Below are 115,343 nucleotides of genomic sequence, written 5' to 3'. Positions count from 1 at the left end.
CCATAGAACAGGTTTTCCAGGTATTTTTTCGACTTTCCTGTCCTCGATTAATCTAGTCAAATAATGACTGACATTCTGACGAGACAGGTTCAAATCCTTTGAAATCAGCTCCGCGGTCACGGAAGATCGATCTGCTGTTAACCTCACAAGTGCGTCAAAAACACGATCTTTTGCACTCTTTTTCATCTTTCACCTCCGATAAATGTGTCTAATCTTATCATAAGCTATCATAAACGATGTGTCTATTCCACTTTGTTCCTTTAGACGATTCTATGATTGGGTTGAGCATAATAATGAATCAGGTCTTGAAGAAGCTTCTTTTAAATCACAAAATTCGCATTTTGATGGCATCGATCTTTTATCATTTCTTCCTTTTATTTCAATGAATATTCGATATATTAGAAATATTAAAAAATCACAGAGGTAAATTGAATGAAGAACAAGCATGATGAACTGCAAAAGAAAAATGCACGATTAAAGCGATGGCTCATTGTATTGAGCTGTGTCGTTATCGGCCTGATCATCTTCATCGCTGTTACTCAGATCATGGAGTCAAAGTCTTCGCAATCTCCAGCTACAAGCACGGAGCCGTCGATACGAGTCGTGAGCACCTCGTCATCAGAAGCGGCAGTAATGGAAACTTCTTCTTTAGACAGTACGCAAGCGAATGTTACATCATCCTCGAGTTCTGAATCAGCAGAACCTGCGACTGCTTCTCCGGTCATTTTTCCAAAAGGAGCCATTCTCCGTGGTGAAAATGAACAGCTGAAATTTGCTATGACGACCTATACGCAAAATGATGATCTCGTCATTTCCTATGGCCCTAATAGCTACATTTCGCCTGATGCGCACATGAGCGAGATGGCAGCATTCGTTCCAATCACTAGCCCAGAGACGACGATCCAAGTCGACGAAGAGGGCACGCTCAAGACGGTCAAGGTGACCACAGAGCTGAAGCTTTCAGTAGGCAACGGCAGCAAACCCAGCCAAGAGTTTTTCACCCCTTTTAACGGGAATGATACAAAAATCTATGCCTATTTAAATGACCATGGCAATATCACCCTAGCCTTCACACCTGCTGGACACAATGGGGCATATACAACGATCTCCCTACAAGAAAAATAAAAATCGAAGAGTTGTCAGTCGCTTGAAGCGATCTGATCAACTCTTCTTTTTGTTCATTTACTTATTGACGCTCAGGAGAGTAAATGTTTCGGTTTGACAGGCTAATAATCATTAGCTAAAATGAAGCTAATAACTATTAGCCTAAAAAAGGAGCACACATTATGAGCAAACGACCAACTAAAGAAAGAATCGTTGAAGAAGCTTCCCGTCTCTTCGCCCGAAAAGGTTACGGGGCTGTCAATGTCGAGGAGATCGCCCAGGCAGTGGGAATCAAAGCACCCTCTTTGTACAAACACTACAAGAACAAGCAGGAAATTTTTGAGGCGGTGGTACAGGAAATGAACAGCCGCTATGAAACGAGTGTGGCCTCGCTGCAAATGAATGGGCATGACGGTGGTGCTGATGCAGGCTTATTTGAAAATATGTCAGAAGAACATCTTGTCAGTTTGGGTAAGAATTTATTTGCTTTCTTTTTACACGATGATTATGCAGCGAATTTCCGTAGGCTGCTGACAATCGAGCAATTTCAGGATAGTGGACTGGCAGCGATGTTTACGAAGCAGTACGCGGATAATCCGCTGGCGTATCAGGGAATGCTGTTTTCGATGCTGACGCAAGCTGGCGTGATGCGGTCATGCGATCCCCAGATTATGGCGCTGCAATTCTATTCCCCAATTCATCTGCTGCTGTCAATCTGCGACCGTCATCCTGAAAGGGAAACCGAAGCAGTAAAGACGCTGGAGCAGCATATTCGTCAATTCAACGCACTTTACCGGATTGGAGAGAATTCTGATGAATAGAAAAAGAGACCTAATTCAGTGGTGCGGCTTGTTCGGCGTAATCAGCTTTTTATCATATGTTACAGCAGTAGTCTTCAGTCCGCTAGCCTATCCTGGCTATAACTGGATGGCGCAGGCGGTTAGTGATTTGAGTGCGGACAATGCACCTTCCAGAATCTTGTGGAATCAGCTATCCTCCCTATCTGGTGTTGGTAGTGTCGTGTGCGTCATGCTGGTATGCGTCTACATCCAAGGAAAGCTGACCAAAGCTTTGCGCATCGGAATCTATTTGTTTGCGGCGATGATGTGGCTTTCGGCGGTCGGGTATACGATGTTTCCTTTGACCGATAGTGGATTTGCGGGGACTTTTCAAGATATCATGCATGTGGTCGTGACGATTTTTGTCGTGGGGCTTTCCATCGCCTCGCTGCTGGTCATTCTAATTGGCGGATTCCGTCAGCAGCAGTACCGCTCCTTAGCACTGTGGGCAGCTTTGGCTCTCCTGCTGATGATCGCCGGTGCGATCGGCGTCAACATAGTTCCTATTCAATATTTCGGCATCCCTGAACGCTTCAGTGTGATTGCAGCGATGGGGTTTAATGCCGTCTTAGGCGTTTATCTGTTTCGAGGTTTTAGAGGAAAATAGGTTCTTTGATATTCTTTTAAAATAACTAATGTTCATATTTCAGCACTGACGAATCAACTTGCCTGAAGGAGACAACTAAATAACAGAAGATCGGTCGATAAAAAACTTCTGCCATGTGCAGCTGCTCGCTAATTTTCTTTTTCATAAAACGCCGATTTGATCGAATAAAACACGATTGATTTTGCTCATTTATCATGGATATAATGCAGTTTAATGAATCTGTATTTTCTTCTCCTTTTGCTTTAAAATAAAAGATAATCGGATTTGTGATTTTTTTCCTAAGCAACAAAAAAGTACAATTCCGGGGACTAAAAAACGTAAGGGATGAGAAAATATGTCAAAAAAATATCCTTCGATTGCTGCTATAGCACTTCTTTTCCTGCTACTTTTAACAGGCTGCAGTGACAAAAAAGATAACGCAAGAGCTGTTCATATCGATGCATCTAAAACGACTGAAACAACTAGCATCAGCACCATTGAAAATAACAGAAGTTCGGAAAAATCCGCAATATCAATGAGCACCTTCACCAGCGATTCAGCTGAGAACTCACAAAGCTCCAGCAGCTCTATTATTTCTTCCAGCACTAGCGATACCTCTGAGAGTCAAGCGGCGGAAAACACGGCGCCCTTTGCTGTTGATACGACGCAATTCAGCAATCCGGCTACCTTCAATCTTCATGGTGTGAATGTTCCTCGTTCCATCACAGTGGAAAACAATGGCGGAACAATCATCTTCAACAGACGCGGTTCGAATACGGATGATGTCTTCACGGCACAGGTCACGACGATTCCTACAAAGGAAATCCGTGTCAGCTCTCAAGATGGCAGCGGCATTCGCACCGTCAAAGCCAATACGCAAATCACCCTCACGCAGCATCTTTCTGGTACTGGCGGACAGGATCGAAACAACGTGATGTATCTGATCAATAACAAAAACGGCGGTTTGTCACTCCTCACTCCAAATTACGCAGGCAATGTAGAGCCTGGTCAAATGGATGTGATGCTGGAGGCCGTGCAATAACGAAATGAATAGCAACAAGTAAAAGCCCAGAAAATTTTCTGGGCTTTTATTTACGAGATCCAAAAACAGATCATTTTTAATGCATAGGCAGATTATTTAGCCTTTCAATGAATCAATAGTACAATAACCAATTACTATTAGTTTGAAAGGATTGATTCCAAAGTGCCCAAAATAGAACGAAAATCTCACGAGGTTAAAGCGGCTCTTGAAGAAGACATCGAGATTCAGGGAAGACGATTCCGCCTTTATTTTCAAAACAGGTACACGATTCTCTCACTAGGTGTAGATTTAATCACCGGGATCTTTTATATACTGGGAAGCGTTGCTGCTTTGACGCCAATCCCTGATCGCTTCGGCATGTATTTTTACCTCATTGGGTCGATATTCTTAACGATCCGACCGATCCTGCGCATCCTCAAAAACATCTTCATTTATGATTCCGTAAAGGCAGAAAAAAACGGTTCTAATTCCAACACGAATGAGGAAAATTGACCTTATAAAACACCTGCAATCAGTCATTTATAATTGTTAATTTATCACTGACTAAGAAGGTGGTTGTTTTCATTTATGATTAAGCAGACTATTTGACGCGAATGACCCGCACAAATTATCATTTGACTGTTTAATGAAATCGGTTTTCTCACAGGAAAGAAGGCTTCAAAATGAAATTTGTCATCTTTGGATTGGAAATCATCGCCATCATTCTCTGGCTGCTGTTTGGACAAAAATCGCTCCTATCTGCAATCATTGGTGTGGTGGTCATCATTCTAATTTCTCAGCTGCTTCATCATTTGTTTCATGCTAGATAACACAAAAACAGCGGACAAAACCCTAAATTAGAGTTGTCCGCTGTTTCTATTTCATCGTATCGAGAAACTGTTCTGATACAAACTAGTCTTGTTCTGCCTTTAGTTGCTCAACAACTTTCACATCCAATCCCGTGTCTTCCGAAATTTTAGTTATGCTTAGGTCTGTTTTTAACAGGTTTATAGCCAGTTCTCGCTTTTCCTCTTCGCGACCTTGTGCTATTCCTCTTTGGATTCCTTTTTTTATGCCTTCCTTTATCCCTTTTTCCTCCGCCTCTTCTATCGCAGTCGCGAACACCGCATCATGGATGGCTTTTGATTTATCAATTTTCATGATCATTTCCTTTTCCTCTCTTTCCAATGTTAAGAAGTCGGTCTTTCTTTTCGCCTCTTTGATATAGTCAGGTGCAGCATCCATCACCTCACCGGTCTTCAGGAAGTATTGCCAGTGATAGGGAGCACTTTTTTGGTCGATCGTCTCATTTTTCAGACTCAGAAAACAAAGAATCAGCAGCTCTTTTCCTTCTTTATTCAAAAAGGGGCGGGATGTTTCCTTACTTAGTAGGCGAAACTGCTGCAGTGCTGGCTCTTTTCGGTTAAATAGATGAAAATCCACGATATTGATCCCATATGCTGGTCGCAGGCTGGAAAAATTGTTCTTCTTCTCTGCTTCTTTTTTTCCCAGATTTCCAAAAGGAGCACGAAAGGCTTCCGCCAGATAAAAAATGGCGCGTTCGTGGAAATAGGCATGGGACTGGATCTGGCATTCAATCGTGGTATGACTGCTATCTTCGGCAATCGCCAAAATATCAACCTCGGTCCGAAAGATGGCTGTTTCATCATACGATTGCTTGTAGCTGTCAATGTGATAGGTTTCTTTAGGTGTCAATGTCTTAAATTCGATCCCCAGCAGATCTCTAACAAAGGCTTTCAGAATATTTGGGGAGTCTTCGGAGGTCAGCATCTTCTTGAATAATAAATCATTTGTCGGCAAATATTTTTGCATCGTTTCACAACCTTCCAGACAGCATTTATTCCCAGTCCGAAAGGCATTTCTCGCCTACATTATAGCATGGGATCAAATGTGTCTTCAAAATTTTTCTACCTTAAGATACGTAGAAAAACAGGGTTATTGTGAATAAAACGACTTGCTTCCGATCAAAGAATCAAAAAAGTGGTTGTCTCCCCATCAAGTTTCACAGATAATGACAATAGGAGTTTTATAGTTAGGAATGAAAAAGGAGGGATTCTATGTTTCATGTCGTATTGATTCTATTTCCACTGATTCTATGTGGTATCGTTCTTCCGATTCTTTTATTTGGCTTATCTTCTGTTCTCATTAGCATTTTTGGTGGAACAGCCGCGGCGATTTGGATCAAAAATAAGAAAGCTCGATCCTTGCTATTTATCGGCTTCACGATCCTTTCCCTCATTGGTGTCTTATGTTTGTCCCCATTGATCGTTGTCTATACGCCGTTGCCTGCGAACTACTTTCCCTTCTTTTGCAAAGCACTGATTGCTTTGATGGGAGTCTTTTCCGTTCTGGGAATCGTCACTACCCGCTCGATTCAAAATGCCGTGGTCAAAAGAGTGATTAACGTACTTTTCAGCATCATCGTCTTCCTTGTCGGCTTCTTCTTTTTAGTGCAACTCTTCTAACGCAAAAAAAGTTTTGAGAATGCCTCGTGCATCTCCCAAAACTTTTTTTCTATCATTCATTAGCCAAAATCATACAGATCATGGTACTTCTGATAATTGATCATTCCCAGTGTCGTGGTGAAGAGCCGGGATTTGGCTTCTAGTTCGACACGGATTTTTTCTGATTCTTTGCCTGTATGCTTCTTTGGTTCATTTTCTTTTCTTCTTGGGTCAAATAACTCCTTCATGATGGATTCCTCCTTCATCATCTTTTCCTGGGAGGCGGACAACTAATGCATCAGTGCTGTGAAAACACTGGAACTTCTGCTAGTGGCAAAACCTTCATCATCCAAAGAAACTCGATGTCCTCCTTTTTGTAGGAGAACGAGATCCGATGATAGTCACGTTTCAGATAAAATACTTGCGCAGTTTTGCGCCCAGTCAAGACGATTCGAGAATGCCCTTGTTCCTGAGCGTAATCCTCACAATTCTTCAACAGCTCATTTCCAATATTTTGACCTTGGTAGCTTGGATGAACCGCCACTTGACGCACCCGTGCAAAACCAAAGGGATACAATTGGACAGCCGCTGTTCCTATGACCTCATCTCCATCGAGGGCGACAAAGATCGTCAAATTCTTTTCCTTGCTCAAATCGGTTTTTCCACCTAAAACCTGCTTCCGCAGTTTTAAAGCACCCGTATGTTCTTTACTAAATAATTCAGCCATTTCAATTCTCATGATAAACGACCTCCTTTATCACTTATTTCTTTACTTTCTTACCAGTTTTCCCAATCACTCTCATGAGGATGAGAATCATGCGGTCCTTTTTTTCCTGGACCTTCTTTCGGTCCTCTCGGATGCTCCGGACCAAATGGACCAGGACCAAAGCCCTCTCTGCCGAACTGATTACGCATCTGTTCTTTCCATGCCCGCTTCATTTGACGGCGTTCTGCTTGTGACATACGGCCGAGTTCCTTCATATGCGGTTCAAATTGCGTTCTCATCATTTTCAACGCTTCGATTGCTTCAAATGGATCATTTGGAAACTCTGGTCGACCGCCAAAGTCTTCGCTCCAACCATCGATCACCTTATTCAGTAATTGATCCAGCGTGTGCAGCTCCTCATCGGTCAACCCGGCAAAGAACTCCTCCGAACGCTCCTGCGGCTTATTCAAGTCAGCTTTTTCCCGACCGACCTCAGTAATATAGATCCGTTTGATCCGCTTGTCCTGTTCATCTTCGCGGCGTTCAATCTCGCCTCGGCTTTCCAGTTTGTTCAAAATCTCGGTGACTGAGCTGGGACGCATGTCCAAAATCTCAGCTAGAACCCCAGAGGTCACACCGTCTTCTTCTGCTAAAATATCTAAAACCAATTGTTGCGTTGGCGCGCTTTTCTGACAATTGCCGATATCCATCAAACGACGACTGGCACTTCCTACATACGACAGACGCTTCAATAATTCTTTTGTATACTCGCTCATCGTCAATCTCTCCTTTTGTTTCGGTACCTATATTTTAGGTACCTAACTTTTATCTGAACTTAGTATACTTCGGTACCTAAACATTGTCAATGAATTAAATAAAAAATTTTTTCTATCTTTTGACGAAGATTGGGCGAAAACCGAAAAAAGCCCTTAACAATCAGTGTTAAAGGCCGAAAAAAAATTTTGAAATAATTCAAAACGTTCTAGCAAGCTGTATCTAACGTATCCACTTCTGAAGCTTATAGAAAAACAGAATCATCCCGTACAAACGCCTGCCCCTAGTTCTCAACAAAGGAATCCTTAGCAATAAATTTAGCCTAGCTAAAAAAAGTTGAACGAGGCGCACTCATCAGTATCGCCAGCTTGATCGGACTTCTGCTGCAGGAAAATTCCAGATTTTGAGACAGACATTATGTCGAAGCAAGCGAATAGAAAAAAACTGCTGAAATCTTTTGCTTCAGCAGTTTACTTAAGGTGTTTTTTCCAAAGGACATTTTAAAGAACTAAATATAATCCGAAATATAGGGCGGCTCATGATACAGGATATCCTCTAATTGATTGATGGCTTCAGCGCTGCCATCTATCCTTTCTAGCCGATACAATTGGACAGCTGTTTTGTATCCTAACAATAAAGCACTTAGTGAATTTATTGTCATCGCCACCTGATATTCTGCCGGCTCCTCTGTCAGGTAACACCTGCCATTTTGAAAGGCTACCTGAAAGGTTTGATTATTCCATCCTAAAAGCTCATCACGAATAGCAAAAGCGATAGTGATTTTCTTTTCCTTTTGCTTACAGGAATAACACTTGAGGAAGGCGGGAATATCGATGATTCGCCCCATTATATACGGACGAATCGTTTCTTTGATAGCGCTATCATCTAAATCAAAGGCGATTGACTCGTTTGAATACGTATGGCCACGGACTTCGTCAATCATGGAGTCATGGGCATGGATGTATTCCCACAATCCTGCTTGGGCCTCCCGATTCAGATAAATCATTTCTTTAATATGCATAATATCCTCTTTCAATAGATAGACCAAATAGCCTAAGGGTTGATTTTCTGTATTATAGTAGATCGCAACCTGGGTACTATCCTCCGTCCAGCGCCAGTATTCGTCCCATGCCAACGAATTACGATACAAACACCCATGCGTCTGCTTGGCAAATGCTGTATGCAGCTTTATAAAATCTTCGTTCTCCCAATCCACTCGCTGAACTTGCCCTTCTGCTGAACGATTGGTTGGAATTTGTCGATCCGAGATGCGGAAAGAAATTTTACTGGAAACAATCTCCCAACCAAATTTACGGTAAAGAGGAATGGAATAAGGATATAAGAGGGCTAGTGTTTGACCTTTTTCCTTCATACGTAGCAAGCTTTTTTTCATTAAGCGGGACATAATTCCTTCTCCTGTGTATTCAGGATAGGTTGAAACGCTAGTAATAAAGCCGATATCATAAGTCCTGTTTCGGATATTCATCTTCAATGGATAGACGGCAAATTGGGAAACCAGCTTGTCCCCGTCAAAGCCGCCTAAAATATCCGCTCGTTCAATAATCGGAAACTTTGACTGCTTGATCTCCTCAGATTCCCAGCCGTACTCCATCAGCTCTTGCTCGGTAACCTGAAAGGCATACCGCAGCAGTTTATTATACTGGTCGACGTCCTTCGTTGTTAAATCTCGGATAACGTATGGAAATTCTCTTTTGTTGGTTTGTGCCACTTTTGTCACGCTCCATTAATTTAACGTCTTCATCTCAATTTTTTTTTGGCGAATGCCGTTCATTGTAAAAGCTAAACACCGTTTTTTCACAGCTAACAAAGGTTTCGGTATACTCTACAGTGTTGCCATAGCGGTCTTTACTAATTAGTTCAAAATAATAGACCGGCGTCCCTACGGCGATTTGCAGTTGCTTAGCAATGCGTTCCTCTGCTCCGATAATGATCAATTTCTGATCAAACTCCACTGGAAGATGATCTTTACTCTTCATATACTCATAAACAGAGGTATGTTCGAAATTATGTTCATCGATATCTTTGAAAAATTTAAAGGGAACGTAGCAATACTCTACGGCAAAGGGCTCTGAGTTCGCATAGCGAACACGTTGCAGCAAATAAACATCTTCGTATTTGGCAAGGTCCAGCTTGCTGCCTAAAAAGTTAAAGGCCTTCAGTAAACCCTTGACTAGAACTTTGTCTCTGCGGGTATCGGCTTTTTCTCGCAGCATCGCTCCTAAACCAAGCGCATCGTTCCCCCAGATAATTTTTTGCGTATTTTCTTTATGGACGAAGGTGCCGCGTCCCTGAACGCGATACAAATAGCCTTCTTCAACTAAGGCATCAATCGCCTTCTTGGCGGTCATCCGATTCACCTCGTAAATTTCCGCCAGCTTGCGCTCACTGGGGATCGCTTCCCCTTCGAGGTATTCCTTGTCTTCAATTTTCTTTTGAATCGCTGCTTTGATTTGCTGATACAATGGCATGCGATAATCCATCTTCGCTGACTCCTCCTGTCCTTTCTCCCACGATATCCATTCCACCAATAAAAACTATGAAGCCTTATCAACAGTTGATATTGGTATACTCAAAACGATCCATTTTCATAAAGGAGATCGAATATTCGATGGATTCACCATCCCGACTAGAAACCAACCCATCTTCTCGAATCAGACTGGTTCCTTCCTCAATATCAAGTAAGGCGGCCACCTGACTGCTCGCTTTTTCAGTCGTTATCGTTTGGGTTGAATGATCCAAATCCACCAGATATTCCTGCTCTAAGATTTCGTAAAGAGGTTTTTTCTCGAGATCCTTCTCTAACAAAGTCGGTGCATGCTCGACAGGAATATAGGAGATTTCCAAAGAGACATGCTCATTTTTCACAGTTCTTAAACGACAGATGAAAAAAACCTTGGTTCCTAAAGGTAGCTTAATCCGTTGGGATAACTCTTTGCCAACTTCCATCATCTCACGCTCAATTAAGGTCAGCTTCATTTCTGTGCCTTCCGTCTGAATATTTTTAGAAGTAGAGCCCAGAATATAAACATTCTTTTTGATTCGTTTAGGAGATACGAAATAACCGCTGCGATTTTTTGCGTAAATCCACCCTTCGTTAAGCAGGATTTTTAGCCCCTTGCGCACCGTTGCTCGCTGAACATCCAAAAGCGCTGCTAGCTCCCGCTCGCCAGGAAGCTTCTCCCCTTCCGAAATTGGTTGATGATCAATCATATATTTTATTTCATTGCTGATAATGACATCTAAGGTAAGTAAACGCATTTTTCATCCCCCAGTTTCCCTTATTTTTACTTAAAAACGCTTGACTTGGGTTTCCGTAATTAATAGGTAAATGTAAGGTATCTTTTTTTATACTTAAACGTTTCCAGTTTGATGGAACACCTATTTTTAGATAGATTTTAAGCGTTGATTCATGAACTCTCTCAAATATATCATAATTTTTAAGCAAGTGGTATCAAGGGTTCAAGCGAGACTGTCCATACACCAATCCCATAAATAAGGTTCTGATTAGGTTAGGCGTTTAACCCAAAGTTCTTTCTTATAATAATAAGTAGAAAGACCGATCTTCAGCAAATAAATCCCTTCAGTCAGCACGAAGGTCCACAGTAAATCCAGCTGCAGTACACGAGCGCCTACAGTACTAATTAATAACGGGCCAAAGCAGGTGAATAAACCGTCCACCATTAAGACCCCTTTCGTGTCACCGCCGGCTCGTAAAATGTAATAGACTGTTTCTGCATAGCCTTGTGACCAGCTAATAACCGCCTTAATAATTAACAGACGAATCGTCATACTAGCTAATGGTCCAGTTAGTGAGAAGGCTGTTGGGACAAGCGGCGTAAGGGCTAATACAATCAGACTGCCAAACATGCAAATTGCTGTTCCAAGCTTGATCATTCTTTTTGACTCCCGTTTCGCTTGTTCTAGCTGATTCCCGCCGAGTGCTTGTCCTACAATCACTCCGGTAGCGGTTGCCGGTCCGGCAAACAAGGCGTATACCAGTGAGGAAATATTATCTACAATCGTCAGAGAGGGGATGTAGTACTCATTGACGTAACAATAATTCATAAAAACAACACTTAAGGATAAGGACCAAATGAGCTCATTGCCAATCAGCGGCAGCGTTTTTTGGATGATTCCTTTCATTTTGGACAGCTCCAACCAAGAATACCTGACTGTCAGCTTGAGATCACTTTGTTTTCGATTCAATAGCAACAGTAGGATCAGCATCTCAATAATTCGAGAGATTAAGGTTGCAACTGCTGCTCCTGAAACGCCCCATTTAGGAAATCCCCAAGAACCATAAATCAGTAAATAATTAAGGAAAACATTGAGGAAAAAGGAAATTCCTCCTGCTACCATCGGCGTTTTTGTGTCTCCCATTACTCGAAAAGCTACCCCGCACATCATTGCTAACGCAAACGGAATATAGGAGTAGCAAATAAGTGCGGTGTAGGCTAACCCGAAATCAATGATGGCTGGATTTTGGACGAAGACACTTATCGTGACCTCCGGCCAAAGCAGCAGGAAAATCATAAAAACAGCAGAAGTAATCAGACACAAAGCTAAGCCAAAACGAAAAATACGATTGTATTCTTTTTTATTTCTAGCGCCGTAATACTGAGCGATAAATAAGCCGATTCCATTCGTCAATCCATAGATTAATAAGGTGAAAATAAAGAAAAACTTATTCGCAACACTAACACCACTAATAGCTAGCGCTCCAAGACTGGCAATCATGAAGGTATCACAAATTTGCAGCAGATTAGATAGAAGCTGCTGAATCACTGCAGGAATTGAAATAGCTAGAAATCTTCTAATAAAGCCTTTATCACCCACAAGACAACTCCCCTCTAGTTTTAATTTGTAAAAAAAGTGGAAGACAAGTCTGAACTTGTACTCCCACCTTACTTGCTACTTAGGTTCGCCCTCAACGATGGCAATGCCGGCACTGGCCCCAAGAGCATCGGCGCCGGCGTCAATAAAGGCTTTCGCCTCTTCATAATTGTGAATCCCACCGGCTGCTTTGATTCGAATATCTGAAGCCAATAGCTGGCGCATCAGCTTCACATCCTCCAGCTTTGCCCCGCCAAAGCTACGACCTGTGGAAGTTTTTAAAAAGGCCGGCTTTGTACGATTGGCAATCTGACAAATTTCTGCTTTAGCTTCCTGATCCCCGTCTAGCTTGCACATTTCGACGATAGCTTTATCACTGATGCCCTTTTTTCGACAAAAATCCGCAATAGTTTTCATTTCATCTTCAATAGCTGAAAAGTTGCGGTTTTCAATGGCGTGTTGATTTAATGTATAATCAATCTCGGCAAAGCCCTTTTCTGCGTAACGGGAAAATTCTGCCATTTTTTCTTCTAGAGACTGGTTTCCTTCAGGAAAGTCAATTGCTCCAGCAATAATGATGTCGGTGTCTTTGAGAAAGACAACTGCCTCCTCGTAGCGCTCCAGATCAGTGAAAATGCAGCGGAAATTGTATTTTTTGGCTTTTTCTAGATACTGCTCAAAGGTATCTTTGGGGTCGTCAATATAATCGATGTATTTGTTAATCATTTTCTTCCCTCACAATCAAGCTAGGCCTTCATTACACCTAAAGCAGCCATGATAATACCAAACACCATCGTACCAATAACCAAGGTCGTTGCTGAGAATTTCTTGCCTAACATCCAATAATAGAACCAGGTAAAGCCGAGCGCGGTGATTCCCGGTAGGATGCCATTTAATATCTCCTGCAAACTTGTAGCTGTTTCACCTGAGCCAATTTTTAAAGAGAATTCTGCCCAAAACATGTCACAAGTCATAGAACCAATAACCATGATCCCCAAGATTCCTGCGGCATACATCAGCTTATCCATCGTTCCATCAGCTTGAGCCTTGGCTAAATAATTAAAACCAAGATTATAGCCCAAACGCGCACCGTAAACCCTTACAAAAAAGGCTGGAATATTGTAAATCAAGAAGTAAAGAATTGGACCTAAAATATTCCCTTGAGTGGCCAGTGAAATCCCCACCCCAAGAGCAATAACCCGGATACATCCTAGAAATACAGAATCGCCAATCCCGGACAACGGACCCATCAAAGCGGCTTTGACATTGGTTACTGCCTCTCCGTCCACCCCTTCAACGCCCGCGTTGATTTGCTCTTCCATGGATAAGACGATCCCGCCAACAAAAGGAGCCAGCTGCGGCGTAATATTAAAGAAGCCGACGTGTCGTTCCAGCGCTGACTTATAGCCATCTGGATTATTTTTATAAATCCGTTTCAATAAGGGTTCTATCATCAAACAAAATGCCAGATGCATTTGCCGTGGATAATTCCAAGAAAATTCCATTCCCAGCGCACCAGAATTGAAACACATTCTCGACAAGTCTTTTTTGCTGATGGTTTCTTTAGAATTCTTCATCATCGATTACCTCCGTTTGAACACCTGCATCAACAGCTGTTTTATTTGCTTCCTCTTTATGAAGGAATGAGAATTTCTCCACCACGATAATCAAGCCTAATAACGCGACACCCAAAACAGGCAACTCAAGATAAGCAGTTAATAAAAATCCAAGAAAATAAAACGGCAGGATCTTTTTGTTTAAAATCATGCGCATCAGCATGGCAAACCCTAGCGTTGGCAGCATTCCTGCAGCAATGGCCATTCCATTCGTTATAACCTCTGGAATGCTGCCTAGAATTCCCTCGACGGCATCGGCACCTAACCAGTAAGCAAAAAACACTAAGAAAAATTTTTCAAAAACAGTGAAGGACCCCATTAACCAGTGAGTAAAACGAATCTTCCTCGCATCCCCAGCAGTCGCACCATCATCGGCAATTTTCAAGAAAACTGGGGTAACAGCGGCAATAATGTTACTAATCGTTAATGCAATTAAAGCAATCGGCATCGCCAGCGTTACCGCGGACTCATAACCTCTTCCACTTTTAATCGCAAAGGCAGTGGCCAAAATCCCACCGATCAAAACATCTGGCGGAATGTAGGCACCGACTGATATTGCACCCATAAATAATAATTCCAAACTCGCACCGATTGTTACGCCGGTCTGCAAATCGCCTAAAACTAACCCAACCAATGGACCAATCGTAATCGGACGGAAAGTATAAAGTGTCCCCATTTGATAATCAAATACTCCCCAAACCGCTACAAGCCCTAACAAAAACGCTTGTAAGACCATAATCATTCTCCTTCTTCATATTTCTGTACTAATTTTTTTACAAAAAATTAGAATGGATTTTCATGCCGTATATCATTCTACTAAACTGCTTCCTTCCGTACTTTCTGGTATCGTTCTTTAGTCTTCTTTCCAGCTGGTAATACTGCTAAAAGTAGAACTGACATCCTTCTTCATATTACTGTACTAATTTTTTTTGCAAAAAATTAGAATGGATTTTCATGCTGTATATGATCGTCCATCTATAACACGTCTTTCACATATATTTTCTTATCATCAACCAAGGGACGAATTTCTGCCTCAATTCCGCGATCAATCAACTCTCTTAAAATAGCCTCTTCCTCTTTTGTGACAAAAATCTGACGACTAATTTGTTTGGTCTCTTCCGTTTCCTTGGTGTTCCCTAGATTAATACTCTTGATCTCTTTACAACCATCAATTAACTGCTTAGCTTCCTTGATGGTCTGAACAACAATAATCAGTTTGTATTTATCAGTAATGCCACTATTGATGGCATCAATTGAATCCTGCATATTTTTCATCACCAGCTTGACGCCCGTGGGTTTCCCCAGACGCAGCGTCGTTTTCCAAACGTCACTGGTGGCCACCATATCACTGGCAACTAATATACAGTCGGCGCCTACCCCATTCGTCCAGGAAAAAGCGACCTGTCCATGCAGTAGTCGATGGTCTACTCGAACTAATTTGATCATAGGAATTCCTCCATTAGAAATCTTCTTCCTCTTCTTTTTTCGTAAAAAGCTCATTACAAAACATTGGTGCGGTCTCTTGTTTATGAACGATTGTTTGAATCATTGTCCCAGTATCTTCCTCCAAAGACAGAAATAGCTGCATCAGTAACGGTAGGTTGATTCCTGTAATGAGATAAAAATTTTTCCGGTCCATGTGTTTCATCCACTCATTGTTGACACTGCCACCAAAAATATCCGTACAAACAATCAATTCCTCCTCTTCAGGAATTCGAGCTAACAGCTCATTAACAGGTCCCTCAATCTCATTGCTCTCTACAAAAGCATTCAACAGCTGAACATTGTCCTGCTCTCCTACGATGATTTTCAAGCTTTCGTAAATTCCCTCAGCGAAGGTTCCGTGGGTTGCAATCACAAAATTTCTTTTCATTTTTTTACCATTCTCCTATACATCGCCATTGACTGGGCATCAGCCTTTTGCGGATTTTTAAAATACTGACTATTCACAGTTTCAACCGAATAAAATCCCTGATAGTTGTTTTGATCGAACACCGCCAGATCTTCTGCCATCCTTCGCTCCCCATCGCCCCATGCCAAGTGGGTAATTTTCTCTTTTACGTCCACAAAATGACTATGAACAATGTCGTCAGAAAACAGATCAAAATAATGTTGAATGGTTTCTCCAGCAGCAGCCATTGCTCCAATATCTAAGCAGACCTTTAAGCTAGGTCGATTAACATCATTTAAAAGGCGTTTTAAATCCGCAGCTGTATTGGCTAGCAGTGATTCTTCTTGCTGCAATGCTTCAATGGCTAAGAGCATATTTTGAGTTTCTGCATACTCACTTACCTGCTGCAGCATCTGCACACTGCGCTGGTAGGCAGCAGCTAAAGGTTCATTGTAAAAAGCCCATCCACTAGTCACGACGACTTGCTTAGCCTTCACAGCAACCGCAATATCAATGGCATTTTTAAAATAGGCTAGTACCCGTTTTTGCATTGCTGGGTCTTTGGCAGCCATATTATGGGGCTTGGGGTTGGTTTGCTCTGGACAAATGCCAATAATCTTCATTTCGTATTGATCTTCTAGGCGTAAAAGCTTGTCAGGATTTTCATACTGCTGATAATCCAAAAAGAAATGCTGAGGACCTGTCCAAAGCTCTACTTGCGAATACCCATTGTCCTTTGCACTTTTGAAAAAATCCTCCAGCTCATAAAAACGATAACAACAATTCATCGCACATAGAGAGCTTTTCTCAGCCATTTGCCTCACTCCTTTAGCTTTTGAATCAACAGATAAGCCTCTAGCAAATCATTAACTAAATAATCACTTTCCGACTGGTCCGGATAGAAACGTTCATCCTTCAAAGCAATGACGGTCGCTCCAGCCTTCTTACCAGCTTCAATACCGTAGTGGGAGTCTTCCACGACAATCGTCTCTTCTGGCGTCACCTTTAACCGCTTCATCGTTGAAAGATAAATCTCAGGATTCGGTTTACTGGCAGCAAAATCCATTCCTGTAACCAACAAATCAAAGTACTCGTTTAACTGACAGTCTTCAACCATATCGGTGATTGCAGCCATCGGTGAAGATGATGCAATCGCTAGTTGAAAAGAGTCTTTACGAAGACGAGTAAGTACATACTTTACATAAGGATTTGAAATATCTGAATAAAGAAAGGCCTCCTTAGGTTCGTTCTCTTCGTAAAACGCTTTCATTTTATTAGGAGTAATAGCCTCTTTCCACCAGGAGGCCATCATTTCCCACCCATGAGCGTTGCTGCTGCCTGCGAGTTTTCTGACTTCCTTTTCTTCTAGTGAGATTCCAAATTGTTGAAAAAATAGCATCGTATGATACATATAGATGGGTTCTGAATCAATCAGAACACCATCCATATCAAATATTACAGCTTTTTTCATAGGTCTAGTAATCAAACTGACGATAGTAACGGCGATAATCCAAATTATGTTTGGTGTAAACCTCGTAGTGAGCAGCCAAACGTTCCGTTAATAACGATGTTACAATCCATGGAACAATCAATTCTCTAAACTCTGCATCCAATCCGTCGAAAGCAAATTCCTTTGTATCTAAAACATAGTACTCCGCGTTGATCATCTTACAAAAGTTTTCAACCCGTGTATCTTGTTTTCTAAATTCATCCTCACCTTTAATAATAAATACTGGAACACCTGGCTCGACTAGCTCTAAGGTTCCATGAAAGAACTGTGAGCTAGTGACGGGACGCGTTCTCACCCACTGCATTTCCTCAAGAATACACATTGCGAATAATAGTGTTTCTCCCCATAAAGAACCAGAACCAGTAAAGACGGTATATTGTGCATTATGAATGGCTTTAGCAATTTTATCTGCTCGCTCCTCAAAGCTCTTACGGATATCCAAAAGATTTTTGAAGGTTCCTTTTAATTGATCTGCGAATCTTTCATAGTTGTCAAACTCTCCACGACGATTCAACAAGCCATAAATGAAAAATGCCTGCAGCATATAGGAGTATTCACATTGACCAGTTGTTACATCGGCTTCGATGACATGCTGAGCGATTTCTCCTAAAGGACCTCCCTTTTTCGTAAAGGCAACTACGCGAATGCCTTCTTCTACCATCCATTTAGTTGCTTCCATAATTTCTACCGTGTTCCCGCTGGCACTGGCAGTAATTACTAAAGAATCTTTTTTGATCTCTTTTGGTCGCAGCGTATTAACGTTCGCCGCATCAAATCCGTAAATATCAACTGTAGATTTTTTCTTCACTAGATATTCAAACTGAGCGAATTCAAATTCGGTACCACCGATACCTAATAAAATAATATTGCTGTATCCTGTTTTCGCTACTTCATCCACAAGTGCCTCAACTTCACTTCTTAGTGCGTAAATCGTTTCTCCTTCAGCTAAATACTTGTCCTGATCAAATTTAATTAGTTCAACCTTTTCTGTAATTTCAGCCATTTTTGCAAGTCTCCTTTTCCGCTTCCAAAATCTCAACCAACAATTTCGTGAAAGTGATTTACGTATCATTCATAGTGTGCACCCTATGGTTCTTTATGTAATCCACTTTTCAAATTTATAGTACCAGAATAAAGCATTAGTATCAAGCGCTTTCATTTTAAATAATCTGAATCATAATTAGAAAACGCTTTTCGTAAACTTTTAGTACAGGCCAAAAAAACAATTCTTTTTTAACAGGATACAGATATAGTCCAAATTTATATTTTAGAGTACCAAATAAATAAGTACTTTCTGACATATTCATATTATTGTCTTTCGAGATTTATATCAATTGATGATATCCCAAACAGAACTTGCGCAAGTCACGGATGTTGCACACAATTCCTACCGCTTAAGCGACCATGAAAATGCTTAAATGGCGATCTTTTTGTCATCTGTAAGTCTTATTTCTCTAAGGTGAATCGACGACCCAGAGACAGACGTAAACCAATATCCTGGAAAAAATGATCGGTCGTTCATCATAATAAAAAAAAGAAACCCCTGACATCATTCAGAGGTTTCCTTGAGTATTGTCTTCTTATCACTCAGATTATGATTGAATTTATAAACCAAGAACAGAGAACGCAGGTAAAGATCGATCGCAATCGACAGCCAAATACCGGCGATACCTAAGCCCAAATACTTGGATAAAACAATCACACCAACCACACGAATTCCCCACATTCCAAAGGCCGTGCTATATAATGGCGACTTCGTATCGCCCATCCCCTGCAGAGAACCTGTCGTTATCAAACTGATCGCCAACCCTGGCTGCGCAAAAGCATCAATTCGCAACGCGATCACAATCTGTCGTAGCGCTTCCTGATCCGAGGTGAATAATGAGGCGAAAAATGGCGCCCCGAAAAATAAAATCACACCCAAGAGCGACATGAAGATCACCCCATATTTTGCGGCCGAATAGCCATATCTTTTGGCCTGCTGAGGATCGAGAGCGCCAATCGCATTGCCCACTAAGGTCGTGGCAGCTGTTGCCAAACCATACGCCGGCATATAGGTAAAGCTTTCAATATTTCCCGCAATCGAATGAGCCGCAAAAGTCTTAGCGCTAATACTGACAATCAAACCAAAATAGAGCACCTGCCCCAGCCGCATCACTAATCGTTCCAATGTAGCCGGAATTGATAAATTAATTAATGGACGATAGTTGCTCGATGCGAACAAGGTTGACCAATCCAATGGACTTTTCGACAGCTGAACCTTACGATAAAGCAGCCAGCAACCCAGTACTCGCGATAAAACCGTCCCGATCGCGGTTCCTAAGACACCCAACGCCGGAATCGGTCCCAATCCGAAGATCAAGATATAATCGATCACGATATTTCCGATGTTGACCACTACGCTGACCTTCATCGGTGATTTCGTATCGCCAGTTGCTCGTAAAATACTGCCGAAAATCGTCATCAAACCCATGAACAGCGCACCGCCACCCACAATTACGAAAAACGTTAAGGACTCCTGCAAAATTCGATCAGAAGCACCCATCATTCGCAGTAGCGGACTTCCGAAGAGCACTGAGACCAAAGCCAACAGCAGACTGATCACAATAGTCAAAAGAACCGATTGGTTGGTGATAATTTGTGCCTCAGACTCACGTTTTGCCCCAATTTTTTGTGCAATTAAAGCAGAAGTCCCCACACCCAGCGCTATAAACAGCGCGAGATAAACATTCAAGATCGTGTTAGCAATCCCGACGGCTGTCACTGCCACCAATCCGATCTTTGAGATCATCAGCGCGTCAATAAAGCCTACAGCCGTCTGCAAAATGTTCTCGACCGTCGCTGGAATGGCTAATGCCAAAATTTTATTTTCTTTAAGTGAAGTCATAACGTTCCCCCGCTTAAAGCATCTTGCTGTATTGATGGATCGCTCGCCGTAAGCTTTCTAATTCCTGTTCAGTTTTTCCGCTTTCCACTGCATCCATAAAGGTATGGTCCGCGTGCGCTTCTAATAATATCTGAGAAATCTTTTGAATCGCCGACTTGGCTGAGTTCAATTGAATGATCACTTCATCAAAAGGCTTTTCATCCACGATCATTTTCTTGATCCCGCCGATCTGCCCTTCGATCCGATTGATTCGTTTTACAAGATTATCCACCTGATGATCCGGTTTATGTGACATGCTTGCTCCTCCTTATTTTTCCGTTTATGCTATATACCCCCATACCCCATATCGAAAGAATAATCCTTTCCTATTAATCTGTCAATGTGTTAGAAAAAAACTCATTTCCGCCATTTTACCCATTTCAATCAAAAACTCTGAAAAGTATACAGTTTACCGGACATTCGGTATACTATTTCTATGATCACTGTTTGCCCTGCTTTTTATTGATTCAATAACAGGACAAACGTTTTTTTAAATAGTCTATTAAATCGAATAAGGAGATTCGTTCTATGGAAAAAGAGAAACCCTCAAAAATCATTCAATTTTTTGGCGGGAAAACATCGTACTACATGATCGGGCTGATTATTTTAAGTGCCTTAGCCATCTATTTACTGAATACTGTTTCATTTATTTTCAGACCGCTTGTAGTCATTATCACCACGGTGCTGCCGCCAATGGTCTTTGCGCTGCTGCTGTATTACCTGTTGAACCCCGTGGTGAACTTCTTAAGCAAGAAGGGCGTACCGCGAACAATCAGCATCATCCTTACCTACGTGGTGATCCTTGGTCTGTTCTTTTTTGGCGGCGCTCGGCTGATTCCGGTGATCCAAAACCAGGCGCAAGACCTGATCAAGCAATTTCCGAATTACATTGATGATTTTCAAAGTGCGGTCAAAAACATCCTAGATTCAACGCCGTTTGCGGCTTCGTCTGACCAAGCGTTGGATTCATTAGACAAATTGACCAAAGAAGCGCTGACCTATCTGGGAAATAACTGGCAAGACGGGGCAAAGGGCTTAGGAACGATCTTTTCAGCGGTCTCAAGCACAGCTATCACCTTGTTTACCGGACCGATCATCTCGTTCTTTTTACTGCAAAGTCCGCATAAGCTTTACAATGCTGTGATTGAACTGATCCCGCCGCGTTTTAGAAAGGATTGCCGATCACTGATTAAGATTGCTAATCAACAATTAGGCGCCTTCTTAAAAGGCCAAGTCATTGCCTCACTGCTGCTGGGTCTGATCTATTGGGTTGTCTTCCTACTGTTGGGTCTGGAATTTGCGACAGTGATCGCATTGGCTGCCGGGATCTTGAGTATCATCCCATACATCGGCTCGTTTTTAGCCTTCCTACCGGGGATGTTTATCGCCTTTCAGGATTCAAATCTGATGGTGGTGAAATTTGTGATTGCCTGGTTTGTCGTACAGCTGGTACACGGGGACCTCGTTGTTCCCCGGGTCATGGGAGACAAATTGAAGATTCACCCGATCACAATCTTAGTGGTTTTACTGGTTATGGGAGATCTTTTAGGCTTGGTCGGTGTGATCTTCGGTATTCCGATCTACTCCATGATCAAATTGTTCGTCGTCTTCACCTTCCGCAAGTTCAAACAGCGCTACAATAAGTATTTCGCTGATGAAGGCGCCTATCGCAATACCGGCTTTTCCGAGGATGATTATCTATAAAAAAATGAGTTGCCTCCCAAGCGGAAGCAACTCATTTTTGTTTATCCTTTTATAAATAAATTGAAAAGAACATCAGCATCGCACCCAGCATCACGAATAGATGCCAAACGACGTGCATGTAACGCCGGTTTTTCATGCTGTAAAAGACCGACCCGACTGTATAAGCAACGCCGCCGCCAACCAGCAGCAGCAGACCCTTCAGTCCAACACTGTGATACAGGCTTGGCAATGCAATGACGACTGCCCAGCCCATCACATTATAAATGATTGTGGACAGCTTCGATACTGACTTGACCTTGCTCAATGTCAGGCTCTTGTAGACGATCCCGATGATCGCCGCCAGCCAAATGACACTCAGCAATACGATTCCAATTGTTCCTTTGATATATAGTAAACAATAGGGCGTATATGTCCCAGCGATCAGCAGATAAATCGAGCAATGATCAAAGACCTGAAAGATCTTTTTGGCTTTGGTAAAAATTAAACTGTGGTACAAGGTCGATGCTAAAAACAAGAGCAGCAGCGAGACCCCGTAAATAATAAAGGAAACATAGTGCAGCCCGCTATTGGCTTTCTTAAGCAAAAGAACGAATCCAACAATACTCAAAAACACACCCACACCATGCGTCACCGCATTCAACACTTCATTCGTGATCAAGTACTTCCGGCTAAACTGTCTCTCCATTGATTCGTCACCTCTGATAAACTTATTAAAGATACTATATCATAGTTAACAAAATAATTCAATCTAGTTTTTAAAACTAGATGAAAAACTTTTACCCTAAAACAATTCCCTGCTTGATCAATTTATAGCCAAAAACCAGCTCTTCTTCGACAAAAATCTCTGCATCCTTGGCTTCATTCAGTACCTTGATCAACTGCTTCAGCGTTAATCGCTCTCCTTGCTGCTTCGTCAAAATAATGTTCCCCGCTTCTACCTTAACAGCTAAATGATTCGTCTGCTTGTCCCCATCATTGACAAAAACATATGTATAAGAAGATAATTTTTTCAGCTCTCCAGTCGCATCCACTTGCATTGCAGTCAATAGATCCTTGGCTTTCAACTACCTCACCTCCAGCTTTATTATAGCAAAAAGAAAACGACGAATCGGGCTGAAGCACTCCCTGATTCATCGTTTTCCCTTAACTTCGATCTAAACTTTTGGCGATCGTATTGCCTAATGACTGGACGATCTGAACTAATACAATCAGCAGGATGATCGTCGTATACATCACTGCCGGCTCATTGCGCAAAAAGCCATACTGATATGCAATACTGCCTAGCCCGCCTGCACCGACTAGACCCGCCATCGCTGTCGCACCGATCAAACCGATCATAGCAATCGTCAACCCGCGAATGATCCCGCCCCGCGCCTCTCTCAACAGTACGCTGCGAATAATATGAAAATGACTGATCCCCATCGCTTGATACGCCTCGATCACGCCGCCATCGACTTCTAAAAGTGACGTTTCCACCAACCGAGCTAAATAGGGTGCTGTGTAAATGATCAGCGGTAGCAGTACCCCCTGCACGCCGATCGTCGTTCCCATAATTAATTTGGTCAATGGCAAAATCAAGAATAATAAAATGATAAATGGCAACGAACGCAGCACATTGATGACACTATTTAAGATTGAATAGAGGGGAAGATTACTATTCAATCCGCCTGGTCGAGCAATGACTAGCAGCACACCCAATGGTATTCCGATAATAATCGACAAGCCTAAAGCCACACAAACCATCACTAGCGTCTGCCCCAAGCCTTCAAGCACGACAGTCCCCCATTGATTCCAAAATTCGCTCATTACACAACCCCCTCAACAATAATCCCTTGGCTTTGGATATAGTCCTTCGCCGCCTGAAAATCAGCGTCTGTTCCGCCATCAAACTGAACTAATAGCTGTCCATGACGCTTTTCCTTCAAATAACCGATATTACCGCTGAGAATATTCGGACTCAATGGAAAATCCTTTGCTACCTTCGCCAAAATCGGCTCCGTCGCTTCCTCTCCGATAAATTGCAGCTGTACGAGACGTCCGCTGCCCTTATACGTCGCTAAAACCTCTTCTGGAACATTGTAACCGTCATTTGCACCAATGAATCGTTTCGTCGTTTCCTCTTCAGGACGAGTAAACAGATCGATCACAGGACCTACCTCTACGACCCTGCCATCCTCCATCACGGCCACCCGATCACAGATGCGCTGTACCACATCGATCTCATGAGTAATCAGAAAAATCGTGATCCCCAGCTCTTGATTGATCTTGGTCAATAAAGTCAAAATCGATTCCGTTGTTTCCGGGTCTAAGGCGCTGGTAGCTTCATCCGACAATAAAATCTCCGGTTCATGAGCCAAAGCTCGGGCAATCGCTACCCGCTGCCGTTGTCCACCAGACAATTGCGCTGGATAATTGTCCTTACGGTCCGTCAGACCCACCAAATCCAAATAGCGGTCCACCCGTTCTGCGATGACCTCCTTTGGTACACCCTCCAGCTTCAGTGGTTTCGCGATATTTTCATAAACCGTCGCTGTCGACAGCAAGTTATACCCCTGAAAAATCATCCCGATCTTACGTCTAGTTAACAATAATTCTTTTTTGTTGAGCTCGCCCAGATTTTGACCATTGATCAAAATCTGTCCTGTTGTTGGCGGCTCTAAATAGTTGATCATGCGAATTAAAGTCGATTTTCCCGCTCCAGAGTACCCGACAACACCGAAAATCTCGCCCTTTTCGATCGTCAGACTAACCTCTTTTACCGCTTCGACACGCCGTTTCTTCTGTTGATAAACCTTCGAAACCTTTCTAAGCTCGATCATGTGAAGTCTCCCTTCTTTCTAAAATGCTGGTACAACCGAACCTTTGAATTTTTCTTCAATAAATTTTTTCGTTTCATTCGATTGGTAGTATTTTTTAATCTCTTTCACGATCTTATCGTCCTTATTTTCTGTTCGAACGGCAAACACATTGTAATTAGGGTTATCCTTTAATGGTTCATGATAGATCGCATCATCATTGATTGTTAGACCAGCTCCAAAGGCAAAGTTGGTATTGATCGCCGCTGCTGCCAATTCTCCCAACTGAGAAGGAATCTGTGACGCCTCCAGCTCGACAATCTCGATATCCTTAGGGTTCTCAGCAATATCATTCTTCGTTGCTTTGATTTCCACCCCATCCTTCAGCTTCAAAACACCCGCTTCTTCTAACAATTTCAGCGCCCGGTACTCGTTTGTTGGATCATTCGGCACACCAACCTTGTCACCCTTTTGAAGTTTACCTAAATCAGAAACTTTTTTAGAGTAAACCCCTAATGGAAAGGCCACTGTTTTAAAGGCTGATTCAATCTTGTAGTCCTTATCCTTCACCTGCTGCTCTAAAAAAGAGAGAGTTTGATAGCTGTTTCCATCCAAATCTCCATCACTTAATGCGGTATTAGGTGTGTTGTAGTCATCAAAGCTCTTGATGTTGATCTCCAGTCCATCTTTTTTCGCCTGTTTGGCAACCTCCTCCAAAATTTCCTGATGAGGCCCAGACGTGACACCGATCGTTACCTTCTTCTCATCTAAGGGTTGCGCTTCGCCTTTTGTTCCACACCCAGCCAAGACTCCGCTCACCGCTAACGCCGCTATACTTAATAAAATTCCTTTACCTAATTTTTTCATCATCATTTCCTCCTAATTTGTCTTTATCCCTGTTCCAAAATTTCGTTTTTTACAATTTGCTAGCAAAGAAAAAAAGCCCGCCCTCTTCCCACACTATGTGCAGGAAAAGGACGAGCTTACTCGCGATACCACCTTCATTTGCAACAGCCTCACAGCTATTGCCTCAACAAGTACAATCATACTTGAGCGTTGTTAACGAGCGCTGCCCCGTCACTGCCTACTTATCGGCAATGCCATTCAGAGACCATTTTCTAAATTCTTCCGCATATCCGCTCTCACCTACCCGGACTCTCTTTGATGCTTCGTCATTTATACTTTTCTCTTCATCACGTTTCTTTGTCTAACAAATTGTTAAATCGTATCTTACAGGTCAAAATAAAAACTGTCAACACTTTTTTATCATCAAAAACACAGTTGACTTTCATTTTTACAAAGCATAAACTAGTTGAAATCTCACATATTAAATCAAGCATGTTTCTCTGAGAAAACTTGTTTCTCAATATAAAAAGGAGTTGAACTGAATGGACATTACTACTGAAGTACGCCCTGGTGCCAATCGCTACGCCAGCGGGGAGAATATTCTGCAAAATTTACCAAGCTACTTAGCTGGCTTCAAGAAAATCGCCGTTATTACAGGTGAAAAATCATCCGAAGCCTTCAAAAAGTATTATCGCAAAGAGCTCCACTACCCCACTTATCGATACGATGGCAGCTCTAGCCACGAAAATGCTGTAGAATTAGCCAAAAAAATTGGTCAAACCGAGCTGATTCTTGCCATCGGCGGCGGACGCGTCATCGACACTGCCAAGATGACTGCTGAAGAGCTGAATGCTGAACTAATGGTTATCCCAACACTGATCTCTAACTGTGCACCCTTCACCCCGATCGTGGCGGTTTATCATCCGAATCGAACCTTCAAAGCGATGGGTTTTATGAAACGAGCACCCTTTTTAACCCTCGTTGATTCAACATTTCTATTGCAAACGCCAAGAGATTACTTCGTTGCTGGAATCGGTGATACTCTAGCTAAATGGTACGAGATCGAAGGAATCACCCGTAATCTGCCAGAGGATGAGAAATCAGCCTATGTCCGCCTTGGAATCGCTAGTGCTAAAGCCATTCAAGAACTTCTTCTGAAGGATGCGATCCCAGCTATTGAGAGCTTAGAGAAAAACAAACCTACACCTGCCTTCAACCGTGTTACTGATACGATCATCGGTCTGGCAGGAGAAACTGGCGGCTTTGCTGCCTCTTATGGACGTTCTGCAGGTGCCCATGCCATTCATGATGGTCTCTCCTATTTGGAAGATACCCATGACCAGCTTCACGGAATGAAGGTCGCTTATGGTATTTTAGTCCAATTAGCCTATACAAAAGATCTGGATGAAATAGAGAAACTGAAAGGCTTTTATCGTTCTGCTGGCTTACCTTTGAAGCTGAAAGAACTGAATGTTTTCGATACCTCAAAGGAAGCCCTTTTGCCAGTAATCAACCATGCCGCCTCCGCCAATGAAACCTTTAATATGGTTGACCCTAATATTACCGCTGATCAAATCTATCGAGCAATTCAAACTGTAGAGTTTTCATAAAGTTTACTTTAAAGCCATTGAGGTATACCTCAATGGCCTATTTTATTGCAGTAAACTCCATTTCTTAATGCTATTAAGTTTACTTTATTTTAATCCAGTTCAACATTGATAAAATATAGTTTACCTCAAATAGAACTATAGTTTCAGTATTTTTTATTAAAGTAAACTTTTTAATACTATTTGAAAACATCTATATAAAGTATACCTTATATCATTGTAGTTTAGTTTACTTAAAATAATTAAAGTTTACTTTTACCTATACGTAAAAAGGGTTACCTTAAAAATATTATTGAGGTTTACTTCAATCCTTTATCGAATATACTGCTACACACCAATGTTTTTAATTTAAGTTTACTTTATTTAACAAATTTGCTGTTTCTACGGTTTACTTTATATTAGATAAATGGAGTAAACTTTAAAATAAATATGGTTTACCTTTTTAAAAAAAGAGTTTACCTCATTATCATATTATCCGGTATACCTTAAACTTACATATTGCGGTTTACTTTTATAAATAGGTAAACCTCATTTTATTCTATTAAAGTTTACTTTTTAATCAATATAAGGGTTTACTCTTATTTAAAGATAAGAAAAAGTTTACCTTAAATAAAAAGATTCTTTTCGGTTTACTTTTTATAAAATGGGTAAACTTTAAATAAAAGGTTTTCCAGTATACTTTAATAGTATTGGTTTACTTTATTTAAGATTAACCATCATATGTGGTTTACTTTTAGTATATTTGAAGTTTACCCAAGTATTATTAAGGTATACTTTTCAAACATAGAATTGCTAATATATAGGCATTTATATATTTATAAAGTACACCTTATATGAATATGAGTATACTTTATCTCTATTTGAAGTAAACTCAATTGAAATAATAGTGTCAACCTCAATTATATTAGAGTATACCTTATATGATAAAATAGAGTGTACCTTAAATGCTAAATTGTAGTATACTTCAATTTAAGATATTAAGGTAAACTTCTATGATAAAAGTATTTATAGTTTACCCTATAACAAATAATTGTAGTAAACCTTATTGATATTTCAAAGGCTTTATAGTAAACTTTAATTGAGAAATTATGATTGGAGAATTTTTATGCCAAAAAAAGCAGAGACATATGTAGTAGGAAATTTTAAGGGAGGCGTCGGCAAATCGACTACCGTTCAGATGCTTTCATTCGAGAGTGCGTTTCGTAAGGATCGTAAAACGTTGGTTATCGATTTGGACCCTCAAGGAAACACAAGTGACGTTTTATCATTAACTGCAGAAAATTTTGGGAATGATACTTTACCAGATGATTTCAACAAAACAATTTGGGAAGCCGTTCGGACGGGAGACATTCAGTCATCCATATATGAGATCATGCCTAATTTGGATTTGATCCCAGCAAATATTTCTTTCTCTGATTTTCCAGATTATATGATTGAAAAATATCCTGGCGATAAATTGTCTCAATTTAAATATATGGAAGAATTGATCGAACCATTGAAGAGCATTTACGATGTGATCTATATTGACGTGCCACCGACGATCAGTACTTATTCAAATGCGGCCATGTATGTGGCGGAATATGTTATCGTCATTTTGCAGACACAGGTGAAATCCTTAAAAGGAGCCCAAAACTACATTGACTACATGAATTTCTTCATTGAACAATATGAAACTGATCTAGAAGTCGTCGGCATTGTTCCATTCATGATGCAAAAACGGGATTCAGTTGACCAAGAGATCTATACCGCAGCAAGAGAAATCTATGGTGCCCATCTTTTGGACACTGTGGTACTGAATCAGAGCCGTTTGAAACGCTACGATGGGTCGGGAATTACCTATGAAATCAACAAAAACGGCAAAGTTGAGCAATGGGACAAGCGCGCACACGAGGTTTTCGTTAATATTTTGGACGAAATTGATGAACATCGCCTCATATTAAGCGGTGAAGAGTAGGGGAGACGTTAAATGGCGAAAAAAATGAAGCTAGATTCGCTTTTGACGGCGAATAAAAAAAATAAAGGCATTGAAAAAATGTCTGAGTATTCCAACCAAGACAAAGAAGAAAAGAAGCCCAGCTCTCAGGACCTCTTAGCAAAGAGAACCCTTAGCCCAGAAACGGATTTTCGACGTTCCTCATTCCAAGAGGAAACCAGGCAATTAAATGAACGAAGCCAAATTCAGACGACTCCTTCTCAGCATCAAGAAAGTGGCGCAGGAAAGCGGGGGAGAAAGCGACAATATAAGGACCCTCGTTATAAGGCGCTTGAGATGCAGAAAATCTCTGCTCGGACGAAGATTCGTTTACAAAACTTGATCAATGCGAAGTTTGATGACTATACTCCGGATAGAATGATCGACTTCTTATATGATTTTTATATTGAAAAGGGACTGTCCAGAGACGACAGAAGTTTCTTAAACCAGCTTGAAGAAGCCTCCATGGAGGAGTATAAAGACAAGCCGAAGTACCAAAAATTATTCAAAGAATTAGAAAATGATGAGAAATAAACACAAATAAAGTAAACCGTAATGCTAGTTGTAATCAGCATTACGGTTTACTTTTTTTAAAGTTATCTGATATTTAAGTTTACCTTTATTAAGGTTAATTTTTTATAAAAGTTTACTTTTGGGTGAAAGAGGTTTCCCTCATTGCCCTCTGTGGATAACTTATGAACTCCTTATCCACATTACTTTTTATCCACATTATCACTTAAGAAGAGAGCTGCTATTACTTTAATTAAGGTTTACCAAAATGACTTTTACATCATTTAATAAAGTAAACCAAAATTGTTTTTATATCAACATTATAGTAAACCTTAATTGCTTTTGTAAACATTAAAAAAGTTTACCTTAAAAAAAGATGGTTGGGAATCGCTTTACAACAGGCTTTTAATCCATTATTCTATACATGTAGAAAAAAAACGAAAAAAGAGTTTAAAGATTTGGCGATCTTTAAACTCAAAGGTTTGAGCTAATTTTGGCGAATTAGCCTGTCACATTTAGATAAACATTTAAGGGTTAGAAAAATTGGTGTTTGCCTAACCTTCTATTAAGTATACCATATTTTGGTTACTTTCTCAATCAGATATCTTGTGACAGTAAGCATTCCTTTAAAAACTTTCGTAATTAACTTTGAGAGTGAACAAGGAGGTTTTTTGTCGTGTCCACAAATTTGGATAATATCATGACAGCAGCAAACTTACCCAACGGAAATTATCTTCCGATTGATTTGAATTTAATTAATAATCCACAGTATGAAAATCTTTCCATTGAGGCCATGATGCTTCACGCATTATATACGATGCGAATGACCTGCAGTATCTATAATTCCCAAAAAGACGGCAGCTGGCTTGATGAAGCTGGACTTCCGTACATTTATTTTTCTAATGAAGAAGCAGCAGACTTATTGCGTGTGTCTGAGAGAAAAGTGACCAATTTAAAGACTCGTTTAGTTCAAGCTGGGTTAATCCAGGTTATTCGTCATGGACTGAAGAATTATCGAATCTATGTTTCCAATCCTAAAGCTCCAGAAGAGGGGATTGTTGTAAAACTAGCATTCAAAAATCATACCAGCAGCAAAACGATAGTACCTGTGGAAAACAATGTTCCAGAAAAAACAATTGAGTTATCCACTGTGGATAGAGAAGCAGAATCTGCGTCTACGAACGCGCAAGATTTGCTTATAAGTACACAAAAACATTTAGCAAAACAAACCACAAGAGCAACAAACGTAACAGAGCCGCTACCAGAAACGGCTGCTATTTCGCAGGAACAAAGTTTGATTGACGGTTTAAGTGCTCGCTATGCCCATCTATTACCGCAGCAAGCCTTTCAACGCTTCTTGCCGTTTTGTGAAGGGGATTATCAAAAGGCCCGTTGGTTTGTTGATACGATTTTTAAAGCAAAATATGCTAGTACCCAGCAATATATCCAAGCTGGCTTACCTGCTGAGGCAGAGGTATTGACCTTTGAGCATAATGAGTACTTCAAGAACGATATCGCCGATGCGATCGCTAAAGCCATCGAACAAATGTATCGCTATAAGACTGTCAAAAATCCAGAGGGCTTTTTCTTTACCTTCATGCGAGGCTTCTTCAGCGAAAAAACGCGGCAATACTTAGTTGACCATTATCAATTGACGCCTGAACTGCAACAAACGCTTTCATATGTTCAACTGACGATTCAGCGAAAAAAAATGCGACAAAAGCCTATAAAATCACAAAAAGTCGCTAAAAAGGTCTCCTAAGAACCAAAACCTTTGTTATAATGTAGCGGAGTCTATCTAGAGAAAGGTTAATTATATGAATAAGTTTAAACTATCATTTTTTGGCTACAGTGGCCTTTTAGGTCTAGCTGTTGGAGTCATTGTAGCCTTATTTATGGGATTGGCGGAGCTAGGCCATCATCTCATTTGGCAAACACTGCCTAGAGCAGTTGGGGATCCACGGTTTTATCCACTGATTGTCTGTACGATCGGCGGAGTAGCGATCGGCTTTTTTGTGAAAGCTTTTGGCCGGTATCCCCGAACGTTGCAGGAATCGTTTACGGAGTATCAAGAAACACAACGAATCGACTATCATGATGGAAAATTAGTGCGAAATCTGCTGGGCTCTTTACTCGTTTTGTTTTTCGGAGCGAGCTTAGGTCCAGAGGCGGCTCTGGTGGCGATCATCGGCGGTCTAGTAACCTACGTAGCTGATCGAAGGAAGATTTTGGAGGATCAACGAGCCGATCTAGTGGAATTCAGCGTCGGCACCTCACTGGGTGTAATCTTCATGACACCACTATTCGGTGTGGGACGTTCAGTTGAACGCGATGATTGGCAAGTTGTGACGGAAAGCAAGCTCAAGAAATACGTTTTATATATTTTTACGACGTTTACTGGTTTTATTGGTTATCTCTTAACGTACAGTCTTTTTCCGAACCAAGAACAGGTCTTTGCGATTCGCAGGATGGAAAGCAGCTTTACTTGGCAGGGACTTTTGCTGGTCATTCCGATGATTATATTAGGAGCGCTTTTCGGAAAATTTTTCTTAGTTTTAGAAGAAAGAGGCGAAAAGCTGAATCAGCGAATTCGAAATCCATTGCCTTTGGCTGTCTTAGCAGGGATCATTCTCGGTACATTAGGAACAATTTCGCCGTATTTCCTATTTTCCGGCGAACATAATTTATTGTCCTTTACGCGTCAAGCAGAAACGATGAGCTTTTTCATCCTGCTGCTGATTGGATTTGGTAAAGTGGCGATCACGATGATTTGTTTGGCCTGCAACTGGCGGGGCGGAACGATCTTCCCAATGATCTTTGCTAGTATCGCAGTTGGCTTGGCTTTTGCGAATTTATTGCCTTATTCGCCTGGCTTGTTAGTAGCAGTTTTTACAGCTAGTGCTTGTGCGGTTATTTTAAAACAGCCGTTGGCGACAGCCTGCTTATTCCTGCTGTTGTTTCCAGTGGAATTATTCCTATGGATCTGGTTAGCTGGTTATTTAGGAAATCTCTTTTTACAGCGTGTTCCTTTTTTCCAAGAGGAGCAAACAATCAAATCCTTCAAGCTGCCGGAATTACCGAAGCGTCCGAAAAGGCCTACGGTAAAAAAAGCGGAGCCAGAAGAAGCTACTAGGGATGTTTCTGAATTACGAAAAGCAGCCGATCGCAAAAAAGCGGAAAATACCGAATCGCAACCGCGAGTGGCTGAGCCGAAAAAAGAAATTTTGGTCAGAAAAGAAGTTCGGAAACAGCGTGAACCAGAAAGAACAGTTGAAAGAAAAACAGAACGACCAGTTTCTGATGCACCAAGGACGCGCATGAGTCGTCACAATCGAAAATAACCGAGTTGGGAAAAAGCTACAAAGCTTTTTTCCGGCTCTTTTTCTTTGCATTTTTTTGAAAGCGTTGACCAAAGTTCGACTGACTGCTACTCTATTGATTAGAAGGCTAGAACTTCAAACAAGAAAGGAACGTGTGACAATGTTAAACGAAGCAAAGATTCGTGCGTACTTGGAAAAAGAGAAATTGGATGCTTTTTTTATTGCGAAAAGAGTAAATGTTCGTTTTGCTAGCGGTTGGACAGGAGACGATTCATTCATTTTGCTCACACAAGAGGGACAATACTTTTTGACCGATCCGCGCTACACCGAGCAGGCGGATATTGAAGTACCAGATTATGAAATTATTAATTGGCGCCTGCCTGGAAGAACGGTTGGAGATACCGTGGCACGCTTAGCTAGTGAGAAAAATATTAAGACGATCGCCTTTGAAGCGGATTATCTAACTTATGATATGTATTCGGATTTTACTTCGAAAACAAAAGCGGAATTCGTTCAAGCTGGCGGCGTCATTGATCGTATGCGAGCGATCAAATCGCCAAAAGAAATCCAATATATGCGTAATGCTTGCGAAATTTCTTGCCGAGCTTTGGAACGTTTGATGCCGGAAATCAGAGTTGGCGTAACAGAAAAAGAATTAGCCGCTAAACTTTCCTTGTACATGGTACAAGAGGGGGCTGATACACAGCCTTACGGGAATATCTTGATTTCGGGAGCGAATACGTCGCTGCTTCACGGGATCCCATCGAAAAAAGCAATTGAATATGGGGATTTTGTCTTAATGGATTTTGGTTGTCAATACGAGGGTTATATGTCTGACATGACGCGTACGGTGGTTGTCGGTAAAGCTTCTGAAAAGCAACGGGAAGTTTATGAGCTTGAAAAACAAAGCTTGGAAGCGGCGGAAGCAGTGATGAAAAATGGTGCTGCCGTAAAAGATATTTATCAAGCCTCACTAAAACCTTTGGAAGGTACAGAGTATCCGCAATATACGTACCGGAATATTGGACACAGTATCGGCTTGTTCGTGCATGAGCTGCCATACATCGATGAACAGTATGAGGATGTTTTAGAAACCGGGATGGTCATGACTATCGAACCGGGTATCTACATTCCTGACTGGGGCGGAGTGCGGATTGAAGACCAAGTTTTGATCACCAATGACGGCTATGAAAATATGATTAGACTTTCTCATGATTTGATTGAATTGTAAGCGTGGGATGGGCTATACTTAGGCGACGACAGCATGAGCTGTCGTCGTTTTTTGACAACGAATGATTATCAAATAAATGATGAAAAGAGTTTATTTGGATGCCTGTAATTGCCAATTTAACAAGGGGGGAGATCGATGAATGAACGGGAAGCATTTGATTTTGTCTATGATATTGGAGAAACATTATTGAAAAATGGGGCGGAAATCAAGCGAATCGAGACGACTATTCGTCATATTGCAGAAGCCTTGGAGTTGAAGGAATTTGATAGCTTTGTCCTGATCAATGGGATATTTATGACGGCCCGGCTAAAGGATCAGACTGTTCAGGCGCGTGTCCGGGATATCCCGATTTCGCCGATCAATTTAGGTCGGATCGAACAGATCAACACGCTGTCGCGGTGCTTAACGGAGAAGCGGCTAAGTCCGGAAGATGCCAATGAGTGGCTTCAGGAAATCAAGCAAGAATCCTTTGCTTCAAACCGCTTGAAGATCTTCGCCTATGCATTTGGCAGCGCCAGCTTCTGTTTTATCTTTGGCGGAAGCCTTTGGGATACGATCGGCGCGTTTATTCTAGGTGTTTTCCTAGCCTGTTTCACGATGTACTTGCTGCCGAAATTTAATATGTCAGATATTATTTCAACGATTACCAGCAGCGGCTTTGTCAGTATCCTAGCTTGTTTATTTGTTCACTTTTTTCCGGCACTGCAATTGACCAGTCTAGTCACTGGCGGGATTATTTCCTTATTACCGGGAGTGGCCATCGTCAACGGGATACGTTATTTATTTGACGGCGACTACAGCTCCGGCTGGGGTCAAATGATCAATGCTTTGATTACTGCGCTGTGTGTATCCGTGGGAGTAGGGCTTGTCTTGCAATTATTTAGTTAGATTCATTTAACAGTGAAAGGGGCGAAAGCGGTCATGTTAACTACCGTGCTGCAAGTTTTAGCAGGTTTTTTAGGAACAATCTCATTTGCGATACTCTTTGAAGTTCCCCGTCGTTACTACGTTCATTGCGGAGTGATCGGCGCCTGCGGCTGGGCTATTTATTTATTGATAATGCATTTTAAGACCGCGCCAGTCGCAGCCACCTTTATTGCTTCGTTGGTCTTGATCTATCTTTCACGAGAAGCATCCTTTGCGTTAAAAGCACCGGTCACGATTTTTTTGATTTGTGGAATCTTTTGTCTGGTTCCCGGAATGGGCATTTACAATTTTACTTATAATTTTTTCATTGGTGATTCCATCAAGGCGGCTCAGATCGGTGTCCAGGTTTTGAAAATTGCGATCGCAATTGCTGTAGGAATCACGGTAGGCTATGAATTATCACCAAAATTTTTCTATTCTTATTACAAAATGCAAAAGAATAAAAATTCACTCTCGTGAATAAATACTGAAAACAGCTTTGTTGTATAACAGGGCTGTTTTTTTATTTTAATTTCCAATTAAAATAAAAAATGAGGTGTTTTAAAAAATGTTATTGAAAATCCCTTTATTTTAATAAAAAAACAAATTCATGAGAGAAGAGTAAGGAAGAGAAATAACTGGAGAATTAATATAATTAGTATCCCTTTTTTTGAGAAATCTTCCAACTGACTGGTGGTTTTGAAAAAAAGTTTAAAGAATTGTTTAAATAGGCCGAAAGATATAGTAAACTAGTGGAAGCGGATACGAATAATTAAATTTGAATTTATTCTGTGAAAGACTTGAAATTCAAATGGATTTATGGTTATTTTAAAACTAGTGATAGGTGAATAGTTGCACAAAAATTTGTGCTGATATCGAACTGTTGCATAGCAGTTAGTTTCCGCGAAAAAAGATTATTAACAGCTACGTGAAAGCAGAGCTGTTTTTAATAATGCCGACAGGCAAACAATATCAATAAAAGGAGTGAAACATTTTGAAGGAACGTCGCGTTGAAAGAGTAATTGAAAAAATGAAGGAACAAGGTTATGGCCAACTGTTAGTTTCAGATCCAACAACTATTTTCTATCTAACTGGTCGCTGGATTCATCCTGGTGAACGGTTGTTAGTATTAGTAATTACTCCAGAGAACAAAAACACATTGATCGTTAACAAATTATTCCCAATCGAAGAAGATTTGGGCGTGGAAAAAGTATTTATTGATGATACCGACGACGCTGTGAAGAAAGTGCTTGAGTATGTTGATACTGACCAAAAAATCGGTGTTGATAAGAACTGGCCTGCACATTTCTTATTACACTTGCTTGAACTTGTTCCAGATGCCAAATTAGGCAATGGTTCAGAAGTAACCGACGCGGTTCGTGCGATCAAAGACGAAGAAGAAAAACAATTGATGCGTGAAGCACAAGCAGATAACGAGATCGCGATTGATCGTTTGAAAAAATTATTGCCTGAAGAAATGACTGAAGCTGAAATGGCGGATAAATTAGGTGAAATCTACAAAGAATTAGGCAATACAGGCTTCTCATTTGATCCGATCGTAGGTTATGGCGCAAATGCGGCAGATCCTCATCACGAAACGGACGATTCAAAAGTAAAACCTGGTGATTCTGTCATCTTGGACATTGGCGGCATCAAAAATTCGTATGCATCTGACATGACGCGGACATTCTTCTACAAAGAAGTGTCTGACAAAGGTCGCGAAGTGTACGAAATTGTTAAAGAGGCTGCCCAACGTGCGATTGACCTTGTGAAACCAGGTGTAAAATTCTCTGAACTTGACGCAGCAGCTCGTGATTACATCACGGAAAAAGGCTACGGCGAATACTTTACACACCGTTTAGGTCACTTCATCGGAATCGATTGCCACGAAACAGGCGATGTTTCAGGAGCGAACGATAATGTCGCTGAAGTAGGAAATGTCTTCTCAATCGAACCAGGAATCTACATTCCAGGCGAAGTGGGTGTACGGATCGAAGACCTAGTGATCGTCACTGAAGATGGTTGCGAAAACTTGAACCATTATCCGAAAGACTTGGAAGTAATCGGTTAGGAGGCCGCGCAGCGTATGAAAATCGAAGAAGGATATATGCCTTATCTGGGGCATCAGACTTATTATCGGATTGTTGGAGAACAAAGCGGTAATAAGAAACCATTGATTGTCATGCACGGCGGACCCGGATCAACCCATAACTATTTTGAAGTGCTTGATGAAATGGCGGTCGATGGCCGCCAGATCATCATGTACGATCAATTAGGTTGCGGGAAATCTGCGGTGCCTTCACAGCCGGAGCTTTGGACGAAGGAAACTTGGGTCAATGAATTGATCGCCTTAAGAGAGCATCTTGGCTTGGATGAAGTTCATTTGTTAGGCCAATCTTGGGGTGGAATGTTAGAAATCATCTACGTTTGTGACTATGCACCAAAAGGCATCAAGAGTATGGTACTTTCAAGTACTTTACCGAATGCTGAGCTTTGGGCACAAGAGCAACACCGGATGATCAAATTTATGTCAGAGGAAGATCAAGCAGCGATCGCAAAAGCAGAAGAAACTGGCAATTATGATGATCCAGCTTATCTTGCGGCAAATGATCGCTTCATGGTTCGCCATGCGGCTCCAATCTTTACAAAAGAGGATCCTGAACCGTTATGGCGTGAAAAAGTTCCAGGTACTGAAAGCTATGTGACTGCTTGGGGGCCGAATGAGTATTCGCCTGAAGGCACGTTGCAGGGGTATGACTACACGGATAAGCTGTCTGATATTACTATCCCAACACTTGTTACAAGCGGCACAAACGACTTGTGTACGCCGCTAATAGCAAAAACGATGTATGACGCGATTCCAGGAGCCAAATGGGAATTGTTTGCCAACAGCAGACACATGCCATTTGTAGAGGAACGGGAAAAATACATGAAACTGTTGGAAGAATGGCTAGCAGCGAACGATTAATTTTTTTAAGAGAGAAGGAATGATAGTGGAAACAACTCCAGTAAAAACAAAGAAACCTTTTGGGTTTTACGTCTGTGCGCTAGGGTTTACATTTGAACGAATGGCCTTTTACACAGCGAAATACATGTTGGCGATCTGGATCGCTACACGAACAACCGCATCAACGGGCGGGTTGGGTATGACAACGGCACAAGGTGCAATGATTTCTGCCTACTTTGTAGCGGCAACATACATCACACCAACAATTGGCGGTCTTATCGCCGACTATTGGATAAGTCCACGGATATGTGTCCCGGTAGGTATGTTGATGATGGGTGTCGGTTACTCTCTGGCCTTTTGGGCGAATTCCATGAGCATGGTAGTCGTGATGACTGTTTTAGTAGCTCTTGGAACAGGTTTGTTTAAAGGAAATCTTTCCGGGGTAAATGGGTTACTTTTTGATGATGAGAAAGCCTTAAATGAAGCCTTCTCCATTCAATATTCATTCGTAAATATCGGATCATTTATCGGAACAACATTTTTGGTATTGTTAATTCCTAAATTCGGCTTTAACTTTGTATTCTTGATTTGTGGTCTATTACTAATTTTTGATGCAATTTGGTTTGTTGCAAATGGTCGCGCTTTGGGCGATGCAGGGAAAAAACCATTTAAAGTTGACCAACGTAAATTCGATTCAGCTGGTAAAAAAGCTGATGGCGCGGATACGAAGTTAACTTCTGGCGACAAAAAACGGATGGTTGCTATTTTCTTAGTAACTATGTTCTCAGTTGTCTTCTGGATGGTGTGGTATATGGCTTATATGCCAGCGTACTACTACTTCGGTTATGGTGATGGCGCTGGATTCTTAGAGCGTGCGAACTGGGTAGTGGGCAGCTTCAAAGTGCCAACTTCTTATTTTGACTCGATGAATGCCTTGACTTGTATTATCTTAGGTCCGATCTTAGGTCGCTTATGGACAAAATTAGCTGCTCGTCCTAAGGGTGATATGAGTATGTTTAAGAAAACAGCATTGGGTATGATGTTAGTAGGTGTTTCTTACCTAGCAATGGTATTAGGAGATATAGTTGGTAAAGGACATGCAAGTATTTTGTGGTTAGTTCTTGTCAGCTTATTGATGTCAGTTGGTGAAATGGTCTTTTCTCCATTAGGGAACTCCTTCATTTCAAAATTGGCACCAGCCAAATTCATGGGAATGCTGTTAGGTTTCTGGACGATTGCAGTATTCTTCTCACAATTGCTCTATCCAATCATTTATGCTCGATTAGAAACAGATGTACCGGGCGATTTCCAAATGGGCTACGGTGTTCTAGGAGCAATCGTAATCGTTCTTGGATTAGTATTATGGCTTGGTAGTAAAACACTGGACAAACTTGAATCAGCTGAATAATTTATCGATTAAGCTCTTGCCTCAATGAGGTGAGAGCTTTTTTGTGCAAAATAATGCAAAAATCAGAAAGGTCAAATGGATGAAGATTATTGTTAGCCATTTCTAATGTGATTGATTTTACATATGAATATAGCTAAAATAATCAGCAAAATTTTATAAAGGGATGCTTGTCATCGCGGTGCCAGATAAAAGACAAGAGTTAATAAAATAACAGTTATAATTATTCGCAAAACCTGTGAAATAACTAATGTATTTTGCCGAAAATCCCGGGCGAGCCTTCCGTTGTCGACAGTCTACAATCGCTTGAAATATTGTAAAGTTAGTGTTTGTAAACGATTTTAATTTATCTGATGAGTTTGATGAAAATTTAATTAGAGAATTCAAAAAATTATACTATTTACAAAGATTTTTGTCAGAAAATATCAAAATAATCGGAAAACTACCTTTTACATGGAAGGTGATTGTGCTATGATTTACATGAACTACGGGTGGCTGATTTGCTCAAGTTCGAACAAATAAAAAAGCAGGGAGGTGAAATATTTTGACACAAATTCTTATACCATTAAAACAACATGTCGGCGCTCCTTGTAAAGGGATCGTGAAGGCTGGTGATCAAGTTCAACGTGGACAATTGATCGCTGAACCGAATGGTTTAGGCGCGAATATCCATGCAAGTTTTTCTGGCAAAGTAGTGGATGTGGATGGTGATAATATCGTTCTGATGATTGATGAAGAGCAGGATTTTTCAACATTCGTACCCATTCCAGAAACGGAGACTCACGCAAAAGCAGTGGAAGCAGCTGGAATTGTCGGTGCGGGGGGCGCAGGTTTCCCTACCTTCTTAAAGCTCGCTTGTGAGATTCCAGAAGGTGTTTTTATCGCAAATGGCGCAGAATGTGAAGCTTTGCTTGCTCATAACGTAAAACAGATGAGTGAACATATCGATCAACTGATCCGCGGTATGAAATACTGCATGGAGATGACGAAAGCTCCCAAAGGCGTGATTGCTGTGAAAGGCAAGCACCGCATGTTAGTAACGCGTTTGCTGAAAGCTGTAGACAACGACTCGACGCTTGACGTCTATCAATTGCCGGATATCTATCCAGCAGGGGATGAGCGTATGATCGTTCGTGAAGTAATGGACATAGTCCTAGAACCAGGTCAGCTTCCAACAGAAGTTGGCGCTGTGATCGACAATGTGGAAACGATCAAACGGATCGCTGAAGCGATTGAAGATCGCAAACCGTTCATTGACAAGGATGTGACTGTTTCTGGTCGCGTAAAACAAAAAGAAACTGTTTTTGTGGATGTGCCGATCGGGACTCCGGTCAAAACATTGATCAATAATGTTGGCGGATACGTTGAACCCCATGGCGAGATCGTCATCGGCGGACCAATGACGGGTAGAAGCGGCGATGAGATGACACCGATCACTAAAACTAGCGGCGGTGTGCTGGTCGCAATGCCATTCCCAAAAGAAAGCCGAAAAGTCGGTCTTTTGATCTGCGAATGTGGCGGATCTGCTGAACGCATGACCGAGATCGCTAACAACATGGGCGCAGAAGTTGTCGCTGCTGAAAGATGCAAGCGAATGGTAGAAGTAAATGGAAGATATAGATGTGCCTTGCCAGGTATATGTCCAGGTCAAGCTTCAACTGTTCTAGAATTGAAAAAACAAGGAGCAGAAGTCGTATTGACTGGATCCTGTTCCGATTGAACGAACACCGTTATGGGTGTAGCTCCTAGGTTAGGAGTTCCGGTTTATCATCATACAGATCACGTACTGCGGGCAGACGGGCATAGACTATATCGTAGATTACCTACAAACTAATTTTAAAATTTTAGGAGGATTTAACGAATGTCTATTACAGCAGAAACTGCTAAAGAACATGCCAAAGACCCTGCAGTATTATGTTGCCGTGCAGAAGCAGGCAAAGTAATCGCACCAGATGATTTAGAAGATCCAGCGATCTTCCCAGATTTAGAGGATTCAGGTTTATTAGAATTGCCTGACACTACTCTAACCATCGAACAAGTACTTGGCACGACATTGAAAGAAACAACGGATGCGTTGGTTCCATTAACAAGAGAATTATTAGACGGTGTTTCAGAGGACACTGAAGAAGCACCGGAAGAGGAAGCACCTGCTGAAGCAGCAGCTCCAACTCCAGTGGCTCCTATTGCTCCGGTAGCACCTGTTGCGCCGATGGGCGGACAAACAATCAAGATTCATATTGCAGAAGGACGCGGGATTGACCTAGAAGTTCCAATGTCTATCGCGGGACAAATGGGCGTTGCTCCAGCAGCTCCAGTTGAAGCGGCAGCTCCGGCTCCAGCACCAATGGCTGAAGCGGCAGCTCCTGAAGCAAAGGTTGAAGAAAAAGTCATTCGTTCAGTTCGTCGTGATCACATGAAGATCGAAAAAGTGATCATTGGTGACGAAACGAAGATTGAAGGCACGACCTTAGTTTTACGCAAAATGGAAGATATGTGCGCGGAAGCAGCTGAACTAGAAGAACTAGTTGAGAGTGTTACCTTTGAAATTATTACACCAGATAGATACAACGAATATAGTGAAACGATCATGGATGTACAACCTATCGCTGCTAAAGTTGATGGCGCGGATATCGGGCATGGAGTTACGCGTGTGTTAGATGGCGTCGTAATGGTTCTTACAGGAACAGATGCCAATGGTGTACAAATCGGTGAATTCGGTTCGTCTGAAGGCGAATTAGACCGCAACATCATGTGGGGACGTCCTGGAGCGCCAGAAAAGGGCGAAATCTTCATCAAAACACAAGTAACAATCAAAGAAGGCGCGAATATGGAACGTCCAGGACCATTGGCCGCTCATAAAGCATCTGACTACATTACGCAAGAAATCCGTGAAGCAGTGAAGAAAGCGGATGATTCTTTAGTTGTAGAACATGATGAAATCGTACAAAAACGCCGGATTGGTAACAAACGTGTGGTTATCGTCAAAGAAATCATGGGTCAAGGAGCAATGCACGACAACTTGATCATGCCAATCGAACCAGTTGGAACATTAGGAGCAAAACCTAACGTTGACTTAGGGAACTTGCCGATCATGTTAGCACCAACTGAAGTATTAGATGGCGGGATCCATGCATTAACATGTATTGGACCAGCATCAAAAGAAACTTCTCGTCATTACTGGAGAGAACCATTAGTGCGCGAAGCGATGGAAGACGAAGAAATCGATTTAGTCGGTGTGATGTTTGTTGGTTCTCCGCAAGCGAACACTGAAAAATACTATGTTTCTAAACGTTTAGGTATGACGATCGAAGCGATGGATGTCGATGGCGCAATCGTTACGACTGAAGGATTTGGTAACAACCATATCGACTTTGCTTCACATATTGAAGAAATTGGCAAACGCGGCATTAAAGTTGTCGGAGACTCTTACTCAGCAGTACAGGGTGCGTTGGTTGTCGGTAACCCAGAAATGATTGCCATGGTAGACAACAACAAATCAATGCAAGGGATCGAAAATGAAATCTTGTCGAACAACACCCTATGTAAAGAAGACGCGATTCGTGATCTAGCAATGTTGAAAACACTGATGGGCGGCGGCACGATCAAGGCTGCTGAACGTAAATGGAATCCAAACGTGAAAGCCAACAACATCGAGATCATTGAAAAAACTACGGGCAAGAAGATTGACCTAGTGGATAACGAACAAGTCTTACCTAAGAGTAAAAAACGCCAAGAAATTTACGAAGTAGAATAAGGTGAAGCAAAATGGATGGAATGAATAAACTCAAATATATTTCGACGGAACAGATGTTTGAAGGCATCATCGTTGAACTTCACGATGCCAGCGTGATGATCGATTTAAAAGGTCGTTTGGGCCAGCTTAAAATCCCCCGTCGAATGATCATTTCTGAGTATGATCTAGAAATCGGTCAAGAAGTTGGGTTTTTAATGACCTATCCAGAAGTTTTGGCAGAAGAACCGGATGAGCATTATAAGACAGCTATTTATGAGCATGAACGTCGCCGGGCTGAAGCCAGAAGAAAACGTGAAGAAGCAGGAGAGGAGAATTAACACATGGGCTTAACAGTCTTTGAAGGGTTGCAGTCAGAAATTTTTGTGCCGATTACGCCAAAATCTGTCTTTACCCCAGTTAAAAAAGAGCTTAAAGAAATGCGCGTGGCATTAGCAACAGCTGCCGGCGTACATTTAAAAACAGATAAACGATTCAACTTAGCAGGTGACACGACTTTCCGTGAAGTACCAAATACTGCTAAAGTCGAAGAATTAATGGTTTCTCATGGCGGTTACGATAACGCCGACGCGAACCGTGACATCAACTCGATGTTTCCGATCGACCGTTTACATGAATTAGCAGCGGAAGGGTTCATCAAAGAAGTTGCACCCGTTCACTACGCATTCATGGGCGGAGGAGGCGACCAAGACGCATTTCACGATGTGACTGGTCCTGCGATCGCACAAAAATTAGTGGAAGAAGAAGTCGACGCTGTCGTCTTAACCGCTGGCTGAGGAACCTGTCATAGAACTGCCGTGATCGTGCAGAGAGCTATTGAGGAAGCGGGAATTCCTACTATTTTAATCGCAGCATTACCACCAGTTGTACGCCAAAACGGGACTCCACGTGCCGTTGCGCCGCGTGTACCAATGGGTGCCAATGCTGGTGAACCAAACAACATTGAAATGCAGACAGGTATCTTGAAGGATACACTGGAAGCACTAGTAACAATCGAAACGCCAGGGAAAATTGTTCCTTTACCGTATGAATACATTGCCCACGTCTAGATCAAGAGGCTGATCTAATAAGTGCTCAGCGTTGAGAAATAAGACGGAAATTCCTAAAATTGCCAAGAAACACAGTGACGTAGGAACTGATGTTGATTGGTACCTACTTGGTGCTTTTCAAATTTTTGTGAATTTTCGACTTATTTCTGAAGACGTTACTTATTAATCGCCGTTTACATTGAAAGTAGGTGTGAATAATGCGAGGCGAAACTTTAAAGATCAAAGTTTTTCACATGGAAGAGGTTTCCGTTGGGAACGGCTTTCATGTCAAACCAAATCAGTTACAGATTGATCAAGACTTTGATTGCAAGGACGCCGCTATTCAGAAGCTGACGATTCGATTGCTCCCACCGCATCAACATGATGTTGAAACCAACACCATTATAGATGTCATTCCGATTTCTACGAAGGTGTTGGGTGCGCTGGGTACAGGGATCACGCATACACTTACCGGGGTTTCAGTCATTATGACTGGGGCTATTGAGGATGGAGAACAAATGCATGAATTTGGCTCTTCAGAAGGTGTTTTGCGTGATCATTTAGTATTGAATCGAGCAGGGACGCCTAACGCCGAAGACTACATTATTTTAGTGGATCTTTTAGCGAAAAAGGGGACTCCTTTTAATCGTGAGCTCAGTTTGAAAATGTTTGCCATCGTGGATGAATTTATCCAAGAAATTCGCGAAAAATTAAAGATGCTGGAAGGAAAAGATGCCTGTGAAACCCATGTCTACGAAGATCAGGTTAATCCAGGCAAGCCAAAAGTTGCCTTAGTCAAACAGGTGGCGGGTCAGGGAGCGATGTATGATATGCTGCTCTATCCTAATGAACCCAGCGGCTTCAAGGGTGGTTGTTCGATCATCGATATGAACAATATGCCGGTCTTTTTAACAGCAAATGAATATCGCGATGGAGCAATTCGTTCCATGGTTTAACGTAAATAATGGATAGGTGGTGGCGTTATGGGAATTGGCCCATCAACCAAAGAAACATCACTGCATCATTTCCAAGATCCACTTGTTGATCTTCTTGGTAAGGATCCGGACATTGACTTTCAAGGAGTCGTTGTCGTGGGAACACCGCAAAGCAACGCTATGAAGTACCTCGTTGGGCAGCGAACCGCTGCATGGTTGGAAGGAATGCGCACAAATGGTGTGATTGCTTCAACCGATGGATGGGGAAATTCAGACGTGGACTTCGCGAACACCTTAGAAGAAATTGGTCGCCGAGATATTAGCGTGATCGGACTCAAGTTCATTGGTACACAAGCAAAGTTTGTTGTGGAAAATGACTTTACCAAGCACGTTTTGGATTTTAATAAATCGGAAGCGGGTGTTGAGACGGAGGTAGTTGGTGAAAATACCATCAATCACCGGGATGCAGTAAAAGCGCTTGCGTCAATCAAATTAAAAATGCGAAAAGACAATCAAGAAATACGTTAACGTAATTTTTTATGAGCATGAATCATCAAAGTCCTGTCTATTTTAAACAGGTAACAAGGGAGGATAATCATGAAAGTATCAAAAATGATCTCAGCGATCGACACTCATACAGCAGGTGAAGCTGCTCGTTTAATCATCGGCGGAATTCCAAAATTCCCAGGTGAAACAATGGCTGACAAGAGAGCCTATTTAGAAACGGAAGCAGACGACTTGCGCAGAATGTTGATGCTGGAACCACGTGGGCACCGTGATATGTTTGGCGCCTTCATTACTGAACCCGTTCACAAAGAAGCTGACTATGGCATTATCTTCATGGATTCAGGCGGTTATTTAAATATGTGTGGACACAACACGATCGCAGCGATGACATCTGCCGTTGAGCAAGGCTGGGTAGAAGTTAAAGAAGGCGAACGTGAAGTAAAAGTTGTTCAAGATACACCAGCGGGAATTGTACGCGGGACAGTACATTTGGATGAAGACTATTCTGCAGAATCAGTTTCTTTCGAAAACGTGGAATCATTCCTTTATAAAGAAAATGTAACGGTCAATGTTCCTGAAATCGGTGAATTAACAATGGATATTTCCTTTGGCGGAAGCTTCTTCGCAATCTTACCGGCAGCGTCTATTAACTTAGAAATTAAACCGGAAAATGCTTCGAAGTTCAATGAATTAGGAATGATCATTCGTGATGCAGTGAACGAACAGATCGAGATTCAACATCCGACATTGGAACACATCAAGACCGTTGACCTTGTTGAGTTCTATGGTCCGGCAACTAGTCCAGACGCAACCTATCAAAATGTCGTTGTCTTTGGTGATGGACAAGTAGACCGTTCTCCTTGTGGAACAGGGACAAGCGCGAAGCTTGCGACGTTATATGGCAAGGGTGAAATGAAAGTTGGCGACACTTTCGTGTATGAAAGTATTTTATGCACGAAGTTTAAAGGCGAAATTGTTGAAGAAGCAGAGGTTGGAGGATACAAAGCAATCATTCCTCGGGTATCAGGTTCTGCTTATGTCACTGGATACAACTCATTTTTAGTTGATCCGAAAGATTCCTTGAAGGATGGATTCCTTTTAGGGTAAAGATGAAGGAGGGGTAATATGGTAACAGTATTATTAGCAATTTATGTTGGTTTGATTTTGATGCATGCAGTCAATATGGGTGTTGACACAGTCAAACATAAAGGCGATTTAGGGCATGGAAATTGGATTGTTTCTGGGATCATTGGTTTCGTTACCGACTTTTTGGACACATTAGGGATTGGAAGTTTTGCACCGACGACCTTGCTTTTGAATATGACCAAACAGTTGAGTTCTGACCGTTTACTGCCAGGGACTCTGAACGTAGGGCACGGAATTCCCGTGTTGGTTGAAGCGTTTATCTTTACTCAGGTAGTAGATGTATCACCTGTTACTTTATTTGCGTTAGTTGGTTCGGCTACAATCGGTGCATTTATCGGTTCGAGATTCGTAACTGGCTTACCAGAGAAAAAGGTTCAATTGTGGATGGGCTGGGCATTAATTATTACTGCTGTTTTGATGTTTGCTCGTCAACAAGGCTGGATCGATATCTTGGGTGCGGACAATACTGCTACAGCATTGACAGGCATTAAATTAGTGATCGGTGTTGTGATCAACTTCATCCTAGGCGCTTTGATGACAATCGGTGTTGGTTTATACGCACCATGTATGGCAATGGTGTACATGTTAGGTTTGAGTCCGTTAGTTGCTTTCCCAGTAATGATGGGTTCTTGTGCCGGCTTGATGCCAGTTGCAAGTATCAACTTTGTCAAAACTGGCGACTATGCGCGTAAAGTTAGTTTGGCTATTACAGCAGGCGGAATCCTAGGGGTAATTGTTGCTGCGTATTTCGTAACAGGATTAGATCTAAATGTTCTGACTTATATTATTATCGTCGTAATCATTATTACTGGTGTAATGTATATTCGCAAGAGTATGAAACCAGCAGAAGCTGCGGCAGAATAGAAATGATTTTAAAACTACTTGCTCAATTCGGGCAGGTAGTTTTTTTATGTCCAAATAGCTGCAAAAGTTTTTTTAATCGAAAGAGCCTTTTTTACTTTTGTATAAAAAGGATTAGACAGTGACTGAGAAGGATCGGAGGTACAAAAAATTTGATGAAAAATCAGTATGAATGTCCAAAAATAGAATAAAAATTTTTCTTATTATAAAAAACATCCGTAATGATTTGTGGTAGTATAAAAACGGCGCAGATGGAATCGCTTTAGATAAGAAGCTCACGGTCATTTGATTTGACAAGAGCTACTCATAAAATTTACATAGAGAAACAAAAAGCAAACTGTTATAATAGAGAACGTGAAGGATGGTGGAAAGCATGGAAACAGTGCAACAATTAATCGTCTGCGGCGGCTGTAATGCGAAAATCGGACCGGGAAATCTCGGGGAATTGCTGGCGGATTTACCAAAGGCAACCAACGAAAATTTACTGGTGGGATTTGATTCGACGGATGATGCGGCTGTTATTAAACTGCGTGACGACCTAGCAATTATACAAACATTAGATTTTTTCCCAACGATGGTGACTGATCCTTATCTTTTTGGCAAGATTGCGGCAGCGAATGCGCTAAGCGATGTCTATGCTATGGGAGGCGAAGTCCTGTCTGCTTTAAATATAGTCGCTTTTCCGGAAGAAAAGGATCTGAACATCCTGAAAGAAATCTTGCGTGGAGGCGCGGAAAAGGTTCAAGAGGCCGGTGCCATTTTAGCTGGCGGCCACTCGATTCATGATTCATCGGTGAAATACGGTCTATCTGTGACGGGGACGATCGATCCAAATAAAATTTATCAAAACAACACCTGTCAGCTGGGGGATCATTTGATTTTGACGAAACCATTAGGCGTCAGCATCATCACCGTGGGCTACAGCGCAGAGGAAATCAGTGAAGAAGCCTTTGTGAAAGCCACCACGAGCATGGAGACCTTGAATAAATATGCGATGGATATCATTCGCAAGTATCCAATTAACAGCTGTACGGATGTGACCGGCTTTGGTTTGGCTGGGCACCTACATGAAATGATGAATGAACGCTTTAGTGCGGAAATCCAGTCTAAAGAACTGCCGTATTTTGAAGAAGCCTATCAAGGAGCGAAGGAATTCATTCTGACGGCGGGCGGACAACGGAATCGGAATTATATGGAAGATAAAATGGATTTTCAGATTGATGACTTCGGGATCGAAGAGCTTTTGTTTGATCCGCAAACATCGGGCGGTCTGTTAGTCAGCGTGCCAGCAGCAGAAGTAGAGGCGTTATTAGAAGAATTACAAGCTGCCAATATTCCGGCACAGGATTTTGGTGTAGTCGTTGAAAAACAAACGAAAGAATTGATTGTATATTAAGAGAGAGGCGGAAGATTATGTTTAAAATTGATGCGTTAGGCAAAGCTTGTCCGTTACCGGTAATTGAAACGAAAAAGGCGTTACGTGAACATGAGGTTGTACAAACGTTGGTTGATAATGAAATCGCCACGCAAAACTTGAAGAAAATGGCGGAGCAGCTGGGCTATATTTACCAAATGGATCAGGACGCGCCAAATCATTATACTGTCGTTATTTCAAAGGGCAATGCGGATTTGACGGAAGAAACACCACAAGTCGCAGAGCCAATCGCTACAGTGGATGATTATATCGTGGTCGTCGATACGAACGTGATGGGCCGCGGTTCGGATGAATTAGGAAAGAACTTATTGAAGGGCTTCATCTATTCGTTGACTGAACAAGATGTTTTACCGGAAAAAGTGATTTTCTATAATGGCGGCGTGCACTCAGTGGTAGAGGGTTCTGATTCGTTAGAAGACTTGCAAGGGTTGGCTGAACAGGGTGTTGAGATTTATGCCTGCGGGGCTTGCTTGAACTTCTATGAGCTGACTTCAGCGGTCGGCGAAGTGACTAATATGTATCGTATCGTAGAAATGATGCGCCAAGCACCAAAAATCGTTAAACCATAAAGGATGTCAGTTCAACAGTTAATGGGAATTTATGCTTGATTGATCGTTGAATGGCAGACGGCTTGAACATAAAACTCATTTTTTCAAAAAATGAATACTTTACTATGAAAAAGGAGCAGTTTTTATGCAGACATACGGTGTTGCATTGTTTTATTCAACCCGGGAGGCCATGAAAGCTGAGGAAATCGCGAAGGAAGCCCAACTTGCCGTTCGAATCATTCCCACACCGGAAAAGATTCATGCTAGTTGCGGCTTTTCTTTGAAATATCCGCTGACTGAGGAAGCGGCTTTAATGGCTTTGCTTACCGAGGCCGAGATCGTATCAGAAGGCTTTTATCATGCGTCTCAAGAGGGATTGAAGACAGATTATAAGTTAGTTCAGAAAGGATAAGCAGATGGCAAATATTGTGATTGGAACGGCGGGGCATATCGACCACGGGAAAACAACCTTGATCAAAGCGCTGACGGGTATCGAGACGGATACCACCAGTGAAGAAAAGAAGCGCGGGATGTCGATCAATTTGGGTTTTGCTTATTTGGATTTACCAAATAAAAAGCGGGTCGGCATCGTTGACGTGCCGGGACACGAAAAATTTATTAAAAATATGGTCGCTGGTTTGCCGGGGATCAACCTGATTCTGCTGGTGATCGATGCGGCGGAGGGGATCATGCCCCAGACAAAAGAACACATTGATATTTTGACGTTATTAGGGATTCGCGACTTTTTGATCGTGTTGACCAAAGTGGATACCGTCGATCCTGATTTGAAAGAGCTGGTGGTTGACGATATTCGCGAACAGCTGGCAGACACACCATTGGCTGAGGCGGATTTAATCGAGACCGATGCAGTGACAGGTACCGGGATCAAGGAATTATTGGCAAAAATTCAGGAGCATTCGGAAGAGGTTCAAGAACGCTCAGGCAGTGGTTCGGCTCGTCTGAATGTTGACCGAGTCTTTAGTGTGAAGGGCTTCGGAACGGTTGTCACAGGCACGCTTTTAGACGGTTCGATTAATGCGGGCGATGACCTGTATCTTTATCCGAGCCAGAAAAAGACGCGGGTACGAAACATTCAGGTGCATGAAACGGATGTGAAAAGCGCGCAGCCGGGACAGCGCACGGCATTGAATTTAGCGAATATCGCGACAGATGAGATTGAGCGGGGGGATGTCTTGTCTGTTTCTGAAAAGCTGGAGGACACGTGGATGTTGGATGTAAAAGTCAGCTGTCTACCAGAAGTAGAAGGCGGGATCGGCTTATGGGATCGCGTGCGTTTGTTAGTAGGTACACGTGAGGTGATGGCTCGGACAGTACCGCTAGGCGTCGACTGGATTGGACCAGGTGAAGACGGATTCCTGCAGCTGCGTTTAGAGGAGCAGGTCGCGGTCAAAGAGCGGGATCGGTTCATTCTGCGTTCCTATTCTCCAATGCACACGATCGCGGGCGGCGAAGTATTGGATGCGGCACCCCATAAGCATCGCCGTTTCAAAGTTGAGATTCTAGAAAGTTTGAAAGCGAAAGAAGAAGGCAGTTTGGACGAACTGGTGGCAGACTTTATGGTCAACAAGAAGCAGCCATTTACCAAAGAAAAAGAACTGTTGGAATATCTAGGTGTGAATAAAGAAGAGCTGCAGCCAATTTTAGCAGAAATGATCTCAGAGGGACGGGTGCTGGAAACCAAAGTCGGCTATCTGGCACAAGCTAGTTATCAGAAATTAGTCGATCAGGCAACCGAAATTTTGTCGGCCTATCATAAGCAATACCGTTTACGCTATGGGATGCCTTTAGAAGAGTTCCGTTCGCGGATGCGCGGCGTCTTAGCTGAAAAAGAAATCTCAGCCTTGATCGCCTTAATGAAGGAGCAGCTGGTCAAAGAAGCAAATGATAAAATTGCCTTAGTCGATTTCGAGGTCACCTTCAACAAATATCAGGAAGCTGCGAAAGCAAAAATCGAACAGACCCTTGCTAAAAATGGCTATACCCCAGTCAAAAAAGAAGAATTATTCGATTTAGATAAAAACGCGGAGGAAGTTCTGGAAGCCTTGAGTGGCGATACCGTGGTCTTCTTGACTCATGAATTTGTTCTATTGGGCAAGGTCTTTGATCAATCGGTGAAATTGATTCAGCAATATATCGCAGAGCATGGACAGATGACGCTGGGAGATTTCCGTGACTTGACGGATTCCAGCCGTAAATCCTCGATGCTGATCTTGGAGTATCTAGATAAACAAGGAATCACCAAACGGGTAGAGAATTATCGAGTGCTAGGAGAGAAGGGAAAATAAATGAGCATCTATATGGATAATGCCGCGACAACTGCGCAAAAACCGGCTGTGGTGGCGGAAGCAATGACGGCGATCCTGACAGGCGAATATGGCAATCCTTCTCGCGGCGCTCACGGCTATTCCTTAGCCGGCTATCGTGTGGCGGAAAAAGCCCGCAATCAAGTCAAGGACTTGTTTAAAGCCGATCAGCGCTATGAAGTAGCCTTTACGAATAACGCGACCGTCGCTTTGAACGAGGTACTAAAAGGCTTGATCCAAGCAGGTGACCATGTGATCACCACCGCGTGGGAGCACAATTCCGTGTTACGTCCGTTGTATCAGCTGGAAACGCAAGGAGCCAGTTTCGATGTGATTTCCAGTGAAGCGCTGAGCGGCCGTTTGAATTACGCGGAGTTCGCTGAAAAATTCCGTCCCGAAACGAAAGTCGTCGTGTGTAACCATGCTAGTAACGTGACGGGAAATCTGCTGGATCTGGAGTGGGTCAAGAATTTTTGCGAAGAGCACGAACTCTATTTGGTTATCGATGCATCCCAAACAGCTGGCGTGGTTCCGATCGATCTTAGTGATGGACGAGTTGCGGCGGTCTGCTTTACGGGACACAAATCCCTTTATGGTCCGCAGGGAACCGGCGGGGTGTGTTTGCTGAAGAATCTGCCAGTGGAGCCGGTCATAACTGGCGGAGATGGGATGCAGTCCTTTTCGAAGGTTCAACCGAAGGAATTACCGACGCTGCTAGAAGCGGGCACGTTAAATATTCCTGGACTCGCAGGTTTAGCGGCTAGTATACAATGGCTGCAAGAAAAAGAAGCAAAACCACAGCTGGGGGATTATTTTTACCAGGAATTGCAAAAAATCGACGGTGTAACCATTTATGGCGATTTCGACAATCCGCGGGTGGATGTTTTTTCGATCAATATCAAGGATGCGGAATCCGCGATTGTCAGCGATCTTTTATGGGAAGAGTATGAAATCGCGACGAGGCCCGGTTATCACTGCGCGCCTTTGATGCATGAAGCATTAGGAACCGCAGATCGCGGGACTGTCCGTCTATCCTTTTCAAGCTTTACTACCAAGGCAGAAGTCGATACGGTCTTGGCAGTATTACAAAATCTGGCGTTACGCTAAGAAAGCAGGTGACCTATGTCAAAAGAGATTCAAAATATTTTAGCAAGTTTGCCTTCTGTAGATGTTCTATTGAAGCAGATCGACCCGATTTATCCCCATGGAAAGGCCAAAGAGGCCACGCAGCAAGTCATTGCGCGCCTTCGTGAATCCGTTGTCGACGGGACGAGAAAAACAGTGATCGATCAAAAGGAAGTCTTAGAGATCATCCACAAGCAATTAGAAGAAAAACAATTTTCACTGCGGCGAGTGATCAATGGTACCGGGACTGTGATCCACACGAATTTGGGCCGGTCTTCCTTGAGCCTCAAAACGCAGGAGCAATTATTGGCGACCAGCTTCCACTATTCAAATCTGGAGCTTGATTTAGCGAGCGGTAAGCGTGGTTCGCGTTATAGTCACCTAGTTTCGATCGTGAAGAAACTAACAGGTGCAGAGGATGTTTTAGTGGTCAACAACAATGCCGCTGCGGTGCTATTAACGTTAAGTACGCTGACGCAAGACAAGCAGGTATTGGTATCTCGGGGCGAATTGGTCGAGATCGGCGGTGCATTCCGTATTCCAGACGTGATTACCTCCAGCGGGGGAAGCATCGTAGAAGTTGGCACGACGAATAAAACACATTTAGCCGACTACGAGAATGCTTTGACGGAGGATACAGGTGCTGTTCTGAAGGTGCACACCAGTAATTATCGGATTATTGGATTTACTGAAACGCCAGATTTAAGCGACTTGGCGGAGCTGGCACACAAGAATAACCTGCCGCTGATCAATGATCTAGGCAGCGGCTTACTGATGGATATGCGTCCATTTGGCCTGCCTTACGAGCCAACCGTGAAGGAAGTGCTGGACCAAGGCTGCGACATTGTGACCTTTAGCGGAGACAAGCTGTTAGGCGGACCGCAGGCAGGGATCATTGTCGGGAAAAAAGAATACATCGAAAAGATGAAGAAAAACCAATTATTACGTGCGCTGCGAATCGACAAGATGACACTGAGTGCGCTGGAAGCCACCTTGTCCTTGTATCTTGACGAAAAAGAAGCGCTAAAATCTGTGCCGACCCTGCAAATGATCGCGCAAAGTGAAGAGGACTGCTTAGGCAAAGCCGCGGAGCTGGCGGCGATGCTCCAATTGATCACGGAGTTGAGTGTGAAGATTGAAAAGGATAGCAGTAAAATCGGCGGCGGCTCTTACCCAGAGCACTTATTGCCGACCTATGCTGTTGTGTTGAGCAGCAGTAAATTCTCAGCGGATACGCTGCAGGAAAAGCTCCGTTTCGCTGCTACACCGATCATCAGCCGTATCAAAGAGGACTGCAACTACTTAGATATGCGGACAATCGCTATCGAAGAATTCGCGCTGATCCAGGAAAGTCTGCAGGAGATTTTTGAATAGGAAAAGGAAGCTAAGACCATGCAACCACAAAAGCAATTAGTGGCCGTGTCTCATTGTGTTTTGAATCAAAACGCGGTGATTCACGGTTGGGAACGAGCAAGGGGAGCCTTTCCTTTTGCGCTGGAGCTGCTCAGTCGCGGGATCGCATTGATTCAATTGCCTTGTCCAGAATTTATCGTACTGGGCGGCGATCGCCCTCCGATGACTTATGAGGAATACCGCGATTTGCCAAATTATCGTCACCAATGCCAAACGCTGCTGCAGCCGATGATCCAGCAGATTCAAAGCTATCAAGCAGAAGGATATCAGTATCTGGGGATAATCGGTATCCATGAAAGCCCGAACTGTTCCATCAGTGGACAACGAGGAGTTTTGATGGAGGAGTTTTTTTCGGAATGTCAGAAGGCCAAGATCGCAACCAATTATTTGGAGGTGCCTACGTGGTACAGCGAGGACGATCAAGGCAGTTTTAGTGATCAGCTGCAACTGTTTTTAGAAAAAGGAGTAGAGAATGAATAGTAAAGCAAAAGTAATCGCGATTTGTGCCATCGCAGTCGTTTTGAATGTGGTGCTGGGTGAAGCAGTATCAATGATGAAGATTCCGTTGTTGTTCTTGGATACGATGGGAACGATCTTTATCGCCGCGAACTTTGGGATGAGTTATGGGATACTAACAGGCGTGTCAACGAACTTATTAATGGGTTTAATCAGCGGACCGATGTCGATTCCGTTTGCCTTAGTTAATGTGGCAGTGGCCATCGTTGTTGCATTGTTAGCGAAAAATGGTTTCGGTTTTGGCAAAGCACTGATCGCAGGTCTGTTGCTGGCGTTCATTTGCCCAATGATCGGCGCACCGATTCGCTTAGCGCTGTTTGGCGGGTTTACCGGATCAGGGACAGATATCGTCATCATGGCTTTACGGGCATCCGGCAAGGAAATGATCTCGGCAACCTATTGGGGCGCTGTAACGGGCAATCTGGTGGATAAAATCGTCTCTTGTTTACTAGTTGCTTGGTTTATCAAGCTGCCGCAAATGAAGCGTTTCGCAGTAAAATGAGCATGAATCGATTCTAAGACTAAGGTGCTTAGTCTGGAAATTTTAAAGTGAGCTGGTTTCAACGAAAGGAACGTTGAGGCTGGCTTATTTTTTTTGTCCATTTACGAATCGAGTGAAAAGGATTACTTTGCGATCGTTTTCAATTATGTTATCCTATAAGTAATCAACAATCGAGAGGAGGAGCTTACACATGGTCGGTATGTCAAAAATAACGCTGAATCAAGACAACTTGCGATTCCACATCAGCTTTTGTCATACTCTTACTTTTAAATCAGGGATCAAGGGGGCAGTCTGCCCAAAAACACCTGAATTTAAAGAAAATGCATGACCATGAGGTAAAATCCTGATTCGCTGGAATTTTAAAGAATAACAAGGTCATGTTTGGATTGCCCATTCATGATCTTTTTTTGCGAGTTCAGCTTTTTGAAAAATGCTTACTTTACAGTGAACTAGCTGTCTCATGGTCTTGCTCTAAGGAGAAAAGATGATGTTGATACAAGTAAACAATATTACCAAGAATTTTAGTACAGTCCCTGTGTTTAAGGGGTTAACCTTAGGAATCAACGAGGGAGCAAAAATCGGGCTGGTGGGGATGAACGGCTGCGGAAAAAGTACCCTGCTGCGGATACTGACAGGAGAGGAAGGGGTCAACGAAGGAACGGTCGCTCGTCGAAAGGGCTTAACGATCGGATATGTTCCGCAAAAGCTGGTTGCTACAGATGAGTACGTCAAGGATTATTTATTTAATAGCTTTGACGCAATCGGAAAAATCCGAGAAAAAATGAAGCAAGTAGAAAAGGCTATGACTGATTCTGCTGCAGATCTCGAGCGGCTTTTAACACATTACGGACGGTTGCAGGAAGCTTATGAAGAAGCCGACGGGTATACGCTGGAGGATCGAATCGCCGGCACTTTGAAGGGCTTGGGAGTTGCCGATAAACTGGAGGCTCCTCTTTCAACCTTAAGTGGTGGGCAGCGGGTGCGAGTAGAATTGGCGCGCGTCCTGACTGATCAAGCCGATGTCCTGCTGCTGGATGAGCCCACCAATCATTTGGATCTTACTGGTATCCATTGGCTGGAAAACTACCTGAGTCACAGTAAACAGGCCTACTTAGTGATTTCCCATGATCGAGAGTTTTTAGATAATGTTGTCGAGCAAATCGTCGAGATCGAAGGCGAGCAGGCCATCAGCTATCCGGGAAATTACAGCAAGTTCGCACTGCTAAAGCGTGAACGTATTGCTTTGCTGCAAAAGAATTATGATCTCCAGCAAAAGGAAATCCAGCGGCTGCAGCGAATGAGCCGGCGCTATCGTCAATGGGGACAAGAGTCGGATAATGAAGACTTTTTCCGCAAGGCCAAGGAGATCGAACGCCGAACAGAGAAGCTGAAGCAAGCATTGATCAAACCGCCCGAGTCAGGTAAGAAGCGCCTGCAGCAGATCACGCAGGCGCAGCGGTCAGGGAAGGAAGTCCTGATCGCTGAAGGCATCGGCAAGTTGGCGGAGGATCGCATCTTATTCGCCGAATCTGACTTTATTATTTATCGACAGGAACGTGTAGCGCTGGTTGGTGCAAACGGGAGCGGGAAAACGACGCTGATCCGCTGTTTGCTGGGAGAAGAAAAATTAGATGAAGGCGTCATTAAAATAGGTGCCAGTGTCAAAATCGGCTATCTGCCGCAAAAGCTGACCTTTGATAAGCCGGCGCAACGAATCTTGGACTATGTTCGAGAATATTTAACGGAGGAACAAAAGGCGCGGCGAACGTTGGCGCGCTTCGGCTTTTTTGCGGAGGATATGTCCAAACGCATCCAAGACCTTTCCGGCGGTGAGCAGATGCGGTTGTATTTATTGAGGCTGCTGCAGCAGAAAATCAATTTTCTGATTTTGGACGAACCGACCAATCATTTAGACATCGATGGCAAGGAAGAATTGGAGGATATCCTGACCGATTTTGCTGAGACGCTGCTGGTGGTTTCCCATGATCGCTACTTTTTACGAAAGATTACGAAGGAACAGCTAGTGATCGAAGACGAAGCCATTCGCAAAAGCAACTAAATCAATTTTTGAAAAAGCTAGTTTCAGCTATAAACGTTGAAACTAGCTTTTTCCACGCAAAATTTCTCAAAATGACAAAAATGTTAGGTGTTTTTAGGTTCTTTCAATGGTTAGATTTCCGTGGATTTTGTATAGTTGCTCTAGAAATGAAAGAAGGAGCGATCAGTTATGAAAAAATTTTTAATTGGTTTAGTCGGTGTAATCGTCATCGCCTTTGTAGGACTACAGATAGCAGACAAGGTTGTGAAGGGCGGGGATGATTATTACGTTCAGATCACTACAGATGGTCAACGGGTCGATGGAAAAGATGACAGCGGCAATCCCTATGTCGATTACAAGTATTCGCTACCCGGCTATGACAAGGATGGCAATAAAAAAGAGTTAGACTTCAATGCATCCAAAGATCGTCCATTGCGACGGGAAGCGTTTCTTAAAGTAACGTGGAACAAGAAAAAGGGCGTGACTTCTTATGAAGAGGTTCAACAAAAGCAATTACCGAAAAAAGCTGCGGAAAAATTAGGAGTGTAAGTATGGAAAAAATCGTATCAGTTAATGAAGTGAAGAAAACCTACGGAAAGGGCAATCAGAAGAAAACCGAAGCCTTGAAGGGCATCTCCTTTGAAGTCGAAAAGGGCGAATTCGTCGGGATCATGGGCGCCTCTGGTTCTGGAAAATCGACACTATTAAATTTATTAGCAACCTTGGACAAGCCGACCGATGGCAAGATCCAGATCAATCAAGCCGATGTGACAAAGTTATCGGGGAATCAACTAGCAGATTTTCGCAGCCGTGAGATCGGCTTTATCTTCCAAGATTTCAATTTGCTGGAAAATTTGACGGCTTCGGAAAATATCGCCGTACCGTTATCATTGCAGGGTGTTAAAGGCAAAGAAATCCATCGCCGTGTGGCAGAAGTAGCCAAACGCTTATCAATCGACAGCATTTTAAACAGCTATCCTGCTCAAATCTCCGGTGGACAAAAGCAGCGGGTGGCGGCGGCACGTGCGCTGATTACTCAGCCAACGATTCTTTTAGGAGACGAACCAACGGGTGCGCTAGATTCAAACAGTGCCCGCGATTTATTGGACACGATGGAGGAATTGAATCAAAAGGATCAGGTGTCGATTCTTTTAGTAACCCACGATCCTTTTTCAGCAAGCTATTGCCAACGCATCCTGTTTATTAAAGACGGCGTGATCTATCAAGAGGTCAAACGTGAAAATCAAACGCGAGAAGCTTTTTATCGTCAGATTTTAAGTATTCTCGGTAATCTGGAACAGTAGGAGGTTATTTGATGCTGTTAAAATTATCACTTACTGGGATCAAAGGACGCCTACGTGACTATGTCGTATTATTTTCAGGTCTGGTCGTAGCGTCAGGAATCTTTTATATGTTTGAAGGTCTAGCTACTAATAAGGCTTTTTTAGAGAATAATTCAATGATTAATTCGGTGGTAATGATCTTCCATTTGGGAACAGTCTTGCTATCCATCATTACCTTTGTCTACATTCTATACGCCAACTCGTTCTTGATGACGATGCGGCAAAAAGACTACGCCATGTTTATGATGCTGGGAGCAAAAGGCCGCAAGATCGCGCAATTGATCTTTATCGAAACCTTTGTCGTGGGTGTCAGTGCGACCGTCGTCGGCACGGTGCTCGGTATCGGCTTAAGCACGATCGTTCAGCAATTATTAGTCAAGCAATTGGCGATCAAGATCACCCACTTTACGGCGGTCAACTCTTCCGCCATCCTCTTTACCTTGATCTTTTTCACCGTGATTTTCTTGCTGGCAGCCTTCGTCAATGCTATGACAATCGTGAAAAAACCGATTCTGAATCTGCTGCGGGCAAGCGAAACACCATTGCCGGCAAATCGTAAAATTTTCACGTTAGTATTAGAAGTATTAGCGGGAATCGTCTTCTTAGGTGTCGGCTACTTCATGATGTCGCAGGTGACGACTTTAGCATTCTTAGCCTTGATCGTGGCGTTGATCACGATTATCTTGGGAACGTATTTTGTTTTTCATTCCATCTTGATCTTTGTTCTGGATATGTTGAAGCGCAGTGACAGCATTGCCTTGAAGAAACTGAACAATTTTACCCTGTCCCAATTAAGCTTCCGCATCCAAGATTACACGCGGATCTTATCGATGGTGGCGATGCTCTTTGCTTTAGCCTTAGGGGCGATCACTGTGGGTTTAGGCTTCCATAATGAGATCATGAAAATGACAGAAGCAACCTCAACCTATGATTTAGTGTTGAATAATGGTCAAGACTACAGTGCTTCAGATCTTAAGGGAATTACGACGTCGTCGGATGTTGCTTATCAGCAAAAAGAAGACAAGGACAACATTTATTATATTCGTGAACAATTTGATCAAGCGCCACTGAAGGTTAGCCTGTTTTCCGGAGCGGGCAAAACTAAAAAAACGCAATACAACGGTGAAAAGTTAGCCAATGATCTAAACGCCTCAGACGAACTGCGCTCGTTGGAATTACCTGAGCAAAGTACGAAAAAACAGCAATTCGTCTCTAGTGAAGCATTCGCGGCTTTGCCTGGCAACACAACAGAATTACGCCTGATTTCAGTGAAGGACTTTGCGAAGGATCAAGCGGCGTTGAAGAAACTTGCCGAAGAGAATTTCAGTAAAAATCCAACATTGAATAAAGACACAGGCACGATGACGCAGAAAGCACTTGTTTATGAGCTGTTCAACGCCTTGTTCTCCGGCTTTGAATTTATGGGCTTCTTCTTGGGTATCGCCTTTTTGACGATGCTGGCAAGCTGCTTGATGTTTAAGATTCTATCCGGCGCCAAGAGCGATATCCAACGCTACAGTATGCTGGAGAAAATCGGTACTCGCCGCAAACTATTGAATCAATCGATTCGCAGAGAGATCGGCATTCTATTCTTAGTCCCAGGACTCTTAGGTGTGACCCATGTCCTGTTTGGTCTAAAAATGTTTACGACATTGTTGAGCGAACCCTATAGCAATATTTGGCTGCCCTTCCTGATCTTCTTTGTTCTGTACTTTGTCTATTATCTGTTGACGGTATGGATCTACACAGGGATCGTGATGAAACGCGAAGCTTAGTATTTGTTACATGTAAAAAAGGCTCTCAGAAATCAATGACTGGTTTCTGAGAGTCTTTTTTTATTCTATTCTTCCACTGCCCTAGATAATGAAAGGGTTATCAAAATAATTGTTGACAATTTGTTTAAACAAATATAGTATAAATGTATAGTTTAATGCTAATGGCGAAAATGGAAAGAGGTTAAGCAAATGAGAAGCTTACGTGATACAAACTTTGTACCAGAATGGGTCTCCATCACGGATAAAAAGGTCGTTCCGAAAATTGACTGGATCAAACAAAAAAAGCTGGATGTTCCTTACGGAGATCACGATCTTCAAAAGTTGGATGTTTATTTGCCAGAGGGAGAAGGGCCTTTTCCAGTGGTCGTGCTAGTCCATGGCGGAGGATTTGCCTATTGCGATAAACGAGATTGGCATCTTTATCCTGGATTTTTTGCCTTACAGGAAGGCTTTGCACTAGTATCCGTTAATTATCGCTTACTGCCCGGCATCAAGCGAATGGACCCGATCGATGATCTTACGGCTGCGGTGGCTTATATCAAAGATAATGCCGAGGACTTCAATTTGGATGTGGAAAATATCTTCCTGTATGGAACATCGGCAGGTGGAAATTTAGTTTCGCAGGTTGGTTTACGCACAGCGGCTAAGGGAGAACCTGTTAGTGGCGTAGCCGCATTGTGTCCGTTGCTTGATTTCAGCAATCAGTCCGCATTTATGGAGATTTTTGAAGCCATCGCACCGGAATATATACAGCTAAATCGGCAGGTAATGCTCGCTTATCTAGGCTTTGATCCAGCGCAGGATATCGAGGCTGCCAAAGAAGCAAATATTGATCATGTGCTGACTGAGAAAGCCCCGCCGTTTTACATCCAGCATGGCACGATGGATCCGGCAGTTCCCGTGGAGCAATCCATAAATTTTGCTCGAAGCCTGAAGGAAAAAATCGAGGAAGAAAAGGTGGTTTTGGACCTTATACCTGAGACAGGTCACGCTGGCGGCGGTTCGGAGTTTTTAGAGAAGGAGCATGTTCAGCCGATTCTCGCGTTCTTCAAGTCATTGATCAAATAGTCGTCTACGGGGTGGTTCTTGTTGCCGCCCCTTTGATGTATCTCGTTAAAAGGAATGATAAACATGTATCGACTTATCTGGCATCAAGTATTTTCAGATTATGGGAATCTCCATTTCAGACCAAATGGGAGAACTGAAAAAATAGCCATCAAGCCAAATATCTCCGGCAAGGGCGTTCGAGTGGAGTTTTCAAATAAGTATGATCACGTCGCGATGCAGGTCATTCGCGCACGGGTATCGACAGCTCCCGATATGGCGAATGCTCGTCTGCTCACGTTGGATAATCAAACTACCTTTGAAATTCCTGGCGGGCAGTCGCTTTGGTCGGATCTTACTCAGCTTGAGGTCCCGCATAAATCATCGCTTTATTTTGAGCTGGAGATAGCCAATGAATCCAATGAACTAGCGACCTCTGCCCACAACTTCTCAACCAAAATCTTTGAGACAAACATCACTGATTTCGGGATGAACTATATTTATGGCATCACTTCGATCGCACTTCAGACGAATACTGTTGGTACGACCATCGCTTTTTTCGGTGATTCATTAACGAATCAGGGCTACTACACGGACGGAGCCACACGCTGGCTTTATGAACATATTGACGGAGTGACCGCCATCAATGAAGGCATCTCCGGCAATCGCTTGCTGCTGCCGGGGACTTCGAATTCTGAATGGAAGAATAGCTTCGGACAGCCTGCGGTCGATCGCTTTAAGCATTTAGTCAGCTATCATCCTGATGTGGCAGTGATACTGATCGGGAATAACGATCTCTATCAAGTCGGCTCTGAAAACAAAGAGGAGCTGCCTACCACGAACCAGATGAAGGCAGCATACACGCGGATCGTCAATGAGGCGCTGGCAGCCGAGATCACACCGATACTGGTCACCTTGACGCCCTTCAAGGGAGCGCTCTCCGGTGAAGAAAACGCTTGGTCACCAGATAAGGAAGCTATTCGAAGGGAAATCAATCAATGGCTTCGACAAAGTGAAGGCACTATTGATCTGGATCGCTTTGTACGGGATGCGTCAGATCCTCGTAAATTAGCTGAGGCGTTCGATTCAGGGGATCATTTACACTTCTCTGAAAAAGGTGGGAAAAAAATTGGCGAATTCATAGCGAAGCAGCTATCTGAATTCGTAATGGGAGTTGGAGGATAGATGAAAATGAACATTCTGCTGACGAAATTTTTATACCAGCTCACAACTGTGAATCGAAGCAAGTACAATGCTTCGTTTCCGATTGAGCAGCCGGTGGAAACATTCAGAAATATCAGCTATTCCGCGAATGGAGATAAGAAGCAGGTGCTTGATATTTACACGCCGGATGTAAAAGGAAAGTATCCGATAGTGGTTCAGATTCATGGCGGTGGATGGACGCTGGGGGATAAGGACGATAACATCGGCTATTGCGAATATCTTGCCTCAAAGGGTTATGTCAGTGTGGCGATCAATTATACCTTGGCTCCCAAAGCGCCTCATCCGACGCAAGAGCGTATCGTGTTTGAAGCTTTTCGCTGGATCAATGAGCATATTAGCGAGTACGGCGGCGATCCTCAAAACATCTTCTTGTCTGGTGATTCAGGTGGAGCTCATCTGGCTGCCACAGTGGCGAATGTTTGCACGAATAAGAAAGCACAGGAGGTCTTCGGTGTAGAGCCGCCACTGCGAAAGGAACAAATTCGCGGCATGGTCTTGTTTTATGGAGCCTATGACTTTCTGACGGCGAAATACGCGAAGTTTCCCTTCATAAAGGTCAGCTATGAGTCATTCCTAGGAACAATGGACGACCAGAAGGACCGGGCGCTCATGAAGGAAGCCTCACCATTTTACTATGTGAATGCGGACTTTCCTCGTACGATCCTGTTATCAGGAGCAATCGATGGACTGCACGAGTCCCAAACGCTGAGATTTACCGAGGGCCTTAAGAAGAATAAGGTGCCTGTGACGGAAGTCTTTTTTGATCGGACGCGAGAGGATGCAGTCCATGGATTCATGGTGGATTACAGCCGCGAGTGTACGAAGGAGAGCATGGCGAAAATAGTCGCGTTTCTAGAAAACGAATAACTAAAAAAGACAGTTACGAGCATTCGTAAGTGTCTTTTTCAATTAGGTTCATTTTACCGTTGCGCAAACGAGACCATCACATACTCATTAGGAATGTAGCGGATAAAGGTGTGCTCGAACAAGCGACCGCTATCGGTGTAGGCGATATTTTCGATTTCACCAACACAATTGTTCTCTCCGAGGTCCAAGTTTTCAAAGTCAGCCTCTACTGCCGAGACGACCTTCATGACTGATTTTGAAGCAGCGATTTTGAAATCGAGCTGGGTATCGATATACTCGTAGATCGAGCCCTCCGCGATTTCTGCTGTGATGGGTCCCAAATAAAGCTTTTTAAAGTAGCTCGTATCATACATCATGGACTTCTCATTGATGATCCTTAACCGACTGATTTTATAGATACGCTCGCCTTCATTGAAAGATATCTTCTTGGCAAGCTCTTCCGAGACGGTTAGTTCTTGAAAATCGATCAGCTTTGAAGAAGTACTGATCTCATTATAATTTGAAAGCTCCTTGAGCCCGTGAAAGTTTCCCGTTTTGAAAAAAACCTTGTCCACTTTAGAAGTCTCCAGTACAACGACACCGCGCCCCTTGACGCTATAGACTAAACCTTCGTCATTCAGCTGAGCGATGGCTCGGCGAATGGTATTGCGGCTGGTCTTGAAGCGCTCGACCAGCTCCAACTCGGTCGGCAGCAGTAGCGTGTCGTTGTATATGCCTTCGCGGACTTCCTCTTTCAGCTGTAAGTATATTTCAGAAAATTTATTAGCAGCCATCCAAAAACCCCCTTATACGATATATTGATTATAGCATATTAGCTAAATATGTTTGAACAAATTTTTGTAGAAAAAGATTAAACTACTATTGAAAATTTGTTTAAACAAATATATAATGCGTGTAAGGGGTTTCTAACGTTAGCTCGAATTCTATTGTATTATGTAAGCTGTATGGAGGAGGAACAAAGAATGGACGAAAAACAGGCAAAGCAAATTGCGGAGCAAACATTAGCGGCAATTGGCGGAACAGAAAATATTCAATCAGCCTTTCATTGTGTGACACGTCTGCGCTTCATTTTGAAGGATGACAGTAAGGTGGATCTCGAAAAAATCAAGCATATCCCGGGAACTTTAGGCTTTCAAAAGTCCGGCGACCAATATCAGGTGATCATCGGTCCCGCTGTCGGAACCGTCTTTGAGCAATTGCACATTGACGAGGAAAATCAACGCGCTACGGTCACTTCAGAAGAGACCAGTTCATCGAAGAAAAAAATCACGCCGAGATCTGTTGGCAGCAGTATTCTGGATGCTTTAGTAGGGAGTATCACGCCAGCTTTACCGGCCATCATTTGCGCCGGGATGATCAAGATGTTCCTGATGCTGTTGGGTCCGAGTCTGTTTGGCCTACTTTCGGATAAGAGCGGTACTTATCAAGTCTTGAACTTTGTCGGAGATGCCGGCTTCTATTTCTTGCCCGTGATCCTAGGCTATACCAGTGCCAAGAAATTCAAAGCCAATCCGATTCTAGGAATCTTGATGGGGAGTGTGCTGATCTCGCCAGCCTTTGTGGAAAGTGTGACCAATGGGACTGCACTTAGTGTTTACGGTCTGCCCATCACACCAGTGAATTATGCAAGTACCGTCATTCCGATTATTTTAATCGTGTGGGTCATGTCCTATGTAGAACGGTTCTTTGACAAATATGTTCCCAGCAGCTTCAAAATGATTTTTATGCCAGTCCTGACCGTTCTTGTCATGATCCCTCTGGCATTCGTTGCTTTAGGACCTTTAGGCAGTATTCTGGGAAATTATATCAGTGCCTTCTTATTGTGGACGCATCAGGTGTTTGGTCCATTCGGGATCGGGCTGATCGCCGCTGTGTTTGCCTTGCTGATCGTTACCGGAATGCATCATGCCATCAATATGGCGGTGTTAGTTACACTTACAGCTAATGGCTATGACGAGGTCGTATTTGTGGCGGTAGCGCCAGTAGTTATCTCCATCGCTGCGGCAGCTTTGGCTTTTGCTTTAAAGGCGAAGCAGCCGACGAATCGCAGCTTGGGCTTGTCCAGCTTTGTCCTGCAGACGATCGGTGGAGTGGCTGAGCCGACGCTTTATGGGGTGATGATCCCTTATGTGAAGCCCTTTGTAGCACAGGCGATCGGTGCCTTCTGCGGGGCGTTGTATATGGGCTTCATGCATGTGAAGGCCTATGCACTGACCGGCTCGAACATCTTCATCCTAGCCGGCTTCATCCATGAAGATTCAGCCAATCTGACCAATGCCATTATTGGCTGCGGTATCGCCTTTGTCGTGACCTTCGTATTGGTCTGGGTGCTGGGATTTAAGGAAAAGGAACAAGAAATTTTTGAATAGGTAGTGAACGGAATGATTTCAAAACTAATCACCCGATCTGATGATTTCGGATCAAGCAACGCCTCAAATCAGGCGATCTATCAAGCACTGAAGGAGAAAAACTACATTAAAAATGTGTCCTGTATGGCCGTTGGTCCTATGATGGAGGAAGGAGCGGAGCTGTTGAACTCTTTGCCGAATCGAGACTTTTCCATCGGACTGCACGGAACACTCACATCAGAATGGACCTACTTAAAGTGGTTTCCAATAACTGAGGTGCGTCAGATTCCTTCATTGATCATGGAGGACGGCACGTTTTCTCCTGAATTCGGTCTGCCTGGGCAGAAGATCGAACCTGATGAGGTCATAAAGGAATTCAATGCCCAGCTGGATTATCTTACGAAGCTGGGGTTACCCATCAGCTATTTCGATACCCATATGATGCCGGAGCTGTTCTATCCTGAGCTGATCCCTGTTCTCAGGGACTGGACCAACAAAAAGGGCCTGATCAATCATTTGGATTGGTACGAACTGAGACAAAGCCTAGGACCACACAGCTTCGCCACGCCAGAAGTCGGCTTCAAGCTCTGGACCGATTGGCTAAGTGGATTAAAGGGGGACTATCGTCTGACTCTGATGCACCCGATGCTTCCAAGTCGCGAAGGCCTGTCTTTTACAAACGATCGATACGCCATCGGCCAAGTCGGAAAGTATCGCGCCATTGAATACGAGTTATTGATGTCAGGCGTACTAGATGAGTGGTGTGATGAGCACGAGATTATGCGAATATCTTACGAATATGCGGAAAAAAATCTGACGAAAAACAGATTGGAGGGCATTAAGAATGAACGCAAAAGAACTGGATAAGGATACGTGGCTGATCACACGAGGAGAAGGACAGGGCTCCACCCACAATTATCTCCTAGCTGGTGAAGACAAGGCGGCATTGCTTGATACTGGTCTCAAAGCTGAGGAGCTGCGGGATTTTACGGCCTCCCTGACCGACAAGCCGATCGTGGTTATCCATACCCATGGACATATCGATCATATCGGCAACGATCAGCAATTCGAAGAAATCATGCTCCATCCGAAAGACTTCGATCTGTATCGCCTGCATTCCTCCGCTGATTTTCGTAGAGATTTCTTCAAGGGAAAACCTGACGAGGAACTAATGAAGCGGCCGATTAATCAAGAGGTCCAATTACAGCCGCTAACCGACGGGATGATTATCGATCTAGGCGGCCGAGTGATCAAGGTCATTGAGAATCCCGGCCATACTCACGGCAGTGTCTCCCTGATCGAAGAAGCAAAAAAGACGATCTACACTGGTGATATGGTCTGTGAAATGGGCGTACTCATGCACTTTCCCGAATCAACAAGTATCGAGACCTACAAACAAAGCCTGACAAACCTGCGCTCAGCGATCACAGCTGACTATCAACTATATCCCGGTCATCAGCAAGCGCCCCTCTCAGTCGAATGGATCGATGCCTATATCGCCTGTGCCGATGAACTGATCGAACTAGGTAATCAAATAGCGAAAAAGAACCCAGTAGATAAAGGAATAGCCGAAGTCCAGTTCCACTCAAAAGGAAAGGCGACGATTTCTTACACAAGTGAAAAGCTTATGAAGAGTCGAAGGACTTAAGTCGGAGGGGTACATTTTTACCAATGAAACAGATCGTAGACCAGCATTCAGATCAAGCGCTGATTTGAAATGCTGGTCTTTTTTGGTTTCTGACAAGGGCCCCAAATTAGCAGACTAATCCTCACAAGTCCCGCCAGTATTGCTTTTATTCAAGGTTCCCTCTATCTCCAACAAGAGACACTTAACTAAACCCTTGCAGACAGGACGATGCCGCACGCCTTTTGGGGTAATGATAAAATTACCCTCCACCAGATGCGCCAGCCCGTCATCAAACTCAATATCAAATTCCCCCTCGAAGCAATAGAACAGTTCGTCAGAATCCTCGTGTAAATGGAAATCAAGTGTGCGGTTCTCAGCTTGGAGAACATTGAGCATGTGGTTGTTTAATGTGCTGATTCTGAGATATTGAAAAAGCTTTGGAATTGAATTCGCCTTATTCTTTAGATTTACCTTTTCGATCATAAGCCCCCCTTGGAAGTGTTTATCGAGCCGTTAATTGTACTATCGGGCTATTCTGGGTTCAATGATGAAAAGGATTCTTTTTTTACGCAATTCTGAAGAATAATCAGAAGTGCGATTGCTTTTTGACCAAATAGTGATTGAAAATTTCTTTTTTTTATAGAATAAATAAAAACAACGAGATGCAAATAACAATGGGCAAACTAGACAGCTTCATTATCGTGCAAATGTGCTATCAACTATTATTTTATTAAAATACTGATTGACAAATCATTGTAAGCGTTATATAGTTTAACCATAAATTAAGGTTTGTTACTCTCTGAGGCTTTTCCTTAAACACTAACTATGGTGTTTTTTGGGTTGCTCAGGGAGTTTTTTTATATTTATGAGGTGAGAAGATGTTTAATTTTTTGAAAAAGAAAGTAACTCGGGAGGTTCTTGGTTCTCCAGCAAAAGGAAAGATAATTTCCTTAAGCAAAGTCAAGGATAAGATGTTTGCGAATAAGATGTTAGGTGACGGAATCGCATTTATCCTAGAGAAAGATATTTTGAAGGCCCCTTGTGATGGCGAAGTCAGTATGATTGCTGCTACGAAACACGCTTTTGGTATAACGTCCAGCTTGGGTGCAGAAATCTTGATTCATGTTGGATTAGACACAGTCAATTTGAATGGGGAAGGTTTTGAATTTTTAGTCGATGCTCATCAAAAAGTAGTTGCAGGTCAGCCAATTTTAAAAATTGATCGTGCCTTTATGAAGAGTCAAGGGATCGACCTAACGACCCCTATGATTATTACAAATGGTGATTCACTCAAAATGGAAATTTCACAAGAGGAGAAAGTGGTCGATTATGAAGAGCCGCTTATCACGATCACGAAATAGAGAAGGTGGTGGGGGATGTGAGGGTCATCAAGAACATCAACAATAATACAAGTATCTGCCTAGATAGCAACAACCAAGAAATCATCGCATTTGGAAAAGGGATTGGTTTTAAGAAGCCGCCTTATGAGATAGAAATATCAGAAGTCCAGCGAACGTTTTACGATGTCGATCCCCAATTTGTTCAGATGATCAATTTGATTCCAGAGAGTATTTTCGAGATAGCGATCGAGATCGTCAATTATGCTCAAGGTAAATTGGACAGCTTGACGAATTCGAATATCATTTTTACGTTAGCGGATCATATCAATTTTTCGGTGAAACGATACAAAGAAAACATGAAGATCAAAATGCCCGTCTATTATGATGTCCAACACTTATACCCAGTAGAATTTGAAATCGGGAAACTAGCCGTGGAACGAATCAAAGAAAAAATCGGTATTGAATTGCCGAAGGAAGAAATTACTGGAATCGCGTTACATATAATTAATGCGGAAGGAATAAAAATCGAGAATACCGACGAGCAGACAGAAGAAATTGATGATGAAACCATCATCAACGAAATCACCGATATTATTGAAGAGTTCTTTTCAATCAAAATCGAGAAGGACAGCTTTAATTATTCCCGATTCGTTTCGCATTTGCAGTATCTGTTAAAAAGAGGAAAAGATGGCCAGAGCATCATGTCAGATAACCGCGCCATGTTTGATGATTTGAGAGTATCTTTTCCGAACGTTTATGAGTGTGCAAAGCTGGTCGATGCTTACATTTTACAAAAACGCAATTACCGCTTCAATGAAGAAGAAATCTTATACTTGATTCTACATATAAATAGACTTTGTGCTCGTGAGGATTGTTACCGCTAAGGGCTTAACCCAGACACAAAAAAGTAGACGCTACTACTTTTTTGGTTTGGGTTTTTTTGTAGAAATAGTGAAGAGGATTTCTTCATTGGCAGCATTAAATTTATCAATCATGCAAAATCAGGTTTAACGGATTTTTTCATTAGGTATCAATGCATACGCGCGTGTATTGAATATATAAGTTTATTTTATCAAAAAAGAATTTATTGTTCGTTTATCACAAAATAGGAAATCAAGAAGAGGAGAAAAGAGAATGTCAAACCAAAACAGCAAATACGATGAGCTGGCTGAAATTTTAGTTGAGCTAGTTGGTGGAAAAGGGAATATTTCATTTTTTACTCATTGCATCACTCGTTTACGTTTCAATGTGAAGGATAAGGGATTGATTGAAGAAAAAGCAATAGACGGAACAAGGGGTGTTGTTGGTTCGCAATGGCAGGGCGATCAGTTTCAAATTATTATTGGTCAGCATGTTGGTGAGGTTTATAAGGTAATATGTGAAAAAATCGGTTATGAAAATAAAAAAGAAGTCTCCAGTGACGAGATAGTTGAAGAGACAGGAAAGAAAAAATTCAGTATAGGAAAGATCTTCGATGCCATTTCAGGATGTATGACACCATTGTTACCACTTTTGATTGGAGGTGGGATGTTAAAAGCAATTTTACTGATTTTGACACAGTTCAGCTTGATCTCGGTTGAAAGTTCGACCTACGTCATTTTGTCACTCGTTGGAGACGCCGCGTTTTATTTCCTTCCAGTATTTGTTGGGGCAACGGGCGCGCGAAAATTTGGTGCAAACATGGGGTTTGGGATGTTGATCGGCGCTTCACTGATCCATCCGCAGTTTTTAGAAGCCGTTGCTAGTGGAACGCCGCTGTCCGTATATGGGTTGCCAGTATTTGCGGCGAACTATTCTAGTACGATCATCCCAATGATCTTGTCTACCTTCATCTTATCTTATGTAGAAAAGTATGTAACGAAATATACACCTAAGGTTTTACAGTCAATGGCAGTGCCGGTTGTCACACTTTTGATTATGATTCCTTTGACCTTCTGCCTATTAGCTCCGCTTGGATCGATCATCGGCTTTTATTTAGCAGATTTAATTATGTGGTTATACAACACGACCGGCTTCCTAGCAGTAGGAGTTACAAGTGCAGTGTACATTTTACTATGTTTGACAGGGATGCACACCGCCATCCTACCTATTGGTTTTACGATGTTAACGACAGTCGGGTATGACCCGCTTCTGTTCACCGGAGCTATTCTTTACACTGTCAACCAAGGAATCGTTGCTTTGATTGTTGCTATCAGAACAAAAGATGTTGAGGAACGTTCTACCGCCTTGACCTGTGTGATCACAGCATTGATAGCTGGGATATCGGAACCTGCATTATTTGGTTTTAGCTTAAAAAACAAAAAATTGTTTTATTCATCAATGATCGGTTGTTTGGTTGGAGGGCTATATATTGGAATCACAAAAACTTATGCATATGCCTTAACAGGAACAGCTGGACTGCTGGCGCTTCCGGGATATGTTGGACCAAACTCAATGAATCTCGTGAACATGTGTATTGGTATCGCTATTTCTTGCGTAGTAACTTTCGCTTTAGGAATGGTGTTTGCTTATAGTAAAGATTCAAAAGAAAAGAACGTAAAAGAAAAGAATGTAGAGGTGGCATAAAGATTGAAAACAAATTTTTTATGGGGCGGCTCAGTATCGAGTATGCAAACAGAAGGCGCTTGGAATGAAGACGGAAAAGGTCTTTCAAATTATGATGTGAGAGAAGTAAAACCAGGGTATTCAGATTGGAAAGTCGGAATCGATTTTTACCATACGTACAAAGAAGACATCAAACTCTTTGCGGAGTTGGGGATGACTGCTTATCGTTTCTCAATTTCTTGGGCAAGAGTGATGCCTACAGGCGGTGACGAGGTCAATGAAAAGGGACTTGATTTTTACGAATCTGTCGTCGACGAAATGATCGCCAACGGTATTGAACCAATCATATGTATGCACCACTTTGATGTACCGAATAAACTAGTAGAGGAATATGGCGGCTGGTGGTCAAAAGAGTTCACTGAAGCTTTCAAAAAGTTCACCGTCGTCGTTGTGGATCGATTAGGAGTAAAGGTGAAATATTGGTTTCCGATGAATGAACAAAACGCTTTGATGTATTCCTCCATGCTCTTTTCATCAAAGGATCTACCTGAAAATGACAGTAAGAGTAGAAATAGACGCTCGACTCAAAGTGTGCACAATAGCCATGTAGCTGGGGCTTTTTTAAGAAAATATGTCAAACAGGTGAATCCGTCAGCACAGGTAGGCGGGATGATCAATTATGCCCCATTCTATCCGACTGATTGTAATCCAGTTACCGTAAACAAAGCTCGAAAAATCCAGGAAATGTCAAATTTTGCTGCATTGGATGTGATTGTTAACGGAGAGTATTCTTCTGAGACACTTGCGGTGTGGGAACAAGCAGATATTCTTCCTGAAATGACCAAAGATGAGCTGCGATTAATTAAAGAGAACACTGCTGAGTATATCGGGTTCAGTTATTACTCTTCTCGGCTAGTTTCAGAAGAGACTTCAGATGATACAACACCGGAGGAGCTTTCAAAAATGGCTGTGGCTATGATGACAAATAATATGGAAAAAAATCCTTATTTGGAACAAAGCAAATGGTCATGGACAATCGATGAAATTGGATTAAGAACGTCATTAAATGATATTTACCGCAGATACAAAACACCAGTGATTATTTTAGAATGCGGAATGGGTGTCATTGAGGAACTAAATGAACAGAACACGGTGGAAGACGACTATCGGATCGAGTATTTCCGTAATCATATCCAAGAGATGAAAAAGGCAATCGATCTGGATGGTGTGGATTGCTTTGGCTTCTTGACTTGGGGACCAATTGATATTTTAAGTTCAAAAGGCGAAATGAAAAAACGCTATGGCTTTATCTATGTGAACCGCGATGAAACAGATTTGAAGGACTTGAAACGCTACAAAAAGAAAAGCTTTGATTGGTTCAAGCAGGTGATTGAAAGTAATGGTGAAGAGTTGTGATATAAGAAGTCAGGAGCTTCCTTCTCTTGGAGAAACGCAAGATGCTAGACAGAGGATGTAGCAGGAAAACTAGATACAGAAGCACAAACAGACTCTAGCAGCCAATACGATTAGGTGGTAAGTAGACTATAGAAAAACTTGAGTCATTCTAGAAAGGAGGGGACCGATTGCTTCAACTAAATCATTTACTCACGGAAAATGCTGTTTTACAGGCTGGGAAACCGCATTATGTGAGCGGAAAAACTGAGCCAAATTGTAGTATCAAACTTTTGTTTGGGAATGGCAAGTTTGAGGAAACAAGCGATTCCGAGGGTTCATTTTTATTTAAAGTTCCTGCTCAGCCATATAACTTAGAAACAACATTAAGGATCATTTCTAATGATGAGTGTATAGAAATTTTTGTCCGATATGGCGATGTGTTTTTGTTCGGGGGACAATCCAATATGGATTTTCGCATGGAAAATGAAGATCATTTCCTTGAAGAGCAACAAGAATTAGCGGAGGAAGGATTGTTCTTCAATAATGTTCCCCAAGTTGATTATAACGATGGAAAGAAGCAGTTACCTGAGACTATTGTCGAGCAATCTTGGCAAAAGCTTACAAAGGATAATCTAAAGGAAATGTCTGCGATCGCTTATTATGCAACGAAGGAGCATCGCAGAAAGTTTCCTGACCGAATGATCGGAGTAGTCAATTGCAGTAAAGGAGGAACAAGTGCAAGCTGCTGGATCAGTGAAGAGTATTTGGTGAAAAGTCCAGCAATAACCCAAGATATTCTAAGTCCCTACAAAGAAGCGATCAAGGGAAAAGATGATGAGATGTTGAAAACGGAGTTAGCAAATTATTGGAAACAATCCGAAGAGTTTTACAAGAATAGAGAGAAGATTATGCGAGAACAGCCAAATCTAACCCTTCGTGAATTCAAAGAACAATTCGGACACTCTCCGTGGCCTCCTCCAGCGAATCCTTATTTATTTACACGCCCGAGCGGATTGTATCAGCAGATGTTCAAGAACATCGTTCCTTATACCTTTTCATCAGTTGTTTGGTATCAGGGGGAGGAAGATACGGAAAACAGTCATCTCTACTATGAACTGCTGCATTTGCTGATCAAGCAGTGGCGGAAAGATTTAAAAGAAGAGCTTCCTTTTTATATCGTTCAATTACCAGTCTGCAAAGACCGTCCGGGTCATGATTGGCCAACTGTTCGGCAAACTCAGCAGCAGGTTGCACAAGAAATTGATCAGGGATATCTGATTACCAGTTTGGATTGTGGCGAAATTGATGACATTCACCCAACTGAAAAATCTGTATTAGGTCAACGAATCGGAGAGATTATTGAAGGTTTTCATTACAAAAATTGTCCCACTGCAAGCTTGCGTTCGTGGACTAAAAATGAAGTTATTATAGAGATAAGAGAAACACAAGTCATTCGATCGACTGATCTGCATGCTATTCAAGGAGATCAAGAAATCAACAGTATTACGATCGATAGAAATCGCTTAATCATTTGTTCTGAATCTCAGTTGACCAATATTTATTATGCTTGGAACAATGCTTCGGAAGTTACTTTATACAATGAAATAGGGTACCCAGTCTCACCATTTTATTTTGAAAAAAATGGGAATCAGCAAAATGAAAGTATTTAGTAGTGACAGCGGTCGATCGATTGAAACAGCCGAACTGATTGTTTAAAATGCTGGTCAAATGATAGAAGTGACGTTTAAAAGAAATTAGACTTTGAAACTTATTATGGTCACCTATTGGTGAAATGTTGACCGCTATTGCAAAGAACGCTCCTTGCGAACAAGGCTGCAGGGAGCGTTCTTCGCTTCTTCAAAAATCTACAATCGTCCTTTATTTAATCTGTCCTGCATAACCTTTACGCAATCTGAGATGGCACAGCTGATCCCAGAGAAACGCTCTCATGTCCGGCAATCCACAGATTTCCTCGCCGAACTTCAGAGCGGCTGATTTCTTCTAATAATGTGCCATTCAATTGAAGATTGTTTCCCTATTTCCGATATAAGAATTTTTGATTAGAAACCCCGCCTCAATCAACGTTCGAAAAACAAAACTAGAACAATCCATCGAACGATCATCAAGCCGATTGGACGTGGCGTAACAGCCTTTCCCCCGTAAATTCAGTCCGTATTGCAGGGCATTTTCAGTAGTTAGCATCTGGATTCCCCTACGCAGTATGAAATTGTCAATGTTCGAGTGTAATCGCGAAAAAGGTTTATTCCCGCGGGATTTCAGTGGGGCCTTCTTTGTTTTTCTTCCTGATTCTGTGGAGCCATTGCAGTAGTCCGTTTCGTGCGTTTGTTTCTTGAATGGAATCTGGCTCACTCAGTGGTGCAGAATCCTGTTTTGGTTCGATCTGCTGGATTGGCAGAATTTTTGATTGTGGAAGAGCGTCCTTTTCCACTGTTGCTTCTAGTTTTTCTGTTGGTTCAATACTAGTTAATCGCTTGAAATAGCGACCATGTGGTGTCGTTGGTAATACTGTTTGCTTTGGTGCCGCCGGTTTTTCCTGTGGTTCCTCCGTCACGTTAAAGCATTGTACTTCTTCACAGTTAGATACTTTGGCTGGTTTGCCGTAATAGGTAAGACCCTTCGTTTCCGTGTCCGGACCAAACATCACCGTGTCAATGTGGGTCAAAACTTTTGCCGTGACAACCGAATCAAATAGTTTTACGCCGTTTTCTGTACAAATATCTAGTTTTGTTAGTAGTTCGCAAGCTTCTTTGATCTTTGGGGTCGGTAGGTTGGGGCCGAGCCCTCTATAGGTCCAGTCATGGGTGCTGCCATCGCCTTTGCCAAAGGTCACAATTAAATCCTCGGTCATTGCATTTTTTCCTTCCTCTTTTTTCTGCGTAGGTTATTTGTTAAAGTTTATTCTTTCAAGGCTCATTGGTTTCTTCAGGACGGACAAATGAAAAGAAGGAACGGACTTTTGATACGACTTTCTCGCCAAAGCTTCTTTGTGGTGAGACTCTTTGCGGGAATACTTTCGAGCTCAGAGTCTGCCACTCAGGAGCCATAAAGTAATCTTCAAAGTAATGAAAGAAACGTTTCATGGAGCGAGTTGCCTTGGTATTCATAAACAATTCACGGACAAGATCCTTTAGAAAGAGATCAAACTCCGCCGCTCCCAGCTGATTGCGCGCCTTTATGGCTAGGATATATTGAATCGTGATACTGCTGTTTTGTGTAGCTTGATAGAAATTGGTGATACGAGTTTCTAATGTTTTTGGTTTTAGATTGAATAGCTGTCGGAACGACAGGGGTTGGGTCTGCATCATGGGTTCTCATCCTTTCTTTTGTGGGTAGAGGAAGGCGGCAGCGCTACCGCCATTCCTCAATCGTTGATTTAGAAAATAATTCGTTCGATGGTTTCGACATACTTGGCGGTTTCCACGGTGTGGAAGAGTTCCGCGCCGTCTTTCTGACAAAGCTTCACGCCTGTCATTCGTTCTAGCAGACCTTTGATCTCAGTGTCTGTTTTGTTAGTGTCTGGGTCGTTGAAGCTCCAAATCTGGTTTTTACCAAAGCTATTTTTGAATGTTGCAACGATTTTTAGCATTTATTTTTCTCCTCTCTAATTTTTATTTGGTGTAACGTGCTTGGCTGGTTAAGACCACACCATACAGCTCGCTACCTTCAACAGATAACCCTTTCATGATTTCTCCTAGTTCAAGGACTTTTTCTTCGCTTGGATTTTCGATCACATTTTGGAAGCTGATTTTCTTCACTTTCTCTCCGCCTGCGTCAATCTCTACTTGTAATTTGTTTCCGATATGTTGAATCATCATTATTTCCTCCAGTTTGATTTTTTGTTCCAGCCGGTGACTAGAATATAAACGGTTTCAAAAGAGAATGCGAATCGCAAAATTGCATTTTCCCCCTTAAATTTGCACGTTTTGAACACAAGATTAGGCTTTTTGAGAGGTTAAGTGGCAAATTTGGGGATGTAAGTGCAATTTTGCTATTTGACAAATTCTACATTTTAGTATTTGGTACGAAGCGTTGATTTGAGAGAGTTTTAGGTAGATAGTCTTTCCAAAATATATCTAAATATCCGATTTTAGCTTAAGTCTTTCTTAATAAATAGCGTCCCAATTTCCTTGAGAGCATACTAGGAAAAGGTCTCGGCCAAGACAGAAAAACACGAATTCATAGTGATATAATTGAGATACATAAACGCGAAAAGCGGTCTTTTTAGTAAGGGTGAACGTATAATGAGGGAAGTTTTACAGGTTGTCGGGTTTGTTTTGGGGATCGCAGCGATCATTTTAATGGTTAAAATTTCAAATGATTCTGCCAAAGGAGAAAAGATGACTTACGATCTGATCGTGACAATTCCGAAAAGCAAAGCAGAGCGGTTCGCTGGAAATGCGACGATCGCTTCCTATGCTGCTTGGGTGGACTATGGGGATGGACATTTCCGCGGGTTTGCGACTGTCGATAAGCAGGAAATGAAGGCGGTCGTCATGGAGACGCTGGATCTGACGGATTCAGAGGTGACGATTATCAATGCGGCGGATAATTTTACCAAATTTAGAGCGTGAAGCCGCTGTGGTATAATAAAAAGATACGACAAAAGCTGGTATTAACAGCTTTTTCCATTTATAATGTGTAACTATCAGGCATTTTGTGAATTTCCGAACATAACGATAGTATTGGAATGAAAACCTGTTTAGGGCTAATTTCTAAGTAGTTTTTTTAGAATGGAGAAGTGGAATGGGGAAAATCGTATTTTTAGATATTGATGGAACATTGTGTGACGATAGCGGGGCGGTTCCAGAAAGTGCTAAGAAGGCAATCAGGCAAGCGCACCAGAAGGGGCATCAATTCTTTTTATGTACTGGGCGTTCGAAGGCGGAGGTACCTGAAGAGGTATTAAGCTTACCGATTAGCGGGATGATAGGAGCAGGCGGAGGCTATTGCGAAGTTGAAGGAGAAGTGATTCTCCATCAGGTTTTTGACTCTGAGGAATTGAAGAAGCTTATCGTCTTTTTAGAAGACAATGGTGTGGAATACTATCTTGAGTCTAACCAAGGGATATTCGCAAGTGCTAATCTGCGAAGCCGCTTGATTCAGCTAGCCTTGAATGGCTTATCTGAAAATTCAATCGAGGGCCAAGAAAAAATAAAGGGCATTAGTTGGTTTTTAGAGCTTCTGATTGAAGATCCAGCTCGCATCAACTATGAGGATGTCAACAAGGTTTCCTTCATCAATCAATCCGTGCCATATGAGGTAATTCACTCCAGATATGACGGCGACTTTCACATGCTGCGCAGCACGGTTCCCGCCTTTGGTCCGGATAGCGGCGAGATTGGACTGAAGAATCTCAATAAAAAGACTGCGATCGAAACACTGTTAGAGCACATTGGGCGTGAGAAACTGGACTGTCTGGCATTCGGCGATGGTGAGAATGATATCCCAATGTTTGAGGCGGTTGAGACAGGCATTGCGATGGCAAATGCTCATGATAATCTAAAGGCGGTCGCTGATGAGATCACTTTCACCTCTAGCGAAGATGGTATCGCGCATATGCTGGAGAAGCTTCGGTTGGTTTGAGCTTCGAATTAGAATCCATAAGAAAAGACCGATTCCTTGTGTAAAAGGATCGGTCTTTTTGACGAAAAAATGATTCACTTTTTTCTTCAATGCTTACATGTAGCTCATGATCGAATATACGTTGAGCAGACTTATTGATAGCTATTTCTAAGGCGTTGATCATGTATTCGATCGTCAAATATCTGTTAGTTCTTGGTACAATCCATCATGTTTTTGAACAGACTTGGCGATCATCATTTCCAAATCTTCGTGATCTTCGTCAAGAACTTCTTTCTTTGCATTAGCAGCCTTTAATTTCTCTTCGTCGACAAAAACGATATCGGATTCGCTTGCGCCTATGCTCTCTATAAATTCTTTTGAAAGTGTGAGAACTACTGAGTTTTCAATTTTTCTAATTGTCATCATTAGAGCCGCCTTTCGTATAGCTAGTATATCATGGCGAGCCATCCATCTCACAATTTATCAAAACAAAGCATACGCTAAAAAAGGGATTCCCAACCGCTGTCCATCCATTGTAAAATAGAATTCTAAAAGTGCTCCGCTGCGAGATCTAATCAAGGAGAAAAGGATGAAAGAAATCTATAAAATCGCTCACAACTACTCGATCTACAACAAAGATTTGCTGAAAAAATCTGGTATCTGCGGCTGTTTCTATTGCTGCTCGCTGTTTGAATATGACAGCATCGAAGAATGGATCGATGGAGAACCGGACCCCACAGCTCTGTGTCCAAATTGTAGTATTGACTCCATCATTTCACGAAACGATACTTACACTTTATCCGTAGATTTTTTGGAAAAAATGAGAGCTGTTTGGTTTTGGCCGATTGGTTAGAGCGAGGGAGTAGGGCTCTTTTTACGAGTAATAGTCTAGAAAGTAATAAAAAGGATCGAGCAAAAATGACATTTTGCTCGATCTTTTGTCGTTCTATTTCTTGTTTCGTTTATTCAACCAATCGGTGGAAACATCCATCGCTGCTCTGGCCGCGTTGCTCTTATCCATGGAATTGACCATTACAAAATCATGGATCATCCCTTGGAACCGCATTTGCGTGACATCCACACCGGCATCTCGCAGGTGGCGGGCGTATTCTTCGCCTTCGTCTCTCAATACATCGGCTTCGCCATTAAGGATCATAGCGGCTGGAAGGCCGGTCAGATCTTCTTTGGTTGCTTGCAGAGGGGAGATGGTTTTGATGGTGGCGTCTTGCCCCTCCGGCAAATAATTATTCCAGAACCATTTCATACCTTCTTTAGCTAAGAAATAATCCGTCGCAAATTGATTATACGATTCGTTGTCAAAGGCGTGATTCGTTACTGGATAGTATAGTAATTGCTGATTGATTTTTGGTCCTTTTCGATCCTTAGCCAGCATGGTGAGGACTGTCGCCATATTGCCTCCGACGCTATCACCGGCAACTGTGATCCGGTCGGTGTCGTATGCTCCGTCAGCGTTTTCTACTAATTTCAAAAGTGTCGCGTAGCTCTGTTCGATCGCTACAGGATATTTCGCTTCAGGTGAGCGGTCGTATTCAGGAACAAAGACGATCGAGTTGGTTCGCACGGCTAATTCACGTACTAATTTGTCATGAGTATGGGCACTGCCTAATACCCAGCCGGCGCCATGGATGTATAAAATGACCGAAAGCTTCTCAGTCGCATCCATTGGTTTGACTGTTCGTACATTGATCCTGCCGTATTCCCCCAGATCCCAAGTCTCGTCCTGAATATCAGCGGCTAACTTTTCGACAGGTGAATCTTGGACTTGCTCTAATAGTGCGCGTGCTTCGTCAAGGGGTAACTGATAAATAAAAGGTTCTTCTTCGTTCGCAATACTAAATTCTAAAGCTGATTTTTCTAAGGAGATTCTTTTTGTCATAGCTATTCCCACTTTCTTGATTCAACAGACATCATAATCGCAAACGTTATCATTATCAAAGGATTGGCTTGTTAAGTTGTGGTCAAATTTATGTAGGCTCTCTTTGAGGATATCTATATGGCAAATCAGTGCTTAATAGAAAAAATTACAAGACAAACCGTGAAGCAGCTCTTGAATCTAGGATTTAGAGGTTGCTAACACGGTCATTTTGTCTGAATATTTTTAGAGTGTTTGTTCTTTTTGAGTTTTATAAATCATTTTTTCCATAGGCATGATCTAACGCTTGCTGAATATCAGCAATGATAGTTTGGGGATTTTCCAAACCTAGATACATACGCATATGCGAGGTTTTAAGTCCGCGTTCTTTTAGTTTTTCGATGTTGTTTCCTTTGAATGCGGGCAAGATGAGGCTCTCAAATCCTCCCCAGCTGACACCTAACGAAACGACGTTTAAGCTGTTGACGAATTTAGTCAGTTTCTCGAAATCATCATCGACCATATTGATTGAGAATAATGAACCAAAACCAGATAAGTATTTTTGAGCTAATTTTTGTTGATCTTCATCGCCTAAATAAGGATGGTAGACCTGATTTATTCTTGGATCTTTTGAAAGAGCGTTCAAAACTACACGGATAGATTGATCTAAATGATTCATTCTCACAGGTAAGGTACGCAAGCCGCGAATAGCAAGCCACGAATTGAAGGGGCTGATTGTTGCGCCTAAAGATTGATGCCCATGTTCAAAAATAGTATCAACCAATTTTTTTTCACCAGTGACCACACCACCCACGATATCGGAATGACCACCAATATATTTAGATAATGAATGAATAACAATATCTACCCCATAATTCAATGGTTTATGGAACAATGGAGAGGACCAAGTGCCGTCAATTACTGTTTTGATTCCTCGTTTCTTGGCATAGTTACTGATCCATTCAATATCAAGTAATTGGAATTTTTGTGTTGATGGACTTTCGAAGTAAATCACTTTGGTATTTTCCTTCACATGCTCTACCAAGTCTGATGCCTGCTGAACATCTACTCTGTCTGACGAAATATCAAATTTTTCAAGATATTTCGCGAAAGCAGCAGCCTCGCCGTAGATCGTATTTAGCATCAATACGTGATCGCCGGCGTTTAGAAGTGTAAACAATGTAGCGGAGATAGCCCCCATTCCGGAAGCGAAAACCTTACATTTTTCTCCGTTCTCAAGCATTGCCAGTTTATCTTCTAAAATTTTCGTTGTAGGATTGGTGCCTCTGGTATAAACGTAATTATTTTTTTCATCCGTACTTACCGCGAGAAAATCTTCATACGTTTCATAACGAAACGAGGAAGTCATCGTAATATCTGGAGACATCGGAAAATAGCTTCCTTCAGCTCTAGACACAGTAGTACAAATATCTTCATCATAACAATTCATCAAATCACTCCTAATAATCTAAGTCAGCTTCAGTAGCTTCTGGAACTTCTTCTTTACGGTATTGGTTATCTAAGGCCCTTACAAACGGATAATAGATTGCGACGCAGACAATGACGGCTAATACTTGTGTGACAGCCCCTTGCCAACCTGCAGTTAAGAATCCTGAAAATAGAAATGGAGTAGCCCAAGGAGCTTGAATTCCAGTAAACATCGGCATGAATCCGATCGACATTGAAGTGATCGTAATCAGAACAGAAACGATTGGCGCCAAAGTAATTGGGATCACTATCAATGGATTAAAAATAACCGGCAATCCGAAAATCAGGGGCTCATTAATATTGAAAAATGAAGGGATGACCGCTATTTTAGACATTGCCTTCATTCTGGAAGAACGGCCTACTAAGACCATGGCAATAGCTAATCCAATCGTACATCCGGCGCCACCGATCGTCGCAAATTGATCCAGCATCTGAACTGTGCCGAAATTACCTGTATGGTTTGTGAGCTTTCCTAAACCTTCCAATGTTTGATTCTTATCAGCATTTGCATAAAGTATTGGATATAACATTGAATTGATCACAGTTGGATGAACCCCAAACCACCAAAGCAGACCATTTAATCCAGAAACAATAATGATCGCAAATGGCGTTCCAACGATTCCTTGAAGTGGGACTTGCAATGCGCTGTAGATCAATTCTGGAAATGAGCCAGAAATAAATGTACTTAGACCATTTATGAGCAGAGCAATAAATGCAATCAATATTCCTGGAATCAAAGCGCTGAAGGCTTTTGATACCATACTTGGGACGCTTTCAGGCATTTTGATAGTAATATTTCGTTTGATACACAAACGTGTCAGTTCAACAGAAACAATTGACATGATGATCGCTGTGATGATTCCTTGTGTTCCCAACCAATCGAAAGACAAAACCTTTTCGATCACTTCACCAGATTCTGATACGACAGTTTTTGGCAGGACAATAACATAAGCCACAATTCCTAAAATCATAGAAGTCAGTTTGTCCATCGAATAGCTTTCTGCCAATTTGTACGACATAGTACCAGCAAACATCAAACCCATCATGTTGAAGGTAGCGCGGTAAGCAGGGGAAATAAAATTAACCCAGTCTTTTCCAAAAATACCACTCATGAAATCAGCATACCCAGCAATTGGAAAATCTGTGATTAACATGAATAAAGAACCGACAATCGTAAGTGGCATAATCGCAAAAAATCCGCCTCTTAATGCTCTAAAGTAACGCATTTCAGTGAGCTTGGACACTCTTGGAACTAATTTTTCTTCGACCCACTGTGTAATTTTTTTCATTATTTTCTCCTCCTGATGTTTAATATAAATAGGACGCCATTCAATGTACATCGATAGTATTAATAATAGTAAATCAAAACTAATTGTAAACGCTTAGAAATCAATTCGTATTTTTGTTTCAGATTTGTTATTCTATAGCTACTAAAAAACTGTAACAATGTTTCAATACTTGGGGGAACTTCAAATGAACTTACTTGAGTTTTTAAAGACTAATTCAAATTTTACTAATAGCGAAATGACCGTTGTTCGATACGTTTTAGACAATACAGAAGCGGTGTTGAACGAATCGATTTATATTATTGCTGAGAAAACCAATACATCAACACCGACAATTGTAAGATTGTGTAAAAAATGCGGGATGAAAGGGTTTAGGGAGTTTAAGATTTCTTTAGCCAGAGATTTAGAAATGCAATTGAATGCTATTCGATCAGTGGATACCAACGTTCCTTTTGAATCTAAAGATACAGATCTGATTATTTCAAAAAAGATAGCTCATCTAAGCTCAGAAACCATTTTTTCGACTCAACAGCTTTTGACTACAGCAAAATTAAATTTGGCTGTTAAGCTGATCAGTAATGCAGAAAATCTTTTTGGTATTGGTGTAAGTGATCCATATTTAAGGTTAAAGGATTTTCAACTGAAACTTTTACGGATCAACATCTACTTGAAACTGATCGATTTACAGGCGGAGCAATATCATATGGCGAAAAAAGCTGGCAAGAATGATGTAGCGATAATCATTTCGAACAGTGGAAGAACGGCTGAAATTGTAAATGATGCGAAAGAGTTCTATTTAAATAAAACACCGATCATTGCTATTACAGGAAATCCTAGTAGTCCATTGGCAAAATATGCGACTGTAGTTTTTGAACTACCGAGTCAAAAGGATGAAAAATTCAAGGTCTCTAATTTTTCCTCTCAATTATCCATAGAATATATTTTGAACGTATTGTACTCATGCATTTTCAATTCGAATTACGAAGAAAACCTTTCAGAGAATAAATCAACACCGATTGCACTATTCGAGTTCTAAGCTTGTATGAGAAAATTGACAATGAATAGCAGAGTCAAGGAGGTGATTGTGATGAAAAAGTACGGTATTCCTTTTGTTGCTGGTTGTTTACTTTCGATAATCTTGTATCTATTTACGCTGACGGTGATTATAAAATATATCGGATTTGGCGCGCTCATTCTAGGTCTGATATTATCTGGTACGCTGGTTTCAGGGGACCGAATGAGAGCGAATGCACAGAGTGGATCTGCTCTCCCGAAGGACCTTTACCTTCAAATCATCCTATTCTCAATTCCAGTTCTTGCTGCATATTTTTTCAGCTAGTTTTTGCGAGAAACTTCAAAATTAGAAAAATCTGCATTATTTTTATTCCTCTCCTTCATAACTACTGCCACAAAGGCAATTTTCTCCTATTTCCTATTACTTATTTGTTTTGTCTTGAAATCGACTGAAAGATTGGCCGGATAGTGTTTCTTTAAGAGGATAAATCTGTTATTTTGGATATAGAAGGAAAGACTGTTTTATTCGATTGGGATTTTTTTGGATGAAATAAGTATTGTTACCGACAATTAAATATTCTTCAATCAGCGACTAGGAAAAAGGTGAGAATCCTTTGCAGTCCCTTTCTACTGTGATGCGTCAGGCAAAGTCAGATACTAGTGTTGATTGATTCGAACAAGCAATATCGGGGCGTTTGTTTCTGCTTTTTTAGGCACCCATTGTTTTTGGGTGCCATTTTAATTTTTTAATTTAAGGGGATAGGACGATGAAGAAAAGAAATTTAGTTTTTGCACTAATGGTAAGTTTAATGATTTTTGGCGGATGCACATCTAAAGAGGCGGATTCTGCAGACAGCAGCTCAGCGAAGGAACAGGTATCAAGTAGTGAGAAGAACGAACAAAAAGCAACCATTACATTATTAGATGGAGACAACGAGATATCGAAGAAAGAGGTAAATTTTAAGAAAGATCAGAATTTATTTGATGTGCTAAAGAAGAATTATCAGATTGAAGACGATGATGGCATGATCACATCGATCGACGGTCATGCTCAGGACGCCAAGGCCAACAAGTATTGGGTATTTACCATCAATGACGAACAAGTGAATTCCGGAGCAAAGGATGTTACCTTGAAGAAGGATGATCGTGTGGTGTTCAAGCTTGAACAATTCTAAACGAACCGTTTATTCGACATTTTCGCTAGGAGTAAAGGAATTAAGTTTATTGGCGATGTTTGTCGCCTTGTGTGTGGTTAGTCGTACGTTCTTTCAATTTATTGTGAATGTGCAGCCAGTTACGGCGATCCTATTAATTATCACGATCTATTGGGGGACTTATCAAGGGCTGCTGGTCAGCTTGCTGTCGATCCTCATAACAAACTTTTATATGGGGATGGGTGTTTGGACGATCGCTCAAGTCGCGACCTATTTTCTAATTATGATGCTGACGGGATTGCTCAGAAAGGTACCAAAATTCAAACAAAGTATTCTGATACAGGCGATCTATGCCGGTATCACTGGACTGCTGTTTGGTTTTCTTATCTCGGCTATCCAAGCGCCATTTCTTGGAATATCAGCTTTTTTACCCTACTATTTAGCTGGAATTCCCGTGGATACGATGCACGCCGCAGGAAATGTGGTTTTCTACATTCTATTGGCTCCTGTCTTGAAGAAATTATTGACAGAAACGATCCAGCGATGGCGTAAAGAAAAGTAATACGTTGATACCAGAAAGCCGAAACACCTGCGATGATTAATCTCGCAGGTGTTTTTGTTTATCGCTTTCCCTTCCTGAGCTAATAAATGTCTTTCTCCATAGAGGGTACGCTACAATAAAAGGGTATCAAATAATTAGTAGGAGGGATTTTTGATGAAGGTTATTGTATTAGGATCTTCACACGGCGGCTATGAAGCGGTCGAAGAGTTACTATTGACTCATCCCAAAGCGGAAGTTCAATGGTACGAAAAAGGCGACTTTATCTCATTCATGGGTTGAGGCACGCAACTATATCTCGAAGGAGTCGTAAAGGATGTCAATTCCATTCGTTACATGACAGCCGAAGAGATGGAACAACGCGGGGTTCGCGTTTTTACCAATACTGAAATTACCAAAGTAATACCTGATAAACACGAAGTTGAAGTCTTAGACCATGTCAGCGGGGAAACTCGCAAGGAAAGCTATGACAAATTGATTCTTAGCCCAGGGGCAAATCCATTTATTCTGCCAGTTCCTGGTCATGATCTGAAAAATATCGAAACGATGCGCGGTCGTCAGGACACGATTGATCTGAAGCTGCATTCGGTTGATCCAGATAACGAAAACGTGGTCGTTATTGGCGGCGGCTATATCGGAATCGAAGCGGCGGAAGCTTTCGCTAAAGCAGGCAAGAAGGTAACACTGGTGGATATCATCACACGTCCATTAGGTGTCTATCTTGATGAGGAATTCACTGGAATTTTGGAAAAAGAAATGACGGACAACGGCATGAATCTAGCGATGGAAGAAAAAGTCGTCGAATTTGTCGGTGAAAATGGCAAAGTCAGCAAAGTCATAACCGATAAAGGGGAGTACCCTGCTGAATTAGTCGTGATGTCTGCTGGTGTTAGACCCAATACAGCATGGCTGAAGGATGCGGTTGAGATGCATCCAAACGGCATGATCAAAACAGATGAATACATGCGGACAAGTGCAGAGGATGTTTTCGCAGTCGGTGATGCCACCTTGATCCAATACAATCCGGGTCAGACAGCGGTCAATATCGCACTTGCAACCAACGCCCGTCGTCAAGGACGCTACGCTGTGAAAAACCTAACCGAAGCCAACCAGCCATTCCCAGGAGTGCAGGGCTCATCGGCATTACGGGTATTTGACTATAAGTTTGCCTCGACCGGCTTGAACGATCAGATGGCGGACCGTCTAAATATCAAGACGAAATCTGTCTTATTAGATCAAGAGACGTTGATGGACTTTATTCCAGCAGATATGAAGGAGCGGATGCTCTTCAAGCTGGTCTATGATCCAGAAACCTTGGCGATCCTAGGCGCGCAAATCATGTCGAAAAAAGATCTGACTGCGAATATCAATGCGATCTCTATCGCAATTCAAACGAAGTTCACCATCGAGCAGCTAGCTTATGCGGACTTCTTCTTCCAACCAGAGTTCGACACGCCGTGGAATCTACTGAATATGGCGGGTCTAAAGGCACTGCAACAGGAGAATGAAGCTTAGTGACAGGGATTCTTTTAAAATAAAATGTAGTTAATGGGACCACAGAAACGGTGAGAGATCACTCTTTCCTGTGGTCTTTTTGAGTTTTATCCTATAAGCCGTAATCGATCGATTACTCAGCTGGTTAAAAAATGCTATTATTGATTTAGTAAGACTTTTATAGAAGTTGTTCATACTATCTAGACGCAGTGGAAAGGTGAAGAAAAATGAATGAGTTAAACAAATATGGACTATTAAACTCTCTCTTGGGGATTATTAATAACTATGATGAAGACGATTCGAGAGTAATCATCGCAAAGTATTTTTTGACCCATTTTGATCGATTAGATGAGATCAATATTTATGATGCGGCTGATGAATGTTTTGTGACTAGAACCTCTATCCGACGATTTGCTAAGTTTATTGGATTTGACAATTTTCGCCACCTAAAGAAAGATCATGAGCAGTATGATTACTATCTTCAATTTGATGAAAAGGATAATTATCCCGGCTATTTGGCGGATCAGATCATTCAAATGGCTGACAATCTTAGAAATGTTGTGGGAACAGAAATAGATCAAATCGTCAAAACCATCATGGGTTCTCGTGAGATTATATTTTTAGTCTCAGATATCTATGGAGCCAGATGCTTAGAGTTTCAAAAAGAAATGATCTTTTCAGGGAAAATGGTTCGTATTGTTTCTTATAATTATTCTGAAAACAAGGTCCTTAAGAACATAAATCCGGATGATTTAATTATTGTTATTTCAGTTCTGGGAAGCTTTACATATCAGATCAACGATTTTATCAATACTTTGCATTGTAAAAAAGCGATCATGACATCTATGGAAGATGACGATATGTTGGGTAAGTATGACCTTGTTCTTCCGATGGGGGAAATAGGGCATCCATCCTCAAAAACGGTCTATCATACATTAGCGATAGAATATTATTTAGATGTTGTTTACCATGAATATCAAAAGCAGGTGAGGAAAAAGGGGACATAATCTGCCCCTTTTTTTTATTTGGCATTTGTTAGACTATAAATGAATTCGAAACGTTTATCTGCAGATAACTACCATTATGAGGAGGAGCGTTTATGTCTAATAGGGAATTGAGTAAAGAAATATTGTCTGCCTTTGGAGGTGAGGGCAATATTATCAATGCGACACATTGTGCGACCAGACTACGTTTGACCATCAAAAATGAAGATCAAGTAAATGAAGAGACTGTCAAGAAAATAAAGGGTGTTCTGGGATTAGTCAAAAACGAAAATGAGTATCAGGTAATCATCGGAACGAGTGTGAACGCGGTCTACTTGGAGTTCAGTAAATTGGGTAAATTTGGAAGCGGTGACACAGATGGGCGTTCAGGTACTGGAACGGTAGCACTGCAGAAGAAAGAGAAAAAGAATTATTATTTGATTGCTACGGATTTTATTGCTGGCACGGTGCTGCCGACGCTGCCGATCATCGTCGCTGGCGGAATGATGAGCGCGGTTCTAGTGATGTGCAAAACCTTCTTCAACCTATCAACCGAAACTGGAACTTATACTGTCTTAAATTCGATCTACACAGCAGCTTTTACATTTCTACCGATATTTGTCGGCTATAATGCTGCTAAAAAACTGACGATCAATCCAATGTTGGGTTCATTATTGGGAGCTGTTTTGGTTTCCCCCGATATTAGCGGGGTCGAAAAGCTTGATTTTCTTGGAATTCCAGTGACCACCGCCAATTATGGCAGCACGATCTTACCAGTCATCTTTGGAGTTTTATTTATGGCGTTGGTTTACCGACCTTTGGATAAATACATACCAAAGGAAGTGAAGTTTTTCTTTGTCCCATTATTAACCATGCTAATTACGGTACCTGTTACTTTAGTCTGTTTAGCGCCGATCGGGACATGGCTCGGGCAATGGATAGGAGTTGGTTTAATTTGGTTAAATGAAAATCTTGGTTGGTTATCGGTCGGCGTGATTGGTGCGGCATCAGCCGTCCTAGTCTTTACTGGAACTGGAACAGGACTATATGCAGCGATCTTTCTGGCGTTTTCGGAAAATGGTTTTGAGAATTTTATGATGCCGGGGATGTTAGCAGGGAATCTTGCGATCGGCGGTGCTGCGATCGCCGCAATGACACTCGTAAAAAACAAGGAGACAAAAGCAATGGCCTTCTCATCCGGGTTAACAGCCGTCTTTGGCATCACCGAGCCAGCAATTTTCGGGGTGTTGATCCCATACCAAAAACCGTTCATCAGTGCCGCGATTGGTGGTGGTATTGGAGGTCTATTCGCTGGCTTTACGCATGTTGCGGAATATGCCTTCGTTTCTCCTGGAGTAGCGAGTATCGTGGCATTCATCAATCCAGATGGTACTCACACGAACCTTATCATGGCAATCGGGACCATGTTAATAGCATTTTTAGGAGCATTCATTGCGACGAGAATTATAGGACTTAAAGAAGGAGTGACGGAATAATATGAAGAACAATGACTATGTATTTCCAAAGGGATTTTTATGGGGTGGTGCAACAGCTGCAACTCAATGCGAAGGTGCTTGGGATAAGGAAGGCAAAGGAGCTTCTGTGCTGGATCATTGTACAAATGGTGATCGGGAGCATCCCCGTAAGGTGACGGATGTGATTGACTCAGAAAACCACTTTTACCCAAGTCACAAAGGGTGTTTGCAATACGAGCGTTTTGAAGAGGATATTGAACTGTTTGCAGAAATGGGATTTAAAACCTATCGTCTTTCCATCAACTGGTCGCGTATTTTTCCAAATGGCGACGATGAGCAGCCGAATCAGGCTGGGTTGGATTATTACCGAAGACTATTTGAGAAATGCCGTGAACATGATATTGAACCGACCGTGACAATGACTCATTACGATATTCCATGGAATATTTGTGTGAAATATGGCGGATGGACAAATCGTGAAGTCATTGATCTGTTTGTCAAATATGCAGAAACAATTTTGACAGAATATAAGGGTCTTGTTACTCGCTGGCTAACACATAATGAAATCAATTTTGGTACGATCTCCTATGGGGAATTGATCACTTCTGGTATTCTGCCAAAACATAGACAGATCGTGATGCATGATGCGGATGCAACTACAGAAGATGTGAATAATCGTTTCCAAGCCCTTCACCATGAGTTTGTCGCCAGTGCCAAGGTTGTTCAACTTGCCCATGAGATTGACTCAAATAACGAGGTTGGCTGTATGATGTGCGGCTTTGCCTTCTATCCTTTATCCTGTAAGCCTGGTGATGTGGCTGCAGCCCAACGTGACATGGAAATTTGGAATTATTACTGTATGGACGTCATGTGTAAGGGGAAGTATTCCTATTGGGCAAAACGCTATTGGAAAGAAAATGAAATCAGCCTGTCTATTTTTGCGGATGACTACAGAGTCCTAGAAAATGGAACCGTCGATTTTATTAGCTTTAGTTATTATCGGACAGATTGTTCAACGGACGAACTAGAAATGCACGAGGGTTCAACCGATTTTGGTATGCAAAACCCATTGTTAGAAGCAACTGATTGGGGCTGGACAATTGATCCGGCAGGGTTAAGATGGCTACTGAACGAATATTATGCGCGTTATGAAAAGCCATTAATGATTGTTGAAAATGGGATTGGTGCGTACGAAACGATGGAAGCAGACGGAAAGATCCATGACATGCATCGAATCGAGTACATGAGAGAGCACTTCAAGGCCATGGCTCAAGCAATCGAGGATGGGGTAGAACTCATTGGCTATGCGTGCTGGAGTGCGATCGATATTGTTTCAGCAGGAACGGGAGAATTCAAAAAACGCTATGGTTTAATCTATGTAGATGCCGATGATTTGGGTAATGGTACTTATGACCGCTATAAAAAAGATTCCTTCCACTGGTATAAAAGGGTGATCGCATGTAATGGTAGTAACCTAGACTAAATAGGTCGATTCTTGATGATACAGAAATTTCTATCAGAAAGTACCGATCCTCAAAAGTAAACTTTTTCGGAGCAGAGCCCTCTGCTCCGATTTTTTGTGCAGCTGGCTAGTTTAGCCGACTTCTTTCGGGATTACGCCCATTTTTTTGTGTAAAGGTAAGATTCTCGACTTTTTGATAGATGAGGCGACTATGGATGGTATACTGAAAAAAAGTCCATTTTTTGAGGAGGAATCTGTCATGGTGACACCATATATCGTATTTGACCGTCAATGTGAAGAAGCGATGCTGTTTTATGAAAGGGTGTTTTCTGGCGAAAAGAAGACCATCCTGAGATACAATGATTATGTTCCGATCGGTGTGGAGGAGGATGTCAGCAACTATGTACTGCATGGTGAAATGGAGCTGTTCGGCACTCCTATGACCTTTGCGGATGAAGTCGCAAAGCCCGTGATTACTGGCAATAATATGCACCTGACCATCAATCCAAGTAATGTGGCGGAAGGCTCCAAAATGTTCAATGAACTGCAAGAAGGCGGTGAAGTCCTGCTGCCGCCGACCGAAGCCTTCTATAGTCCGCTGCACGCTGCGGTCAAGGATAAGTATAGCATCGTGTGGAATATCATCGTTGTTCAGAAAAAAATCTGATGGACAGAAAAAAATGAACACACAAATGGAGCATCAGTTGCCACGTTTGATTGTAGAAAACGGGTTGGAACAGCGATAATTATATCAACTACCAATATACCTATTTCGTGTGGATAAACGCTAATTCGACATAAGTCATTCAGAAGTGGAGTGACTTATGTCGATTACAAATTATAGTTGCTAATAATCAGAGTGGATTCTCTATACTCGGTCATAAAGCTCTTTGAGATAACTTAGCGCATTAGGTAAATGCTCTTCAGCTGTAGCTTCTAAGCTAGCAAACATCAATGGCTTATCGTATTTTAAGAATTTCAGAATTTGAGTATAGTCCATCCATCCGGTACCAACGGGAACGATTTTTATTTGTCCATTTTCCACTACAAAATCCTTTAAGTGCATGGAACAGATATCGTCTCGTAAATTTGTCAGGGCCTGATGAATGACTTCTTTTTGCTGCTGATGGTTTTCGACAGACATCAGATTCGCACAGTCCATAATGATTCGCAGGTTTGGCGACTGAATCTCTTGAACCAATTGTTTGGCTAAATCAGCAGTATAAAGGGGATGATTGATGCCAGCTTCAATTCCGACGATGACACCTAATTTTTCAGCGCAGGCTACTAGCTCAGCAATAGACTGTCTAGCTGTTTGATAGGCCTCCTTGGTATAGTTTTTCGTTGTATAACCATTTCCTACACTGCCAGTTTCGGTTCCAACAACTGCTGCTTGAAAGCTTGAGGCAACAGCAATATGGCGCTTGAAATGGTCGATGGCTTGGTTTCGAATCATCGAATCTGGACTAGCTAGATTAACATAGCAGCCTAAGACAGAGACTTTGATTCCTAGACGGGCAAAATAATCTCCAAAGAAATGGCCTGTACCGCTAGAGATGCTGTCGAGGCTGGGTACTGCATCAGGGAATGACTTTTGTACCGCTAATTGTATATGGGAAAACCCATTGGCAAGCAATTTTTCACCAAGCTCTTCACGGGAATGCGCATGAATATCATGCGCACGAATTCCTAAATTTAAAGGCAGCATTTTCCTTCTCCTTCTTCCTAAAAGTGTATTCATTTTTCTTTCAACGAACTTGAGGGGCATTCCGCTAACGATCACAACTTTAGCAACTCATTGGTAACCTGTCAGTTTTATACGCATCCCTTCCAACGACTACGGAAAATTAGAATTTGAAATAGGCTTCAGCATTTGTATAGCTGATTGCTTCAACCAATTCCCCTAACAAAGCTTCGTCCTCGGGCGCCTCTCCACGCTCGACAATCTCTCCGATAAATTCACAGAGAACACGTCGAAAATATTCATGTCGTGTGTATGACAAAAAACTGCGAGAATCTGTTAACATCCCAACGAAATTGTGCAGAACACTGCCGTTTGCGAATTGAGTAAGCTGTTGACGCATGCCATCGCGGGTGTCGTTATACCACCAACCAGAACCCAGCTGCATTTTTCCTTTGATATCCTTTTGGAAACAACCAATTAAAGCGGTTAACGCGGGATAATCATTTGGGTTTAAGGAGTAAAGAATTGTTTTTGGTAACTGATTTGTCGATTCTGCTCGATTTAACAGTTTTTGCAGCGGGATCGTAATCGATAAATCATTGATGCCATCATAGCCTGTATCTGGCCCCAACTGATCAAACATCGGTTGATTGCAATTACGGTAGGCATGAATGTGGAGCTGCATTGTCCAATCGTATTGATGGTAAAAATGAATCAAACGAATCAGCGTTTCTGTACGATAGGCATCAATTTCCTCGAGTGATAAGGCCTGTCCCTGACAAGCTTTTTGGAAAATAGTCTCTAAGGTTGTGGTATCTGCTTCTTTGTAGCGAAGAATATCTAATGCATGATCAGACAGACGTCCGCCGAGTGAATGAAAGTAATCGATTCGGCTACCAAGAGCAGCGATCAGCTCCTCATAGGTAGAAATATCTGAGCCCGTGCTTTCAGCCAACTGTTTTATCCAAGTTGAAAAATCCTTTTGATCAATGTTTAAGGCTTTATCTGGACGAAAAGACGGTAGAACTTTAAAGGCCTGTTCCTCTTCTGCCAGCAGTTGGTGGAAGCTTAGGTCATCTGTCGGATCATCGGTTGTACAGATAACTTTTACATTGGCATTTTTAATCATTTCACGTCGCTTAAAGCTAGTACCAGTGATTTTTTTGTTTGCCTGTTCCCAGATCGTTTTCGCGGTTTCTTCATTTACTGCCAGATCAATCCCAAAGAACCGCTTTAGCTCAAGATGCGTCCAAGTATACAAAGGATTTCCGATTGTTTTCGGCACAGTCTGACACCAGGCTAGAAACTTTTCATAATCTGACGCATCGCCGGTGATATGTGATTCTGGAATACCGCAGGCACGCATTAAGCGCCATTTATAGTGATCGCCTTTTAGCCAAGCCTCTGTAATTGAGGTAAACGACTGGTTTTCATAGATCTCCTGTGGATCTAAATGACAGTGATAGTCAATAATCGGCATTTGAGCGGCATGATCGTGAAATAGTTTTTTTGCCCAATCTGTCGAGAGCAAGAAATCATCATTTAAAAACATTTATCTTCCTTCTTTCTTAAAGAGTTAATGGTGTTCGGATCTAAAGCGTGACGCCTGTTTTAAAGATGGCGACTTCACGGACATCGTTTTCTTCATTTCTCGTTGGCTCGCCACTGGCTACAGCAATCACTTTTTGGATGATTTGCTCTAAGACTGTCTCCATCGACTGCTCTAATAAAGTGCCAGCGTTAAAATCCATCCAGTGGCCCTTGCGCTCAAAAATGGAACTGTTAGTCGCCACTTTAACAGTCGGAACATAAGCGCCAAACGGCGTACCTCGACCAGTGGTAAACAAAACTAAATGACAATCTGAGGAAGCCAGGGCAGAGGCGGCAACCAAATCGTTACCTGGTGCCTGCAGGAGACTCAATCCTTGCTTTTTGAGCTTTTCGCCATAACTTAAGACGTCTACAACGGGAGCGGTTCCGGCTTTTTGGGTACAGCCTAAGGATTTATCCTCTAATGTAGTAATACCTCCATCTTTATTTCCAGGAGAGGGATTCTCGTAGACAGGTTCTCCAAAATTTAAAAAATATTGCTTGAAATCATTGATCAGATGAACAATTCCCTCGAAAACAGCTTCATCTTCAGCACGAGCCATCAGCATTTGCTCTGCGCCGAACATTTCTGGTACTTCGGTTAGAATGGTGCTTCCGCCTTGTGCGATCAAGAAATCAGAGAAGGCACCTAACAGCGGATTCGCTGTGATGCCGGAAAACCCATCCGAACCGCCGCATTTCAACCCTACATTTAATTCTGCTAGGGGGATTTCTGTCCGATGATCCACTTTTGCAGCAACATAGAGCTCTTCTAGTAAAGCGACCCCAGATTCGACTTCATCATAAACATCTTGGGCGATCAAAAACTTCACACGTTCAGGATCATATTCCCCAAGCTTTTCTTTGAAGGCCTCGACAGTATTATTTTCACAGCCCAGACCAAAAACGAGTACGCCGCCTGCGTTTGGGTGTTTGACAGCATCTATTAGAACTTCACGAGTATTCTCGTGATCGGTTCCCAATTGTGAACAGCCATAGGGATGCTTCAAAATCGTGATATTGTCAAACGGACCCAAATCGGGATGATTTGCGGCAAAACGCTTCAGCATCAGCTCCGCCATACCGTTAACACAGCCTACGGTAGGCACAATAAACAAATCGTTTCGAATGCCGACCTTTCCATTGAGCCGGCGGTAGCCTTTAAATGTGAGCGCTTGTTTTGGATAGTGAACCTGATGGATATCGGGTGTGTACGTATAGTCCAGTTCACCAGATAAATTTGTTTTTACATTGTGCGTATGCAGCCATTCGCCAGCTGCCGCAGTGGAAAGCATATGACCGATTGGGTAGCCGTATTTTATGACATCCTGCTTTTCCTTCATTGGCTGTAGGGCAATCTTGTGTCCCTGAGGAATGTCTTGTTCAGCAGTTACCTGGATATCATCGACCTCGATAGTTTCACCTGCGCTTATCGGTTGGAGAGCGACTGCGACGGTGTCTCTTGGATTCAATTTCAATACTGCTGCTTTTGTTTCAATCATGGGGCAATCCTCCATTATTTAGATTTTGAATCAGGGCTCTTGCCCCGTGCTTTTCAATCATTGCACAATTCGTTTCTACCTGTGAGACCAGCCCCGGAACAGTTGTAAGATCTTGACCCCATAACGTTTCTTGACTCAAAATTGATGAAACGGCAGTTTCCGGTTGGTTCCAGGCTGACTGAATGACCGAAATAACTTCTGCGTCATCCTGGGGTGTGATCCGATCTCCGCGATAGCTTAGAATTAAAGCAGCGAGAGCAGCAGTCATATAGGACGGTAACGTTTGCATTTTTTTAACGTATTGAAGGAACACTGGAAGCAGACGTGCTTGGAATTTAGAGACACTATTTAACGAAATCGCCGACAGCTGGTGATTGGCAAAGGGATTCAGGAATCGTTCTTTGATTTGCTCTGAGTATTCCACGAGTTCTTCTTCTGGAAGCGACAGGACAGGGATCAGTTCATCCTTAAACAGATTATCGACAAAGCGTTGAAAATCCTTATCTGTCATGACAGACTCAACAGTATCCAACTCGGCGAGCATCGCTAAGGGAACCATCGCTGTATGGGGACCATTCAATAGGTGAACCTTCCGTTCGCGATAGGGGGTCATATCGCTTGTAACGATAACATTCAGGCCAGCCTTTTCAAGAGGCAGGCTGTCTTTCAGTTTTTCCGGTCCTTCAATGACCCAAAGGAGGAAGGGCTCAGCTTTGACCATCAGCTTATCCATATACCCGTGTTTTTCATTTAGCTCTTCCGCCGTTTCGCGCGGGTAGCCCGGCACAATTCTGTCAACCAGACTGCAGCAAAAGGTATTTTTCGTTTTCAACCAATCAATAAAGTCATCACCTAGTTGCCAATCGTTAGCATAGGTCAAAACGATCTCTCTTAAGCGCTCACCATTTCGATCGATTAGTTCACAGGGGATAATGGTGAATCCGGTTTTGTTCAGTTGAAATCGTTTATATAACAGGGCGGTCAATTTAGCTGGAAAGCTTTGCTGTGGCGCGTTTTCCAGGGTGTCCTTTGGATTGTATTGGATTCCTGCTTCTGTTGTGTTGGAAATAATAAACTCAGCAGCATCATTTTCAGCTAGGGCAAGATAAGCCTCCCAATCTTCATAAGGATTGATTACGGTTTCAACAGAGGTAATAATCTCGGATTCATTAATAACCTCTCCATCCATCAGACCTTCAAGAATAACTGTGTAGAGATAATCTTGTTCCTTCATCAGGTTGCCCAAACCCTGAGAAAGCGGCTGGACAATAGCGGCCTTGCCGTTGAACAGGCGTTGCTTATTCATTTGCTGAAGCTGCCAGTCAATGAAGGCTCTCATGAAATTGCCTTCGCCAAATTGAATGACCTTCGTCGGGAGTGTTTGATCTTTTTCTGCGATTGCGGCTGATAATTGGTTCATTGTTTAACATCCTTTCTTTTTATGCACACGTGAACATTTTTATTAATAAAAGTAGGACATCCTACTGAGATGAATGTCCAAACATTAAAAACTAAACGAATTGGCAGCACCTCTTTAGCTTTTGCTTATTCTAAAGAAGCATTGTCTGAGGATAAAGTAGCGACTGATTTTCTGATTTCCAAGCGAGTAGGAACTTTGACTTGCTGATTGCTGATTGAATGACCAGCTATCAAGCTCAAAAGTAGTTCAGTACCTTGCTGACTGATTTTATAGATCGGCTTATGAACCGTAGTCAATGGCGGATTCAGATAGGCAACAAATGGGCTGTCATCGAAGCCGATAAAGGAGATGTCCCTTGGAATATGCAGGCCATTTTCTTCTGCTGCTCGAATGGCGCCTATAGCCATATCATCATTTGCACAGAACACCAAAGTTGGCAAATCAGTCAACGAGAGCATTTTCTTCATCTCCTGAAAACCGCCCTCAATGCTATAATCGCCCTCGAAAAAATAAGATTCGTTGATTGGTAAATGATGCTTATTCAAACTCCTCAGCAAGCCAGCTTTTCGTTCGCTGGCGGAACGAAAGCCTTCGATCCCGCCAATGTAGGCAATTTTTCTGTGACCTTGACTGATGGCGTAATCAATGGCCGTTTCTACACCAGCCGCATCATCTGCACTAATATTAACGATACTCTTATCTTCTAATTGTCGATTGAGTACGATGAAAGGGAGCTGCTGTTGCTTAAGATGATCAATGAAGTCTTGGTCACTGTCACTTTGGCTCATAACGATAATACCGTCATAACGTTGAAAATTTATGTGCTCTATATGCTGAATTTCATCGATGCCCTGTACAGAAAGACCATAGCTTTCATCTAGCTTAGAGTGGATTCCTTTGATGACATCAACAAGGAAACTGGAGCTTGTACCTTCAGCGATACTTGAGAAAAATAGACCAATCATATAATTTTTCTGATTGACTAAACTTTTTGCATTAAAGTTCGGTACGTAGTTCATTTGACTGGCTAGTTCTTGGATTTTTTTTCTCGTCGCTTCTTTAATGAGCGGACTGTCGTTCAAGGCTCTGGAAACCGTTGTATGGGATACTCCGGCCATTTTGGCAATATCTTTGATTGTAACCATGGTTCACCTCAAAATATTTTTGTTAACGTTAACATTATAGAATCCAGCGGATCTTTTGTCAATCATAAAAAAAATAAAAATGCTTTTATAGCAAGGATGCACACGTTAAACATTTTGTTAGAATTTGGAATAATCTATGATATGTTAGGAAGGAGAAAGATTTTGCTTCTATTAGTGAAAGCGATTTCTAAAGAAGCTATAATTAAGAGGAGGAAATGCGTTTGACAACTGTAACGATTCTTGATTTTGGAGCCGACTGCAACGAGCAATCGAACACACAACACATTCAAGCAGCCATTGATATAGCCAGCCGACTTGGAGGAGGAAAAGTGGTGGTCCCCGCTGGTCGTTATCGGACCGGTCCGCTGTTTTTGAAAAGCAATATCGAGCTGCATCTTTGTTCGGGAGCAGTTTTGAGCTTTTCGAATGATCCCGCTGATTATGCCGTAGTTACCTCACGCTGGGAAGGTGTCCAGCAGTCTGTCTATGCATCATGTATCTACGCAGAAGACGAAGAAAATATTTCAGTGACTGGTATGGGAACGCTAGATGGTCAAGGAGAAAAGTGGTGGCGGCTGTTTAGAGAAAAATCCCCTGAGCTCGCATATCCAAGACCTAAATTAATTAGTTTTCACAACTGCCGCAAAGTAAAGATTCAAAATATCAGTTTGGAGGCAGCTCCTAGCTGGACCATTCATCCTGTTAAATGTGAAAATGTCATGATTTCCGGAGTAACAATTACAAATCCGGCTGATTCTCCCAACACAGATGGGATTGATCCGGAATCCTGCAAAGGTGTGCACATTAGTGATTGTCACATCGATGTAGGGGATGACTGTATTGCGATAAAAGCAGGGACAGAAGAAACAAATGATCCAGGTTCTTGTGAAAACATTACCATTGCAAATTGTACAATGGTTCATGGGCATGGCGGTGTGGTGCTTGGTAGTGAAATGAGCGGCAGTATTCGAAATGTCGTTATTTCAAATTGCGTCTTCCAGAAAACGGATCGCGGCATCCGCATGAAAAGTCGCAGGGGCAGAGGAGGGACGATTGAGGATATTCGCGTCTGCAATCTGGTGATGGATCACGTTAACTGTCCTTTTATTCTAAACCTCTATTACTTCTGGGGTCCCAAGGGAAACGAGCAGCGTGTCTGGGATAAGAAGCCCTATCCGCTAGATGCGAGCACGCCTTATTTTAGAAGGATTCACTTTCAGAATATTACGGCGCGCAACGTTCATGCCTCAGCTGGCTTTTTGTACGGCTTGGCTGAGCAATTTTTGGAGGACATAACGTTTCATTGTATTGATATTTCAATGGCTGAAAAAGCTCTTCCCGCGATTCCTGCCATGATGGCAGGAATCGCGCCGACAGCAAAACAAGGCTTTTATACGGCTTTCAGTCGGAGAATTCTTTTTGAACGTGTATCAATTACCGGTCACGAAGGTCCTGCTTTTATTTTGGAGGGGACAGAGGCTGTAGAAATCAACGCCTGTCGAGGGGATCATGAGCCGATAACGGAAAAACAAATCAGTGAGACAAAGACGGTATATTAGTGCCCGCAAGAGTTAGTAAGTGAGAGGCAAATTTGAAAAAAGTGAGGGAGAGCGTATGGCAAAGAAAAAGGAACCTCAATCATTGAATCGAATCATTAACACCTTTTATATCTTTTTTCTAGCTCTGATCATAGTGTTCTCGATCCTTTTTTCTAGTCTGACGACTTCCAGAGAAGTGGCTAATACTACTTATGCAAACGTCGAAAATAGTCTAAAGGACAAACACGGTTCTTTAGATCGGACGTTTAACCAGCTGTTTGAACAGCTCGTTTACTTAAATAATAATCCTAATTTGCTTGAAGTCATCAATGATCAGAGCGGCTCATTGAAGCTTGCAGTAAACATGAATGCTAGTGTCAAGGATCTTTACTACCGCTTTCAGGATGTCCTTAGCTCAATTTACATCAACATTAACGATGGGGAGTTTTTCTTTAATGGAGGAACAATCAACCAACAGCTGGATGGGATTGATTACCACAATTTTTTTGAATTGAGTGATAAGGAGACAAAGTATTTTTGGTTAGATGCCCCGAAAAATCCTTTTTCGACCAAAGAAGAACCAGTGATTTCTTTAGGAAAAACGATAGGTGACGGAGAGGCGGATGCTAACGGCGTCATTGTCTTTAACTTAAAAAGCGAAATGATCAGTGAGCTCTTAGATGAGGGCTACGTCACGGAAAATGGTCGTTTATTTCTTATCAGCAGCAACAATGTCCCTTATCCTAGCACAACTAAGATACCTCAGGAGGTCTTCGCTTCAGATCAGGAAAAAATTACGGTCAATGGGACCGTGTATCATACCCTATCCAAGGAGTTCAGTTTAAATGGCTGGCAATTGAAGGCTGTTTTTCCTGACAAGGATCTACGAAGTGGACAGGGAGCGTATCTAAATCTGGCCGGAACGCTGATCTTATTTCTGTTTGCCGTGGGGACAGTGATGATGTTTGGAGTTGGGCGCTTTATCTCAAAACCGATCCAACAACTGGCTAAAAAAATAGAAGGAACAAGCATTACCGATAAGAATGGGGATTTGGCGCTGTCAGATCCTCGCTTTCAGGAGCTGTCGGTACTGTATCAAAGCTTTAATGCCATGATCAATCGAAATGAAAAGCTGTTGGACGAAAATGAGTATAACCTGGAGGAACGCAATCGCTTAGAAATTGAGCTGCTCCAATCTCAGATCAACCCGCATTTTTTATACAATACATTGTATTCGATCCAATCGTTAAGTGATATGAACATGAATGAAGATGCAGCGATGATGGCTCGTGCGTTAGCAGACTTTTACCGTCAGGGAATTAGTGACGAGAATGTCCTGGTATCGTTAAAGGATGAGCTAGAGCATGTGCAAAATTACTTGACGATCATGGACTATCGTTATGGTGATCGTTTTGATTATACGCTTCAGATTGATGCGGAGGATTGCTTAGAAGCAAAAATCCCTAAGATATCCTTACAGCCAATTGTTGAAAATTCAATCTATCATGGGTTGAAGCAGCTTTCTACTTTTGGGCATCTGGAGTTGTCTGTTCAGCGGATCAAAGAAGATGTGTTGATCACCATTAAAGACAATGGTACAGGAATTTCTCCGGAAAATATTCAGCAAATCAATCAAGAGCTGAATCAGCCAGCCGGAGTGGAACGAGAGCTTGTAGGCATCGGTCTACGAAGCGTGAACCTAAGAATTAAGCGCTATTTCGGGTCAGCCTATGGAGCCTGGATAGAAGCTAATGAGGCAGGCACCACGGTTAAAGTCGTGATACCAAAGGAGAGCAGATCATGAGAACATTATTGATTGTAGAAGACGAACAGATTATCAGAAAAGCCCTGTTGAATTTAGCTTGGGAAAGCATCGGAGTCGATCAGGTCATTGGCGCGAGCAATGGAGAAGAGGGGCTAAGGCAGGCGGCACTGCATCAGCCGGAAGTGATTGTTACCGATATTAATATGCCCTTAATGGATGGGATAGCCATGGCTAAAGAGCTGGTACAACGTGCGACCTGTCAAATCATTTTTTTAACCGGCTATAATGAGTTTGATTATGCGAAGGAAGCAATTAAGATCAAGGCCTTTGACTATATTCTTAAGCCAGTCGACAAGGAAGTACTAATCCCTCAAGTGGAGAATGCCTTCAGACTTGTAGAAGAGGATATTCTCAGCAAACATTCAGCCCAGGAATTTAAGCGGCAACACTTAGTTAATAAGCTGCTTTTTTCTTCCACGGAGGTTTCACTCCAAGAGATTCGTGCAGTGTTCTCATTAGAAGGCATGTATCAATGCATTCTTTCTTCCAGCGATTCAGAGGCAGAGCAGCTGAGGAGCCTGCTGCCTGATACAACGGTTGAACTAGATGATAACAGCTATTTGACCATTCTTTTAGCGAAGGATCAGTCGCAATTTTTCGCAAAATTAGAGACAATTCAGACCTTTTTAAGCCAGCATGGGGGAACGCTTGTCATCGGAACAGCGGCTACAGGTGCAGATTCCTTTAATCAAGTGCTGCTGCAAACAAAAGAAAAATTCGAGATGGTCAAACTGAATCAGGCGGGAATCTATCAGGCGGAGGAGATTACCGATGATGCGTTGGGGATCCCTCAAAGCTTGGCAGAGATGGAGGAGCACTTAACGAAATTAGTCAAAGAACAGAAATTTCATCAGCTGGAAAAACAGATTGAGGCATTGAAAAGGAATCCAGCTTTGGGATCTTATCCGATGAACATCGTACAACCGCTATTAGTCAAAGTTATTTTCCAGATCATCCATGAAGGAAAATTAGCTAATCAAGATTATTACAAAGCATACAATCAGCTGAAGGAATGCCGCAATTTGAATGAAGGGTTTCAGGTGATCGAGAGCCTCGTTCATGGATGGCAGTCTCGAATACATAGTCAAGCAAAAATTGAAACACCGATCTCAAAGGCTATTGCCTACGTGAATGAGCATTACGCGGATGAGGATTTATCTTTGCAGAAGGTAGCGGATTTTATCCATGTTTCGCACCCTTATTTAAGCAATCTTTTTAAGCTGGAAATCGGAAAAAAATATACCGAATATGTATTTGAAAGACGAATGGGGGCCGCCTATAGTTTATTAGAAACAACCGAGAACAGTATTACTGAAATTGCGATTCTAACCGGATTTAATAATTCCAATTATTTTTCTAGCTGCTTTAAAAAGTACAGCGGCTTTTCGCCTAAACAATTTAGAGAAAGGGTAAAAGGATAAGGGAGACCGGCGAGTCACTATCAAATGAAAACCAAGCGTTAAAATCAAGGAAATCCATGCTTTTTTACATGTAAAAGAATTGATTATCCCGTATACGAACACTGGAAGGTGGGCAGACAACTGTCTTACCTTCTTTTTTTGAGCATTTTTCTTGACATTTTTATACTTCTTAAAAATTTATACAATCATCTTAAAATAATGAATGTTTGCTGGAAGCGTTTTCTGGTATTTTGAATTTAGCAAAAGAGAAGGAGGAGAAAAATGGAGAAAGAAATGGTAGCGCCAAAAGTAAAGAAGAAAAAGAAGTTCATTAAAGCGCCGTATTTACTTTTATTACCTACATTGGTCATGATCACTGCCCTTTTGTTCTTTCCTATGGCAAGAATCTTTTATTATAGTTTCCAAAACTATGACATTTCAGCCCCATTTTATGATTCATTTGCTGGATTGGATAATTTTGTGAAGGTGTTTACAAAAGATGTTTATTTTATTCCCAGCTTAATCAACAGTTTAAAGTGGGTGGTCTCACAAGTAGCACTTCAACTAATATTGGGGATGGGGATCGCGCTGCTTTTAAACAAGAAATTCAAATTTAGAGGGCTGACTCGCGGATTTGTTTTTGTACCATGGGCAATTTCAGGCGTACTGACTTCAGTCATGTGGAGCTTGATGTACAACGAGCACATGGGGGTCTTTAATGATATTTTGATGAAGCTTGGTATTATTGATAATCCGCAGGCGTTTCTGGCTAGTACCAATAGTGCATTTATTTCCGTGGTAGTCGCAGAGCTGTGGCGAGGGATTCCCTTCTTCGCTGTAACAATTCTGGCTTCGTTGCAGAGTATTCCAGAAGAGCTTTACGAAGCTGCTTCGATGGATGGTTCAAATCGTTGGACATCATTTATCCATATTACGCTTCCTCAATTGAAGCGGACGATTGTATTGACGACATTATTAAGAACTGTTTGGGAGTTTAATAATGTGGATCTGATGTACAACTTAACGAATGGCGGTCCAGCAAACTCTACGATGACTTATGCGATGTATATCGCAAAGACAGCTGTACACGGAAGTGACTTTGGGTATGGCTCAGCATTGACAGTTGTAGCATTTCTGATTTTGACTGTGATTGCATTGATTTATTTAAAAATCTCTAAATTTGAGGAGGAGTAATCTTGTATACTAAACAGGGAAAATTAGATAAGACACTGACGTTTTATGTACCTCTGGCAATGATGCTGCTGTGGACACTGTTTCCGATCTACTGGACATTGAACACTGCATTAAAGCCAGAAGGAGACATTATTAAAACGCCGCTGCAATATCTGCCATCAAGCCCAACCTTTCAAAATTTTATCAACGCCTGGAATGATGTCGGCTTTGAAAAATATTTTACGAATAGTGTAGTCGTTGGCGTTGGAACGGTCGTTTTGACATTGGTCTTGTCGGTGTTGGCGGGTTACGCGTTGGCTCGCTATGAGTTCAAAGGAAAACGAATATTCATGTTGGTTCTATTAATGACTCAGTTCATTCCTCGTTCGATGTTGATTATTCCACTATTTGTCATGTTCAGTAATGTTGGAATGATCAGTAATCCAATTTCGTTGATGTTGGTCTACTCAGCTGTACAAATTCCATTTTCAGCTATTTTAATGAGCGGATTTATCTCGGGTATTCCGCCAGAATTAGAGGAAGCCGCTGCAATTGATGGTGCGACAAGAATGCAGGCAATTCGTCAAGTTATCGTTCCATTGCTATTACCCGGGGTGGTAGCGACTGGTATCAATATTTTCGTTTATGCCTGGAATGAATTTTTACTAGCTTTAATGCTCACGAATGCACAAAGCAAATTTACTTTACCAGTTGGGTTAAGCTTTATGATGGGTGAGTTTAATGTAAACTACGGAGCGTTAGCAGCAGGAAGCATTATTGCGTTGATTCCATCAGTAATTCTCTTCATGTTTGCACAGAAACATTTGGTAAATGGAATGGGCGGAGCAGTTAAAGGATAATCTGAATTGGGACTTAGGAGGAAAAGAGATGTCAAAAAGAGCGTTAAAACTTGTTAGTGCATTGGCTTTAGCGGGATTGTTTATTACTGGTTGTGGTTCTGGTGATGGTGCTAGTAAATCGAACGAGTCAAAAAGTGCGGATAACGGTGAAGAAGTAAATTTGATTTTCTGGGATGAGAATTCTGGACCTGATCGAACGCCCATTTGGGAAAAATTGATTGATGATTTTGAAAAGGAAAACCCAAATATCAAAGTAGAATATGTTGGGTTACCCAAAGACGAAGCAAAATCTAAACTTGACGCAGCGATTGCCGCAAAGGATACGCCGGATGTTGCTTCATTACAATCCAGCTGGCTGCCTGAATTTTCTATTCGTGGGGCACTGATGCCGCTAGACGATTATTTCAAAAAGTCGGATCTAAACGACTTAATTAATGAGGGCTCAATCAAATTTAATCGAGAAATCGTGCAAGATAACAAATTATATGGAATTCCTTATACACAAAATCTGGATATCCTTTGGATCAGAGAGGATGTCTTTGCTGAGAACAATTTAGATGCGCCAGAATCGTGGGATGATTTCTTTACAGATGTTGAAAAATTGACAAAAGATGACATGTACGGCTATACGATTCGTGGTGGTGCAGGCGGGTCGCTGCAATTGCAACGCTTGATGTATGCTTACTCCGGTATCACGGATTATGTGAATAAAAAAGGCAAATCAACAGTCAACGATCCGAAACATGTGGAATTTTTAGAGAAGTATTTCGCTCTTTATCAGAAGAATACACCTAAGAGTGACATTACAAATGGCTATAAAGAAATGGTGGCCGTGTTTGACACTGGAAAAGCAGCTGTCCTTCATCATAATATTGGTTCCTATGGAGAACATAGCAAGTCCTTAGAAGCCAATCAATTTGAAGCGGTGCCTTTGCCAAAATCAGAAGAGGGCAATTACGTTGCTGAAGGCGGCAATACGATCGGTATCTCAGCCTTTGCCAATTCTGAACACCCAGAGGAATCTTGGAAGCTGGTGGAATTCTTGAATTCCGCTACTAGCCAAAGCTACTGGAATGAAAAAATCGGGCAGATTCCAACGAACTCGGATGTTTTGAATGAAGACTGGATCAAAGACGCTCAGCATATCAAGGTAGCATTTGAAGTTTATGATGATCCTGATACTAAATTATATGAACCGCCATTCTACTTGCCGGATTACCGTTCTATCTTAGATAACAAAGTAGACCCTGGTATTCAGGCAGTCATGAGTGGTGAAAAAACAGTCAAAGCATTTTTAGATGAATGGGCTGAAGCCATCGAAGATTCAAAAGTGAAATACGACGAAGCAATGAAATAAACAATGACGAATAAATGCCGCCAAATAGATCAGACATTGTGTCTCTGGTTTGTTTAGCGGCTGTTCTTTTAAGAAAGGATGCTCAAAATATGTTGGACAAAGCAGAATTACTGGGATTGGCTGGAAAAGCCTGTGACACGCTAATGAGAACCTATACACCAGAAGAATTACCGCCGGGAGGTCATTTTCATTATCATCAGGGTGTATTTCTTGATGGGATGTACCGTTTATATAAACTGACGAAGGAAGAAAAATACTTAACCTATATAAAAGGCTATTACGACAGCTTGATTGATGAAGAGGGAAACCTCTATTTTGATCGCGATCAATTAGATTCTCTTCAGGTTGGATTGTTGCTATTTCCATTGTATGAAGAAACGAAGGAAGAGCGCTACCTGATCGTAGCAAAAAAACTTCTTCATATTGTATATGGCATCAATAAAACATCTGAGGGGGGATTCTGGCACAAGGATAAATACCCTTATCAGATGTGGTTGGATGGATTATATATGGCAGGGCCATTTTTACTGCAATGTGCCCGTTATTTCCAACTGCCTGATTTGGTTGCTCAAGTTGTCTATCAGGAAAGTCTGATGCGTAAAAATATGTACAATCCAGAGACGGGCTTGCTTTATCATGCTTGGGATGAAAAGAAGGTTCAACCGTGGGCAGATCCAGAGACCGGATGTTCACCTGAGATTTGGGGACGCTCAGCCGGCTGGTATGGCACAGCTTTAGTCGATATTTTGGAGCTGCTGCCAAGTAAGCACGCGGAACGGAAACAGTTAGAGGATAAGCTGACTGCCTATGTAGCTACGTTATTAAACTATCAGGACCCTAAAAGTTATTGCTGGTATCAAATCGTGGATAAGCCAGAGGAAAGCGACAATTGGTTGGAATCCTCCTGCAGTGCACTTTTCATCTATACAATCGCGAAAAGTATTCAGTTGCAGCTAGTCGATCCGACGAAACGAGCAGCTGTTCAAAATTCACTAGAAGGGTTAGTGAAAGAAATGGTTCATGTGAAGAATGATCAGTTATCGCTAACCGGAATCTGTATTGGAACATCGGCAGGGGAATACAGCTACTATGTCGAACGCCCGACATCAGAAAATGATTTACATGGTGTGGGAGCATTCATCTGGGCCGTGCTGGCCGTTTATGAGTTGATGGAGTAAGCCAACCAGACAAATGATCAGAGTCTCCAAAGGTTAGGTATTGAGCTAGCTTTTGGAGTTTTTTTTGTCAGTTATACCTTTTGCAGTTCATACAGTCTGATAGGAGAATACGCGCTTGTCACGATAATGAACAAGCCGTTTCGCAATGATAGATGCGGCACGTTTTCATCAGAAGGGCCCAAAAGAACTTTACAGTAAGCAGGAAAACGAGTACTTTTTTATGATGATGCAAACAAAGGGAGAGCCAAACACCAGCAGATGTTTGGCTCTCCCTTTTCCTGTTTCAGCTAGGGGGCTGATCTAAGGCTGCTTTCCGATATAGGCTAAAATACCGCCGTCAACGTATAGAACGTGTCCATTAACGAAATCAGATGCTTCTGACGCTAGAAAGACGGCTGGCCCTGCCAGATCTGTGGTAGTGCCCCAGCGATTCGCTGGCGTTCTTCCCAAAATGAAGCTATTAAATGGATGTCCATCCTCACGTAGCGGAGCTGTCTGAGGGGTTTCAATATAACCGGGTCCAATGCCGTTACATTGTATGTTGTACTGACCATACTCAGAGGCAATATTTTTCGTCAGCATTTTCAAGCCGCCCTTTGCGGCAGCATAAGCACTAACGGTTTCGCGACCAAGCTCGCTCATCATGGAACAGATGTTGATAATTTTGCCTGCTTTTTTCTCAATCATATCTGGCAGGACAGCTTTGGCCATAATGAATGGCGCGTTTAAGTCCACATCAATGACTTGACGGAAGTCTTCGGCGGACATATCAACCATCGGAATCCGCTTAATAATCCCCGCATTATTTACTAGAATATCAATGGAACCAATTTCTGCCTTGATCTTGGCAACCATTTCTTGAACCTGTTTCTCATCTGTTACATCGCAAACATAACCAGTCGCCTTGATCCCGGCTTTTTTGTAGTTTTCATTGCCTTTATCCACTGATTCCTGATTAATACTATTAAAAACAATTGTTGCGCCAGCTTCTGCTAATGAACTGGCAATTTCAAAGCCAATTCCGTAAACGCCGCCTGTAATCAATGCTACTTTGCCGTCCAATCGAAAATTATCCATACTAAATGTCATGATAAAACTCCTTCTCCTTTATTTTTTTGTCGCAATCCTTACTTCAGTTGATCCATCGGTACCATATCCATGTCAGTGTACGTAATATTTTCCCCACACATCGCCCAAATAAAGGAGTAATTACTTGTTCCTACTCCTGAATGAATGGACCAGCTTGGAGAAATAGCCGCTTGTTCGTTCTTCATCACTAAATGTTTGGTTTCATCTGGTTTGCCCATCATGTGGAAAATGCGCGTATCTTCTTCCATATCGAAATAAACATAGGCTTCCATTCGTCGTTCATGAGTATGACAAGGCATCGTATTCCAAGCACTGCCGGGCTCTAAAATGGTGTAGCCCATCTGCAGCTGACAGCTTTCACAGACATTTGGGTGAATATATTGATAAATTTTGCGCTCATTTAAGGTCAACGGTTCTCCGGTTTCCATCGGTTTGATTTGATCAATACTAATTTTCACATTGGGATATTTGTGATGCGCTGGAACCGAACTAACATAGAACTTCGCTGGATTGTCCGAGTCCTGGGAAGAGAAGATGACTTGACGTGTTTCTTTCCCGATGTAATAGCCGTCTTGTTTTTTCATTGCTTCTTTTTTTCCGTCAATTTCAATAAATCCAGGGCCGCCAATGTTAATCACGCCTAACTCGCGGCGTTCTAGAAAATAATCAACCCCCAGTTCTTTATTCAGAACAATCTCTAAAGGTTTTTCTGCAGGGGTAACGCCGCCGAAAATCATCCGATCGTTGTGAGTATAGGTTAAGGTGATTGTTCCCGGCTCAAAAACCTTTTCTACTAAAAATTCATCTCTTAATTGTTCTGTCGAATAGTGACGGACATCCTCAGGGCTATGGGTGTAGCGTGTTTCCATGTTTTGCATTGCTGGCTTCCTCCTTTTGTAGTGAACCAAAGTTAATAAAATCGTATTTTTGTAGCTTCTAAACGCTTAGCGGCTAATTTTTCCGGATCCAAGAGATAAAAAGGCTTCCACTTCTTCTTGACTAAACTGATTACAGTCGCCATGAACGGTATGCTTCAAGGCTGAGGCTGCTGTCGCGAAATTGACCACCTTTTGATACGAATCCTTCATTAAAAGTCCGTGGAGAATACCGCCAGCAAACGCATCGCCTCCGCCGACCCGATCAATAATCGGATCGATTAAATGACATTGAGATTCATAATAAGAACCCTCTGCCCATAATGTACCAGTCAGTTCGTTTACACTGGCCGAATGAACCGTCCGTTTTGTAGAATAAAAAACAGAAATATTAGGATAGGCTTCCTGCATCTTTTGATAATAATAAAGCGTTTCTGCTTTTTCCGACTCATCAGAATAAGCGGGGATACCTAGAAAATACTGGGCATCCAGGCTTCCTGCTGAACAATAATCGACATAAGGTAAAATATCTCGGATTGATTTTCCCGCTTCTTCGGGTGTCCATAATTTGCCACGGTAATTCACGTCAAAACTGATTTTACAGCCTGCTTTTTTAGCCGCTTGCATAAGCGTCAGTGTCAACTCTCTCCAGCGAGATGACAGAGCAGGGGTGATGCCAGATAAATGGAAAATATCTGTGTGCTGGAAAAACTCCTCCAGGTCCCATTCAATCCTGTCCATCACAGCAAAGCTTGAGCCTGCTCGGTCATAGACCACACTCGCTCCTCGCTCGCCGACACCAGCTTCAAGATAATAGGTTCCAAGTCTAGGACCTCCCATCAGAAGCTGAGAGGTATCAACACCGTAGCGATTCAAATGCTTTTTCACAGCTTGCCCAAGTTCGTTCGTGGGTACCTTACTAGCAAAAACAGCGTGATGACCATAGTTTGCTAATGAAATGGCAACGTTGGCTTCGCCGCCGCCATACTGAGCGGAAAAATGTTCTGACTGTGCGAGTCGTGTACCAGCTGCGGTTGAAAAACGCAGCATAATTTCCCCTAAAGTGACAACTTTCCCCATGATTAGCCTCCTTCATAATTTTATTAGTCTCTAATGAATAGTTGAGTGTAGGACTAGCTGCCTTTGATTTCATGGAACTTCGTCATGTAACGGGCAGCTACCTCGGTTACTTTTTCAAAATCGCCAGTTGCCGCAGGAGCTAACAAATTACCACCAACACCCACTGTAATGACGCCTGCTTCGAACCAATCGGCCATATTGTCTAGACTGACTCCGCCAGTCGGCATAATATTCAGCTGAGGTAGAGGGGCCTTAAAGGCTGGAATAATTGCTGGACCATAGGCACTACCTGGGAATAGTTTGATAATATCCACGCCACTCTTTAGCGCCTGTTTCATTTCTGTAATTGTCATACAGCCTGGCAAATACGGAATTTGATAGAGGTTGCAGATTTCCGCTGTTTCTTGATCAAAAGTAGGGCTGACAATATAGTCTGCTCCAGCCATGATCGCCAAGCGCGCAGTCACTGCATCTAAAACCGTACCAGCACCAACGACTACTTCTGGTGAGTCTCGATACGTCTCAGATAGTTCTCTGATAACTTCATCTGCCTGTGGAACAGTAAAGGTCAATTCAAGTCCATGCATACCGCCTTTTACAATTGCGTGACTAGCCTGTAAGGCTTCTTCCTTTGTTTTCCCGCGAACAACCGCTATAACGCCAGCCGTTTCTAATCGCTGAAGAATCTTCATTTTTTTCATGTTCGCCCTCATTTCTTATTTAGAAATTATATTTTATTATAAGGAAATTTATAGTTTCATTATACATGGAAAAGTTGAAATTGCAAACGGTTTAATGAAGAAAATCGCTTTTCTTTCTATTTTGTTTAGTCGAAAGAATGCTCAGGCATTTTAAACAGAAAAAAGCTGATTGAACATCTGTGTGTCCAATCAGCTAAGCAGGTTGCTTTCATTTATTTAGTTGTTTAAAAGCTGTTCCAGCTCTCTTTTTGTTTGGAGGATCGTTTGAATAATCAACTGCTTTTTCTCCTCGTTTAGACGATATTTAGGCATACTGACGCTAAACGCACCAATCGCCTGTCCGTCTTTTTCTAAAGAAGCACCGACACAAAAGATATCCAACTCGACCTCTTCATCATCAAAGGCAATCCCAGAATGTCGGATTTCCTTCAGTTCTTTTGCCAGCCGCAGAGGATTGGTGATCGTATTCTCTGTGTGAGGAACCAATGTATGCTCTGCCAGATATTGGTCAAAGGCTTCCTGAGAAAAGGTTGATAGGACAGCCTTTCCCATGGCAGAACTGTATAACGGGCGTGTGATACCAATCTTTGACGACATGCGAATCGTTTGGTGCTTCGCCTCTAGTTTGTTTATATAGAGAATTTCATTGTCGTTCAATATCCCTAAATGAATGGTTTCGTCAATCGTTTGCTGGAGCTTTTCCAGATAGGGTAGAGTGAGCTCTGCCAGATCTAATTGTTCAAGCCGCTGGTTGGCATAACGAATTAATTTTGAGCCTAGCCGATACGTCTTGTTCTCACTTTTTTTAACATAGCCAATTAAGACTAGAGTGTCTAATATTTTAATCGTTGTTGAAGGTGTCATCTGTGTACCAGCAGTAATTTCCTGAAGCGATTGATCAGGCTCCTCTGCCAAAAAATCCATGATTTTAGCTGCTTTTATGAGTACCGTTCCATAGGGTTTTGCTTCTGACATCTACCTCATCCTTTCTATATAGGAAATTATATACGATAAATAAGAAAAATCAACCGTGCAAATTTATCGAAGCATTCTTTTCATTCAACTAAAACAAAAAGACCACCCACTGGAAAATGGGCGGTCAGCATCGTTCGATTGGTTTTAAGGGAGTGTGATTGCTTCTTGCGAGTCACTATCAAAAAAGTGACTCTTATTTAAATCAAAGGCTAAATCAATTTTCTCGCCTGGTTGATGGAAATCACGGGCATCAACCCTTGAAACAAATTCTGTATCTCCAATTTTTGAGTAAAGCATGGTTTCTGCGCCAAGTAACTCGGAAACAACAATCTCTGCTCGTACAGTTGCCTCTGGTGTAGCATCAATGACAATTTGTTCGGTGTGAATATCTTCAGGTCGGATTCCGAATATCATTTCTTTGCCTTCGTATCCTTTTTCGACGAGGACCTTATTTTTCCCTTGTGGAATTTTTAGGTTCAGCCCATGCTCATTGGTGATGCAGCCATTGGATAGTCTGACTGTGAAGAAGTTCATTGCCGGCGAGCCGATAAAGCCTGCAACAAAGACATTCTTAGGCGTATTATAGACTTCCTGAGGCGATCCTATTTGTTGGATAAAACCATCCTTCATGATAACGATTCGATCTGCCATGGTCATGGCTTCGGTCTGATCATGGGTAACATAAATAGTTGTGGTATTCAAGCGTTGATGCAACTTAGCAATCTCTGCCCGCATGGCCACTCTGAGCTTCGCATCGAGATTGGACAAAGGTTCATCCATTAGAAATACTTGAGCATCTCTGACAATCGCTCTTCCTAAGGCAACACGCTGTCTTTGTCCACCAGACAAAGCAGAGGGTTTTCTGTCAAGGTATTCTGTCAAACCTAAAATACTAGCCGCATTCTCAACGCGTTTTTTGATATCTGCTTTATCAAATTTTCGAAGCTTAAGACCGAATGCCATATTATCGAACACAGTCATATGAGGATAGAGTGCGTAATTTTGGAAAACCATCGCAATATCTCTGTCTTTAGGTGCAACGTCATTCATTAGTTTGCCGTCAATCAGAAACTCACCTTCAGAAATATCCTCTAATCCAGCAATCATTCTTAATGTAGTAGATTTCCCACATCCTGATGGTCCAACAAATACAATAAACTCGCGATCCTTAATATGTAAATTAAAATCCGTGACCGAGTAATTCTCATTGTTCTCATATTTCTTGTGGATACCATTTAAAGCGATTTCAACCATTTTTTGTTCCCTCCTCGATTTGTTACTCAAACTATACATGATTGCGCTTTCTTGTCTCAACGTGAAACTATACAATAAAACCAATCATTTCTGTATAGATTGACGAACTCTTAATGATTGTGGAAATTCAAGATAAGGAGGTAGCTAAGAAATAGCGCATTCGCCTCTTTCAAATTCAGTCCTGTCTCAGAAGAAAATTTTTCAATTTTATATAAAAGTGTGTTTCTATGCATATACAAATCTTTTGAAGTAGAGCTGAGGTTTCCAAGATTGCTCCAAAGAACGGGAATAATGTCACACATCTCACTCTTCTTAATCCATCTAGAATAAAGTTCAGATAAAAGTACGCTTTCTTTTATGCTTTCATTTGAATAAAAAGACAAAGCAACACTGGAGATATCCTTGCATTTCAGGTTTGACGCAGTTTCCCAAAAGATTTTTTGTTCTTCAGAAAAACACTTAGCAAAATTTTTGCGGCTAGAATGAAATGCCCCTACAAATAATGTTGTTGAAACATTGAAATCCGTATCGAGAGCTAAGAACAATCCATCAAGATCATTCGTAGTCAAATAGTCCTGTGACTCTTTTTCAACGATGAAGGCGGTAGTCTCGGTTGTAAAAAAGAAGTCGGTGATATGTTGAAAAATCTGTTTGATTTCATCTATCCAAAGTTGTTTTAGTGGGAAATCTGAGGTGTTAAGATTTACTTGAATCACTCTGTAAGACCCTTCTTGGTGAATCGATTTGTTTTCAAATAGAAAGGCATACCAAGGGTGTTTTTCTTTATCAATTGCTTGTTTACCAAAGATGAGAGTTAAGAGGTCTTCTTCGCGTTGGGTTAAATCCTTTTTGGGTATCTGTATAAAACCAGCTTCTACTGGAATAAATAGATTGTCGGTGCTATTACTATTTGTGGTCTGTAAAGAAGATGAAGGGTACAAGGATTTAATCTCTTTATAGTTCATAAAAGCAGCTCCCTTTAAAATAGTTTTCATAACAATTCAATAAAATCAGAAATGTAGTTTACTCTGATTGAGGTAGATAAAGAAAGTTATCTAATGTCTACTGAATCATTGAATTTTATTGTAACCTCAGTGTTTCAGAGGGATTTCTAGTATAATAAGTGCAAGGGTCTTTTCGTGAAATTGACGAAAC

General features: G+C 42.1%; 116 protein-coding genes, 1 riboswitch and 1 other annotated feature (1 of these 118 running past the window's edge). Of the genes, 69 read left to right on the top strand and 47 right to left on the bottom strand.

The genetic code is table 11. The features are described from left to right. A protein-coding gene (locus E6139_RS10800) for a sigma 54-interacting transcriptional regulator (RefSeq protein ID WP_316403080.1) crosses the window boundary here: on the bottom strand, positions 1 to 186 show its beginning. Its footprint begins 2,430 nt before the window's first position; only the first 186 of its 2,616 coding nucleotides appear in the window; its start codon is at positions 184 to 186; its stop codon lies beyond the left edge, outside the window. Positions 187 to 432: 246 nt separating this feature from the next. Between E6139_RS10800 and E6139_RS10795 the strand changes: the two genes are divergently transcribed. From E6139_RS10795 to E6139_RS10770, 6 genes are all read left to right on the top strand, one after another. Further along, positions 433 to 1,125: a hypothetical protein gene (locus tag E6139_RS10795; RefSeq protein ID WP_316403079.1), complete on the top strand. Its 693-nt coding sequence runs from the start codon at positions 433 to 435 to the stop codon at positions 1,123 to 1,125. A 161-nt stretch (positions 1,126 to 1,286) separates the two neighbouring features. Next, complete coding sequence (locus tag E6139_RS10790) at positions 1,287 to 1,925, top strand: helix-turn-helix domain-containing protein (RefSeq protein ID WP_316403078.1); 639 nt, start codon at positions 1,287 to 1,289, stop codon at positions 1,923 to 1,925. Continuing rightward, positions 1,918 to 2,550, top strand: coding sequence for a DUF998 domain-containing protein (locus E6139_RS10785; protein WP_316403077.1), 633 nt, complete (start codon positions 1,918 to 1,920; stop codon positions 2,548 to 2,550). Before E6139_RS10790 ends, E6139_RS10785 begins: the two co-directional genes overlap by 8 nt. 514 nt (positions 2,551 to 3,064) lie before the next feature. Further along, positions 3,065 to 3,571, top strand: a complete 507-nt coding sequence (locus E6139_RS10780) for a hypothetical protein (protein ID WP_316403076.1) — start codon at positions 3,065 to 3,067, stop codon at positions 3,569 to 3,571. 162 nt (positions 3,572 to 3,733) lie between these two features. Beyond that, complete coding sequence (locus E6139_RS10775) at positions 3,734 to 4,063, top strand: YrhK family protein (RefSeq protein ID WP_316403075.1); 330 nt, start codon at positions 3,734 to 3,736, stop codon at positions 4,061 to 4,063. A 170-nt stretch (positions 4,064 to 4,233) separates the two neighbouring features. Then, on the top strand, positions 4,234 to 4,380 hold the full coding sequence (locus E6139_RS10770; protein WP_316403074.1) for a hypothetical protein: 147 nt from the start codon (positions 4,234 to 4,236) through the stop codon (positions 4,378 to 4,380). Between the two features lie 82 nt (positions 4,381 to 4,462). Here E6139_RS10770 and E6139_RS10765 read toward each other — a convergent pair whose 3' ends face one another. Continuing rightward, entirely contained in the window at positions 4,463 to 5,383 is a 921-nt protein-coding gene (locus E6139_RS10765; RefSeq protein WP_316403073.1) for an Rpn family recombination-promoting nuclease/putative transposase, read from the bottom strand. A gap of 245 nt (positions 5,384 to 5,628) precedes the next feature. Between E6139_RS10765 and E6139_RS10760 the strand changes: the two genes are divergently transcribed. Continuing rightward, positions 5,629 to 6,036: a hypothetical protein gene (locus E6139_RS10760; RefSeq protein WP_316403072.1), complete on the top strand. Its 408-nt coding sequence runs from the start codon at positions 5,629 to 5,631 to the stop codon at positions 6,034 to 6,036. 59 nt (positions 6,037 to 6,095) lie between these two features. On the opposite strand, the gene E6139_RS10755 is transcribed toward E6139_RS10760, so the two are convergent. From E6139_RS10755 to E6139_RS10675, 17 genes are all read right to left on the bottom strand, one after another. Continuing rightward, the gene (locus tag E6139_RS10755; RefSeq protein ID WP_316403071.1) at positions 6,096 to 6,263 is read right to left on the bottom strand and encodes a hypothetical protein; all 168 of its coding nucleotides are present in this window, start codon (positions 6,261 to 6,263) and stop codon (positions 6,096 to 6,098) included. A gap of 50 nt (positions 6,264 to 6,313) precedes the next feature. Next, a complete protein-coding gene (locus E6139_RS10750; RefSeq protein WP_316403070.1) occupies positions 6,314 to 6,754 on the bottom strand; it encodes a GNAT family N-acetyltransferase in 441 nt (146 codons plus the stop codon). A 38-nt stretch (positions 6,755 to 6,792) separates the two neighbouring features. Beyond that, positions 6,793 to 7,497: a MarR family winged helix-turn-helix transcriptional regulator gene (locus E6139_RS10745; protein WP_316403069.1), complete on the bottom strand. Its 705-nt coding sequence runs from the start codon at positions 7,495 to 7,497 to the stop codon at positions 6,793 to 6,795. Positions 7,498 to 8,003: 506 nt separating this feature from the next. Continuing rightward, the gene (gene eis, locus E6139_RS10740) at positions 8,004 to 9,224 is read right to left on the bottom strand and encodes an enhanced intracellular survival protein Eis (RefSeq protein WP_316403068.1); all 1,221 of its coding nucleotides are present in this window, start codon (positions 9,222 to 9,224) and stop codon (positions 8,004 to 8,006) included. 34 nt (positions 9,225 to 9,258) lie between these two features. After that, positions 9,259 to 9,996, bottom strand: a complete 738-nt coding sequence (locus E6139_RS10735; protein WP_316403067.1) for a GntR family transcriptional regulator — start codon at positions 9,994 to 9,996, stop codon at positions 9,259 to 9,261. A 67-nt stretch (positions 9,997 to 10,063) separates the two neighbouring features. After that, positions 10,064 to 10,774 carry a GntR family transcriptional regulator gene (locus E6139_RS10730; RefSeq protein WP_316403066.1) on the bottom strand — a complete coding sequence of 237 codons (711 nt, stop codon included), beginning with the start codon at positions 10,772 to 10,774 and terminating at the stop codon, positions 10,064 to 10,066. A gap of 246 nt (positions 10,775 to 11,020) precedes the next feature. Beyond that, the gene (locus tag E6139_RS10725; protein ID WP_316403065.1) at positions 11,021 to 12,352 is read right to left on the bottom strand and encodes an MATE family efflux transporter; all 1,332 of its coding nucleotides are present in this window, start codon (positions 12,350 to 12,352) and stop codon (positions 11,021 to 11,023) included. Between the two features lie 75 nt (positions 12,353 to 12,427). Continuing rightward, positions 12,428 to 13,075 (bottom strand): deoxyribose-phosphate aldolase, encoded by a 648-nt coding sequence (gene deoC / locus E6139_RS10720; RefSeq protein ID WP_316403064.1) that lies wholly within the window; start codon positions 13,073 to 13,075, stop codon positions 12,428 to 12,430. Positions 13,076 to 13,095: 20 nt separating this feature from the next. Further along, a complete protein-coding gene (locus tag E6139_RS10715; protein WP_316403063.1) occupies positions 13,096 to 13,929 on the bottom strand; it encodes a PTS system mannose/fructose/sorbose family transporter subunit IID in 834 nt (277 codons plus the stop codon). After that, positions 13,913 to 14,701: a PTS mannose/fructose/sorbose/N-acetylgalactosamine transporter subunit IIC gene (locus E6139_RS10710; RefSeq protein WP_048718438.1), complete on the bottom strand. Its 789-nt coding sequence runs from the start codon at positions 14,699 to 14,701 to the stop codon at positions 13,913 to 13,915. Before E6139_RS10710 ends, E6139_RS10715 begins: the two co-directional genes overlap by 17 nt. 239 nt (positions 14,702 to 14,940) lie before the next feature. After that, positions 14,941 to 15,411 (bottom strand): PTS sugar transporter subunit IIB, encoded by a 471-nt coding sequence (locus E6139_RS10705; RefSeq protein ID WP_316403062.1) that lies wholly within the window; start codon positions 15,409 to 15,411, stop codon positions 14,941 to 14,943. Positions 15,412 to 15,424: 13 nt separating this feature from the next. Beyond that, the gene (locus tag E6139_RS10700; protein ID WP_316403061.1) at positions 15,425 to 15,838 is read right to left on the bottom strand and encodes a PTS mannose transporter subunit IIC; all 414 of its coding nucleotides are present in this window, start codon (positions 15,836 to 15,838) and stop codon (positions 15,425 to 15,427) included. After that, on the bottom strand, positions 15,835 to 16,671 hold the full coding sequence (locus E6139_RS10695; RefSeq protein WP_316403060.1) for a TIM barrel protein: 837 nt from the start codon (positions 16,669 to 16,671) through the stop codon (positions 15,835 to 15,837). Before E6139_RS10695 ends, E6139_RS10700 begins: the two co-directional genes overlap by 4 nt. A 5-nt stretch (positions 16,672 to 16,676) precedes the next feature. After that, the gene (locus E6139_RS10690) at positions 16,677 to 17,327 is read right to left on the bottom strand and encodes an HAD family phosphatase (RefSeq protein ID WP_316403059.1); all 651 of its coding nucleotides are present in this window, start codon (positions 17,325 to 17,327) and stop codon (positions 16,677 to 16,679) included. A 4-nt stretch (positions 17,328 to 17,331) separates the two neighbouring features. Further along, the gene (locus E6139_RS10685) at positions 17,332 to 18,369 is read right to left on the bottom strand and encodes an SIS domain-containing protein (protein WP_316403058.1); all 1,038 of its coding nucleotides are present in this window, start codon (positions 18,367 to 18,369) and stop codon (positions 17,332 to 17,334) included. Between the two features lie 546 nt (positions 18,370 to 18,915). Continuing rightward, positions 18,916 to 20,253 carry an MATE family efflux transporter gene (locus E6139_RS10680; protein WP_316403057.1) on the bottom strand — a complete coding sequence of 446 codons (1,338 nt, stop codon included), beginning with the start codon at positions 20,251 to 20,253 and terminating at the stop codon, positions 18,916 to 18,918. 13 nt (positions 20,254 to 20,266) lie between these two features. Continuing rightward, complete coding sequence (locus tag E6139_RS10675) at positions 20,267 to 20,548, bottom strand: metal-sensing transcriptional repressor (protein ID WP_316403056.1); 282 nt, start codon at positions 20,546 to 20,548, stop codon at positions 20,267 to 20,269. A gap of 272 nt (positions 20,549 to 20,820) precedes the next feature. Here E6139_RS10675 and E6139_RS10670 point away from each other — a divergent pair, with 272 nt between their 5' ends. Beyond that, a complete protein-coding gene (locus E6139_RS10670; protein ID WP_316403055.1) occupies positions 20,821 to 21,996 on the top strand; it encodes an AI-2E family transporter in 1,176 nt (391 codons plus the stop codon). Positions 21,997 to 22,045: 49 nt separating this feature from the next. Here E6139_RS10670 and trhA read toward each other — a convergent pair whose 3' ends face one another. From trhA to E6139_RS10645, 5 genes are all read right to left on the bottom strand, one after another. Further along, entirely contained in the window at positions 22,046 to 22,681 is a 636-nt protein-coding gene (trhA, locus tag E6139_RS10665) for a PAQR family membrane homeostasis protein TrhA (RefSeq protein ID WP_316403054.1), read from the bottom strand. A gap of 91 nt (positions 22,682 to 22,772) precedes the next feature. Continuing rightward, on the bottom strand, positions 22,773 to 23,060 hold the full coding sequence (locus tag E6139_RS10660) for a hypothetical protein (protein WP_316403053.1): 288 nt from the start codon (positions 23,058 to 23,060) through the stop codon (positions 22,773 to 22,775). Positions 23,061 to 23,139: 79 nt separating this feature from the next. Continuing rightward, complete coding sequence (locus E6139_RS10655) at positions 23,140 to 23,802, bottom strand: methionine ABC transporter permease (RefSeq protein ID WP_316403052.1); 663 nt, start codon at positions 23,800 to 23,802, stop codon at positions 23,140 to 23,142. After that, positions 23,802 to 24,815, bottom strand: coding sequence for a methionine ABC transporter ATP-binding protein (locus tag E6139_RS10650; protein WP_316403051.1), 1,014 nt, complete (start codon positions 24,813 to 24,815; stop codon positions 23,802 to 23,804). Before E6139_RS10650 ends, E6139_RS10655 begins: the two co-directional genes overlap by 1 nt. A gap of 18 nt (positions 24,816 to 24,833) precedes the next feature. Continuing rightward, on the bottom strand, positions 24,834 to 25,658 hold the full coding sequence (locus E6139_RS10645) for a MetQ/NlpA family ABC transporter substrate-binding protein (RefSeq protein WP_316403050.1): 825 nt from the start codon (positions 25,656 to 25,658) through the stop codon (positions 24,834 to 24,836). 103 nt (positions 25,659 to 25,761) lie between these two features. After that, positions 25,762 to 25,994: a binding site (T-box leader), on the bottom strand. Between the two features lie 185 nt (positions 25,995 to 26,179). On the opposite strand from E6139_RS10645, the gene E6139_RS10640 reads away from it, so the two are divergent. From E6139_RS10640 to E6139_RS10475, 34 genes are all read left to right on the top strand, one after another. Beyond that, on the top strand, positions 26,180 to 27,247 hold the full coding sequence (locus E6139_RS10640; RefSeq protein ID WP_316403049.1) for an iron-containing alcohol dehydrogenase family protein: 1,068 nt from the start codon (positions 26,180 to 26,182) through the stop codon (positions 27,245 to 27,247). A gap of 1,102 nt (positions 27,248 to 28,349) precedes the next feature. Next, positions 28,350 to 29,198 (top strand): ParA family protein, encoded by an 849-nt coding sequence (locus E6139_RS10635; RefSeq protein WP_316403048.1) that lies wholly within the window; start codon positions 28,350 to 28,352, stop codon positions 29,196 to 29,198. A gap of 12 nt (positions 29,199 to 29,210) precedes the next feature. Beyond that, positions 29,211 to 29,750, top strand: a complete 540-nt coding sequence (locus tag E6139_RS10630; RefSeq protein WP_316403047.1) for a hypothetical protein — start codon at positions 29,211 to 29,213, stop codon at positions 29,748 to 29,750. Between the two features lie 652 nt (positions 29,751 to 30,402). Next, the gene (locus E6139_RS10625; protein ID WP_316403046.1) at positions 30,403 to 31,488 is read left to right on the top strand and encodes a replication initiator protein A; all 1,086 of its coding nucleotides are present in this window, start codon (positions 30,403 to 30,405) and stop codon (positions 31,486 to 31,488) included. 55 nt (positions 31,489 to 31,543) lie between these two features. After that, on the top strand, positions 31,544 to 33,067 hold the full coding sequence (locus tag E6139_RS10620; protein ID WP_316403045.1) for a chloride channel protein: 1,524 nt from the start codon (positions 31,544 to 31,546) through the stop codon (positions 33,065 to 33,067). 139 nt (positions 33,068 to 33,206) lie between these two features. Next, positions 33,207 to 34,277 (top strand): Xaa-Pro peptidase family protein, encoded by a 1,071-nt coding sequence (locus tag E6139_RS10615; protein WP_316403044.1) that lies wholly within the window; start codon positions 33,207 to 33,209, stop codon positions 34,275 to 34,277. A gap of 135 nt (positions 34,278 to 34,412) precedes the next feature. Next, entirely contained in the window at positions 34,413 to 35,165 is a 753-nt protein-coding gene (locus tag E6139_RS10610; RefSeq protein WP_316403043.1) for a threonine/serine exporter family protein, read from the top strand. 33 nt (positions 35,166 to 35,198) lie between these two features. After that, positions 35,199 to 35,663, top strand: a complete 465-nt coding sequence (locus tag E6139_RS10605) for a threonine/serine exporter family protein (RefSeq protein ID WP_316403042.1) — start codon at positions 35,199 to 35,201, stop codon at positions 35,661 to 35,663. 514 nt (positions 35,664 to 36,177) lie between these two features. Continuing rightward, entirely contained in the window at positions 36,178 to 37,254 is a 1,077-nt protein-coding gene (locus tag E6139_RS10600) for a Xaa-Pro peptidase family protein (RefSeq protein WP_316403041.1), read from the top strand. A gap of 15 nt (positions 37,255 to 37,269) precedes the next feature. After that, positions 37,270 to 38,151, top strand: coding sequence for a proline iminopeptidase (pepI, locus tag E6139_RS10595; protein WP_316403040.1), 882 nt, complete (start codon positions 37,270 to 37,272; stop codon positions 38,149 to 38,151). 25 nt (positions 38,152 to 38,176) lie between these two features. Beyond that, positions 38,177 to 39,538 (top strand): peptide MFS transporter, encoded by a 1,362-nt coding sequence (locus E6139_RS10590; protein WP_316403097.1) that lies wholly within the window; start codon positions 38,177 to 38,179, stop codon positions 39,536 to 39,538. A 541-nt stretch (positions 39,539 to 40,079) separates the two neighbouring features. Next, positions 40,080 to 41,369, top strand: coding sequence for a proline reductase-associated electron transfer protein PrdC (gene prdC / locus E6139_RS10585; RefSeq protein WP_316403039.1), 1,290 nt, complete (start codon positions 40,080 to 40,082; stop codon positions 41,367 to 41,369). A gap of 27 nt (positions 41,370 to 41,396) precedes the next feature. Continuing rightward, positions 41,397 to 43,289, top strand: a complete 1,893-nt coding sequence (gene prdA, locus E6139_RS10580) for a D-proline reductase (dithiol) proprotein PrdA (protein WP_316403038.1) — start codon at positions 41,397 to 41,399, stop codon at positions 43,287 to 43,289. Between the two features lie 11 nt (positions 43,290 to 43,300). Continuing rightward, a complete protein-coding gene (locus E6139_RS10575; protein WP_316403037.1) occupies positions 43,301 to 43,606 on the top strand; it encodes a CBO2463/CBO2479 domain-containing protein in 306 nt (101 codons plus the stop codon). Positions 43,607 to 43,609: 3 nt separating this feature from the next. Further along, positions 43,610 to 44,335: a D-proline reductase (dithiol) protein PrdB gene (gene prdB / locus E6139_RS10570; RefSeq protein ID WP_316403036.1), complete on the top strand. Its 726-nt coding sequence runs from the start codon at positions 43,610 to 43,612 to the stop codon at positions 44,333 to 44,335. A 197-nt stretch (positions 44,336 to 44,532) separates the two neighbouring features. Further along, the gene (prdD, locus tag E6139_RS10565) at positions 44,533 to 45,270 is read left to right on the top strand and encodes a proline reductase cluster protein PrdD (RefSeq protein ID WP_316403035.1); all 738 of its coding nucleotides are present in this window, start codon (positions 44,533 to 44,535) and stop codon (positions 45,268 to 45,270) included. A gap of 27 nt (positions 45,271 to 45,297) precedes the next feature. Continuing rightward, positions 45,298 to 45,777, top strand: a complete 480-nt coding sequence (locus tag E6139_RS10560; RefSeq protein ID WP_316403034.1) for a glycine/sarcosine/betaine reductase component B subunit — start codon at positions 45,298 to 45,300, stop codon at positions 45,775 to 45,777. A gap of 69 nt (positions 45,778 to 45,846) precedes the next feature. Then, positions 45,847 to 46,863: a proline racemase family protein gene (locus tag E6139_RS10555; protein WP_316403033.1), complete on the top strand. Its 1,017-nt coding sequence runs from the start codon at positions 45,847 to 45,849 to the stop codon at positions 46,861 to 46,863. Positions 46,864 to 46,881: 18 nt separating this feature from the next. Then, on the top strand, positions 46,882 to 47,766 hold the full coding sequence (locus E6139_RS10550) for a sulfite exporter TauE/SafE family protein (protein ID WP_316403032.1): 885 nt from the start codon (positions 46,882 to 46,884) through the stop codon (positions 47,764 to 47,766). Positions 47,767 to 48,136: 370 nt separating this feature from the next. Beyond that, positions 48,137 to 49,159 (top strand): selenide, water dikinase SelD, encoded by a 1,023-nt coding sequence (gene selD, locus E6139_RS10545; protein WP_316403031.1) that lies wholly within the window; start codon positions 48,137 to 48,139, stop codon positions 49,157 to 49,159. 17 nt (positions 49,160 to 49,176) lie between these two features. Then, positions 49,177 to 49,767 carry a sulfurtransferase-like selenium metabolism protein YedF gene (yedF, locus tag E6139_RS10540; protein WP_316403030.1) on the top strand — a complete coding sequence of 197 codons (591 nt, stop codon included), beginning with the start codon at positions 49,177 to 49,179 and terminating at the stop codon, positions 49,765 to 49,767. 124 nt (positions 49,768 to 49,891) lie between these two features. Next, positions 49,892 to 50,158 carry a DUF3343 domain-containing protein gene (locus E6139_RS10535; protein WP_316403029.1) on the top strand — a complete coding sequence of 89 codons (267 nt, stop codon included), beginning with the start codon at positions 49,892 to 49,894 and terminating at the stop codon, positions 50,156 to 50,158. Between the two features lie 4 nt (positions 50,159 to 50,162). Then, on the top strand, positions 50,163 to 52,052 hold the full coding sequence (selB, locus tag E6139_RS10530; RefSeq protein WP_316403028.1) for a selenocysteine-specific translation elongation factor: 1,890 nt from the start codon (positions 50,163 to 50,165) through the stop codon (positions 52,050 to 52,052). Then, a complete protein-coding gene (locus tag E6139_RS10525) occupies positions 52,053 to 53,177 on the top strand; it encodes an aminotransferase class V-fold PLP-dependent enzyme (protein WP_316403027.1) in 1,125 nt (374 codons plus the stop codon). Positions 53,178 to 53,192: 15 nt separating this feature from the next. Further along, a complete protein-coding gene (gene selA, locus E6139_RS10520) occupies positions 53,193 to 54,569 on the top strand; it encodes an L-seryl-tRNA(Sec) selenium transferase (protein WP_316403026.1) in 1,377 nt (458 codons plus the stop codon). 18 nt (positions 54,570 to 54,587) lie between these two features. Next, the gene (locus tag E6139_RS10515; protein ID WP_316403025.1) at positions 54,588 to 55,088 is read left to right on the top strand and encodes a CD3072 family TudS-related putative desulfidase; all 501 of its coding nucleotides are present in this window, start codon (positions 54,588 to 54,590) and stop codon (positions 55,086 to 55,088) included. Continuing rightward, positions 55,081 to 55,626, top strand: a complete 546-nt coding sequence (locus E6139_RS10510; RefSeq protein ID WP_316403024.1) for a CD3073 family putative ECF transporter S component — start codon at positions 55,081 to 55,083, stop codon at positions 55,624 to 55,626. The genes E6139_RS10515 and E6139_RS10510 overlap by 8 nt, the downstream gene beginning before the upstream one ends. 487 nt (positions 55,627 to 56,113) lie before the next feature. Then, complete coding sequence (gene abc-f / locus E6139_RS10505) at positions 56,114 to 57,685, top strand: ribosomal protection-like ABC-F family protein (protein ID WP_316403023.1); 1,572 nt, start codon at positions 56,114 to 56,116, stop codon at positions 57,683 to 57,685. Between the two features lie 168 nt (positions 57,686 to 57,853). Continuing rightward, complete coding sequence (locus tag E6139_RS10500; protein WP_316403022.1) at positions 57,854 to 58,213, top strand: YxeA family protein; 360 nt, start codon at positions 57,854 to 57,856, stop codon at positions 58,211 to 58,213. Positions 58,214 to 58,215: 2 nt separating this feature from the next. Further along, complete coding sequence (locus E6139_RS10495; RefSeq protein ID WP_316403021.1) at positions 58,216 to 58,968, top strand: ABC transporter ATP-binding protein; 753 nt, start codon at positions 58,216 to 58,218, stop codon at positions 58,966 to 58,968. A gap of 11 nt (positions 58,969 to 58,979) precedes the next feature. Then, positions 58,980 to 60,782: an FtsX-like permease family protein gene (locus E6139_RS10490; RefSeq protein WP_316403020.1), complete on the top strand. Its 1,803-nt coding sequence runs from the start codon at positions 58,980 to 58,982 to the stop codon at positions 60,780 to 60,782. A gap of 189 nt (positions 60,783 to 60,971) precedes the next feature. Continuing rightward, positions 60,972 to 61,850 carry an alpha/beta hydrolase gene (locus E6139_RS10485; RefSeq protein ID WP_316403019.1) on the top strand — a complete coding sequence of 293 codons (879 nt, stop codon included), beginning with the start codon at positions 60,972 to 60,974 and terminating at the stop codon, positions 61,848 to 61,850. A gap of 63 nt (positions 61,851 to 61,913) precedes the next feature. Continuing rightward, positions 61,914 to 63,011 (top strand): GDSL-type esterase/lipase family protein, encoded by a 1,098-nt coding sequence (locus E6139_RS10480; RefSeq protein ID WP_316403018.1) that lies wholly within the window; start codon positions 61,914 to 61,916, stop codon positions 63,009 to 63,011. Next, entirely contained in the window at positions 63,012 to 63,917 is a 906-nt protein-coding gene (locus E6139_RS10475) for an alpha/beta hydrolase (protein WP_316403017.1), read from the top strand. A gap of 53 nt (positions 63,918 to 63,970) precedes the next feature. Here E6139_RS10475 and E6139_RS10470 read toward each other — a convergent pair whose 3' ends face one another. Then, positions 63,971 to 64,690 carry a GntR family transcriptional regulator gene (locus tag E6139_RS10470; RefSeq protein WP_316403016.1) on the bottom strand — a complete coding sequence of 240 codons (720 nt, stop codon included), beginning with the start codon at positions 64,688 to 64,690 and terminating at the stop codon, positions 63,971 to 63,973. Positions 64,691 to 64,879: 189 nt separating this feature from the next. Between E6139_RS10470 and E6139_RS10465 the strand changes: the two genes are divergently transcribed. Genes E6139_RS10465 through E6139_RS10455 form a run of 3 tightly spaced genes read left to right on the top strand, consistent with a single transcriptional unit; the run spans position 64,880 to position 67,913 of the window. Continuing rightward, positions 64,880 to 66,286 (top strand): PTS transporter subunit EIIC, encoded by a 1,407-nt coding sequence (locus E6139_RS10465; RefSeq protein WP_316403015.1) that lies wholly within the window; start codon positions 64,880 to 64,882, stop codon positions 66,284 to 66,286. Positions 66,287 to 66,298: 12 nt separating this feature from the next. After that, the gene (locus E6139_RS10460; RefSeq protein WP_316403014.1) at positions 66,299 to 67,132 is read left to right on the top strand and encodes a ChbG/HpnK family deacetylase; all 834 of its coding nucleotides are present in this window, start codon (positions 66,299 to 66,301) and stop codon (positions 67,130 to 67,132) included. Beyond that, positions 67,110 to 67,913: an MBL fold metallo-hydrolase gene (locus tag E6139_RS10455; RefSeq protein WP_316403013.1), complete on the top strand. Its 804-nt coding sequence runs from the start codon at positions 67,110 to 67,112 to the stop codon at positions 67,911 to 67,913. The genes E6139_RS10460 and E6139_RS10455 overlap by 23 nt, the downstream gene beginning before the upstream one ends. A gap of 114 nt (positions 67,914 to 68,027) precedes the next feature. On the opposite strand, the gene E6139_RS10450 is transcribed toward E6139_RS10455, so the two are convergent. After that, positions 68,028 to 68,375, bottom strand: a complete 348-nt coding sequence (locus E6139_RS10450) for a cupin domain-containing protein (protein WP_316403012.1) — start codon at positions 68,373 to 68,375, stop codon at positions 68,028 to 68,030. A 395-nt stretch (positions 68,376 to 68,770) separates the two neighbouring features. Between E6139_RS10450 and E6139_RS10445 the strand changes: the two genes are divergently transcribed. From E6139_RS10445 to E6139_RS10425, 5 genes are all read left to right on the top strand, one after another. Next, a complete protein-coding gene (locus E6139_RS10445) occupies positions 68,771 to 69,253 on the top strand; it encodes a PTS glucose transporter subunit IIA (RefSeq protein WP_316403011.1) in 483 nt (160 codons plus the stop codon). A 17-nt stretch (positions 69,254 to 69,270) separates the two neighbouring features. Then, a complete protein-coding gene (locus E6139_RS10440) occupies positions 69,271 to 70,116 on the top strand; it encodes a PRD domain-containing protein (protein WP_316403010.1) in 846 nt (281 codons plus the stop codon). 250 nt (positions 70,117 to 70,366) lie between these two features. After that, complete coding sequence (locus tag E6139_RS10435; protein ID WP_316403009.1) at positions 70,367 to 71,797, top strand: PTS transporter subunit EIIC; 1,431 nt, start codon at positions 70,367 to 70,369, stop codon at positions 71,795 to 71,797. A 3-nt stretch (positions 71,798 to 71,800) separates the two neighbouring features. Next, positions 71,801 to 73,192: a glycoside hydrolase family 1 protein gene (locus E6139_RS10430; RefSeq protein ID WP_316403008.1), complete on the top strand. Its 1,392-nt coding sequence runs from the start codon at positions 71,801 to 71,803 to the stop codon at positions 73,190 to 73,192. 167 nt (positions 73,193 to 73,359) lie between these two features. After that, the gene (locus tag E6139_RS10425) at positions 73,360 to 74,841 is read left to right on the top strand and encodes a sialate O-acetylesterase (RefSeq protein WP_316403007.1); all 1,482 of its coding nucleotides are present in this window, start codon (positions 73,360 to 73,362) and stop codon (positions 74,839 to 74,841) included. A gap of 346 nt (positions 74,842 to 75,187) precedes the next feature. Here E6139_RS10425 and E6139_RS10420 read toward each other — a convergent pair whose 3' ends face one another. From E6139_RS10420 to E6139_RS10400, 5 genes are all read right to left on the bottom strand, one after another. After that, positions 75,188 to 75,373 carry a peptidoglycan amidohydrolase family protein gene (locus E6139_RS10420; protein WP_316403006.1) on the bottom strand — a complete coding sequence of 62 codons (186 nt, stop codon included), beginning with the start codon at positions 75,371 to 75,373 and terminating at the stop codon, positions 75,188 to 75,190. A 58-nt stretch (positions 75,374 to 75,431) separates the two neighbouring features. Beyond that, on the bottom strand, positions 75,432 to 76,040 hold the full coding sequence (locus E6139_RS10415) for a hypothetical protein (RefSeq protein WP_316403005.1): 609 nt from the start codon (positions 76,038 to 76,040) through the stop codon (positions 75,432 to 75,434). Between the two features lie 55 nt (positions 76,041 to 76,095). Continuing rightward, entirely contained in the window at positions 76,096 to 76,494 is a 399-nt protein-coding gene (locus E6139_RS10410) for a hypothetical protein (protein ID WP_316403096.1), read from the bottom strand. A gap of 71 nt (positions 76,495 to 76,565) precedes the next feature. Continuing rightward, a complete protein-coding gene (locus E6139_RS10405) occupies positions 76,566 to 76,778 on the bottom strand; it encodes a hypothetical protein (RefSeq protein WP_316403004.1) in 213 nt (70 codons plus the stop codon). A gap of 22 nt (positions 76,779 to 76,800) precedes the next feature. Then, positions 76,801 to 77,004 (bottom strand): hypothetical protein, encoded by a 204-nt coding sequence (locus E6139_RS10400; RefSeq protein ID WP_316403095.1) that lies wholly within the window; start codon positions 77,002 to 77,004, stop codon positions 76,801 to 76,803. A gap of 429 nt (positions 77,005 to 77,433) precedes the next feature. On the opposite strand from E6139_RS10400, the gene E6139_RS10395 reads away from it, so the two are divergent. Both E6139_RS10395 and E6139_RS10390 read left to right on the top strand, forming a co-directional pair. Next, positions 77,434 to 77,763: a hypothetical protein gene (locus E6139_RS10395; RefSeq protein WP_316403003.1), complete on the top strand. Its 330-nt coding sequence runs from the start codon at positions 77,434 to 77,436 to the stop codon at positions 77,761 to 77,763. A 172-nt stretch (positions 77,764 to 77,935) separates the two neighbouring features. After that, entirely contained in the window at positions 77,936 to 78,775 is an 840-nt protein-coding gene (locus E6139_RS10390) for an HAD family hydrolase (RefSeq protein WP_316403002.1), read from the top strand. A 174-nt stretch (positions 78,776 to 78,949) separates the two neighbouring features. Here E6139_RS10390 and E6139_RS10385 read toward each other — a convergent pair whose 3' ends face one another. Continuing rightward, positions 78,950 to 79,180 carry an addiction module antitoxin gene (locus tag E6139_RS10385; protein ID WP_316403001.1) on the bottom strand — a complete coding sequence of 77 codons (231 nt, stop codon included), beginning with the start codon at positions 79,178 to 79,180 and terminating at the stop codon, positions 78,950 to 78,952. Between the two features lie 163 nt (positions 79,181 to 79,343). Between E6139_RS10385 and E6139_RS10380 the strand changes: the two genes are divergently transcribed. Continuing rightward, a complete protein-coding gene (locus tag E6139_RS10380; protein ID WP_316403000.1) occupies positions 79,344 to 79,607 on the top strand; it encodes a cytoplasmic protein in 264 nt (87 codons plus the stop codon). Positions 79,608 to 79,700: 93 nt separating this feature from the next. Here E6139_RS10380 and E6139_RS10375 read toward each other — a convergent pair whose 3' ends face one another. From E6139_RS10375 to E6139_RS10365, 3 genes are all read right to left on the bottom strand, one after another. Next, positions 79,701 to 80,651, bottom strand: a complete 951-nt coding sequence (locus E6139_RS10375) for an alpha/beta hydrolase (RefSeq protein WP_316402999.1) — start codon at positions 80,649 to 80,651, stop codon at positions 79,701 to 79,703. A gap of 247 nt (positions 80,652 to 80,898) precedes the next feature. Next, positions 80,899 to 82,077: an aminotransferase class I/II-fold pyridoxal phosphate-dependent enzyme gene (locus tag E6139_RS10370; RefSeq protein WP_316402998.1), complete on the bottom strand. Its 1,179-nt coding sequence runs from the start codon at positions 82,075 to 82,077 to the stop codon at positions 80,899 to 80,901. A 10-nt stretch (positions 82,078 to 82,087) separates the two neighbouring features. Continuing rightward, positions 82,088 to 83,404, bottom strand: a complete 1,317-nt coding sequence (locus tag E6139_RS10365) for a PTS sugar transporter subunit IIC (protein WP_316402997.1) — start codon at positions 83,402 to 83,404, stop codon at positions 82,088 to 82,090. Between the two features lie 184 nt (positions 83,405 to 83,588). Between E6139_RS10365 and E6139_RS10360 the strand changes: the two genes are divergently transcribed. The 9 genes from E6139_RS10360 to E6139_RS10320 all read left to right on the top strand — a co-directional run bounded on the left by E6139_RS10360 (position 83,589) and on the right by E6139_RS10320 (position 92,209). Next, positions 83,589 to 84,437: a MurR/RpiR family transcriptional regulator gene (locus tag E6139_RS10360; RefSeq protein WP_316402996.1), complete on the top strand. Its 849-nt coding sequence runs from the start codon at positions 83,589 to 83,591 to the stop codon at positions 84,435 to 84,437. Between the two features lie 51 nt (positions 84,438 to 84,488). Further along, positions 84,489 to 84,740, top strand: a complete 252-nt coding sequence (locus tag E6139_RS10355; RefSeq protein WP_316402995.1) for a DUF5316 family protein — start codon at positions 84,489 to 84,491, stop codon at positions 84,738 to 84,740. 232 nt (positions 84,741 to 84,972) lie between these two features. After that, positions 84,973 to 85,096: riboswitch (cobalamin riboswitch) on the top strand. A gap of 86 nt (positions 85,097 to 85,182) precedes the next feature. Next, positions 85,183 to 85,590, top strand: coding sequence for a DUF4430 domain-containing protein (locus E6139_RS10350; protein ID WP_316402994.1), 408 nt, complete (start codon positions 85,183 to 85,185; stop codon positions 85,588 to 85,590). Further along, complete coding sequence (locus E6139_RS10345; RefSeq protein WP_410470522.1) at positions 85,556 to 86,131, top strand: ECF transporter S component; 576 nt, start codon at positions 85,556 to 85,558, stop codon at positions 86,129 to 86,131. The genes E6139_RS10350 and E6139_RS10345 overlap by 35 nt, the downstream gene beginning before the upstream one ends. Positions 86,132 to 86,284: 153 nt before the next feature. Then, on the top strand, positions 86,285 to 87,643 hold the full coding sequence (locus E6139_RS10340; RefSeq protein WP_316402992.1) for an FAD-dependent oxidoreductase: 1,359 nt from the start codon (positions 86,285 to 86,287) through the stop codon (positions 87,641 to 87,643). 206 nt (positions 87,644 to 87,849) lie between these two features. After that, positions 87,850 to 88,629, top strand: coding sequence for a hypothetical protein (locus E6139_RS10335; protein WP_316402991.1), 780 nt, complete (start codon positions 87,850 to 87,852; stop codon positions 88,627 to 88,629). A 92-nt stretch (positions 88,630 to 88,721) separates the two neighbouring features. Further along, complete coding sequence (locus E6139_RS10330; RefSeq protein WP_316402990.1) at positions 88,722 to 90,101, top strand: PTS transporter subunit EIIC; 1,380 nt, start codon at positions 88,722 to 88,724, stop codon at positions 90,099 to 90,101. 1 nt (position 90,102) lies between these two features. Further along, complete coding sequence (locus E6139_RS10325; protein ID WP_316402989.1) at positions 90,103 to 91,563, top strand: glycoside hydrolase family 1 protein; 1,461 nt, start codon at positions 90,103 to 90,105, stop codon at positions 91,561 to 91,563. A 238-nt stretch (positions 91,564 to 91,801) separates the two neighbouring features. Then, the gene (locus tag E6139_RS10320; protein ID WP_316402988.1) at positions 91,802 to 92,209 is read left to right on the top strand and encodes a VOC family protein; all 408 of its coding nucleotides are present in this window, start codon (positions 91,802 to 91,804) and stop codon (positions 92,207 to 92,209) included. Between the two features lie 201 nt (positions 92,210 to 92,410). Here the strand turns inward: E6139_RS10320 and E6139_RS10315 are convergent, their stop codons facing one another. From E6139_RS10315 to E6139_RS10295, 5 genes are all read right to left on the bottom strand, one after another. Next, positions 92,411 to 93,250, bottom strand: coding sequence for a sugar phosphate isomerase/epimerase (locus E6139_RS10315; protein WP_316402987.1), 840 nt, complete (start codon positions 93,248 to 93,250; stop codon positions 92,411 to 92,413). Between the two features lie 139 nt (positions 93,251 to 93,389). Continuing rightward, a complete protein-coding gene (gene uxaC, locus E6139_RS10310) occupies positions 93,390 to 94,778 on the bottom strand; it encodes a glucuronate isomerase (RefSeq protein ID WP_316402986.1) in 1,389 nt (462 codons plus the stop codon). Positions 94,779 to 94,818: 40 nt separating this feature from the next. After that, positions 94,819 to 96,318 (bottom strand): altronate dehydratase family protein, encoded by a 1,500-nt coding sequence (locus E6139_RS10305; protein ID WP_316402985.1) that lies wholly within the window; start codon positions 96,316 to 96,318, stop codon positions 94,819 to 94,821. Continuing rightward, positions 96,311 to 97,738 carry a tagaturonate reductase gene (locus tag E6139_RS10300; protein WP_316402984.1) on the bottom strand — a complete coding sequence of 476 codons (1,428 nt, stop codon included), beginning with the start codon at positions 97,736 to 97,738 and terminating at the stop codon, positions 96,311 to 96,313. Before E6139_RS10300 ends, E6139_RS10305 begins: the two co-directional genes overlap by 8 nt. A gap of 125 nt (positions 97,739 to 97,863) precedes the next feature. Continuing rightward, complete coding sequence (locus E6139_RS10295; protein ID WP_316402983.1) at positions 97,864 to 98,883, bottom strand: LacI family DNA-binding transcriptional regulator; 1,020 nt, start codon at positions 98,881 to 98,883, stop codon at positions 97,864 to 97,866. Between the two features lie 215 nt (positions 98,884 to 99,098). Between E6139_RS10295 and E6139_RS10290 the strand changes: the two genes are divergently transcribed. The 7 genes from E6139_RS10290 to E6139_RS10260 all read left to right on the top strand — a co-directional run bounded on the left by E6139_RS10290 (position 99,099) and on the right by E6139_RS10260 (position 108,214). Further along, entirely contained in the window at positions 99,099 to 100,442 is a 1,344-nt protein-coding gene (locus E6139_RS10290; protein WP_316402982.1) for a glycoside hydrolase family 28 protein, read from the top strand. Positions 100,443 to 100,497: 55 nt separating this feature from the next. After that, on the top strand, positions 100,498 to 102,225 hold the full coding sequence (locus E6139_RS10285) for a sensor histidine kinase (protein ID WP_316402981.1): 1,728 nt from the start codon (positions 100,498 to 100,500) through the stop codon (positions 102,223 to 102,225). Beyond that, positions 102,222 to 103,667: a response regulator gene (locus tag E6139_RS10280; RefSeq protein WP_316402980.1), complete on the top strand. Its 1,446-nt coding sequence runs from the start codon at positions 102,222 to 102,224 to the stop codon at positions 103,665 to 103,667. The genes E6139_RS10285 and E6139_RS10280 overlap by 4 nt, the downstream gene beginning before the upstream one ends. 261 nt (positions 103,668 to 103,928) lie before the next feature. After that, entirely contained in the window at positions 103,929 to 104,840 is a 912-nt protein-coding gene (locus E6139_RS10275) for a sugar ABC transporter permease (RefSeq protein ID WP_316402979.1), read from the top strand. A gap of 2 nt (positions 104,841 to 104,842) precedes the next feature. Further along, positions 104,843 to 105,679: a carbohydrate ABC transporter permease gene (locus tag E6139_RS10270; protein WP_316402978.1), complete on the top strand. Its 837-nt coding sequence runs from the start codon at positions 104,843 to 104,845 to the stop codon at positions 105,677 to 105,679. 28 nt (positions 105,680 to 105,707) lie between these two features. Then, positions 105,708 to 107,036, top strand: a complete 1,329-nt coding sequence (locus E6139_RS10265) for an ABC transporter substrate-binding protein (RefSeq protein WP_316402977.1) — start codon at positions 105,708 to 105,710, stop codon at positions 107,034 to 107,036. An 89-nt stretch (positions 107,037 to 107,125) separates the two neighbouring features. Continuing rightward, positions 107,126 to 108,214, top strand: coding sequence for a glycoside hydrolase family 105 protein (locus E6139_RS10260; RefSeq protein WP_316402976.1), 1,089 nt, complete (start codon positions 107,126 to 107,128; stop codon positions 108,212 to 108,214). A gap of 300 nt (positions 108,215 to 108,514) precedes the next feature. Here the strand turns inward: E6139_RS10260 and E6139_RS10255 are convergent, their stop codons facing one another. The 7 genes from E6139_RS10255 to E6139_RS10225 form a co-directional block, all read right to left on the bottom strand. Further along, positions 108,515 to 109,303, bottom strand: a complete 789-nt coding sequence (locus E6139_RS10255) for a gluconate 5-dehydrogenase (RefSeq protein ID WP_316402975.1) — start codon at positions 109,301 to 109,303, stop codon at positions 108,515 to 108,517. A gap of 38 nt (positions 109,304 to 109,341) precedes the next feature. Then, on the bottom strand, positions 109,342 to 110,181 hold the full coding sequence (gene kduI / locus E6139_RS10250; RefSeq protein ID WP_316402974.1) for a 5-dehydro-4-deoxy-D-glucuronate isomerase: 840 nt from the start codon (positions 110,179 to 110,181) through the stop codon (positions 109,342 to 109,344). 66 nt (positions 110,182 to 110,247) lie between these two features. Next, a complete protein-coding gene (locus E6139_RS10245; protein ID WP_316402973.1) occupies positions 110,248 to 111,258 on the bottom strand; it encodes a sugar kinase in 1,011 nt (336 codons plus the stop codon). A 53-nt stretch (positions 111,259 to 111,311) separates the two neighbouring features. After that, a complete protein-coding gene (locus E6139_RS10240; protein WP_316402972.1) occupies positions 111,312 to 111,959 on the bottom strand; it encodes a bifunctional 4-hydroxy-2-oxoglutarate aldolase/2-dehydro-3-deoxy-phosphogluconate aldolase in 648 nt (215 codons plus the stop codon). Between the two features lie 216 nt (positions 111,960 to 112,175). Continuing rightward, complete coding sequence (locus tag E6139_RS10235; protein ID WP_316402971.1) at positions 112,176 to 112,934, bottom strand: IclR family transcriptional regulator; 759 nt, start codon at positions 112,932 to 112,934, stop codon at positions 112,176 to 112,178. A gap of 144 nt (positions 112,935 to 113,078) precedes the next feature. Continuing rightward, positions 113,079 to 114,188 carry a sn-glycerol-3-phosphate ABC transporter ATP-binding protein UgpC gene (locus E6139_RS10230; RefSeq protein ID WP_316402970.1) on the bottom strand — a complete coding sequence of 370 codons (1,110 nt, stop codon included), beginning with the start codon at positions 114,186 to 114,188 and terminating at the stop codon, positions 113,079 to 113,081. A gap of 110 nt (positions 114,189 to 114,298) precedes the next feature. Then, positions 114,299 to 115,153 (bottom strand): helix-turn-helix domain-containing protein, encoded by an 855-nt coding sequence (locus E6139_RS10225; RefSeq protein WP_316402969.1) that lies wholly within the window; start codon positions 115,151 to 115,153, stop codon positions 114,299 to 114,301. Positions 115,154 to 115,343: the final 190 nt, after the last annotated feature.

The organism is Enterococcus sp. (assembly GCF_032555305.1).
Taxonomy (GTDB): domain Bacteria; phylum Bacillota; class Bacilli; order Lactobacillales; family Enterococcaceae; genus Enterococcus_A.
Note: the sequence above shows the minus strand (reverse complement) of the source record. Positions and strands in the feature narration are given on the sequence as shown.

Coding starts and splice junctions, on each gene's coding strand:
- E6139_RS10795 (WP_316403079.1), top strand. CDS start 433: ATGAAGAACAAGCATGATGAACTGCAAAAGAAAAATGCACGATTAAAG.
- E6139_RS10790 (WP_316403078.1), top strand. CDS start 1,287: ATGAGCAAACGACCAACTAAAGAAAGAATCGTTGAAGAAGCTTCCCGT.
- E6139_RS10785 (WP_316403077.1), top strand. CDS start 1,918: ATGAATAGAAAAAGAGACCTAATTCAGTGGTGCGGCTTGTTCGGCGTA.
- E6139_RS10780 (WP_316403076.1), top strand. CDS start 3,065: ATGAGCACCTTCACCAGCGATTCAGCTGAGAACTCACAAAGCTCCAGC.
- E6139_RS10770 (WP_316403074.1), top strand. CDS start 4,234: ATGAAATTTGTCATCTTTGGATTGGAAATCATCGCCATCATTCTCTGG.
- E6139_RS10765 (WP_316403073.1), bottom strand. CDS start 5,383: ATGCAAAAATATTTGCCGACAAATGATTTATTATTCAAGAAGATGCTG.
- E6139_RS10760 (WP_316403072.1), top strand. CDS start 5,629: ATGTTTCATGTCGTATTGATTCTATTTCCACTGATTCTATGTGGTATC.
- E6139_RS10755 (WP_316403071.1), bottom strand. CDS start 6,263: ATGAAGGAGTTATTTGACCCAAGAAGAAAAGAAAATGAACCAAAGAAG.
- E6139_RS10750 (WP_316403070.1), bottom strand. CDS start 6,754: ATGAGAATTGAAATGGCTGAATTATTTAGTAAAGAACATACGGGTGCT.
- E6139_RS10745 (WP_316403069.1), bottom strand. CDS start 7,497: ATGAGCGAGTATACAAAAGAATTATTGAAGCGTCTGTCGTATGTAGGA.
- E6139_RS10735 (WP_316403067.1), bottom strand. CDS start 9,996: ATGGATTATCGCATGCCATTGTATCAGCAAATCAAAGCAGCGATTCAA.
- E6139_RS10730 (WP_316403066.1), bottom strand. CDS start 10,774: ATGCGTTTACTTACCTTAGATGTCATTATCAGCAATGAAATAAAATAT.
- deoC (WP_316403064.1), bottom strand. CDS start 13,075: ATGATTAACAAATACATCGATTATATTGACGACCCCAAAGATACCTTT.
- E6139_RS10715 (WP_316403063.1), bottom strand. CDS start 13,929: ATGATGAAGAATTCTAAAGAAACCATCAGCAAAAAAGACTTGTCGAGA.
- E6139_RS10710 (WP_048718438.1), bottom strand. CDS start 14,701: ATGGTCTTACAAGCGTTTTTGTTAGGGCTTGTAGCGGTTTGGGGAGTA.
- E6139_RS10705 (WP_316403062.1), bottom strand. CDS start 15,411: ATGATCAAATTAGTTCGAGTAGACCATCGACTACTGCATGGACAGGTC.
- E6139_RS10700 (WP_316403061.1), bottom strand. CDS start 15,838: ATGAAAAGAAATTTTGTGATTGCAACCCACGGAACCTTCGCTGAGGGA.
- E6139_RS10695 (WP_316403060.1), bottom strand. CDS start 16,671: ATGGCTGAGAAAAGCTCTCTATGTGCGATGAATTGTTGTTATCGTTTT.
- E6139_RS10690 (WP_316403059.1), bottom strand. CDS start 17,327: ATGAAAAAAGCTGTAATATTTGATATGGATGGTGTTCTGATTGATTCA.
- E6139_RS10685 (WP_316403058.1), bottom strand. CDS start 18,369: ATGGCTGAAATTACAGAAAAGGTTGAACTAATTAAATTTGATCAGGAC.
- E6139_RS10680 (WP_316403057.1), bottom strand. CDS start 20,253: ATGACTTCACTTAAAGAAAATAAAATTTTGGCATTAGCCATTCCAGCG.
- E6139_RS10675 (WP_316403056.1), bottom strand. CDS start 20,548: ATGTCACATAAACCGGATCATCAGGTGGATAATCTTGTAAAACGAATC.
- E6139_RS10670 (WP_316403055.1), top strand. CDS start 20,821: ATGGAAAAAGAGAAACCCTCAAAAATCATTCAATTTTTTGGCGGGAAA.
- trhA (WP_316403054.1), bottom strand. CDS start 22,681: ATGGAGAGACAGTTTAGCCGGAAGTACTTGATCACGAATGAAGTGTTG.
- E6139_RS10655 (WP_316403052.1), bottom strand. CDS start 23,802: ATGAGCGAATTTTGGAATCAATGGGGGACTGTCGTGCTTGAAGGCTTG.
- E6139_RS10650 (WP_316403051.1), bottom strand. CDS start 24,815: ATGATCGAGCTTAGAAAGGTTTCGAAGGTTTATCAACAGAAGAAACGG.
- E6139_RS10645 (WP_316403050.1), bottom strand. CDS start 25,658: ATGAAAAAATTAGGTAAAGGAATTTTATTAAGTATAGCGGCGTTAGCG.
- E6139_RS10640 (WP_316403049.1), top strand. CDS start 26,180: ATGGACATTACTACTGAAGTACGCCCTGGTGCCAATCGCTACGCCAGC.
- E6139_RS10635 (WP_316403048.1), top strand. CDS start 28,350: ATGCCAAAAAAAGCAGAGACATATGTAGTAGGAAATTTTAAGGGAGGC.
- E6139_RS10630 (WP_316403047.1), top strand. CDS start 29,211: ATGGCGAAAAAAATGAAGCTAGATTCGCTTTTGACGGCGAATAAAAAA.
- E6139_RS10620 (WP_316403045.1), top strand. CDS start 31,544: ATGAATAAGTTTAAACTATCATTTTTTGGCTACAGTGGCCTTTTAGGT.
- E6139_RS10615 (WP_316403044.1), top strand. CDS start 33,207: ATGTTAAACGAAGCAAAGATTCGTGCGTACTTGGAAAAAGAGAAATTG.
- E6139_RS10610 (WP_316403043.1), top strand. CDS start 34,413: ATGAATGAACGGGAAGCATTTGATTTTGTCTATGATATTGGAGAAACA.
- E6139_RS10605 (WP_316403042.1), top strand. CDS start 35,199: ATGTTAACTACCGTGCTGCAAGTTTTAGCAGGTTTTTTAGGAACAATC.
- pepI (WP_316403040.1), top strand. CDS start 37,270: ATGAAAATCGAAGAAGGATATATGCCTTATCTGGGGCATCAGACTTAT.
- prdA (WP_316403038.1), top strand. CDS start 41,397: ATGTCTATTACAGCAGAAACTGCTAAAGAACATGCCAAAGACCCTGCA.
- E6139_RS10575 (WP_316403037.1), top strand. CDS start 43,301: ATGGATGGAATGAATAAACTCAAATATATTTCGACGGAACAGATGTTT.
- prdD (WP_316403035.1), top strand. CDS start 44,533: ATGCGAGGCGAAACTTTAAAGATCAAAGTTTTTCACATGGAAGAGGTT.
- E6139_RS10560 (WP_316403034.1), top strand. CDS start 45,298: ATGGGAATTGGCCCATCAACCAAAGAAACATCACTGCATCATTTCCAA.
- E6139_RS10555 (WP_316403033.1), top strand. CDS start 45,847: ATGAAAGTATCAAAAATGATCTCAGCGATCGACACTCATACAGCAGGT.
- E6139_RS10550 (WP_316403032.1), top strand. CDS start 46,882: ATGGTAACAGTATTATTAGCAATTTATGTTGGTTTGATTTTGATGCAT.
- selD (WP_316403031.1), top strand. CDS start 48,137: ATGGAAACAGTGCAACAATTAATCGTCTGCGGCGGCTGTAATGCGAAA.
- yedF (WP_316403030.1), top strand. CDS start 49,177: ATGTTTAAAATTGATGCGTTAGGCAAAGCTTGTCCGTTACCGGTAATT.
- E6139_RS10535 (WP_316403029.1), top strand. CDS start 49,892: ATGCAGACATACGGTGTTGCATTGTTTTATTCAACCCGGGAGGCCATG.
- selB (WP_316403028.1), top strand. CDS start 50,163: ATGGCAAATATTGTGATTGGAACGGCGGGGCATATCGACCACGGGAAA.
- E6139_RS10525 (WP_316403027.1), top strand. CDS start 52,053: ATGAGCATCTATATGGATAATGCCGCGACAACTGCGCAAAAACCGGCT.
- selA (WP_316403026.1), top strand. CDS start 53,193: ATGTCAAAAGAGATTCAAAATATTTTAGCAAGTTTGCCTTCTGTAGAT.
- E6139_RS10515 (WP_316403025.1), top strand. CDS start 54,588: ATGCAACCACAAAAGCAATTAGTGGCCGTGTCTCATTGTGTTTTGAAT.
- E6139_RS10510 (WP_316403024.1), top strand. CDS start 55,081: ATGAATAGTAAAGCAAAAGTAATCGCGATTTGTGCCATCGCAGTCGTT.
- abc-f (WP_316403023.1), top strand. CDS start 56,114: ATGTTGATACAAGTAAACAATATTACCAAGAATTTTAGTACAGTCCCT.
- E6139_RS10500 (WP_316403022.1), top strand. CDS start 57,854: ATGAAAAAATTTTTAATTGGTTTAGTCGGTGTAATCGTCATCGCCTTT.
- E6139_RS10495 (WP_316403021.1), top strand. CDS start 58,216: ATGGAAAAAATCGTATCAGTTAATGAAGTGAAGAAAACCTACGGAAAG.
- E6139_RS10490 (WP_316403020.1), top strand. CDS start 58,980: ATGCTGTTAAAATTATCACTTACTGGGATCAAAGGACGCCTACGTGAC.
- E6139_RS10485 (WP_316403019.1), top strand. CDS start 60,972: ATGAGAAGCTTACGTGATACAAACTTTGTACCAGAATGGGTCTCCATC.
- E6139_RS10480 (WP_316403018.1), top strand. CDS start 61,914: ATGTATCGACTTATCTGGCATCAAGTATTTTCAGATTATGGGAATCTC.
- E6139_RS10475 (WP_316403017.1), top strand. CDS start 63,012: ATGAAAATGAACATTCTGCTGACGAAATTTTTATACCAGCTCACAACT.
- E6139_RS10470 (WP_316403016.1), bottom strand. CDS start 64,690: ATGGCTGCTAATAAATTTTCTGAAATATACTTACAGCTGAAAGAGGAA.
- E6139_RS10465 (WP_316403015.1), top strand. CDS start 64,880: ATGGACGAAAAACAGGCAAAGCAAATTGCGGAGCAAACATTAGCGGCA.
- E6139_RS10460 (WP_316403014.1), top strand. CDS start 66,299: ATGATTTCAAAACTAATCACCCGATCTGATGATTTCGGATCAAGCAAC.
- E6139_RS10455 (WP_316403013.1), top strand. CDS start 67,110: ATGAACGCAAAAGAACTGGATAAGGATACGTGGCTGATCACACGAGGA.
- E6139_RS10450 (WP_316403012.1), bottom strand. CDS start 68,375: ATGATCGAAAAGGTAAATCTAAAGAATAAGGCGAATTCAATTCCAAAG.
- E6139_RS10445 (WP_316403011.1), top strand. CDS start 68,771: ATGTTTAATTTTTTGAAAAAGAAAGTAACTCGGGAGGTTCTTGGTTCT.
- E6139_RS10435 (WP_316403009.1), top strand. CDS start 70,367: ATGTCAAACCAAAACAGCAAATACGATGAGCTGGCTGAAATTTTAGTT.
- E6139_RS10420 (WP_316403006.1), bottom strand. CDS start 75,373: ATGCTAACTACTGAAAATGCCCTGCAATACGGACTGAATTTACGGGGG.
- E6139_RS10415 (WP_316403005.1), bottom strand. CDS start 76,040: ATGACCGAGGATTTAATTGTGACCTTTGGCAAAGGCGATGGCAGCACC.
- E6139_RS10410 (WP_316403096.1), bottom strand. CDS start 76,494: ATGCAGACCCAACCCCTGTCGTTCCGACAGCTATTCAATCTAAAACCA.
- E6139_RS10405 (WP_316403004.1), bottom strand. CDS start 76,778: ATGCTAAAAATCGTTGCAACATTCAAAAATAGCTTTGGTAAAAACCAG.
- E6139_RS10400 (WP_316403095.1), bottom strand. CDS start 77,004: ATGATTCAACATATCGGAAACAAATTACAAGTAGAGATTGACGCAGGC.
- E6139_RS10395 (WP_316403003.1), top strand. CDS start 77,434: ATGAGGGAAGTTTTACAGGTTGTCGGGTTTGTTTTGGGGATCGCAGCG.
- E6139_RS10390 (WP_316403002.1), top strand. CDS start 77,936: ATGGGGAAAATCGTATTTTTAGATATTGATGGAACATTGTGTGACGAT.
- E6139_RS10385 (WP_316403001.1), bottom strand. CDS start 79,180: ATGATGACAATTAGAAAAATTGAAAACTCAGTAGTTCTCACACTTTCA.
- E6139_RS10380 (WP_316403000.1), top strand. CDS start 79,344: ATGAAAGAAATCTATAAAATCGCTCACAACTACTCGATCTACAACAAA.
- E6139_RS10375 (WP_316402999.1), bottom strand. CDS start 80,651: ATGACAAAAAGAATCTCCTTAGAAAAATCAGCTTTAGAATTTAGTATT.
- E6139_RS10370 (WP_316402998.1), bottom strand. CDS start 82,077: ATGAATTGTTATGATGAAGATATTTGTACTACTGTGTCTAGAGCTGAA.
- E6139_RS10365 (WP_316402997.1), bottom strand. CDS start 83,404: ATGAAAAAAATTACACAGTGGGTCGAAGAAAAATTAGTTCCAAGAGTG.
- E6139_RS10360 (WP_316402996.1), top strand. CDS start 83,589: ATGAACTTACTTGAGTTTTTAAAGACTAATTCAAATTTTACTAATAGC.
- E6139_RS10355 (WP_316402995.1), top strand. CDS start 84,489: ATGAAAAAGTACGGTATTCCTTTTGTTGCTGGTTGTTTACTTTCGATA.
- E6139_RS10350 (WP_316402994.1), top strand. CDS start 85,183: ATGAAGAAAAGAAATTTAGTTTTTGCACTAATGGTAAGTTTAATGATT.
- E6139_RS10345 (WP_410470522.1), top strand. CDS start 85,556: ATGATCGTGTGGTGTTCAAGCTTGAACAATTCTAAACGAACCGTTTAT.
- E6139_RS10335 (WP_316402991.1), top strand. CDS start 87,850: ATGAATGAGTTAAACAAATATGGACTATTAAACTCTCTCTTGGGGATT.
- E6139_RS10330 (WP_316402990.1), top strand. CDS start 88,722: ATGTCTAATAGGGAATTGAGTAAAGAAATATTGTCTGCCTTTGGAGGT.
- E6139_RS10325 (WP_316402989.1), top strand. CDS start 90,103: ATGAAGAACAATGACTATGTATTTCCAAAGGGATTTTTATGGGGTGGT.
- E6139_RS10320 (WP_316402988.1), top strand. CDS start 91,802: ATGGTGACACCATATATCGTATTTGACCGTCAATGTGAAGAAGCGATG.
- E6139_RS10315 (WP_316402987.1), bottom strand. CDS start 93,250: ATGCTGCCTTTAAATTTAGGAATTCGTGCGCATGATATTCATGCGCAT.
- uxaC (WP_316402986.1), bottom strand. CDS start 94,778: ATGTTTTTAAATGATGATTTCTTGCTCTCGACAGATTGGGCAAAAAAA.
- E6139_RS10305 (WP_316402985.1), bottom strand. CDS start 96,318: ATGATTGAAACAAAAGCAGCAGTATTGAAATTGAATCCAAGAGACACC.
- E6139_RS10300 (WP_316402984.1), bottom strand. CDS start 97,738: ATGAACCAATTATCAGCCGCAATCGCAGAAAAAGATCAAACACTCCCG.
- E6139_RS10295 (WP_316402983.1), bottom strand. CDS start 98,883: ATGGTTACAATCAAAGATATTGCCAAAATGGCCGGAGTATCCCATACA.
- E6139_RS10290 (WP_316402982.1), top strand. CDS start 99,099: ATGCGTTTGACAACTGTAACGATTCTTGATTTTGGAGCCGACTGCAAC.
- E6139_RS10285 (WP_316402981.1), top strand. CDS start 100,498: ATGGCAAAGAAAAAGGAACCTCAATCATTGAATCGAATCATTAACACC.
- E6139_RS10280 (WP_316402980.1), top strand. CDS start 102,222: ATGAGAACATTATTGATTGTAGAAGACGAACAGATTATCAGAAAAGCC.
- E6139_RS10275 (WP_316402979.1), top strand. CDS start 103,929: ATGGAGAAAGAAATGGTAGCGCCAAAAGTAAAGAAGAAAAAGAAGTTC.
- E6139_RS10265 (WP_316402977.1), top strand. CDS start 105,708: ATGTCAAAAAGAGCGTTAAAACTTGTTAGTGCATTGGCTTTAGCGGGA.
- E6139_RS10260 (WP_316402976.1), top strand. CDS start 107,126: ATGTTGGACAAAGCAGAATTACTGGGATTGGCTGGAAAAGCCTGTGAC.
- E6139_RS10255 (WP_316402975.1), bottom strand. CDS start 109,303: ATGACATTTAGTATGGATAATTTTCGATTGGACGGCAAAGTAGCATTG.
- kduI (WP_316402974.1), bottom strand. CDS start 110,181: ATGCAAAACATGGAAACACGCTACACCCATAGCCCTGAGGATGTCCGT.
- E6139_RS10245 (WP_316402973.1), bottom strand. CDS start 111,258: ATGGGGAAAGTTGTCACTTTAGGGGAAATTATGCTGCGTTTTTCAACC.
- E6139_RS10240 (WP_316402972.1), bottom strand. CDS start 111,959: ATGAAAAAAATGAAGATTCTTCAGCGATTAGAAACGGCTGGCGTTATA.
- E6139_RS10235 (WP_316402971.1), bottom strand. CDS start 112,934: ATGTCAGAAGCAAAACCCTATGGAACGGTACTCATAAAAGCAGCTAAA.
- E6139_RS10230 (WP_316402970.1), bottom strand. CDS start 114,188: ATGGTTGAAATCGCTTTAAATGGTATCCACAAGAAATATGAGAACAAT.
- E6139_RS10225 (WP_316402969.1), bottom strand. CDS start 115,153: ATGAACTATAAAGAGATTAAATCCTTGTACCCTTCATCTTCTTTACAG.